This window comes from Pseudovibrio sp. Ad5, assembly GCF_001623095.1.
Taxonomy (GTDB): Bacteria; Pseudomonadota; Alphaproteobacteria; order Rhizobiales; family Stappiaceae; genus Pseudovibrio.
In genome coordinates this window covers 1-103,517 of record NZ_LMCH01000009.1, presented here as the reverse complement: position 1 = coordinate 103,517, position 103,517 = coordinate 1, and the positions used below count along the sequence as shown (strand labels likewise).

The following is a 103,517-nucleotide window of genomic DNA, read 5'->3' as shown; positions in this document are numbered from 1 at the left end:
CCAAGGTTGGAGCCAAAGAGATCAGCGTCACCAATCAGAGGCAACTCTTAAAGGACAGACACTAGAGAAAGACCAGATGCATATAAAGTGCGCGATAGTTGACCGGTCAGTGTTACAGCCGTGAGCCGTGAGCCGTGAGCCGTGAGCCGTGAGCCGTGAGCCGTGAGCCGTGAGCCCAAAAGCCAAACCAACACACAAAGCGCAACAACAAAAAAACACCTTCAGCAGCCAAAAAACACCACAACGCCAGATTTGAGAGGCTTTGCGTTTTTTTGCGTTCAAACCTGCAATGTTACATTGCTATGTAAAACCAGCAGGTCAAACAGCAGAGTAAGGCCACAAAAGACCTCGCACCAAGTCAGTCCAAAAAACAACTAAGAGCAAGATTCAGCAGCAGACTTATTCCCCATCTGCCAACATCTATTCCCGCTCCAGAAAAACATATCCCCGTACTCAGCACGACAACATCGGCATCGGCATCGGCATCGGCATCGGCATCGGCATCGGCATCGGCATCGGCATCGGACAAACCACAAAGCCAGCACTTTAAATCAAGTCAGCAAAAGCACTACAGCTCATTTAACTCAGCACCCCCAGGTCCAAGAGAACGCTCAATTCAACCCGGCACCGCACCCATCACAACAAGAAGGTTCCGTTTTAGCCCGATACTGCACGCACCACGACAAAAGCGCATTCACATAAGCCTAGCACTTCACCGCAAATACTCCTGTCCAACATGCGACAAGCACAAACGACATTAGCACCCGAAGCAAACGGCCAAACTCAAACTACTTCAAGCCTTCAAATCAAACCAATTCCAAATATCAACCCAATCTCGGCAACCCAATCACCACCAACAAAGACTCAAGGAGAACATTACAGGAATAGACCAAGATCAAAACAAGCTACACTATCAAAGCCAACACCAGACAACCCGACTATCGGTAAAACCCGAGTTCTTTGATAATCGAATAATGAACTTATTGAGTAGATCGTTCCCTGCTACTGGCTAACTTATACTTCACCAAGCTAGAATGCACCATCCGGCTTACACCTAGAAAGGAGGCAAAGGCCAATCACCGACGTAAAAACTGCTCCAACAGGTAGCGCCCGTCATAGTCCCAGTGAGACAACCGACCTGTATGTCCCATCACCAACAACCCCATGCAATGCGCAATCGCACCAGCCGGCCATTCCGGAGACCGACCTCCAGCACGAGCGCACCCCTCAATCAATGCAATCACCCTACTAACTTGCACGTTAAGAACACCATCAAGCTCACGCCCCAATCCAACCCGCTTCAATCCACTGAACACATACAAACCCAAAGCAAGATCATCCGGGCGTTCATTATAGAAATCAAAGAATGCAAGTACACCAGCCTGAGCCTTCTCTTCTATAGATAAGCAGGTTTTAATGGCCTCAGTGACATTGAAATGCAGCTGCTCTAGTGCTTCTTGTAAAACAGCACAGTAAAGCTCTTCTTTGCCATGAAAATAAGGGTAGATTGCACCGGTTGTACATCCGGCAGTTCGGGCAATGGAGCGCATCGAAGCCCCGTCGAGACCTTCTTTTGTGAAAACATCACGTGCAGCATTCACAATGAGCGACCGGCGTGTCCCTCTCAGATGGTCTGCCCGCATTTGGCGGGCATCAACCTTGGTGCTTTCTTGATCATGTAAATCAGGCATCGTTTCTCACATTAAAGAGGCGCATTAATCGGGCGATTAGCGGTCCAATCAAATGTGCCCTGATCACGCTCGCGAACAGCCTGTTTCCAAGACACGTCTTCCGCCCGCTGTTTAAAATTCATGCCTTCAGGGCTATGGCGCGTAATACCATCAAAGAGCGTCGCTATCATTTGCGTCTGGTAAAGCCCCATGGACTCAATCGCTTGGTTGATCATGAGTTTTTGCATCATCAGCTGGTTCACCGGAATACCAGCCATCCGCTCAGCAAGCATTTCAACTTCCTCATCAATTTGATCTAAGGGCACAGCTTTATGGATCAGACCAATTCGCTCTGCCTCTCGACCATCAATTTTGTCGCCAGTCAACAGCATGCGTTTTGCACGTTCCGGGCCAAGCCGATAAACCCACATTGCAGTTGTAGGACATCCCCACACTCGGACCGGCATGTAACCAATATGCGCATCCTCTGCCATAACAATCATGTCAGAACACAGTGCAATGTCGGAACCACCTGCAACGGCGTGGCCATGCACTTTTGCAATGACAGGCCGATAACTGCGCCACAACGACATGAATAGATCTGTGTTTTGTTTCATGAAGGCATAATCCTTCATAGGATCCCAAGGCATTTCCTGAACACCCGGATTACTTCCCTCCGTTTCAGCATAAGCCGTCAGGTCATATCCCGCACAAAACGCAGGCCCATTACCGCCAAGCACAATGACATGAACACCGTCATCTGAGTTCGCCCGTGCCACACAAGCCGCCAGCTCTTGCGGAATATCCATATCAATAGCATTCATCACCTCAGGCCTGTTCAGTGTGATGCGTGCGATACGGCCATCTTTTTCATAAAGTACCTTAGTCATAGTTCCCCCATAACGACTCAATAAAAATATAACACCGTTATACTTGAGGAAATTGGCCAATGGGAGAACCCAGCAGCCCAATCAACCTCTGGAATTTTCAGCCCTTAAAGTTGCTCTAAGTTCGGTTGAGCATTACGGCCCAACAGCAATACGGGCGTAATCCACCGATCTGGATGAATATATGCTCTCGCAATTCAGGAATCTCGACAAACAGCGCGCATTCTAACTTAGCTACAGGAGAGCACTAGAAAGTTATAAGAGGCGGAAACAACAGCTCCCGCCTCAAAACGTCAAAACCACATCATGAAAAATTCGTCTAGAGCTCAAGTCGAAGCTCGGCGCCCTCATTCTTCGCTCGGGAACAGCACAGAACCAGAGTGTCTTCTTTTTCTTTCCCACTCAGCACAAAGTCACGATGCTCCACTTCGGCACCTTGATATTTGGCCGTGCAGACCCCGCAAATGCCATCCGAGCATTTGGTTGGCACTGAAATTCCCTTCTCGTTCAGGACATCAGCTGCGCTCTTGTCCTCCGGGATCTCAATACGCTCACCCGTTGACGCCAGTTTCACAAAGAAGCTTGTGTTGACATAATCACCCTGATCCGGAACCGAGAAATACTCTTTATGCAAGCTCTCCTCAGACCAGCCTTGAGCAGCAGCAGTCTCCAGCACTCCATCCATGAAGACATCCGGACCACACGTGTAAACATGATACCCGTCTTCAAAGTCAGCCAGAATTGTGCTCAAATCTGCCCGTGTTCCTTCACTGGAACAATGAATGAAAGCCTTATCCGCCCAAGGTGCTCGCTGAATTTCATCGATGAACCCAGCCTTGTGGCGATGACGGAAACAGTAGTGCAACTCAAAAGGCTTCCCAAGCACATGCAAACGATGCGCCATTGCAATCATTGGTGTCACACCAATTCCACCGCCAAAGAGTAGGGTTTTCTTTGCATCTTCATGCAACGGAAAATGATTGATCGGTTTGGAAATGAAAACCCGGCGTCCTTCATCGAAGATCCGGTGCATGAGCGCTGAACCGCCGCGCCCCTCTTTCTCTTCCAAAACACCAATCACATATTTACTGCTGTCTGCCGGATCGCCCGCCAGTGAGTACTGGCGCAAAAACTCAGGAGCCACAACAACATCGATATGCGCTCCAGCTTCAAACACAGGCAACGGCGAGCCATCATCCAACATGAACTCGTAGCGCGATACACCTTCCGCTTCCACATCCACCTTAGACAGGCGAACTGCTAAGACCGGAGACGAACTCGCACTGACCTCATAAACAGGAGCCAGGTCATTCGACCCAACAGCAAGGCGGGCTTTGTATTCCTCAGCTGAAATCATATCCTGATAGGCCTTGATCCCTGCTTCCCGGTCCATCATGAACGGAAATGGCCATGGATGCGGCGCAAGATTGGCTGGATACACCGCCAGCGTCTGATCTTCATATTTAAGATCAAGGTCGAGCTGCAATTCGCGCGCATTGGTCTCTTCAGCAATCACATAATTACCATCACCGCTCGCAACCAGATCCCACCACCACTTTTTGACAGGGTTTATGGATCCATTGCCAAGCTTGTCATCCAGCTTGGCAAGAACTTTGGCAGAAGATGGCAGCTTCATTGCTGTCCAGCGGAACGGAGCTTCGCTGAACAATCCTTCAAGATTCCACGGACATGTTTTCATGCAGCGACCACACAAGGATCCCGCTGGCTGGGACACACGATAACGCGCGCACTTCTCAGAGTCTGACTTCCAGATCTCGTAGCCATTGAACATACGTTTCGGCCCAGCTGTGATCGCCCCAGATGGACACTCACGCGCACATTTATTGCAACTTTCGCAAAAGCGTTGCAGGCCAAAATCGATTGGCTTGTCGCAGGTGAACGGCATATCCGTCGTCACCACGCCAGATTTTAAGCGCGGGCCAAGGTAAGGGTTCAGAATAACCTCGCCAATACGGCTCACTTCCCCAAGACCAGAAAGCAGTAACAGCGGTGGCTGAAGAACTTCACCATCAACGACAGAGTGACAGCGGGCCGGATACCCTAGGCGGCGGATTTGTTCGGCAACGATACCGCCAATAATGGAGGTTCGCAGATACGCTCGCATCGACTGTGCGCCGGAGATCCAATCATCTCCGCTTGCGCCCTCCATCGTCTCATGCCCTTGATCCACCAGAATGGAGATCGCATTTTTATGGTAAGGCGTAATTGGCTCACCGCGCGCATCATGAGAATAGTAGGCGTGATCTGGGCAGCGGGATAGGCCAACAGCATCAGCACCAAGGAAATAGAGTGCCGACTTTACGTTGGCCGCGTTTTTATCCGGGTCTACCGCACTCGGCGAAACTTCAGAGGCGGTCTCACCATCTTGCAGCAAGATCAGCGCGGCAAGCGCACGGCGGGCGCAGTACCCCATCGGGTTTTTGGCGAGATACCCCCCATTTTTAGCAGCTTCCTGAAGGGGCTTACCCATATCGCCGAAAAGAGCACGCGCAAACATATCCGTCCGTTTAGGGACACGCGGCACGCGCGGCTCATCAATAAAGGTCGTTGTCTCGTCAACCCGCTTGATCTTCTCAAACGGGAACGCCCCCATGTGGTAATCGCGGCTCTCAAACGGTTTGCGATTAAAGGCATTCTTGAATGTCCCTATGCCCAGCTGCCATGCAGGGCCGTGAGAACTCCAGATATCCGCCAGTTTCCGTGGTGCAAGCGGCTGATCAGGTGTCAGTTCAAGCGTGGTCGTCACAGCCGCCAGTGTAAACTCGCGGCCAACATATGGATTGGAAACGACTGTTTCACCGTCTTTCTCAAGCACCTCCACCAATCCGGCAGAAACCGCCAACCGGTTCAGGTCCACATCAGCACTGCTCGTGGTATGCGCACGCGCCTCGACACCCAACAAGCGCAGGTAGTTGGCCAGAACCACAGCCACTTCAGCCGCGCGGATAGCAGAACGGTGCTCACAGGTACCCACAATCCAATCACCACCTGGCTCATCAGCTCTCGGCTCACGCGGATGCTCCATTAGCACCACCAGCGCAGAGCCATGATGTGTCACAGGTCCGGGGGTGGATGCGGCGCTGTCGCGGACATCAGCCATGGTCACGTCAATGCCAGCTGCCAGAGTCTTGGGCTGAAAGGTCTGAAGATCTTTTGCGAGCTTATCCAGATCAGGATTACGCAGCGATCGTTCAAGAAAATGATCAGGAACCAGATCACACGTACCCATCATAGTGGCATCGAAGAAATAACCAGCAGCTTTGAGGTGATTAGCCCTCTCCTGCGGATCATCCGGGATCTCTGAGGGCTTGGCGTTGTGTGCCCCATCGCGGATCGCATCCATGATCGCGCTGAAGGATGCCATCGAGTTGCTCAGGATCTCTGGATTATCGGCCTGTGAGAAAACCGTTGGCATCACCTCGGGCACAAGCCTCAGATCAACCACCTCATGCGTCCGCTTCAATCGTTCAGAAGGATATGGTCCAAGATGAACCTTTCTGTTTTTGTAGGAAAACAGACGCATATTACTCTCCCCCGGCCGGCTAGTTTGACGATACTATTATGTCCCGGCTTATTAGTTCTTGCAGCGGCTCAGTCCTCCCCGACCAAACCACTACGAAAATTCATCAATTAACTCTTAGGCATTGCTGAGCTCATGTCAACATTAAGCACCTTCATCACTACGACTTGAAAGAAAACACGCAGCCAGACGACAATATAATTGCCATCAAGATGATCACAATTGAGTTTTTCACTCAAAACACCCAGAATATGAGGATATACTGCCAGCTATCTAAACCACTCCGACAGACAAATCAGCCTCAATGAAATTCATCCGCGTACGCAGTCATAACGACAGCTTGAACCCATAAAAAACCGCTCCGTAATGATGAACCGAACGGTTGCTCATGCGACAGTAAGACGGACTGCTACTTAATTTCGATCTCATATGTGTTCCCACCAGATATGACACGTCCTGCCGAATACATCCGAAATTTGGTCACGACCTTATCTGTGCCCCGAAAGTCTTTATCCGGCGAATAGTACAGGATCAGATCGTTCGTTTGTTTACCCGCACATTTACCAGCTGTCTTTGGCAGTGCAGATCGGGACTGCACAAAACGAACGACACCATGCTCCGGTTTCTTAACAAAAGAGACTTTTGGTAAGGTCGCAGAGCTGCATGTTTCAGGAACGTAATAGCTATAAACGTTAAGTTTTGCAGTACGGTTTGCCGCAACCTGAGACCTGATCAACTCAGCATTTGCGCTGAATGAGAACACCACAAACAGGAAGACACAAATGTATTTCATCGCAATTCTCCAAAAATTTAAATCAAAATTATATAAACTAGAGAATCGACAAAGCACAATCAAACACATGTAATATTCATATTGAACACACAAGTAGATCTACTCTTTAATTTCACACCTATCCTTTACGTAAATCTACATTCACTCAAATAATCGCGGTGACATTTTAGAATATAAAATCTATTTTTATCTACAAAAGCCCATAAACTATTGATTATGCAATGCTCATGCAGATGTTTGCAGTACTTTTGCAACCAGATCATCACGCTCTAATCTTCCATCAAGACGCAATACAGGCATTTTGCATTCTTTCAGCCAGGCTTCATGCCTATGCCGGCTCCTGCCAGAAAAGTCGGGTTGCTCATACTGCGATGCCCACTGAAAGAAAGCCTCGTGCGTCTCAAACATGTCGCCACCTTCAAGAATACGATCCCCAAAACGTTCCATTTCTCGTTTTTTCAATCGCTGCAAGCGCTCGTCTTGCGGTACACTGATGAAAACAACAAGCGTGCTTTGAGAGACAAGCTCTTTCGCCCAGCCCTCACAAGCTCCACTCAAAACCCAACCACCTTCGCCCATCGCTGGTTTCATGAGCGCAACCCGCTCTTCTTGAGGCTGTTTTACTGCGAAGGGTGGTTCTGTTTGCTCCCAAAAGTAATCATCAGAATCCACATGAGGAACTGGAAGAGCATGAGCAAGTCGATGGCCAAGCGTGGTCGAACCTGCGCATGAAGCTCCGAAGACATAAATACGTTTATGCAATGCAAGAACCTTTATTGCTTAGACAATGAGGATGGAACTCGCGCAGCAAAATCACTGGCAATGCGAACAAGCTCACTTTGAGACCCAAAGCCAGCCTTTTCCGTTATTCGTGCCATATGATTGCGCGCAGTATTGTAGCTGATATGCATTTTGTCAGCTGTCTCCCGCATAGACAAGTCAACAACAAGACACAGTTCAGGAAACACTACATCTGAACACCATTCAAATCCTCAGGAACTGTCATCTCACGTTCTGTCGCGGCACCCTCGCAGCCAGGTCACTTGCAAGTCGAACCAACTCACTTTGAGAATTTACAGAAACCTTGTCGGCAATTCGCGCCATATGATTGCGTGCAGTGTTGTAGCTGATCTCCAGAGCGTGAGAAGTCTCTCCCACAGATGCCCCACGAACCAGATACTGGAGCAACTCAGCCTCACGTTTGGAAACCCCAAAATAACGTTGAAGGTTGTCCAACTCCGCCAAGGGCTGGTCACCCGGATCCATTATCATGCAAAGGAGTGGCTGCGGCCCGCGTACAAAGGGCGCCAGATAAGCAGGCGTCTCTGAAAGCACATTGATAGGCATCACAACAAAGAACGGATTGGGCGCCGCCTCACCATTCAGGACCAGTGGCCCCAGAGGCTTACCAGAAGTCCGGCACCGTAAAATCGCATCCTCAAACAACTTTCGATGCTCATTATGGCGAGAGGAAATCTCTCCACGACGGTCAATAAAGAAGCTCTGGCTGGAACTGAAAAATACCTCTGCCTGCTTGTTAGCAAAAGCAACGTGATGCCCTTGATCCAAAATAAACGCCGCACTTGGAATACGATCCAGCCAGAAGGAGTAGGCGTCAGTCAAACCGCGTCTTTGCTCAAGATGCAACGCAACCGAAAACGCATTTTGAAAATGAGGTCTGACAGTTTCAAGAGTTTTCTCAAGCTGCATTGCATCAGGACCATCAAAATCAGATTGCACCGCTACAGAAACCATGGCCGCATCCATCCCCTGACGGTGGATCATAAAGCCGCGAACACGATCAAACACTCCATAATCGCTGAAGACCAGATCAAAGAAATCAGTATCCCGAATTTCATCTTGGCTGATGAAATCCTCGGTATGAATTAAGGCATTCAATGGAGCAAATTTAGCAAATCGGGGCAATGGATTGCTCTGGCCCGCAGCAAGTATCTTTGCTTCCATGTCCTCTTTTGTATTGAGGAAAGTCATGTGATGATATTCAAGCGAGCTGAGTGAGACGATCTTGTAACAGAGCATGGTCTCACGAAAGGACGATGCCATAGGCTCAAAAGCCTGCCCAATATCCTCACCAAGAGCGATATTGGCATAAAGCCGCTGGACCATTTCATCGTGTATGCTTTGCATCACCCCACCCGAATCGGACAAATACCCCTTCTGTCTCTACGTAAATTAAATAGTAAAATTTTCAGATATCAATAAAATTGAAGAATATTTTCTTTGAACCGCCATAAATAGAAGATTCAAACTAGAAATACCCTTGTAATATCATGACGAATCTCAGTTATTCATGACAAATACAAATAATTGAAACTACTCTCTACCAGTATCAGTAGGTCTCAAAACCAGACGTGTGATGATGGCATCCTGTTGTTCTTCAAGAGTAAAATCCCAGCCCATCCGTCGTGCTATACGCTCACAAAGTGAAAGACCGAAGCCGAAGCTTTCCTCATAAACAGAGGTAGCATCCGCTTTGGTGCCAGCTGAAACGGGGTTTTCAATCTCAAAGACCCCATTTTGATAACTAATTTTGATCTCACCCTTTTGGGCATGTTGAAACGCGTTACGGATCAGATTGCCAAACAGGATCAGCAAAGGTGCTTTAGGCAACTCAGCCTCATCCTCACTCAAGTCCAGCACTTCTGTGAGCGGTTTATTGCCCTTCAGATAAGACAGTTCTTCAATGCACCCTACAATTAGCTTTGCTGGCACGAGCTTCTCAACTCGCGGCGGTGCAGAGCTTTCCCTGCCCAGCCAAAGCAAAGTCTCTACAATGATGCGCATGTTCAAATTAGCCCGCTGTATCCGCTCCACGGGCACAGTATCCTCAGAACCACTTTCCTGGCTCTTCAGCAGCGCAATATTGCCGGCAATCACCGTAATCGGTGTCCGCAACTCATGGCTCGCATAACGCAGGAATGTCTGCTCACGTTCAACAAACTCAGAAATACGGGAAACAGTGTATGTGAGCTTCACAGCAAGGTTATTCAGTTCGCGGAACCTGAAGTTGGGCGGTGTCTCACCCACATTCTCAGCATTCAATGACTGAGCCCAGTTTTCCAGATTCTGGATCGGTCGGATCAACCGCTTAGATAAAATGCGCGCACTCACAAAGGTGGCGAGTAGATTGACGATCCCTACAATTGCAAAGGCAAGAAGGACCACCTGATCCTCTTCGGAGCCCTCCAGATACTCTTCTGTACTCTCAAGCGTGATGTAAAGGTTGCGGCCATCTTCCAGCGGATAAATGTACAGATAGAGATAATAGGTCTCCTTGCAATTGCCCTCAGCATCACAGCCTCGATCTTCATCATCGTAGTACAGCTCCAGCGGCTCCAATGGCTCCTCTTTGAAACGACGAGACATTTCAGCAGGCAACGCTTCAAGCGAAAAGGCACTCTGAATAAGGTAGGTCTCAGGCAGCGGAGCATCAGGATTTGCCTTTACGGCCTCCTCGTAACTTTCGCCCAGATCCTCAAGTAGGTAGATGATGCTCTCATCTGAGCCAGCTACAAAGAAGATTGGCAGTAAAAACGTGTAGACCAGCAACAGCAGAATAACGCCCAGAAAGAAAGCGATACCAAGTTCACGAAAAATGCTGCGTCCGCGCACTCTGGCTGCTTTCTTATTCACCATCCACTTTCTCCCTCAGGCTATAACCCCCGTTTGCATCTCGGCAGATAATTTCAGATTCGGCAGGGCGTTGGATTTGCTGGCGAAGTTTGTACAAATGCACATTAAGGCTGTTGCTCTCTGGCGGCTCATCCCCCCACAGCCCACGCTCCAACTGCTCTCGGCTCACCGAAGCTGGGCTATGTTTGCTCAAAATACCCAGAATCTTCCAGGCCGTCGGAGAAAGACGCAAAACACGATCTCCACGCTTTGCAATATTTTGGGCAAAATCCACCTGCAGATCAGCAACCTCAAACAGCTTCGTTTTCGCGCTCCGCCGTCCGGAAAGCGCCCGCAGTCTCACAACCAGTTCCTCAAAGGCAAAGGGTTTGACCAAATAGTCATCCGTCCCGGCTTCAAATCCAGCCAGCTTGTCAGAAAGTTCGTCACGCGCAGTCAGCATCAGAACTGGGCGGTCAATACCTTCCCGGCGCAGCGTTTCACAAACCGTAAGACCATCCATCTTAGGCAATGTCAGATCAAGAATGATAACGTCAAAATAACCCTGCCGCGCAAACTCGAGACCCGCCTCACCATTGTAAGCGTGATCGCAACTGATACCGTGGATTTTCAACACATCAGCAATCGTTCCAGCCAAATCCAGGTCATCTTCAACCAGCAGCGCAAGCAGGTTTTCAGTCTCATTCGTTGCCATCATTTTCCCTGCCAAACTCGCTAGTCAATTCCGCCAATTGAACACATCCATACTGTAGCAGCATGTGCCTCACACCCACCCACATTGTGTTTACAACATATTCCTGTAGAGCAAGCCCAATAACCAACGAGTGAACGCTGCTGTATTTTTCACCTATGCTGCATATTTACGTAAGCCGCGAGTTACTCGTATACATGCCAGACCAACTGCAAACTCCGAGAACTCCTGAGACATTAGCATGCCGATAAAAATGAAACCCAAGTCCTATGGCCCGCTGACGGTCGCTTCGCATGAGTATGGACAGTTCTGGGTGACCAATGAGTTCGGTCATCAATACTCGGCAGGCTACGGAGACTCCGATGAGTTCTCTGCCCCTTCAGACTTGATCATGTCTGCCCTTGGGTCGTGTATGGCAATCTCCTTGGAGATGGTAGCCAGGCAACAGAAGGTCTCACTCGGCAATGTCTACATCACCGTAAAAGCTGAAAAAGCATCCACGCTGCCTCACCGCTTTGGCAGCTTCCACTTGGAATTTGCTCTCCCTGAGTTTGAGAACCGCGAGAAAGCAGAGATCCTGATCAAAGCCGCCAAAGAGATATGTACGGTGTCCAACACACTAAACGCGGAAATCCACCTCTCACTCGTCTAAGGAGGCCCTCACCGCAGCAAAAAGCCCAAGGCAGACTGCCTCGGGCTAAACGTCCCACAGTACCAAGAAACGCGTTAGATCATCCGTCGCGCACTGCCAGAAATACGAATGGAGCTACCAGCTTCAGCAGGAATTTCTGCCGAAATGAGTGACCTCGCTCCCATATCTTCTCCCTGCACAATCCGGATTTCACCAGCATGTGCCCAGCCAATATCCCGCAGGTAACCAGAAAACGCCGCAGCAGCAGCACCCGTGGCCGGGTCTTCAAACACGCCAGCTGACGCAAACGCATTGCGCACATCAAACTCTTGCAGCCCGCGAACATGAACCAGCATGATCGTCACCAGCCCCTGCCCAAGCATAAACTGCTTCATGGCTCCCAGATCATAAGCCATGCCCGCCAACTTGGCTCTGTCAGTCAATGCCAGCACCAGATGATCCGCACCACCATGAATACGCGCAGGTGGAATGCGAAGATCCAGATCACCTTCACTCAAACTAAGCAGGTCAAGCAGCTGAACTTTCACGTCATTTTCCAATGCGGCGCTCTTGGTCTGCGGAGATTGCAGAGCTGCTTGCAACTGACCGTTCTCCTGCCAGCTCTCCACTGAAATCACAGTTTCATTCAATACAAGGCGATGGACTTTCCGGCCATGCTGCTGAGCCAGAACCGCGCCCAGCGCAATCGTTGCGTGCCCGCAAAATGGCACTTCATTCTCTGGAGAGAAGTACCGCACGCGATACCCCTCTTCGTTGGCCAGAGGCACCGCAAACACAGTTTCAGAATAGCCGAGATCAGCCGCAATAGACTGCATCTGCGCATCAGGAAGCATCACATCCCCCACCAGCACGCCAGCAGGATTGCCACCTTCCTCTCCATGAGAAAACGCCGAGATATGTTGAAGCGCTAAAAGATCTGTCTGCATAAGAACCTCCAATCGTCAGGATTGAAAAAATAACCAGCAACAGCTCTATGCAATATAGAAAAAGAAAGGCAAATTACACTTTCTACCCTCACAAAATAAAGCGATCAGACGAAAGCACCTAATGAGATGAAACAGCTGGATGAAACTGCCTGCAAAATCCTTGAGATCCTGGAGCGAGACGGCAGAATCTCAATCAGTGAACTGGCCAGCCGCATCGGCCTCTCCGCCCCCAGCACCACAGAGCGTGTCCGCAAGCTGGAGCAGGACGGCATCATCACAGGCTTTACGGTAGAGATAAACCCAAAGGCACTCGGCTATAGTCTGGAAGCAATCGTTCGCATCCAGCCAAGCCCCGGCAATCTGCACGTCGTAGAGCAACTCATCCTCAACGAGCCCCGCTTCACCTCCTGCGACAAGGTCACCGGAGAAGACTGCTTCGTCACACGCATCTACCTAAAAGACGTCAGCGAACTCGACGACCTGCTCGACCCCCTCCACGAAAAAGCAATGACCAATACTTCGATAGTAAAGGCTTCCCCGATCAAGAACAGGATGGTTCCGCTACGATGAGGGCTTACCACTCTTAAAACGCAGCTTATTCTCAGTACCGGAGAGCAGTCTACCAATATTCGCACGGTGCTTGGCAACCACGATAAACGCCATCACCATTGCGAAGGCCTGGAAGTAGAGTGTGTGACCAAACACCGGAATGAAAGAAAGCACAACGAACAGCAGCGCCGCGCAGATTGAGCCCAGAGAGACAAAGCGGGTCGCGGCAACAATAACTACGAAAGAGCTTAGGCAGCTTAGTGCTATAATCGGATCCAGCATGAAAAGCACGGCAGCTGCAGTCAGCACGCCTTTACCACCTCTGAAACCAAAAAACACCGGCCAATTGTGCCCAACAATGGCACCTGCCCCAGCAAGCAGCATGCTCATACTGTCTATCGCCACGCCTGAACCTGCATAAACACCCAGATACAGGCCAACCAGACAAGCAGCAACGCCTTTCAGGATATCTCCGACAAGAACAAGCAGTGCAGCGGGTTTGCCAAGCACGCGCAGTGCAGCGGGTTTGCCAAGCACGCGCAGTGCATTGGTGAGCCCGGCAGATTTGCTGCCATACTCCCGTATGTCCTTGCCGTACATCTTCCCAGCCAGCACTGCCGTGCTGATACTGCCCAGCAGATAGCCAGCTCCAAGAGCTGCAAAAAGCTTAACCAGATCAATCACAAGAATAGCCCTTAGCCCACAACGCCTTGCAGCACCATCTTCTGGTGCACCTCGATAATCTCATCGATACTAAGGCGTCCGTCAGGGCGATACCAGAAGCAAACGCCGGTCAGCATGGCGATGATAGCAAAGGCGGCAACTTCCAAATCCACAGAGGGAAACACACCCGCCTTTACACCATCGGACAGAATGCGCCGCAGATTGGCCTCGTACTGGCTGCGCTTGGTCACCACATCAGCCCGATAGTCCTCACCAAGTGAACGCAACTCCAGATTCGCAATCACAACGTCTGCACGGCGCTCAATATGATAGCGAATGTGAAACGCAACAAACGCCTTGAGACGGGAAACGGGATCATCGCCCTTGCCCTCCAGCTTCTCCCAGTTCTCAATCAGGCTGATCATATGCTGGTTCATCAGCGCCTGAAGCAGCTCGTCCTTGCTCTCAACATAGCGATAGACAGACCCCGGCTGTACGCCCACCTCAGCAGCAAGCTGGCGAAGCGTCATCGCCTCAAAGCCCTTGGCTTCAATCAGCTTTTTCGCTGCTGCGTAAATCGCAGTTTTTGTATCTGCACCAACGGAGCCTTTGGTTCGTGCCACGGTCTAAACCTTTTCCAATCAATCAGGAGACGCAATGTTTCAGCGCATGCCCGAGCGATGCCTAGCAGTTTTCGGGAAAGAATACGCAACAGGAAATGCGCCCTAAGGGTTATTGCATAGTAGCTGAGCCCCTGCTATTAATCAAACGAACGTTCGTTTAATTAATTTACGATCCACTGGGAAGCTCGATAAAGAGCGTGGATCGCAGAGCTTCGGTAGCAGGAGGAAGCGCCGTGTTTGACGCTGTAATGAATTTTGGTCTTGGTGAAGATATTGACGCTCTGCGCGAAACCATTCGCCGTTGGGCACAAGACAAGCTAGCGCCGCGCGCCGCTGAGATCGACGAGACCAACGAGTTCCCCAATGATCTCTGGAAAGAGATGGGGAACCTTGGTGTACTTGGCATGACAGCCGACCCGGAATACGGCGGCACCGGCATGGGCTATCTCGCCCACGTTGTTGCGGTTGAGGAAATCTCCCGCGCCTCCGCATCTGTTGGCCTGTCTTACGGTGCGCATTCCAACCTCTGCGTAAACCAGATCAACCGTCATGGTACTGTTGAGCAAAAAGCAAAGTACCTGCCAAAGCTTTGCTCTGGCGAGCATGTCGGCTCTCTGGCCATGTCCGAGCCCGGTGCAGGCTCCGACGTTGTTTCCATGAAACTGCGCGCTGAAAAGCGCAATGACCGCTACGTGCTCAACGGCAACAAAATGTGGATCACAAACGGCCCTGACGCCTCCACTCTGGTGGTCTACGCAAAGACTGATCCGGATGCTGGCCCCAAAGGCATGACAGCTTTCATCATCGAAAAAGGTATGAAGGGCTTCTCCACGGCGCAAAAGCTGGACAAGCTCGGCATGCGCGGCTCCAACACGTGTGAGCTGGTGTTTGAAGACTGCGAAGTCCCATATGAAAACGTCCTTGGTGAAGAAGGTCGCGGTGTAAACGTGCTGATGTCCGGTCTGGACTATGAGCGCGTTGTCCTTTCCGGTGGTCCACTCGGCATCATGGCAGCAGCCATGGACATCGTCGTGCCTTACATCCACGAGCGCAAACAGTTCGGCAAAGCCATCGGTGAATTCCAGCTGATGCAGGGCAAACTCGCAGACATGTACACCCTGATGAACGCCTCCCGTTCCTACGTGTACGCCGTCGCAAATGCGTGTGACCGCGGTGAAACCACCCGTAAGGATTCCGCTGGCTGTATCCTCTATTCCGCAGAAAACGCAACTAAACTGGCACTGGAAGCTATCCAGTCCCTCGGCGGCAATGGTTACATCAACGAGTACCCAACCGGTCGCCTGCTGCGTGATGCAAAACTCTATGAAATCGGCGCAGGCACCTCAGAAATCCGCCGCATGCTGATTGGTCGTGAGCTTTTCCAGGAAACCAAGTAATGGCTGTCATCAAGTCTCAGGCTGCAACGGGTTCGGAAAGCTTTAAAAACAACCGCACTCTGCACCTCGCCGCAATGGATGAGGTCCGCGCCGCAAGCCAGCAAGCTCTGTTGGGTGGGGGTGAAGGCCCTCGCGAACGGCACGTGTCTCGTGGGAAAATCCTCCCGCGTGAGCGCGTTGCTCGTCTGATCGATCCGGGCTCTCCGTTTCTGGAAGTCGGTCAGTTCGCTGCCCACAACATGTATGAGGGCGCCTCGCCTTCAGCAGGCATTGTCACCGGCATCGGTCGGGTCAACGGCATCGAATGTATGATCGTTGCCAACGATGCCACGGTAAAAGGCGGCACCTATTATCCGCTGACAGTCAAGAAGCACCTCCGCGCCCAAGAAATTGCCATGGAGAACAATCTCACATGCATTTACTTGGTGGACTCCGGCGGCGCTAATCTGCCTCAGCAGGATGAGGTGTTTCCGGATAAAGAGCACTTCGGCCGTATTTTCTACAATCAAGCCAACATGTCCGCAAAGGGCATTCCGCAAATCGCGGTGGTCATGGGCTCCTGTACCGCTGGCGGCGCATACGTGCCAGCCATGTGCGATGAGACCATCATCGTGAAAGAGCAAGGCACCATCTTCCTCGCCGGTCCTCCACTGGTGAAAGCCGCCACGGGCGAAGTGGTTTCTGCTGAAGACTTGGGCGGTGGGGATGTTCACACCCGCCTCTCCGGTGTGGCAGACCACTTGGCCCGTGACGACGCTCATGCGTTGGCTCTGGCCCGTCAGGCCGTGTCCAATCTCAACCGCCGCAAGCCAGACCAGCTTCTGCTGCAATCGCCGGAAGATCCGCTTTACGATCCGGAAGAAATCCTCGGCGTTGTCCCGGCAGACCTGAAAACACCATATGATGTGCGCGAAGTCATCGCCCGTGTGGTGGACGGCTCTCGCTTTGACGAATTCAAAGCCCGCTATGGCACCACCCTTGTCACTGGCTTTGCCCACATCCACGGCATGCCTGTCGGCATCATCGCCAACAACGGCATCTTGTTCTCAGAAGCTGCGCTGAAAGGCGCCCACTTTGTGGAGCTGTGCTGCCAGCGTAAAATCCCGCTGGTCTTCCTGCAAAACATCACCGGTTTCATGGTCGGGCAAAAGTATGAAGCAGGCGGCATCGCAAAAGACGGCGCTAAACTGGTAACAGCCGTGGCATGCGCAAAAGTTCCAAAAATCACCATGCTCATTGGCGGCTCCTTCGGCGCTGGCAACTACGGCATGTGTGGCCGCGCCTACTCACCACGCATGCTCTGGACATGGCCAAGCTCCCGCATTTCCGTCATGGGCGGCCCTCAGGCAGCAGGTGTGCTGGCAACAGTGCGCCGGGATGGCATTGAGCGCAAAGGCGGAACTTGGTCTGCAGAAGAGGAAGCAACCTTCAAACAGCCGATCATTGATCAGTTTGAAGAGCAAGGGCACCCGCTCTACGCCTCCGCACGCCTCTGGGATGACGGCATCGTCGACCCGCGCAAAACCCGTGACGTCCTGGCACTGTCCATCGCAGCAAGCCTCAACGCACCAATCGAAGAAACGCCCTTCGGCGTCTTCCGCATGTAAGGGGCTCGGTATGCACGGAGAAGTCAGAGATGTTTGGCCTGTTGATGAGGCAATTATGAGCATTCTTCAGAAGAATATCCCAGATTTGGGCCTGAAAGACGAGCTATCAATCCTCTTCATCAGAGTCTTGGAAGGTCTCATCAAAACAGGTGATCTCCTCTCAGTTTCCCAACGCAAGGCTTATGTATATGAAGTCGGCAAAGGAGACTTACTCCTAGAGAATTCCAGAGAAATCATTACTGCGACCTGTGATATTCCTTATTCAGAAGCCTGCACTTTTAGACCAAATAGAGTAACAGGTGCTCCCGGCGCCACTGTTTCGCATTGGGAGACAGCATAATGTTCAAGAAAATCCTTATTGCGAACCGTGGTGAGATTGCTTGCCGTGTTGCAAAGTCCGCCAAAGCCCTCGGCATCAAGGTTGTTGCAGTCTATTCAGACGCAGACCGCGATGCCCGTCACGTGCAAATGGCTGACGAGGCTTACCGCCTTGGCCCTGCACCAGTGGCAGAGAGCTACCTCAATATCCCTGAGCTGCTCAACGCTGCCAAAACCAGCGGCGCAGACGCCATCCATCCGGGCTACGGTTTCCTTTCAGAAAACCCAGAGTTCGTGGAAGCGGTTGAAGCAGCTGGCCTTGTCTTCATCGGCCCACCCGCGGACGCAATCCGCGCTATGGGCCTGAAGGATGCCGCGAAGAAGCTCATGGAAGAATCTGGCGTTCCAGTCGTGCCGGGCTATCATGGCAGCAACCAGGACGCTGAGTTCCTAAAAGCTGAATCCGACAAGATCGGCTATCCGGTTCTCATCAAAGCCCGCGCAGGCGGCGGCGGCAAAGGTATGCGCCGCGTTGATGATCCCGCAGACTTCCTTGAAGCTCTGGAAGGCGCTCAGCGCGAAGGTCAATCCAGCTTTGGTGACCCACGCGTGCTCATCGAGAAGTACATCTTGTCACCACGCCACATCGAGGTTCAGGTCTTCTGTGATGGGCATGGCAACGCGGTTCACTTGTTTGAGCGCGACTGCTCCTTGCAGCGCCGCCACCAAAAGGTGATCGAAGAAGCCCCTGCCCCCGGCATGACCGAAGAGATGCGCAACGCTATGGGCGATGCTGCCGTCAAAGCAGCTCAGGCTGTGGGGTATGAAGGCGCTGGTACGGTTGAGTTCATTGTTGATGGCTCAGAAGGCCTCCGCTCTGACCGCTTCTGGTTCATGGAAATGAACACGCGCCTTCAGGTGGAGCATCCAGTCACAGAAGCTATCACTGGTCAGGATCTGGTCAACTGGCAGCTCTCCGTCGCTGCGGGTGGTGAATTGCCTCTGATGCAGGACGAGCTCACCATCTTCGGTCATGCGTTCGAAGCGCGTATCTACGCTGAGGATGCTGAAGCAGGCTTCCTGCCAGCAACCGGAACGCTGAACGAGTTGAAACTGCCGGAATTGTTCGCCCGCATCGACAGCGGCGTACGCAAAGGCGATACGATCACCCCTTACTACGATCCAATGATCGCAAAGGTGATCTGCCACGGCGAAACCCGTGAAGCTGCTCTGGCGAAAATGTCTCTGGCCTTGGAAAAGAGTCAGGCAGTTGGCTGCACCACCAACATCACTTTCCTGCATCGCCTGTGTAACCACGACGGCTTTGCAAAGGGTGAGATGGACACGGGCCTTATCGACCGTGAACTGGAAGCTCTCACCAAGCCGACAGCTCCAACCAAGCACGCTTTCGCAATGGCTGCTCTCATCGAGCTCGGCTTTGCAACTGAAACTGCACTGGTCCATAACGATCCGTGGGCGAGCCTCACAGGTTGGCGTCATTGGACGGCAGCCCAGCAGATTGCGCATCTGTCATGGCGCGATGAAGACACCGAAGTTGTGGCAAACCGCCATCATGATGGCAGCCTGACCATTGCCATTGATGATGAAACCTTCAATTTGCAGATCCTCTCCGTAGACAACAACCACATGCGCGTGGATTTTGCCGGTCAAATCACCTCAGCTGATTTCTTCGCAGAAGACACCAGTCTCACCCTCTTCTCCGACGGTGTCACATGGCGTTTCGATCTGCCGGATCATCTGGCAGAGCAGGATGACAGTGCAGCCTCAGGCAACGCGATCACATCGCCAATGCCGGGCCTTGTGAGAGCAGTAAACTGTAAGCCGGGTGACGAGGTTTCTGAAGGCGATACGTTGATCGTGACCGAAGCCATGAAGATGGAACACTCTCTCAAAGCACCGCGTGACGGCGTTGTGGCTGAAGTGATGGCATCTACGGGTGACCAGGTGGAAGAAGGCGTTATACTCCTCACGCTTGAGGAGGAGGAATAACCGTTGTTGCCATCTGCGAAATCTTACGAGGAGCTCCGAGAAAAGTTTCAGTGGGACATTCCGGAGTTCTTCAACATTGGCGTAGATATCTGTGACAAGTGGGCGGACAAAGACGCCGCCCGCGAAGCACTCATCTTCGCTGAAGAAGACGGGCCGACAACCACCTACACGTTTGGTGACTTGAAAAAGCTGAGTAACCAGCTGGCCAACCTGCTCCTGTCTCAAGGCATCAGCCAAGGTGATCGCGTCGGCATCCTACTGCCACAGGCCCCTGAAACAGCCTTCTCCCATATTGCAATTCACAAGCTCGGTGGCATCTCTATTCCGCTCTTCTCGCTGTTTGGCGAAGAAGCACTGGAATATCGGCTAGAGAACTCTGGTGCGAAAGCTCTCATCACCAACAATGCAGGTGCTGTGAAGCTGGCAAAGATCCGCGACAGCCTGCCAGAGCTTGAACTGATCCTGAACATCGAAGGCACAGACTTCAGCACCCGCTCACTCCATGCTGAAATGGCAGGGCAGAGCGAAGACTTCACACCAGTGAAGACCAAAGCCGAAGACCCCGCCATCATCATCTACACCTCCGGCACCACCGGCCAGCCCAAAGGCGCACTGCACGCGCACCGCACGCTGCTCGGCCATCTGCCCGGCGTAGAGATGCCGCACAACATGTTCCCGAAAGAAGGTGACCGCTTCTGGACTCCTGCCGACTGGGCATGGATCGGCGGTCTGATTGACGTTCTTCTACCAAGCCTACATCACGGCATTCCTGTCGTTGCTTGCCGTTTCAAGAAGTTCAGCGGCGAAGCAGCCTTCCAGCTGATGCAAGACCTGAAAATTCGCAACGCCTTCATCCCGCCAACCGCGCTGAAAATGATGCGGCAGGTAGAGAACCCGAAGGACCGCTGGAACTATTCCCTCCGCTCCCTCGGCAGTGGCGGCGAAGCCCTTGGCGCAGAGCTGATCCAATGGGGTCAGGACACGTTCGGCCTGACAATCAGCGAATTCTACGGCCAGACCGAGTGCAACCTCGTTGTCTCCACCTGCGCAGAACTGATGGAAACCCGTCCTGGCGTCACCGGCAAAGCCGTGCCGGGCTTTGATGTGCAGATCGTGGACGACAAAGGCACCGTTCTCGAAGCTGGTCAGCTTGGCAACATCGGCGTTCGTGCACCAAACCCTGTCATGTTCCTCCAATACTGGAACAATCCGGAAGCCACGAAAAAGAAATTCTCTGGCGAGTTTCTCATCACGGGCGACAAAGGCGTGATGGATAAGGACGGCTGGATCCAGTTTGTTGGCCGCGATGATGACGTCATCACCTCATCCGGCTACCGCATCGGCCCTAGCGAGATTGAAGACTGCCTGCTGAAACACGACACAGTTGCCATGGCAGGTGTCATCGGCAAGCCAGACAAGCTGCGCACTGAGATCGTCAAAGCCTACATTGTGCTGAAGGAAGGTGTTGAGCCATCCGACGAATTGGCCAAAGAACTTTCTGATTTTGTGAAACAGCGATTAGCTGCGCATGAATATCCACGTGAACTGGAATTTGTCGAAGCCCTGCCAATGACAACAACCGGAAAGGTTATCCGCAGAGAACTTCGTGCCCGCGCTATCGACGAGGAGGTTTGATAAGCGATGAGCAAGAAACTAAACATTTTTGAGATGGGCCCACGCGACGGCCTGCAGAACGAAAAAACGCTGATCCCGACAGCAAACAAGATCGAACTGATCAACCGCCTTTCCGAGTGCGGGTTTGAGAAGATCGAAACATCCAGCTTTGTTTCACCCAAATGGGTGCCGCAAATGGCGGATGCTGCGGAAGTCTTTGCAGGCATCACGCGCAAACCCGGCATTCGCTATACAGCGCTGACGCCAAACATCAAAGGCTACGAGCGCGCCAAAGCATCCGGGGCGGATGAAGTCGCAATCTTCGCGTCCGCATCAGAAGGCTTTTCTCAAAAGAACATCAACTGCTCTATTGAGGAAAGCTTCGAACGCTTCACTCCAATCGTGGAAGCAGCAAAAGCTGACGGCATTCCAGTCCGCGGATACGCCTCCTGCATCGTTGAGTGCCCATACGATGGCCCAACTCCAGTCCAAAACGTAGCAATGGTCTCAGAACGTCTGCTGCAGATGGGCTGCTACGAGGTTTCCCTTGGCGACACCATTGGCGCAGCCACTCCGGAAACCACGGAAGCGATGCTGGATGCAGTCCTGAGCGTCATCCCGGCTGAGCAACTCGCAGGCCATTTCCACGACACCAAAGACCTGGCTCTGGCTAACATCATGTCCAGCATAAAAATGGGCCTGCGCACGTTCGATTCAGCCATCGGCGGTCTCGGCGGTTGTCCGTATGCACCGGGCGCAAAAGGCAACGTCAGCACACTGGCCGTCGCAAAAATGGCAAAATTGCTGGACTACAACACCGGCCTCGACATTGAGAAGCTGGAACAAACGCAAGAGTTTATTCTCTCCATCAAAGAGGCGGCGGCGGCATGACCTATCAGAACCTTCGCATCGAAAAAGCGGACAACGGCATCACCACACTCTTGCTGGCACGCGCTGAAAAGCACAATGCTATGAATGCTGAGATGATGGATGAACTGGTTGCAGCAGCTGAAGAGCTGGACAACTGTGAGCAGACCCGCGCAATCATTCTGGCAGCGGACGGCGAAACCTTCTGTGCTGGCGGCGATCTCAAGTGGATGCAGGCGCAGGCAGAGAAAGACCGCATCGGCAAAATGCAGGAAGCCAATCGTCTGGCAGGCATGCTCAAACGCCTCGACAGCATGAAAAAGCCTCTGCTCGCTCGTGTTCATGGCCCTGCTTACGGCGGCGGAGTTGGCATTCTCAGCGTCTGCGATCTGGTGGTTGCTGCTGACAACACCAAATTCGCTCTGACTGAAACCCGCCTCGGCCTGATCCCGGCAACCATCGGCACTTATGTTGTACGTCGCTTGGGCGAAGGTCATGCTCGTCAGGTCTTCATGAATGCCCGCCCATTTGGTGCGCAAAGAGCACATCACCTCGGTCTTGTCTCATTGGTGACAACACCAGAGGACCTGCACGCAGTAACGCAGAAAGAAGCAGAAGCTTATTTAAATTGCGCACCGGGTGCCGTAGCAGATGCAAAAGCTCTTTGTCAGAATTTAGCGCGTATGCCTGCAGAAGATCAGATCGACTACACAGCAAATGCCCTAGCGGACAGATGGGAAACCACTGAAGCACAGGCCGGAATTTCTGCATTCTTCGCTAAAGAAACACCGCCGTGGCGTAAATAGATCTTCACCCTGTTTTTTTGACCTGCGGCATATGCACAAATGCTGAGTTTTTTCTTTACTTGCTGGATCGCTTTGTTACATAGCATTTAGCGAAAAACGAGAAAAGAATGCTGCTGGCACTACAATCCATCAGGTCAAAACAGGACTTTCATACCCTTGTATTCATTGCAGGGACTGTTTTGCTGAACGCGATTGGTGCCGGATTGATCATTCCGGTGACCCCGGCACTGGTCGCAGAACTCAGCCAAACCACCATCGCAGATGCAGCTCTCTGGGGCGGCTACATCGCAGCAAGTTACGCTGCTATGCAGTTCCTCTTCGGTCCCGCTGTTGGGGCGATATCTGACCGTTTTGGTCGACGCCCAATCCTCTTGATCTCCCTTGCTGTCCTGACAGTCGACTACCTGATCATGACCTTCGCAGGTTCGCTCTGGGTTCTGTTCATTGGCAGGCTCTTGGCTGGAGTTGCCAGCGCAACCTACGCCACCGCCTATGCAGCAGTCTCCGATATATCGCATAACGGCAAACGCGCCACCCGCTTCGGCATGGTTGGTGCGGCAATCGGTTTTGGCTTTGTCATCGGTCCGGTTATGGGCGGAACACTTGCCCTCTTCGGCGTCCGTGTACCCTTCTACATCTCTGCAGTTCTGATTGCGATGACCTTCGCTTACGGCCTGTTCTACATGCCGGAAACCCTGCCAAAATCGGCAAGAAAGGCCATTCGCTGGCGCAGAGCAAACCCTGTTGGCGCAGCCATGGATATTGCCCAGTCTCCTGTTCTGGTGTGGCTCTTCATTGCGCTCTTCCTCTTTGAAATGGCAAACTTCGTGTATCCGGCAATTTGGCCGTACTACACAATTGAAGCCTTCCACTGGACCACAGCTCAGGTAGGTCTCTCACTCGCTATCGTCGGTATTGGTTTCTCCAGCGTCAAAGGCGGTCTTATCCGCTGGATTATTCCGCGCAAGGGCGAAGCGAAAACCGTGCTTTACGGCTTCTTCTTCGCCGTAATCGCATTGCTAGGCTTCGCATTTGCGCCAAACACACTCACAGTCATTCTGCTCCTGCCACCAGCAGCACTTGGCGCGATGATCCCACCTGCCATGATCGCCCTGATGAGCCACCACGTCTCACAAGACAAGCAGGGCCGTCTGCAAGGGGCGTTGACAAGCATCATCGGGCTCACACTTGTGCTTTCCACCTTGATGATGACACAGCTCTTCACCAGCTTCACAGCAGACAGTGCAGAGCTTTACTATCCGGGCGCACCATTCCTGCTGGCCGCATCATTCATGCTGCTTGCCATTGGTCCATTCTGGGTTGGTCTGAGAAAGATCAATATCAGCGGCTGATCTCAAACCTTACGCTGGAGAATGCCTCTGCAGATATTCATTTGTGGAGACAATATTGCTGCAAATGAACGACAGCGAAGCCATAATTGCTGCTTGCACAAACTCTTGCTGAGAAGACGTATCACAGGACCCCGGCTCCCGCGTCGCGCAGGCATCGTAAATAATCGTAATCGGATATCCGAGTTCTGTCGTCGCATGCGCTGCGGCTGCAATGCAATCCTTACTCATCGAACCACAGATAACCAGCTCCTCAACATTCTCATCATCCAGGATCTGCTTGAGGTTATTGTTGAGGAAGATGTTAGAGGTATACTTCGTCACGATTGGTTCATGCGGTAACGGTTTCGCCATATCGTGGATTTCAGCACCAATCGTGCCTTCAACCGTAAACGGCGCATCTTTCTCTTTAAAATGATGTTGGATGTGAACGATGGTTTGATCCTGAACGCGCGCATTTGTCAGCAACATCTGAATGTTCCCCGCAGCCTCGAACTGCCCTTCCAACTCACATTTCCCACCGGGAAAGAAGTCGTTCTGACAGTCAATTATCAGCAGTGCCGTTCTCGTCATCTTACACTCAACACCTCACATGAAAGGCCTGTTCCATAATAGTCTAATAGATATCGATTGACGGAACTCAGCTAGAAAAACCCGCATTTTTCATAAAATCTAGGAGTAAATACCAGACCTGATAAATGCCCGCGCAATATGCCAGCTCAGTTACTCAAATATTCGTCGGTAGAGATAACTTTGCCATAAAAAAACGATAGAGCCGCCATGATCGCCCCTTGAACATATTTCGCAGGAACAACTTCTCCTTCAAACTCAAGGTCACAGGTTGCACAGGCATCGTAGATAACGGTGATGGGGTATCCTAGGTCAACAGTCGCACGCGCCGCTGCATCAATGCATAGATGAGACATTCCCCCGCAGATTACAATTTCCTCAATCCCCGCATCCTCCAGAATCTGCCGAAGATTAGTATTCAGATAGCTGTTCGCTTTGTACTTAACCACCACATGCTCACCTTCGATAGGCTTGCAACTGTCATGTAACTCCGCTCCAATAGTGCCCTCAGCAAGGAAGGGAGCATATTTATCTTTAAAGAGATGCTGAATATGGACAATAAGATCATTGTTCTTACGAGCCACTGTAAGCAAACGCTGAATGTTTGCGACAGACTCAACCTGGCCCTCCAACTCACACTTCCCGCCTGGGAAGAAATCATTTTGACAATCAATAATGATTAGGGCCTTCTTAGTCATATCCCCTCTACAGGTTGCTCATCCAAAACGTTGATTATGCGCCATTCAACGAATGCAGGAATTCATCGGTAGAAATCACGTTGCTATGCGCAAATCTTAAAGACGCCATCATAGCAGTGTGAACATGATCCGCTGGGACGGTTACGCCATTGAACTCAAGATCCTCTGTGGCGCACGCATCGTAGATGATGGTCAGCGGATAACCCAGATCAAGGGTCTGACGCGCAGTCGCATTCACGCAGTTCTGGCTCATAGAACCACACATGACGATCTCATCAATACCAGCCTCAACAAGGATCTGCTGCAGATTGGTGTCCTTATAGCCATTCATGTAGTTTTTAACGACAACAGGTTCCCCGTTCACGGGTCTCGCACACTCGTTAATCTCCACCCCTGGCGATCCCTCAACCAGATAAGGCTCTGTTTTATCTTTGTACATGTGTTGAAGGTGGATGACGTTTTCGTCGTTGTCTCGCACCATCTCAAGAAGACGGGCAATATTTTTTCCTGCTTCCACCTGCCCCCCTAAAGGACAGCTACCACCAGGAAAATAATCGTTCTGGCAGTCGATAATGATCAGGGCCCTTTTAGGCATAAGCACACCTCAGTCCTATTGGTCTTATTTGAGCAAACAATAAGGCCAACACGTTTAAGCATGCCGGATTTTAAAAAGCAGATTTTATAAAATCCCGAGCTATCCCTAATCAGAAGTCGGCCTCAGGAGCCGGCTTCTGAAAGCAGTCAAAGCCTGAGTTATGCAGCCAGATACTCATCTGTGCTGACAACTTTGCCATACGCAAAAGCCAGGGATGCCATGAACGCACCATGTACGTATTTCGCAGGAATAGTCTCGCCGTTGTGTTCCATATCCAATGTCGCACAAGCATCACCAATAATGGTTGCTGTGTATCCCAGATCAACCGCGGCACGAACTGTCGCATCAATGCAGTTGTGAGACATAGAGCCAACGACGACCAGATGCTCAATGCCCTGCTCATCCAGCAATTCTTTCAGGTTGGTTTCCAAAAAGCTATTTGCAAACTGCTTGGTTACGAGCGGCTCACCATCCTGAGGCAACACATCATCATGAATTTTAACACCTTCAGTGCCTGCGTTGAAGAACGGCGCATTACCTGCTTCAACCACATGCTGAATGTGAATGATCGGAGTTTTCTTGCTGCGGCTGTCTTCCAACAGGCGCTTTACATTCTGAGCAGCTTCAACCTGCCCATTCAGCTCCCAGGCGCCACCAGGGAAATAGTCGTTCTGAACGTCAACAATAACCAGTGCGGATTTAGACATTTGTGCCTCCTTAGATTTGCTCTTGTCAGCAACAAACCTAATCAACACCTCCTATCAACTCGATTGGCATATACGACATAAAACATGCTATAATTGCCATATGATCAGATCAGAGACACATCATCCTATCGGCATACTGTCTTACACCGGCGCACAACTCTCAGCGGTTTATGGGCTAATCGATATGTTCCACGCTGCCAGCAAAAGCAATGCCAGCAGCATTGAGGCAACCGTGCTTCACGAAGATCAGATCAGCTCAATCGGAGCCACTACCTTCTCGGCGATAATCCTGCCTCCCTGTCTGGTCGATGATCACCCGACCGTCTCACCAGCACTCGTCCAATGGCTCAAACACCAACATGAGCATGGCGCCATTCTCTGCTCAATCTGCGTCGGCGCGATGTTGCTGGCCGAAACGGGCATTCTTGACAACAGGCCCGCCACAACCCATTGGGCAATCACCGAGGATTTTGCGAAGAAATACCCTTTGGTACAGCTCGATACTGACAAAATGATCGTCGATGAAGGCGATGTCATCACCGCAGGCGGCATCATGGCATGGACCGATCTGGGCCTCAGGCTGATTGACCACTTCATCGATCACACAACCATGCTCGAAGTCTCCCGTAGATTTCTCATCGATCCAGCCGGAAGAGAACAAAAAAACTACAGCCGCTTCTATCCCAACTTCTCACACGGTGATCAGGCGATTTTGAAGGCCCAACATTGGCTTCAGACCACCTATAAGAAAAAATTGACAGTACCCGAAATGGCAGAAAAAGCCGGACTGACAGGACGAACCTTCCAAAGACGGTTTGAAGTCGCGACAGGGCACACGCCAAACACTTATTTACAGCAACTCCGCATAACCGAAGCACGCCAGCAGCTGGAGCAAACCAAACGGTCCTTCAACGAGATCGCATGGGACGTTGGTTACGAAGACCCAACAGCTTGTCGCCGCGTATTCATCAAAACCACAGGCCTCAGCCCTGGTCAGTATCGCCAAAAATTCGGATATCAAAGCGCTGCAGCTTAATGAGGTTGGGTCAAAAACTCATCCGTCGAAACAACAGCCGCATTGGAAAAGATGAGAGAAGCCATAATTGAGGCCTGCACATCATCCACGGACACTTCACGCCCACGGAACTCCATACAGCTCGCAGCGCAGGCATCGTAAACAACAGTAACCGGATATCCGAGGTCTAAGGTCGCTCGTGCAGTCTCAACAATGCAGTGCTGGGTCATGGAACCACAAATCACCAGATCATCTATTTTATGGTCTGTCAGCAACGCTCGCAGGTTCGTCCCCTCCAGAGCATTGAAATTGTACTTGGTTACGACCGCCTCATCAGCTTTCGGCCAGACCATCTTGTTGATCTCAGCACCAAAAGACCCTTCTGCCATGTAAGGCGATTTTGGATCTTTGTAGACATGCTTGATGTGTATTACGAACTCGTGGTGCTCTCTGGCGTCTTTCAAAAGCTCAACAATATTCCCGGCAGCTTCCATTTGCTTAGGCAATTCAAACTTGCCACCTGGAAAATGATCGTTCTGGCACGCGATGATGAGCAAAGCAGTGTTATGCGTCATACCCAACCCTCTACAGCGCATCCCTACTGGACTGGTTCAGCTTCACATGGGAAACGCCTAAAAAGCCTGAGAGCCTGCTGCGTAGGAACTCTTGAACAGAGCAGACTCTAGGAAAAATTTACCAGCTGCATACTATAAGCCAAAGTATTTAATCGACGCGCACACAAACAGTCGGATTTTAGAGAACTCAGAGGGTAAACGACTAGCTATGACGCTCTGCGTGTGCCTTGATGATAAATCATGGACCACTGCCCACCTTCGAGTTTCCAGATGGAAGTCCGCTGCGTCTCATTCTCGACAATGCTGTAAAACACCTGAACGAGTTCCTCATTCAACTTACGCAAGCGAAAATTCTCAATTGTTCTGACAGGATAGTCCACCGCCTCGCTCGGAAGCTCGTCAAGCACCTGCGCTCGATCATATGTCCGGCCACTTGCACCAATCTCGATGAAGTCAGGATGTAGCAACAACTCAAGTTGCTGCTGTTTTCCACGAACTGAGGGCAGAAGAAGTTGGCTTTCGAGGGAAAGGAGAGTTTCAAGCAAAATCAACTGACCTGCTTTCTTGCAGCTTCTTTCTCTGCTGTCCTAAACCCGATTCTGTATCCAAAGTAAATGGACCAATAAGCTAGAAAGGCAAAGAACAATAAAAGACCAATTATCAGTCCCATAATGTCAGAAAGGCCCTCGATATCTGGGAACGCCAGATAGCCAAAAGGAACATCAATAGCGATAATGATCAAAAGGCATAAACCCGTTAGCTTATGGAGCTTGCGCCCTATCAGGCGAGCGCCCTCTCTTTTGAACAACCCCTGCCCAACAAGCATCGCTGTGACTAACGGAACTGCAAAAGCAACATGCTTTAAGGGAATCTCTGTCCGGAAAAATTGTAGCGCAATCAAGAGTGCTACGAATAGAACCACCTTAATGAGAATGTAAATCGCGGCAAATCTGCCTACATATCTGAGTAAACTAACCTGCAAAGTACCCATAAACTATCCGATCAATGTAACTACAGATTGCATTATCTCGCATATCTCCCGAAGGGTAATAAAACCTAGTGTAGCTGTACTCATAGCTGCTCTCTTTTGATCGACGCTAATTGCTCTGAGAAGCTCTGCATTCCTAAAAATGGGTTCTTGTTACATCAGGAGTTTATTGCCATACGTTTGGCGTAGCGTCGTTTACGCCACACTATCGCTGGGCTGAATCCGATCCCAATTAACAAAGTTATTCCTAACAAGAACAAGCCTGATTGCAGAGATACAAACTCTTCAAGTCTGATAGGCAGCTCCGTGTCGCTTTTGATAATGCTGGCTACTATTTTCATAGGTGCTATAGCAACAAAGAGCATCCCCCCAAACTCAGCCATAGCCATGAAGGTCACAAGAACGAAGGCATACGTCCATTTTAACCTCTCAACCTTCCCTTTATAGACTCTCAAGCCAACCATAAAGGCAGGCAACACAACTACAACCAGCAGCAAAAGTATGCGCCAGATAGTATGCCCGTAGTCAAAAGAAAGAGGAGCTTGATACAACCAAGAAAAAAACAATGCACCAGCAGAAAGAGCATATAACAAACCTGATAGGAACAGGAAAAATATGCAATGACCCAGTATGCTCAAAAGCTGTCTAAACATTACGTGCCAATCCACTCTGAATTAATATACCAAATGCATACATGAATGCACCTTTATATGCAATTTATGCGTGTATTATTACAAACAAAAAACCCGGCGCCTCTCGACACCGGGTCTCTCAATTCTTGCAATGCTCTCAGCGTTTAGCCGCCGAAGTCGTCCAGCATGATGTCTTCACGTTCCACGCCCATATCAACCAGCATGTTGATCACGGATTGGTTCATGATTGGAGGACCACACATGTAGTACTCGCAGTCTTCTGGCGCAGCGTGGTCCTTCAGGTACTCGTTGTAGAGCACATTGTGAATGAACCCGGTGTAACCGTCCCAGTCATCATCTGGCTGAGGATCAGAAAGCGCCACATGCCATGTGAAGTTCGGGAACTCTTTCGCCAGCTGGTCGAAGTCCTCAACAAAGAACATCTCTTTCTTGGAACGTGCACCGTACCAGAAAGTGATCTTACGATCGCGGTTCTCAAGACGCTTCAACTGATCGAAGATGTGCGAGCGCATAGGCGCCATACCAGCACCACCACCGATGAACACCATTTCCTTGTCGGTTTCGCGAGCAAAGAACTCACCAAACGGACCGGAAATCGTCACCTTGTCACCCGGCTTCAGGTTGAAGATGAAGGAGGACATCTTACCGGCAGGAATACCCTGAGTGCCCGGAGGCGGCGACGCCACACGAACGTTCAGCATGATCATGCCTTTTTCGTCCGGGTAGTTTGCCATGGAGTAAGCGCGTTCAACTGGCTCATCCACGATGGACTCATACTGCCAGAGATTGAACTTATCCCAGTCTCCGCGGTACTGCTCTTCGATATGGAAGTCAGTGTACTTCAGCTTGTGCGCAGGGGCTTCAATCTGAATGTAACCACCAGCACGGAAGTTCACGTCTTCGCCTTCAGGCAGGTCCAGAACCAGCGACTTAATGAAGGTTGCAACGTTCTCGTTGGAGCGAACAGTACACTCCCACTTTTTCACGCCGAACACTTCTTCAGGCACTTCGATCTTCATGTCCTGCTTCACAGCAACCTGACAGGAAAGACGGTCACCGCAGCGTGCTTCACGCTTGGTGATATGGCTTTCTTCAGTCGCCAGAATAGAACCACCACCCTCGTGCACTTTCACGCGGCACTGGGCACAGGTTCCACCGCCACCACAGGCGGAAGGAACGAAAATTTTCTGATCTGCCAGAACATTGAGTAGCTTGCCACCCGCAGGAACGGAGAGCGTCTTCTCACCATTGATACTGATCTGAACATCACCGGATGCAACCAGCTTGCTGCGTGCCATCAAAATGACGATCACCAGCGCAAGCACGATCAGAGTGAAGAGCGTAATGCCCCAGGTAAAGTCTTGCATCTACTCGTCCCCTTACAGCTTCACGCCTGAGAAAGCCATGAAACCCATAGCCATCAAACCAGCAGTGATGAAGGTGATGCCAAGACCCTGCAGTCCATCAGGAACATCAGAGTATTTCAGCTTTTCACGCACACCAGCCATTGCAGTAATCGCCAGCGCCCAACCGATACCGGAGGACACACCGTAAACGGATGCTTCACCCAGATTGTAGTCACGCTCCACCATGAACAAAGAACCACCCATAATCGCGCAGTTCACTGTGATCAGTGGCAGGAAGATACCCAGCGCGTTGTAAAGCGCAGGAACATAGCGATCGAGGAACATCTCGAGGATCTGCACCACAGCAGCGATAACGCCGATGTAGGAGATCAAGCCCAGAAAGCGCAGATCAGTGCCTTCAAGCCCAGCCCATGCCAACGCATTGTCATTAAGCAGCGTGGTGTAAAGCACGTTGTTGATTGGCACAGTCAGCGCCTGCACAACAACAACGGAGATACCCAGACCCAGCGCAGTCTCAACCTTCTTGGAAACCGCAAGGAACGTACACATTCCAAGGAAGAAGGAGAGCGCGAGGTTCTCGATAAAGATCGCCTTGACGGCGAGGGAAAGAAGCCCTTCCATAATCAGTGAGCTCCCTCAGTTTCCATGATTTTATAGTCGCGCTTCTCAACCTGCGCAGGCTTCCAGGTACGGAACCCCCAGATCAACAGGCCAATCACGAAGAACGCGGACGGAGGCAGCAGCAGCAGGCCGTTTGGCACATACCAGCCACCGTTGTTCACGGTCTCAAGGATCTGCACACCAAACAGGGAACCTGAGCCAAGCAGCTCACGAACAACACCAACCAGCAACAGGATCAGGGAGTAGCCCAGACCGTTACCGATACCATCAAGGAAAGATGGGATTGGTGGGTTCTTCATCGCGTATGCTTCCGCGCGGCCCATAACGATACAGTTGGTGATGATCAGACCAACAAACACGGAGAGTGTCTTGGAGATCTCGTAGAGATACGCCTTCAGAACCTGATCAACCAGAATAACGAGAGACGCAATAATCACCATCTGCACAATAATGCGGATAGAAGACGGGATCTGGTTACGCAAAAGAGAGATGAAGAAGTTGGAGAACGCTGTCACAAGCGTCACCGCAATCGCCATCACCAGCGCAACCTTCAAGGAAGAGGTTACCGCAAGCGCGGAACAGATGCCAAGAACCTGAAGCGTGATCGGGTTGTTATCGACCATCGGGTCCTTGAGCATGGACAAGTCTTTGCCAGCCATTACGCCTCTCCTTTTTTCAGATTGTCGAGGAAGGTCTTGAAGCCCTGCTCGCCCATCCAGAATTTGACGAGGTTGTCGACACCACGGGATGTCAACGTTGCACCTGCAATCGCATCGATGTGGTGTTTGGAGCCATCAATACCCGCTGGAGCAGATTTGCCGACACCAATGTCCACGGACCCGTTATCGCCATAAACCAGCTTGCCCGGCCACTGTGCCATCCATTTTGGATTGTCTACTTCCGCACCAAGACCCGGGGTCTCGCCGTGGGAGTAAAAGCGCAGACCATACACTTCATTGCCATCAGCATTCAAAGCGATGAAACCATAAAGCGTGGACCACAGACCGTAGCCATGCACTGGCAAAATGATACGCTCAATCTTGCCTGCATCATCGCGCAACAGATAAACTGAAGCCAGTTTAGCCTGACGTTTGATGGATGCCGGATCATTATCCAAAGCAACGGAAAGAACCGGATCTTTCGCAGCAGCGCGCTGGTCATAGGTCGCAGCGTCGGCCGCATCAGAGAACTTGCCAGTTGCAACATCAACAAGCCGCGGCTCAAAGGCACCAAATGCCTTTTCAACGTCGACACCAGCTTCATAAAGACCAGCAACCTTGAGGATGTTGGTTTTCTTATCCAGCGTTTTGTTGATTTCCTGCTGAGGCTTAAGCAGCACCGCAGCGCCGGAAACAATCATCGAACAGATCAGACACAGAACCACAGCAACGGTAATCGTACGCGGAGCTGAGTCCAGAGGCATCGCGTTGAAGCGCGCCCAAAGACCTGTAGGAGCTGTTGTGTTTTCAGCATTAGGCATGGCGCTTCATCCTCCGTGTGATGTTCGCCTTCACAACGAAGTAGTCGATCAGCGGAGAAAAGATATTGCCGAACAGGATTGCCAACATCATGCCTTCTGGGAAGGCCGGGTTGATGACACGGATCAGAATGCACATCACGCCAATCAGGGCAGCGTAGATGTAACGGCCCGGATTTGTCATCGCAGCAGTCACAGGCTCAGTCACCATAAACACGAGGCCAAACATGAAGCCACCAGTGACAAGGTGCCAGTACCAAGGCATTGCAAACATCGGGTTGGTCTCAGAGCCAATCAGATTCAGCAACAGACTGAAACCAATCATGCCCGCCAGACAACCAAGAATGAGACGGTAGTTTGCGATACCTGTGGTCACGAGGAACACACCGCCAAGAGCAATAGCAATCGTAGAGGTTTCACCGAAGGAACCCTGAATGGTACCAACGAAAGAGCTCATCCATGTGATGCCGTTTGCTGCCAGTCCCTGCATGCCGTCAGACGCAGCAACACCCAGTGCAGTCGCACCAGAGAAGCCATCAACTGGCGTCCACACTGCATCACCAGACATAGCTGCTGGATAAGCAAAGTAGAGGAACGCACGGCCAACAAGCGCCGGGTTCAGGAAGTTTTTGCCTGTACCACCAAACACTTCCTTGCCGATCACCACACCAAACGCGATACCAAGACCAACCTGCCAAAGTGGCGTAGAAGCTGGAAGGATCAGCGTGTAGAGCATGGAAGAAACAAAGAAGCCTTCGTTCACTTCGTGCCCACGCACAGTGGCAAACAGCACTTCGAAGATGCCGCCAACACCGAGCGTTACGATGTAAATCGGCAAGAAGTACAGCGCACCATGCGCCATGTTGGCGAAGATGCTGTCAGCGTTAAAACCGATCCCCAGCAGAGAGAGAATAAACGCTCTCCAGCCAGCAGGCTCAGTAATGCCCATTGCGGCCAGTGCAGAGTTTGTCTGCAGGCCAGTGTTGTACATGCCAAACAGGATCGCAGGAATCGTCGCCAGCACAACATACGTCATGACACGCTTCAGATCAGCGTGGTCACGAGCGTGCGGCGCAACGCTGGTCACTGTTTTTGGAGTGTAGATGAAGGTATCCACCATCTCATAGACGGCGTAAAACTTCTCGTACTTGCCACCCTTTTCAAAGAGCGGCGCAATACGATCAAACTTATCGCGCAAACTCACGGGTTAGCCCTCTTTCTCGATTTTATCAAGATTTGCACGCAGCGCAGCTCCGTATTCATTCTTGGAATGGCAGATGAAGGTGCATAGCGCCAAATCTTCTTCATCCAACTCCAAAGCGCCAAGTTTTTGCGCCATGTCAGTGTCCAGCACCATTAGAGAACGGAGCAGCTGAGTTGGAAGAACGTCGAGCGGCATGACCTTCTCATAAGTACCCAATGGAACGATTGCGCGGATGGAACCGTTCTTGTTTGTACCAAATGGGAACTGCAGCTTGGTGCGGAAGAACCCGGAAGGATGCACATTAAGGTTGGACCACTTCGTCATGAATGGGCGAACCCAACCAACAACGTCTTGTTTGTGGTCTTCTTCCATCAGCGTCACCTGAGTGTGGTAACGGCCAAGGAAGGCAAACTGGTCGGCGGCAATAGTGCCGGAAAGGACGGACCCGGAAACGACACGAGCTGGAATACCCGGCAGTGTTTCACCAGCCAGCAGATCATTCAGATCCGCACCAACGCGAGTTGTTACCAGACGCGGCTTGGAAGCCAGCGGACCTGCAACAGAAACAACACGGGAAACATCCAGTTCACCTGTCAGGAACAGGTTACCGATTGCGATGACATCCTGATAACCGATGGTCCAGACTGTCTTGTTTTCATTAACCGGATCGAGGAAGTGAATGTGAGTACCCGCATTACCTGCTGGATGCTTACCTTCAAAACTTTCCATCTGCACACCAGCAACGCTTGCACCCGGAAGGTTATCCTTCGGGCTGTGGCATACGAATGTGCGGCCATCGGTTAGTTTAGAGACAATCTGAAGCCCAGCTTCAAACGCGCCAGCATTCGCATTGATGATTACACCAGCATCCGCAGCAAGCGGGTTGGTGTCCATCGCAGTTACGAAAATGGAACGCGGCTGCGTTTCAAAAACCGGAACCTTGGAGTATGGGCGGGTACGGAAGCTTGTCCAAAGACCAGACTTGGCGAGTTGCTCACGAACGACAGATGCGTCCAGAGTTGCCAAAGCGCTGTTTTCAAACTTTGAGAAAGCGATCTGTTCTTCGTTACCATCATCCAGTTTGATGACGATGGTTTCCAGAACGCGACGTGCACCACGATTGACTGCTTCAATAACGCCAGCACCCGGAGCAACATAGTTGATTTCAAGAGAGCGTTTGTCATTGAAAAGAGGCTGACCCTTTACGACGCGATCGCCTTCAGCAACCAACATACGCGGCTTCAACCCGTTGTAATCCCCGCCATTCACTGCAACACGGCGAACCTCTGGACCCTTGTGGATCTCTTGGTTCGGAGCACCGGTGATCGGCAGATCCAATCCTTTTGTAATCTTCATCCCTTACCCTGTCAGGCTTCTTATAGGGCAAACCACTAGATGTTCACGGGAGTATCTACGGGTAAATGATGCTAAGTCATTCTGCGAGTTACAAAATGCCGCGCATGCGGATTATTGACTTTGACAAGTCGAACCGAGATAAATCCCCCCACGGACCGCAATTTCAGCAACAAAGCCCGAGCATTGCTGAACGTCACTCATCCATGGCTCCGGTTAGGAGTAACCGCCCGCATACCATTAAAGTGCGTTGCGGTCAGCTATTCCTACGGATTTATGCGGGCCAATACCCTGATATACCGCAAATTTCAATAGGGATTCGTGACATTGACGTAACGGCAACAAGGCTGTTTCGCGAAAATTTTATCTCAAATAAGTTTTCCCCTATGTTTTCACATGCACGTAGTACCACCTACCAATTTCTTCACCATCATCTATTGCTGATCTTTGCGACAGCAGTATCAAACCCTATTTAACTTGACAGAAAACCAGAATAAGCCGATTACGCGGGGAAATTAACAAACTCTGAGGCCTAAATGCGCTTCCTCATTACAGCTCTCGTACTCATCTTTGTCACAGCATGTGTACCCAATGACAAAAGTCGCGAAGAAATCATACTTCACGGCAAAACCATGGGCACTACATTCAACGTCAAAGCCATCAAAGGGTCGTCTTCTGTAACCAAACAGGAACTGCAGCAGCAGGTTGACGAGGCTCTGGTTGGCGTCAACAAGGCCATGTCCAACTGGGACAAAAACTCCGAGATCAGCCGCTTTAACCGCTCCACCAGCACTGAATGGACGCCAATCTCTCGCGATTTCAGCATCGTGATGCAGGAGTCGCTGCGCATTCATAATCTGACAGCCGGTTATTTTGACGTGACGCTGGCACCACTTATTGAGCTGTGGGGCTTTGGTACCAAGCAGGACACTCCTCCCCAGCCAAGCCCACGCGAAATCCGCAACGCTCTTGAGTCTGTCGGCATGAGCACCATGCTGGAGTTTGAGACCGATCCTCCGGCACTGCGTAAAGTCAACACGGATACCACCGTCAATCTCTCCGCAATCGCAAAAGGCTTTGGCATCGACAAAGTTGCCTCTGTTTTGGAGCAAAACGGCATCGACGAATACCTCGTCGAAATCGGCGGCGATCTGGTCACCAAAGGCAAAAACTCAAAAGACGAGCCATGGGTCGTCGGCATCGAAAAGCCAGACTCCGCAACTCGTACGGTTCAGCAAATCGTACGAGTGAGTAACAAAGGCATGGCGACATCTGGCGATTATCGCATATACAAGGAAGTGGGCGGCAAACGCTACTCACACATTATTGATGCTGCATCCGGGCGTCCGGTAACGCATAAACTTGCATCAGTAACCGTAATTGCTGACAATGCGATGCGCGCTGATGGTCTGGCAACAGCCCTCCTTGCAATGGGAGACAAGCGCGGCATGGCTCTGGCAGAGCGTGAAGGGATTGCCGCATTTTTCATCGTTCGCGAAGGCGACCACTTTATCACCCGGTCTTCCAGCGCGTTCAGAAAATTCGAGCAGTCTGCAGAGAAATAACGGAATATCGAAATGGCAACTTTCATCATCGCGTTTATCGTGCTGGTCCTGGTCGTAGCAGGAATGGCTATTGGCGCCGTTTTCAGAAACAAGCCGATCACTGGCAGCTGCGGCGGCTTGAACGCCATTGAAGGCGCAGACCACTGCATCGTCTGTAAGCGCGAAGTTGACCCAAACAGCCCGCTTCGTGAAAAGCTGCAGCCGTGTAAGCGTAAGCAAGCGATGGAAGAGCAAAGCGCAGCTTAATCACCATCCATTTCAAAACGTTCGAGGGGCCGAAAGGCCCCTTTTGCATGCCTGCTATTTGCTGTCGGTATAATCTCGCGCAACGTCCGGCCCTTCACCGCCAATCAGCTTGGCAAAGAACCCGGCAACGATCCCGAAGCCGACACCAATGGCAACAAAGCCAATACCAAGAAACAGACTACCGAGCGTCGGAAACAACCCCTGCCCGATCGACGTCAAACTATCCCCGCCAATAAGCCAGAGCAGCAAGTTCATCCATCCGCAAATGAAACCGCCAGAGAACCAGCTCGGCATGATGGACTTCAGCAAGGGCAGATAGTTTATGACCCCGATCAACGCCACCAGGCCACCAAGCGTAATGCACCACAGGATCAGGCCGAACTGAACCACAAACGAAACATTCAGGTTAAGCAACGCGATAAGGTAGAGGCACAGGAGCCCAAAAGCCAGGCCAAACAACTTGGCTGTAATACCGCGTCTGATCAATGATGGCTTCGAAAACATGCTCTTGGCTCCAATAGGTTTCTCGCGGCAGACCTCTGCCATTTGAGAGCTATCATATACCAAGGCTCTTAAAACTAGTTTTCTGCAACCAGAAAGTTATCTGCTCGCCCAGCCAAAATCAAAAACGCCGAACACCAGCAACAGAAAGCTCGACAAGGCAAGCAAGCCAAAAACCCAGCACCGCAGTTTCCATCTGGCGCCTTGAAGCTTCCAGGCGTCTCTGAACAGACGGCCACTCAGAATGAACACAACAAGTAGGACCACTCCAACCCATGAGGGCATTGCGCCAAAGAAGTTTGAGAGCTGATCCATTTCGCCTCCGTCTGTTAATCGCCCCTCTTTAGTTCTGCCCCACGAAAAAGGCAAATAGTCTTAGCGTAAAGCTGAAATCACCGTTCAGTTCAAAAATCAAAGCACCCAATTCCTCAACAGCACTTAGGTGGCAAACACGCGATTTATCTATCACAATCACCCGTGATACTGCTCTCTTAGACCCTGTATTCTAGCCATTTTCTCGAAGCTTAGGACCTCCAAACCACGGCAAACTTACATGTACCTTTCATATCTATTTTTTATATCTCATTGACCTTTTCACGAAGTCAGACTACAAGGCCCACGAAGAAAAGAGCTCGCTTGCCATTTGCCGCCTCATGGTCCTCCGTTATGGTTTCATGAGTGAGCGGAAGCGATGGGTAGGGCAACAAAGCTCTTGCTTTATAGATAATGACCCTCCTCGAAAGAAATACTAAATGACGATACCTGAAGGGGTTGCCCCAGCGCTTTCTACCGCACTAGAAAAGCGCGAATACACGTCTCTAACCCCGGTCCAGACAGCCGTTCTTGATGAAAAACTGAAAGGCAAAGACCTTTTGGTTTCTGCTCAGACAGGCTCTGGTAAAACAGTTGCATTCGGCATCGCTATTGCGCCGGAACTGCTGGGTGATGAAGAGCGTATGGGCCGTGCGAACGAACCTCTTGCATTGTGTGTTGCGCCAACCCGTGAGCTGGCTATCCAGGTTTCTAAAGAACTGGAATGGCTCTACGGCGAAGCCGGTGCTCGTATCACCACTTGTGTTGGTGGTATGGATATGCGCCGTGAACGCCGCAATCTTTCTGCAGGCGCACACATCGTAGTCGGCACCCCAGGCCGCCTGCGTGACCATATTGAACGTGGTTCCTTTGATACTTCCTCACTTCGCACAGTTGTACTGGACGAAGCAGATGAAATGCTGGACCTTGGCTTCCGTGAAGACCTCGAATTCATTCTTGGCGCTGCACCACAAGAACGCCGCACTCTGCTGTTCTCCGCAACTGTTCCTCAGCAGATTGAAAGCCTCGCAAAACGCTTCCAGCGTGATGCACAGCGCATTTCAACAGTAAGCAACCGCGAACAGCACGCTGATATTGAATATCGCGCAATGCAGGTCGCACCAAACGACCGTGAAAACGCGATCATCAACGTCCTGCGTTTCTACGAAGCTCAGAACACCATCATCTTCTGCGGCACCCGCGAAATGGTGAAGCACCTGTCTGCACGCCTCGGCAACCGTGGCTTCGCAGTTGTTGCTCTCTCCGGTGAGCTGAGCCAGGCTGAGCGTAACCACGCTCTTGGCGCTATGCGTAATGGCCGGGCCCGCGTTTGTGTGGCAACCGATGTTGCTGCACGCGGCATTGACTTGCCAAACCTGGATCTCGTGATCCACGCAGACCTGCCAAACAACGCAGACACCCTGTTGCACCGTTCTGGCCGTACTGGTCGTGCAGGCCGTAAGGGCGTTTGTACTCTGGTTGTCCCACACACCCGCCGTCGCACAGCAACACGCCTTCTTGGCTTTGCAAAAGTGAAAGCGGAATGGGCTCCAGCGCCAACAGCCGATGAAATTCGCAACAAAGACCGTGAGCGCATCCTTGCGTCCTCCGATCTGCAGGAAGCACCGAGCGAAGAAGATCTGCCAATGGTGAAGGAACTTCTTGAGAAGTTCACCGCTGAGCAAATCGCAGCTGCTTACATGCGCCAGATCCATCAGGGTCTGCCTGCACCAGAAGAACTGCTGGCAACAAGCAACAATTTCGATAGTGAACGCGAGCGCAAGCCACGCAAAGACTTCGACAACGGTGTTTGGTTCCGCCTCAACGTCGGTCGCAAACACAACGCTGAACCGCGTTGGTTGCTGCCAATGATCTGCCGCGCAGGTCACATCACCAAAAAAGACATCGGCTCCATCCGCATCTTTGATGCAGACGCCCGTTTCGAACTCGACGCAAAACTTGCTGACAAGTTCTTGGAAACTGTCAAAGAAAACGGCACTGGTGAAAAATCAATCACCATCACCCGTATCGAAGGCAATCCAGAGCGCAGCAGCAGTGGTCGCCCAGGTGGCAATCGCAACAACCGCGGTGGCGGTAGTGGCGGCGGTTACCGTGGTGAAGGCGGACGCGGCGGTGAAGGCCGTGGTCGTGGTCGTCGTGAAGGCGGCGGTGGCGGTGGCTACCGTGGTGGCGAAGGTCGTGGCCGTGGTGGTGAAGGCCGTGGTCGTGGCGAAGGCAAGCCAGGTGGCGGCAAGAGCTTCCGCGATAACCGCGGCGGCGAATAAGCCTCACAGACATCGTATCTCCGAAAAGTGGAAACCGGTTTTCGGATAAAGATACGCCCAAACAAAAGCTAATGCAGTTCATCTGCTTAAACGTGAACTGCTTTAGCAAGAATTGAAAAACGGGCCTTCGGGTCCGTTTTTTTATGCCTGATGTCTACCTCTCCCCACAAACACCAATAGCACCACATGGCCATCCATGCAGTGGTGAAGCTTTGGTCCCCGTTAAACGGGTGGAGCAAGGCGAGCAGGCGTTGCCTGCGCTACTTGTTAAATTAGTTTCTTCGGCATCAGCTACTCGCCTCGCCCGGGCCTTTTATCATGAACACGCGGGCTCCCTCTCGGACAGACGTGAATGACACGTTCCCGTGTCACCGGCACATCTCTGTACCATTGGCAGTTTCCTGCCACCACCGGACGCCCTCCGGAACGACCCCAAACTCCCTATACCACTGTGGCCTCAAAAGGGTATGGCGCTTCACCGGACCTCCCGACAAGATACGTTACTTCTCACCGGCAGCCCAACCCCACCCACGCCGCGGAATGGACGGTCCACCCCTGCCCGATTGCGTGGGCACAAAACTAAGATAAATCCAGAAACAGCAAGGGGAATAAGTTTTTGCTCAACCACAGCCTCCAGCCATAAAGTGCACCTTTCTTGACTCGTACGCACATGTGACGTACAAAATCACAAAGGCGACACAGGCCAAAGGAGGCACGCGATGCTTGGATTCAACGACGAAACCGAAGAGATCAAAGGCCGCAACACGGAGCGAATGAACTTCCGCACCAAGGCCCCCATCAAGGCGGCTATACAGCATGCTGCAGCATTGTCGGGCGTGGACGACTCCACCTTTACGATGAGCGCCGCCCTGCGAGAAGCAGAACGCGTGATTGAAGCGCATGAGCACACCCGCCTCGAAGCGGTCGACCATGCTGCCTTCACTGCTGCTCTGGAAACACCACCAGATCCAAATGAAGCACTCGTCACCGCAGCAAAACGCTACAAGACACGAGTGACCAGCCGTTGACGGACGTAAGCGTTCAGGAAAAGTCGTCGTCTGCGGATGGGGCTGAAACGCAGTTTTTTATTGAAGCTTTCGATCCTGAGAAGCATGACAGAGCGAACTTTTCTTGCGGCGTTGAACAGGTCGACAACTATTTTAAAAAGACAGCCAACAAACTCAGGAATGCAGGCAACACGTCAATATACGTGATGGTCAGCTCCAATGGAGACACAGCAGGTTTCTATGCCATGAATGCCCATGCAGTTCATTATCAGGACCTTCCGGGTAAATACAAACGGGCAGCGCCGCGTCATGGTTCAATTCCTGCCGTGTATATCTCGATGATCGGCAGAGACATCCGCTACCGGGGGCAAAAGATTGGAGAAGACCTTCTGATCGATGCCTTATGCCGTGCTTCTCGCGCATCGCAATCTGGCTATGCTGCTGCTGTAATCATGCTTGATGTATTCGACTGCGGAAACCCGGAGAAGGTCGCCAGCAGAAAAGCAATCTATGAGAGACTTCAGTTTCAAAGCCTCCCATCTACCCCCCTGCGCATGTTCATGCCCATGAAAACTGCAGATATCCTCCGCCAAGAACTTGGTACCTAAAGCGTATCACTGGAAAACAGCCACTCGAAGATGCTGGCCTGCGGGCACACTTCGCCCGGCCGCAGACCAGCAGGACACTCATGAAGGGCTGTGCAAGGGTAGTTGAGGCAGCCCTTGGAGTGCCGTTCACAGTGATCTAATCAAGAGACACAATATTGGTTTCGACCGGAGGTGGAGAGGCGACGCTGCGTGTCGCGTGACCGGAAAATCCTTTAGGGAAGGACGTGCCGGACAACGCATCGGTTAAAATTCCGCAGGTCTTATCAAGTGCCTCTAGGCGGCTACATAAAGCGTAGTGCAAAGTGAATAAAACGTCACGTTCACAACTGTTCTTCATCCGCTCGCTCAGCACCAGATGCTGCACATAAGCAAGGTTCTGAAGATCAGAAACAGCAACGTTTATTTCATCAAATTCATTCTGAAGAGTATTTGTGGCGCCACAGGCGCATGCAGTGTCGTCCATAATCAAAGCCCTCACGTGGTTGGCTGTTGAATGAACCGCACGACACTGGGCTTTCTACGGCCCACTGGCGAGCGGGAGGGTAGAAACCTGACCACGGCAGGCGGGTTTATTCCCCTCCGAAGAGGGTATTGTATTCACCGCCCTCCCGCTCATAGCAAAGGGTTTGCGCCTTCAGAAAAAAGGCACAAAAAATCCGCCAGTTACGGGTGCGGCTACCGCGTGGAAAGGAGGTTTCTACGCCTCACATATGAATGTGGAATGGAACCGCCCACCTGTCAACGAAAAGTTGCAGAAGGGAAAGAGGTGTTGCTTCGAGGATACGATTAGAAAATTGCAAGCCCGACTGCAAGCACACACTAAGGTATCACTTTCAACGGAAGGAATGTTCTATTCATAATTAAGCTCCAGCTTTCTAGGAGGAACTAATACAGCATTTCCAGATTGATCTCTAATATCCCAAGGCTGTCCTTCTGCAGGAACAGTAAATTGCAAAAAAGGCTGCTGTGCATCTAGATGGATATCAGTGCCACTGTCGCTCCAAATGATTTTATTTCCTTCAAATGTCCGGGATTGCTTCAGTACTGATGTCTTAATTCCTCTATCTGTAACTTCATCGACACGATGGTATTCACAGGCGACCAACGTCATTGCCTCATCAATAAACTCTGTAGGGAAAACATAATTGACCTGAATTTTTTCAGCACTTGGATAAGCAACTGATCGATAACAAATAATTGTATGCTTTGAGTGTTTTAGATGGTCTGGATAAGCAAGCTCTTTTATCCGCGCTGAAATCCCCTGAGTTTGAGGGTAATAAAGATCTGTCTTTTCATAAAAGTATTTGTTGATCCGTTTATGAAGTCGCCTATGAGCAGGTGAGTATTTCGCATCTGATGGAATTAGCTTTGCCTGTTTTGCTTCCTCGATATTAAAGCCAAGCGGCACAATTATTATTGGAACTGATGTGCGCCATAATCCCAAGCCTAGATGAGCTCCAACTTTGATACCAGCCTTTTGCTCTGAAAAGATTGTTCCTAAATCATCAGCACAATAAAATACTGAAGACCCTTCTCTATTGCACCTCCCCGCCGTTGCCCAACGAGCAGGTGGGTAAGACAACCAAGAAGTATCATCTTTTCTTTCCTCGCCCCAATGTACTGAGCGAACAAACTCTGCTCCTGCTGGTACCGAGGGCCCATACATATGAACGCCACTTGCTAGTATTGCAAAATTCTTCTTCGCAATATCTTCCGACTTAGCTCTTTCAAGAGATGCATATGCATTCTGTACTTCTGCAAACTTGGGCAACGTATTTTTCCCTAATACTCTTTTGAGATTATGGACCTCATTCTTTCAATCACTTGGCCATTAGTCAAAACAGCTCAGAACATCTCTCTCAAAATACGGCTCCTGGTTGACCCAGAACATGTAGTCTACCTTCATAAAGTCTTGCGCAAAAGCATGAAGTAGCGGCACGATATTCTGATCATTTTCAATCACTTCAGTTGTGCCCGTTCGTCCCGTATAGTTGCCATCCTGAATAGCAATTCCGAGAGGCGCGGAGTACGCCCGCTCATGCATCATGGCGATGGTATGGTTCAGCTGACCACGCCGCTTGACCATAAGGTCCGGCGCACCCAAACCAACACCAATGCTTTCGCCATACTCATAGATTGAGTTCAGATAACCCTCATCTTCGAAGGGAAGCCACTCACCCGGCATAAAGTTCGCATACTGCATCGTAACCGATGTCGGAAACGCCGCCTTCATCGCGGACATATTGCTCTTCAGAGCTTCAGAGTATCTGGCCGGACTGAACTGCTCATCATCCTCAGCCGACACTCCAATGGCAGTCTCTTGCAGATTGATACCCTCAATCCGCCCGTCAAAGGCTTGCCCCAACGCCTGAAGAAGCTTGGCAAACCGCTCCTGCACCTTGCTGTTCCACCGCTTAGCAACCCAGCCTTCCGGCTCGTTGTTATCGTTAAACTGATAAACAGCACCGCCTGCATACTCATCAGAAAGAATGTAGTCAGGAACAGGGACATAGTCTGGATTAAACGAAGCATCCTGAAGCTGGACGAACAGCGTCTTGCCTTTGGACTCCAGATACGCCAGATCCGCTTCAATCAGAGAGAAATCATAGTTTCCCTCGGAGGTTTCAAGCGCACGCCACGGATACATGATCTGCGCACCTGCAAACCGGGAGCTCTCCAAAAACGGATGCTCCTCAATCGCTTCACGGTCTCTGGCGAAATAAACAAAGTGTTTGATGCTATCCTGAGCAATGGGGCAAGTAGCACCCAGATACTCTTTGTAAGCCTCTGCATACCGATCTGCAGGATTCTTCCACTTGGCGAATGCAGATGGAGACGAAAAAGAAAAAAGCGCAACAAAGCCTAAGGCAACACAATTGCGCACGCTGATAACTGGCATAGGGAAACGACCTGACGTCTATCGAGAGTAGAGCCCCAGAAAAGCGCTCAACTTTGTCGACAAAGAGGCCTACAGCACATCATCGCCAGTTTTCACAGAGCTTAATGGCAAACAGCATCCCGCTATACCGAAAACCCCTGACGCTTCAGCTGCTGAATGATCTGATCGATCTTCTGCAAAAACTGAGATCGGTCTTTCGGTGAGAACGGGCGCGGACCACCTGTCTGCTCCCCAAAACTGCGCAAGTCTTCCATCAGGTTACGTGTTGCCAGCGCCATGCCAATGGAAGCTTCATCAAACACTTTTCCTTTAGGGGAAAGCGCAAGCGCACCAGCCTTCACCACACGGTCAGCCAGCGGAATATCCTGCGTCACAACAATATCACCCGGAACGGCCCGCTCGGCAATCCAGTCATCCGCAACATCAGGCCCATCAGGCACGATCACCCGTTCCACGTCCATGTCACGAGGCGTGTTGATGAAACTGTTGGCAACAACAAACACCTTCAGACGATACCGGTCAGCAACCTTGTAAATCTCGTCTTTGACGGGGCATGCATCCGCATCAATATAAATAAGTATCTTCTTAGCGCTGGTCACAGCAGCTCTTCTCCTGCATCGCAGCGTATTCCCGAAAAGTGGTTCCGGTTTTCGGAGAGGAATACGCTCAAATCAGCCCTTTAGTCGCGCAGGAGCGATCACTTTGTCAATCAAACTTGCCATTTCAAGCACATGCCAATCACGTCCAGCCCGCTCAATCAACATCAAACCCGTCCCCGGCATGCCATGCGGGTTCATGGGAATAGTCGCAGCACACCCATCAACCCAGTTCACAGCACGCGTGTTCTGCGAAAGCTGAGAGCCAAATTTCTCCGGATTGCTGTCAACATCCTCAAGCAGCGGAGCAACAATCGGCACCGTCGGCGCAATCAGAATATCAAACTTGCCTGCCATCTCTTTAAAAGCACGGATAGCTTCCACACGCTTCGAGCGCGCCTCTTCCATCTCTTTGCTCGTCACCTCAGTTGACTTGAGGATCCGCTGAACCACATAAGGATCACCAGTCTCTTTGAGACCTTCCAGATACCCGCCAACCAAAGCAGTGGTCTCGTAACTGCAAATCGTCCCAAGAAAAGTTGCGCTATGACACAAGACAGGCTCTGAAACCGGCGCGATGATAGCACCCGCATCCCGGATCGCCTGCATCGAGCGATCAAAATCCGCACTTACCTGCGTATCCAGCCCCTCAGCCAACGGCGAAGCAACAAGCCCCACATGCAATCCATCAAGGCTCTTTATCCTGCGCGGAGCAAGACATTGCCCCGAAAGCACAGCATGCAAACGGGTACACATATGTATTGATCGCGCAATAAAGCCGACCGTATCAAAGGATGGACAAACAGAGAAAAGACCCTTGGTCGAAATCGCCGCCCGCGTCGGCTTAAACCCGTAAAGCCCATTAAGCGCTGCCGGAATTCGCACAGACCCGCCAGTATCCGTTCCCAGAGCCGCATCACACAGCCCCAGCCCCACACTTGCAACAGCCCCCGAGGATGAACCCCCGGGAATGCGTGCAGGATCAATCACATTTGCAGGGGATCCAAAACAGGGATTAAGCCCAAGCCCCGTAAAACCCAACTCACTCATATTGGTACGGCCACAGGTAAACGCTCCTGCAGCTTTCAGGGCAGAGACCACCTTAGCATCTTCACAAGCCGGAGCCCGCTTGCGCAGGAACGGCGAGCCAGCACTGGTGACAATGCCAGTTTCATCAAACAGGTCTTTGAGAGAAACGGCCACGCCATGCAAAGGCAACGAGTCATGCGCTTCTTTCTGCCGCTGATCCGCAGCTTCAGCAGCGCGCATAATTCTCTCTGCATCAAACTCCAGAAACACACGCTCTACACATCCATCAGGCAGGTCCATTGCCCGATCAATATATCGGCGCGCGACATCTACCGCTCTGAAATGTATACGAGGATCTGTCGACAAGTTATCTCCACTCATCACGCATGCATATTTATCGCACTTTGATGGTTGTCGCCTGTTTTCCTCGTCAGTTCAATCATCTCCAAACAAAAGAGATACCAGTCTATTAATCTGTCACTGCGAAGCGCAGCAAAACTACAGTGTATCGCCGAAAAATGCGAACTGCTTTAGTTCTGGGCAGTGAGGGATGAAGCAGCAGAACCAAGCGCCTCAACGCTCTCCAGCAAATCTGGCAAAGACAATCCACTCAGCGCAATACGAGACCACAACACCACAGAGTCATCATCCCCCTGCCCGACGATAATCGGATGGCCCAAAAGGTCAGGCAGGTTCAGTTTCAGCATGCTGCTTTCACTCAACCCCTCATGAATGGCCTCACGCTCAACCCGCACCAGCAGTTTAATATAGTCTGGCTCATTGCCCACAAAGTACATGCTGCGCGCACCATCAACATCTACCTGATAGACCTCATTCTCATCATACTCGTTGATCAGGTACTGCCTCATGAGGTCTTTCATCAGGTGATGGAAGTTCACATTGTTAGAAGCCATGCTTTTTCCCAGCCTTCAGCCCCTCAAACTTCTCATGGAAGTATTTCGCAGGAATCTCATCCGCTTGAACAGTCTCTGTAGTCCAATCAGTCACGTAGGTAGTCGCAGGATTTTCCGTGGTACTGAGGCTTGAAAACATAAATTGAGACCTGGAATTCTGCTCAACAATAAAACGCTCAAGCTTCTTACCCGGCGCACTAGGAACATCCAGCGATTTAAAGAAGCCCTGAATTTCCTCAAAGGGCACTGGCTTTAGCCCCTCAATATCCAGAGATAAAGCAGGCTTTGGCCCGGCACGCGTCCACGACACCACGGTTGGCGCTTCACCCATGATACTCTGTTTCCCGTCCTCAAGACGAAAGGCCCCCGGAAACGTCGGCCATGCATCAACAACAACAGCCTCTTGCGTAGGGTCTCTGGGATCACCAATCATGCAAAACGCATGATCAACCATTGAAGAGGAAACACGAGCCACTGGGCGGTCTGTTTCTGATGCCGCCAGAAGCTTGTAACTAACCTCGGCATGCCCGGAACAGTTGCCGGCCTGCACACGGACTGAGCTTTCAGCCAACCCACCATGCTGCGGGGCTTTCGCCAGCCCATAATTGGCACGCAGATAACTCTCACCACGCGAAGCGAACACCTCCGGCGTCAAATTACCTGCACCAAATGGAAGCAACTGCTTGGTCTGCCAAATGACTTTTTGTACAACTTTCAGGTCCTCAAAGGTCTGCGCGGAAACGCGAACCTCCTTCCCCTGAAAATCCCCTAGATACTTCTGCGCTTTCTTTACAGTTGTGAAGTTAACAGCATCAGGCGTCTCAGCAGTATTAGAACGAAGACAATGAACAAGCGAGGCAAAGGACGGCACTAAATTCTCCCATTACACAACCTAAGATAGAACACACATCTCAAGATCAACAGTAACAATGAGAGAAATTCTAACTGTGAGATTCAGCACAGGGATCGATTACATTAACTTGAAGAAACACCAGGAGGAAAAATATAATTACTACAACATCATGATTTTAAAAAGCTTTGCCAATTCTACACCTCTGGTCGATCAGGCATAAAAATAAAAATTATTTAAAATACAGAACTCCTAACAAAAAAGGAGCCCGCCAGCAGAACCAGCGGACTCCCCGAAAAACTGATTGGAAGCAGACTTACCGTTTAGGCTTGTTAAACGCCGCTGCCAGAGCCGCTGCCATGGCATTGTTGCTACCGCCGCTCGTATCAGCTGGCTTATTGCCACCACGATCACCCCCGCGCGGTCCCCCACCACGGTTGCCGCCATTCGGACGACTACCGCCGCCCGGACGACCTCCACCCTGGTTACGGTTACCACCCCGGTCAGCCTGTCGTTCCCGCGCATTCTCACGAGCATCCGCACTGTCCTTGCGCATGGTCAGGCCGATGCGTTTGCGGGCAACGTCCACCTCAACAACACGCACCTTCACAATATCGCCCGCCTTCACAACCGTATGCGGATCATCCACGAACCGGTCCGCCAGCTGAGACACATGCACCAACCCGTCCTGATGCACGCCGATATCAACAAAGGCACCAAAGTTCGTCACATTGGTAACCGTTCCTTCCAGCATCATACCCGGCTTCAAGTCCTGCATGGTCTCAACACCATCTTGGAACGACGCTGTCTTAAACTCAGGCCGCGGATCACGTCCCGGCTTTTCCAACTCTGCAAAAATGTCCTTTACAGTCGGCAGACCGAACTTCTCGTCCGTAAACTCTTTTGGGTCCAGATTGCTCAGCAGGTTGGAGCCCATGATCTCACGAATATCGCGACCACATGCTTTGATAATCTTCTGCGCAAGTGGATACGCTTCTGGGTGAACAGAGGACGCATCCAGCGGGTTCTCGCCATCCGCAATCCGCAGGAAGCCCGCACACTGCTCAAACGCCTTTGGCCCAAGCCGTGCAACCTTCAACAACTGCCTGCGGTTTTTAAAGGTGCCAACCGTATCACGATACTCAACCACCGCCTTCGCAAGGCCCTCTGTCAGGCCGGAGATATGCGCCAACAGCGGAGCAGATGCCGTGTTGAGGTCAACCCCAACCGCGTTCACCGCATCCTCAACCACGCCATCCAGCGAGCGGGCAAGCTTGGTCTGGTTCACATCATGCTGATACTGCCCGACACCAATGGACTTCGGCTCAATCTTCACCAGTTCCGCAAGCGGGTCCTGCAAACGGCGACCAATAGAAGCCGCTCCGCGCAAAGACACATCCACATCCGGCATCTCTTTCGCAGCCAAAGCAGAGGCGGAATAAACCGAAGCCCCTGCCTCGTTCACCATCACCTTGGTTGGGCGATGTTCTGCTGGAATATCCTTCAACAAATCTGCAGCCAAACGATCTGTCTCACGGCTGGCAGTCCCGTTACCAATCGCAATCAGGCTCACGCCATGCTTGGCAACCAATGCCCGTAAGGTGGCAAGTGAGCCCTGAATGTCATTGCGTGGCTGGAACGGGTAGATCGTGGCGGTATCAATCAATTTGCCTGTTGCATCAACAACAGCCACCTTCACCCCGGTCCGAATACCGGGATCAAGCCCCAGCGTCGCACGCGGTCCAGCGGGCGCTGCCAACAACAAGTCTTTCAGGTTACGAGCAAAAACCTTGATCGCTTCTTCTTCCGCCTTGTCGCGCAGCTCGCTCATCAGGTCCAGCTCAACATGAAGGCCAATCTTCACCTTCCACGTCCAGCGACACACATCAGAAAGCCACTTATCAGCAGGGCGGCCGTTGTTCACGATGCCCGCCGCATCAGCAATCATCTGCTCCACTGGCTTCACAGCGGAAACATCATCCTCATCCACCTTCAGGTCCAGCGCCAGAATGCCCTCATTGCGACCACGCAAAAGCGCTAGTGCCCGGTGGCTCGGAATACTCTTCCAATTCTCAGAGTAACCAAAGTAGTCAGAAAACTTTGCGCCTTCCTGCTCTTTGCCAGCAACAACTTCTGCCTTCACAGCACCCTGACGCGCCACATAATTACGCAGTTTACCAACCAGCTGAGCGTTCTCAGAAAAACGCTCCATCAGGATTTGCCGAGCCCCATCCAGCACCGCCTTGGTGTCCGCAAAGCCCTTCTCCGCATCAACAAAGCTGCCTGCCTCACTCTCGGGGGTCTTGTTCGGATCACTCAGCAGCAGATCTGCCAGCGGCTCAATGCCAGCCTCACGGGCGATCTGCGCTTTAGTGCGGCGCTTCTTTTTGTAAGGGAGGTAAAGGTCTTCCAGAGTAGCTTTGTTGTCTGCACCTGCAATCTGTTTTGCCAGCTCGTCGGTGAGTTTGCCCTGCTCTTCGATGGATTTCACAATCGCTTTGCGGCGATCTTCCATCTCACGCATATAAATCAGGCGCTCTTCCAACGTACGCAGCTGCGTATCATCCAATCCACCTGTCGCCTCTTTACGGTAACGCGCAATAAACGGAACCGTAGACCCTTCATCCAACAACTGCACCGCAGAATTCACCTGCCCCGGCGCACAGCCAATTTCACCCGAAATACGCTGAGAAATCCGCAAAGCAATATCAGCAGAAAGCTTACCCGCTTTGGCAGGAGAGGAAGAAGCAACAGACGTCAGATCAGACATTCAAATCTCGCAGGCTTATTAAAAACAGATGCCCACCCTAGGTCCCCAATGCGGGCAAAACTAGGTGCGAGAAGGGAATATGAACAGAGAAAGGAGATGTAGTTTTATTTAAATTAACGTCCCTCTCTTCGGTCACTCAATCAGCGCTAAACTTCCAACGCTTCAATCATCTCCACTCGCATCGCATGTCGCCCACCCTCAAACTGAGCGGAAAGGAATGCATCCACGATATCGAGTGCAACTCCTTCGCCAATCACGCGGACACCCATAGAAAGCATGTTGGCATTGTTGTGCTCGCGGATCATACGAGCAGAGAATGTGTCGCTACAAACCCCGCAACGGATGCCTTTAACCTTATTCGCCGCCATCATGATCCCTTGGCCGGTACCGCACAACACAATCCCGAACCTGCAATCACCAGAAGCAACAAGTTGCGCAGCCGCTTCACCATGCTTTGGATAGGGTGTGCTTTCAGGCGTTGTCGGTCCGATGTCGACAACCTCCCATCCCTTCGCAGCGATATGAGCCGCCACAACTTGCCGAAGCGGAATACCTGAGTGGTCGCTTGAAAGAACGATGCGTTTGTTGGTCGTCATGAAATAGCTTTCCCGTTTAGCAAGGCACTTTGACGGCAAAGGGTGGTTACCGCACCACCGTAATCTTCTGCGCTGCACGGGTCACGGCCGTATACAGCCAGCGCGTCTTGTGTTCGCGGAAAGCCCAGCTCTCGTCAAACAGCACCACATCATCCCACTGAGAACCCTGGGATTTGTGCACGGTCAGGGCGTAGCCGTAGTCGAACTCGTCGGCGCGACGACGGATGGCGTAGGGGAGTTGTTCGCTGCCTTCCTCAAACATCGCAGGCAGCACTTTCACCCTGATCGCCTTCTTGGAGATGTCATCCTCTGATGTAACATCAAAGCGCAGCGTGTTACCGCGTGGCGGACGCAGACGGGAGACTTCCCAGAGGCCACCATTCAGCAAGCCTTTGGTCTTGTCGTTACGCAGGCACACCAGTTTGTCACCCACGGACGGCATCTGTGTCGTGATACCTTTCAGGTCCCGAATCCGGCCGTTATAAAGCCTGCGCGTCTTGTTGGTCCCCACCAGAACCTGATCAGAGGCAAGGATCCGTTCTTTGTCGATGTCCCTACGGGAGATCACAGAACTGTCGCCATATTGGCCAAAGTCCAGCTCTTGCCCATCGCGAATATCCATGGACATGCGCACAATCGGGTTGTCTTTCGCCTGACGATGAACCTCGGTGAGCATGATATCCGGCTCGGTCTCGGTGAAATACCCACCACCTCGCACCGGCGGCAACTGTGCAGGATCACCCAGCACAAGCACCTTTTTACCAAAAGAAAGCAGATCGCGCCCGAGTTCCTCATCCACCATGGAGCACTCATCAATGATGATCAGGTCCACTTTCGCGGCAGGGCTGTCGCGGTTAATGGCGAACTGAGGGCTCTCATCCTCGTCCTCATCATCCTTCTTGGTGCCCTTTGGGCGGTAGATCAATGAATGGATGGTCGAAGCATCTGCACAGCCCTTTTGGCGCAGCACATGCGCGGCCTTACCGGTGAAGGCGCCAAAGGCCACCTCTCCATCCAGCCCCTCAGCCAGATGGCGAGCCAGTGTGGTCTTACCGGTACCGGCATACCCGAACAAGCGAAACACCTGCGGCCCGTGCGAACGGGACCAGCGCGCCACTTCAGTAAGTGCATCATCTTGTTGCGGAGACCAATCCATTCCAGACCACCTGTAATAACTTTCTCAAACCAGAATGAGTAATAAACGAAGCTGACCTGAAACGCCCTCGTTTTCTTAAAAAGGTCAACAGGACACTCCAAATTGAACCTGTGAAACTTACGCGGCCTTCAGGCACTGACGCTAGGGTTGCATCAGCCAATCATTTTCGGAGCAACCTCATGCCATTGTGGAAGACAAGTGCCAGCGAAAGTCCAGACATTTACGCCACGGCCCGCGCAGTTGAAGGACTTGCTAAGGAGCACATTCCAGAAACCGGAATGAGCCCGGAAGAGGCCTACAACCTTGTCCGCGACGAGCTCTATCTGGACGGCAATGCACGGCAAAACCTCGCCACTTTCTGCACCACATGGGTAGAAGATGAAGTCCACAAACTTATGGCCGATTGCATCGACAAGAACATGATCGATAAGGATGAATATCCGCAAACAGCAGAGATTGAAGCCCGCTGTGTTCATATCATCGCCAGTCTCTGGAACTCCCCGGAAGCGGAAGAAACAATCGGCTGCTCAACCACAGGCTCTTCTGAAGCCGCTATGCTGGGCGGCCTCGCCCTCAAATGGGCATGGAGAGATCGCCGCAAGAAAGAAGGTAAGCCCTACGACAAACCCAACATGGTGTGCGGTCCGGTTCAGGTTTGCTGGCACAAATTTGCCAAGTACTTCGATGTGGAGCTCCGCCAGATCCCTCTCAGCGAAGGGTCTCTCCATATGAGGCCTGAGCAGCTGAAGGACTACGTGGACGAAAACACAATCTGCGTCGTCCCAACCCTTGGTGTCACCTTCACCGGTGTTTATGAACCCGTAAGGGAAGTCTGCGAGGAGCTGGATAAGATCCAGGCTCAGACAGGTCTGGACATTCCGGTTCACGTAGACGCCGCATCCGGCGGGTTCGTTGCTCCCTTCCTGCATCCAGAGCTGCTGTGGGATTTCCGCCTCGATCGCGTAAAGTCCATCAACGCCTCCGGCCACAAGTTCGGTCTCGCACCGCTTGGTGTTGGCTGGGTGATCTGGCGCGATAAGAAAGAACTGCCGTCTGATCTGGTGTTCAACGTCGATTATCTGGGAGGCAACATGCCCACCTTCGCACTGAACTTCTCACGCCCCGGTGGTCAGATCGTCATCCAGTATTACAACTTCATGAGACTAGGCTGGGTAGGCTACAGAGACATCCAGTCAGCCTGCGCTGAGAACGCTCAGTATCTCGCTGAAAAGCTGGCAGGGCTACCGGAACTCGACATTCTGTATGACGGCAATGGCGCCCTGCCCTGTGTGTGCTATCGCCTCAAACACCCGGAAAAAGCCCACTATTCGCTCTACGATCTTTCAGAACGGGTGCGCATGAGCGGATGGCAAATCGCTTCCTACCCACTGCCAGCAGACATGCACGATACGGTCGTCCAGCGTATCATGGTACGCCACGGCGTCTCCCATGACGCAGTAGATCAACTCTTTCTGGATATCCGTAAGGCTCTGAACTATCTGGACAAAAACAACATCAAATGGTCAGAGGCAGGGCCAAGCTTCTCTCACGGGTAGAGCATACTACCGTGAGAGAAGCCGTCTAAAGATCAGGCCAGCTGCTCAAGCAGCTGCGCCAGATACTCTGGTTCATCCAGATGGTTCTCAACCATCAGCTCAAACTCTTTGTAGGTAGCCACATATTGTACAGCTGCCATGAGAGCTCGTATTTCGCTTTCGCGCGTTGCAAGCGGGTGAGATGAGCCTTTTAATCCTGCGAAATAAGCATCAACAAACGCCTCACCGAGAGATTTATCGATCTCACACAGGAATGGATAAACGCCAGCAACATCATAGACCGGCAGGTCCCAGCGGCATTCATCCCAGTCAAGCACACCGACCAACTCGCCAGAATTCTCGCTGATGAGTGTGTTGGGCGGTCCAAAATCACCATGGATCAGGTGCTTTGTCTCATTCAGGTTTCCAAGTTTACCCAGCGCGTCATCAAGCGCCGCCTCCACATCTGCCCAATAAGCAGAGCTCAGATACTTGGCATCGATGTTCTTGGAAGCTTCCAACTCAGAAAGCGCTGCCAACAAGGCAGTTCCTGACTTCAACGTCTCTTTGCTAACACCCGGACGTTCTTGTTCCGCAAATCGAAACGCATCTCGCTCCTCCCAAAGCTTGATGTGCAGATTTGCCAAGGCCTGACCACTCCGGCTGCAGGTCTCAATCTTATCCAGTGGTGGTGTCTCACCTTCGATCAACTCAAAGACAGAGTAGTAAGCACCCTCAACCTCGGTCAAACGCTCCTGATTAACGCCATAAAGCGCCTTCGGAACCTCGTATCCGATCAAATCCTGCAGCAGGTCCAGACATTTGAACTCTGAAAGGATCTGCTCTTCAGTTCTGTTTGGATTGTGACGACGAAGAACAACAGGCTCCTCCCCGTCTATTTCTCCCAACCAGGTTTCATTGGCATGGCCCTCTCCAAATGAGGACCACCTGGTATTTTCCGGCAAGGCAAAAGCTTCATCAAGGAGCTTGATTTCCTGCTTATTCATTTGCTTCCCCCATTAACTCGCCAAAATCTCCCAATGCATAGCGCGTATTGCCATCACGGCCCGTTACTCGTTCTGCATTCAACATTGAATTGACGATAGCTTCCTCTGTAACTTCTGCAGTCGCTCTAAACACCCTGTCAATTCGCCGCTCATCCACTTGTTCCACCGAATGCGTGCGTTTTCTGCTCTTTGTGTCCACTGGATCCGCAGTTGTGAATGCTAAAGCTATATCGCCACTTCCATGACCAAGAAATGAACCAGTTCGTGCAAGTCCTACAGAAGTTCTCTTGGCAACCCGCTTCAACTGGCGTTCGCTGAGCGGCAAGTCCGTTCCAATGATCATGATGATAGACCCTTTTTCAGGTCCGCTCTCATCACGTGCCAGCTTTTCTTCAATCTGTGGCCCTAAATGCTGGCCAGCCAACGTGAAGTCTGGCATCCGACCCATATTGGAAAGCACAAGCGCACCCACATGGTACTCTTTGTTACCAAGCTTCACCTGACGAGAAGCACTTCCGATGCCCCCCTTCAGGCCGTAACAGGACATCCCACGCCCCGCACCAACCGCACCTTGCTCAAACTCTTCAGAAACCGCTTTAATCGCGTCCGGAGCATGCTGTGGGCGGACATACAACGCACTGATCTTGTTCAGGAAAGCATCATTACACTCAAACACCACTGGATTGATCGTGCCCATCACGAAGTCAATGTCTGGCGTTTCTGCCAGCGTATGCTGGATCAAACCTTCGCTCACCGCACCAACGCTTAGCGTGTTCGTCAAAAGGATCGGCGTCTCCAGCTCTCCCAGCTCTTCAACCTGCACCAGCCCAACACTCTTACCAAACCCGTTAAACACATGAGAAGCCGCACGCGTTCTCAGGTTAAATGCATTCTCTCCATGCGTGGTAATCGCGGTCACACCAGTCTGACAATCACCGTCGGTCAGCGTCACATGTCCGACTTTGACACCCGGAACATCACAAATTGTATTCCGCTGCCCCTTTGGCAAAGACCCAATATTGATTTTCTGAAACATTCCAACCTCTGGCACAAATCGTAGAGCATTCAAGTGTTACCAGTCCTATTTCATAGTTAATCAGCAAACAACGCTACCAGCCGCTTTCCCAGCCAAAATCAGGAAAGCGCTCACTCGCAATTGGCTGACCAATTTCACCACCGATGCCCTTTCCTTTTATGACTTGAATGATTTTCCATATTTAGTTCATCAAGAATTTCAATAAAATCAAAGCAAATAAGTGTAAGCAGCTAATTGCAAAATACCCTGAAATATCGGAAAATGGTCTACCAATTAGCTGCCACAAAACTCCCAGCGTCAGAATCTTTCCTGCATCATAGCAATCGCTCCGCTCGCAGGGAACTGAAAGGACTGGCCAATAGTGACGCATGCTGCCTGATACACTTTGAACAATGAGGACAAAATGACCGCAGAAATCATCAGCTTTGGGGAGCCATTGTTCGAGTTCAATCAGGTTAAAGAGTATAGCGGAGAAGGACCGGATTACCTGTCAGGCTTCGGGGGCGACGCCTCCAACTTCGCATGTTGTGCGGCACGTCAGGGTGCAAACGTCGCCATCCTGACCCATCTGGGCGATGATGTCTTCGGCAACAAGTTCATCAATCTATGGGAGAAAGAAGGCGTTAAAACGCACCTTGTCGAGCGCAGTCCGATTGCTCCGACAGGCATCTATTTCATCTCCCACGACGAGCAAGGCCATCATTTCAGTTTCGCCCGCAAAGGCTCTGCAGCCTCGCAAGTCACACCAGACCAGCTGCCAGCTGATGCCATTCGTGCGGCCAAACTCTTCCACGTCACAGCCATCACGCAGGCCATTTCCACCAGCTCATGCGACAGTGTTTTCAAAGGCATCGAGATCGCCAAAGAGGGTGACACACTCACCTCATTTGACACCAACCTGCGCCTGAAACTCTGGGATCTGAACCGCGCTCGCGGCATCATTCACGAAACCGCACGCCTCGTTGACTTCATCATGCCAAGCGTCGATGAAGCTGAAGTGCTGACCGGTCTCTCCGATCCGGACAAAATCTGCGACTTCTACCTCAATCTGGGGTCAAAGAACGTCATTCTCAAGCTTGGCAAAGAGGGCGCGATGTACGCAACAGCCGCTGAGAGAAAGCGCGTTGCAGGCAATCCGGTAGAAGCAGTTGATGCCACTGGTGCTGGTGACTGCTTCTCCGGCTCTTTCTTCACCAATGTGGTGGCTGGCAAGTCGCTGGAAGACAGTCTCAAATACGCCAACGCAGCCGCAGCACTCACAACGCAAGGCTATGGCGCAGTCGCACCAATCCCGACACGCGATCAGGTCGAGGCCTTCATACAGGCTCGCAGCATCTGATTTATTGATGATGAGAGGGCTCGCAACAAATGGGGCGAGCCTTTTCTATTTAAATTGATCCCCAAAGAAGCCGATGTGGTTTCGCATCTCACGGCGTGCACCTTCAACATCACGCGCTCTGATCGCGTCCAGAATAGCCTTATGCTCTTCGATCCCGTGCCGGCGTGCGAACTCGGGCAGCAACGGGTACAGCCCCTTGCTCATGTTCATACCAACTAGGATTTGCGGCTTCATGACTTCATAAACAGCCGCTGCATATTCATTCTTGGCAGCTTTCACCACTGCAGCATGAAAACGCATGTCACCATCAATGGTGCCGACAGAGTCCAGCCCATCGCTGTGGATCTGCGCCAACGCAGCATCCAGCTCTGCCATCTCTTCATCTGTCCAGCGCTCAGCAGCCAACGCTGCCATCTCGCCTTCAAAGGCCATTCGGGTTTCCTGGCATTGAATAACGTCACCAATGCCGGAAATCGCAAATTCTCCGAGTGTGGGCGCAAAAGGCGTTGGAGTGACGTGCTCCTTGATGACAAAGCTGCCAGAGCCACGCACAGTCTTGATGTAGCCCTCTTTACGCAGGCGCTCCATCGCACCGCGTACGACAGGACGTGAGACGCCATACCGCTCGCACAGCGCATTTTCTGTCGGAAGCTTAAGACCTTCCGGAAATTCTCCGGAGTCGACAGCATCTTTCATCTTGTCGTAAACCGCATTCGAGAGGTTTGCTGGACGGGCCACCACTCACACTCCAATTATTCTTGTTTTTTAAGCTGTTTGCAGCCTTGGAAGTTTATTAATTTACAACAGCCGCCCTAAGCTAACAAGCTTGCCACCCTAAACCAGCCCCTTTGACGCAAAGCTTCTCAAACCAAATTAAATAAATAACAAAATCAGTTAGATAGAAGAATTCTAGAGGCCACCCTATAAGCGAACAACCATGTTCTCTAACCAGACTGCGACATTATGTAGTCTACTTATTTACAGCGCATCTTCCTAATATATCTGAGAGGGATTGTGGGGTCTCTCCAAGGTTGGGGGTGTTATTATGCGTCGACTTCCTTTTAAGACTGTTCGGTGTGCGGCAACTGACTTCTGTGGCACCGTCGCTGTAACGAGTATTCTGGTAGGCATTCTCTATCTGATTTTCACGTTCACATGAGTCCGGCGGGTTTCCTGACACGTTGAAACGCAGGCATCTGTGGGGCAGTCGACACTCCCCACTGGCGAACGTCTGCAACTTGATGCATTCTTGACTTTGATGCTCAAGTAATCTTCAGATGACTGTCTTATGATCGATGTTCTTCAACTAAGCCCTTATGCGCCCAATGAAATCAACGAGGAGCTGGAAAAATGCACCCCGCTTGCTCGCTATTGGGAACTTCAACAAGACGAAGAGCTGAGAGCTCGGACCTTGCCGAACATCCGCATCGTCGCAACCAAGGGCGATGTTGGCCTCTCCAGTGAGCTGATGGCAGAAATGCCCAACCTTGAGCTTATTGCGGTCTATGGCGCAGGTTACGATAAAGTTGACCTGAAACAGGCCCGCGATCGAAACATCATCATCACAACCACACCAGACGCCTTGACCGAAGCCGTGGCCGATCATGTCGTGGCCCTTGCTCTGGCATCCTCTCGCCGAATTGCAGAGGGAGACCGCTTTATCCGCAATGGCGACTGGCTCAACGGCAAATTGGGCATCGGCTACAGCCTGCGAGGTAAAACACTCGGCATCTTTGGATATGGACGCATTGGCAGAAAAGCCGCCAAAATTTTAGGCGGCACATTTGGCATGCAAATTTTGTACTGTGATCGCAACGCAGACCCGAAACAAGATAAACAATGCCGGTCCTCTCCGTTGGAACTGGCAAGCGAATCCGACGTGCTTGTCATTGCTGCATCTGGCAGCCCTGACACAAAAAATATTATAGATATTAATATATTAGAAGCTCTGGGCCCGAGCGGGCTTTTGATCAATATCGCCCGTGGTTCATTGGTAAACACTCAACATTTAATCACTGCACTTGAGAACAGAACACTCGGGGCCGCAGCCTTGGATGTATTTCCGGATGAGCCTAATGTTCCCAATGAGCTGATCGCGTCCCCCTACACAACCCTGACCCCTCACCTTGCGAGTGCCACACTCGAAACCAGACGAGAAATGGGGCGCCAAGTGATTGAAAATATTTCATCTTACAGGAAAAATGGAGAAGTATTTAACCGGCTAATTTTCTGACCTATACGTAACCCAAATAACATTTACATAGAAAAAACAAAAATATAGCTCACATGCACACGATTCAGGTGTTATTGTCGCCTGATAATTCAACTTACTTTATAAATAAAGCAAATTCATGCCTTTAAAAAAATCCAAAGTTACTGTGTCCGATATTGCGAAAGCAGCGGGAGTATCCGTTGCGACTGTCTCGAATACCATAAATGACACAGGTCGAATGACCGATGAAACCAAAGCTCGCGTAAAGAAAGCTATGCAAGAGTTGGGGTTTGTTAGAGATTACAACGCCGCCAAACTCCGGTCAGGCCGTTCGCGACTGGTCGGCGTTCTCGTGCCGGATATTTCAATTCCATTTTACGCTGAGTTCTGCACGTCATTGGAAGCAGCTCTCTCAGAACACGGCTACCTGCCCGTTATCGCCAATGTCGGCGAAGACACCAAGCGCCAGCAAACCATGCTTGAAGAAGTCATCGGCCACGGCGTCGCAGGCATCGCAATCAGCCCGAGCGCAGGCACAAAAAGAAGTGACTTCGAGATCGCCAACACGCGCAGAATTCCCGTGGTCACCTTCTGCCGGGAAATTGAAGGTCTGGCAATGGACTACATTGGCTCCAACAATTATCAGGCTGCCCAGCTGGCCACAAAGCATCTGCTTGAGCAAGGCCATCGCAAATTCGCAATGATTGCAGGCCTGCAGGAAACCATGCCGGGTCGAGAGCGCAAACGCGGCTTCTACGACGCCTTAAAAGCAGCAGGCATTCCTGAATCTGACATCCATGTTGAAGTATGCGGCTTTGATCGTGAATGCGGACGCATAAAAGCGCAGCAACTCGTCTCAAACAAGGCTGAGTTCACCGCCCTGCTCTGCCACAATGATCTTGTCTCAGTCGGCGCAGCAGCAGAACTCAAGAAAGCAGGCCGCAATATAGGCGAAGACCTGGCCGTAGTTGGCTTCGACAACCTGCCAGAAGGTGAAGCATGGACTCCAGCACTGACCTCGGTTGAAAGCTACCCGCGCACCATCGGCAAGGACGTCGCCAACTTACTCATCAAACGTCTGGATGGAGAACCAACACCAACCACCACAGAACGGATAGAGCCGCATCTATTGATACGCGACTCCTCCAGTTTTAAGGTCTGAGATCCTTTACTCAGGGCGCGGCTCGTTCCAAAGGTTTTCCCAGGTGTACGGGCTGCCGGACAAGAAGTACTCATCGCCCGGAATAAAGCGATGGTTCTTGTCCAGATGCGCGATGCGAGACATGTCATGCTCATCAAGATCGCACTCAAGCGCTGCCAGGTTTTGCGTCAGACGTTCAGGATTACCTGACTTTGGCACAACGATAACACCGTTCTGGATCGCCCATTTAAGCACCACCTGAGATGTCGTCGCGCCATGCTTCTCGGCAATCTCTTCAATGACAGGATGAGCGAGAACAACATCCTGCTTCTGCGCGTCCGTCAGATCCGCTGGAACACCACGCCCAAGCGGAGAGTATGCGGTCAGCGCAATGTTATTGTGCAGGCAATAAGAGCGAAGGTCATTCTGCTGAAGGAAAGGATGCAACTCCACCTGATTAACAGCCGGAACAACCCGCGTTTCCATGATCAAATCTTCCAGCTTTTGAGGGCTGAAGTTGGAAACACCGATCGTGTTCGCCAGACCATCATCAAAGCACTCTTCCAGCGCCCGCCATGTATCCATCAGCGGCACATCTTCAAGCGAATAATAGTCTTCTGAGCTGGTAGGCTTCTTCACGCCCGTCTTCAGCGCCACAGGCCAGTGCATGAGGTAAAGATCAAGGTAGTCCAGCTGAAGGTCCGCTAGAGTCTTTTCCAGCGCGCCTCTCACATCTTCAGGCTTATGAAAGCTGTTCCATAGCTTGGAGGTGATAAAGAGTTCGCTGCGCTTGATGCCCTCTTCCTTCATGGCATCAGCAATCGCCTGCCCAATCTCAGCTTCATTGTCGTACATCATCGCACAATCGATGTGGCGATACCCAGCAGTCAACGCCGCACGAAGTGCAGGATAGGTTTTACCCTCTCCAAAGTTCACCGTACCAAGGCCCAGCATTGGCATCTTGTAACCGGTAGAAAGTGTCTTGGATCGCATGATGCCCCCTCCAAAAAAGAAAACCTGCCAGCGAACGCCAGCAGGTTTCCTTACAACGTATTCCGCACCAGATAAATACCGATGCCCATCACGAGATTTGGTTTCGCCTCATTTGAGAGCAGAAACCTCAAGCCACGTATTTGTTCAGCACTTCAAGAGCCGCCAGCTTGCGGGAAAGATCTCCATCCAGCCACTGCTCCATAGCACCAAGAACACTCTCCTGAGCATAGCAACGCAAACACGTTGCAGCTCCGGGAATAAGAACTCCATTTTCCATCTGCGCAGCTTCGAAAATCTCATCCAGATTACTAGTATCTGAGTTTGCACTCACAAGCTCCAGCGCAGTCACTCGCAGGCGACGACGAGGGCTTTTGAGATAGCTACGCACATCAATGTTAGTGTCAGGTTTTCCGGCCAAAACTTTCAGCGCTGAAGCAGAAACAGCGTCGGCTTTGTCCTTCAGCCCGGCCGTCACAACCTTCTCAGCTTCTGGATTTGAGGAGGTGCCAAGAAGCTCAACACGCATTGCACGCACAGCCACATCATTCTCTGGTGGCAAAGCAAGGATACGCTCGATGGCTTCCTCAGAAAGCTCAAGCCCATTCTCAACCAGATGAACGAGGCTCTGACTAGCCGCGAACCGAACCTGCATCTGGCGATCAGACAAAGCAGACACCAGCGCATCAATCAGTTCAGGACGCTTCGCATCACCACAAATGCGCAAAGCCAGCAAGCGAATATCCAAGGCAGGATCATCCGGACGACCTGGCACAACACGCTTCTTCTCAATCAGCTCATTCGCAAGCTCAAGGAAGTGCATGTCTTTCTTGCCAAGATCGACAGGCTCTTCAGCCAGCTTCTCAATCTCGTCTTCAGTGTTCAGAATCGCACCGAGTGTTGAGCCCGGGAAGGCAACAACATTGTCAGGCAGGTCTTCCACACTCTCAATAGCGCCCTCTGGCACGTCTTCAGCAACTACAGGATCAGCACCGGCAGTGACCTTCGCAACCAGCTCTTCAGCAGAAGACTCTTCGGCAACAACCTCTTCCTCAGCGACCACTTCATTTGGCGCCTGAGGCTCAATCACATTGCCTTCACGATCAATCTGAATGCGCGGCTGCTTGCCGTCACCCTTGCCATTGCTACCCAGATCAGACGGATCTTTTTCTTTTGCGCCGTCGAGAATATCCTGATCATGCGCTTCAGGCATCAGCTTACCTGAAACCGCCCAAACCAGCTGTACAGCAGCATTGTCCGCAAAATCGCCCTCACCTTCAGCCAGCTTGGCCAGAGAGTTCAGGGCAGCAAGACGGATTTCCTGTTCTGCACTTGTCACCTGCTCCTGCAAAACAGCAAGTCCATCAACGCTCGGCTTCTCACCGTGAAGCACGATAAACGCTTTCAACACTGCTTCCTCCTGACGGTGGACAGCAATCTCACTCAACAGAGCCGTCGCAGCTTCACTCTCAACCTTCGCAAGGACAGGTACAAGCGCGGCAACAAAAGCATCACTAGCACTACGCAAAGAGCGTTCAATCCGCTCGATCAGCGCATCCGGCTTGGTGATTTCAGAAGAAGCCATCCGACCAAGCGCCATAATACGCAGGGTCTCCTCCTCGTCTTCAAAAGCAACCTTTTCAAGCTTTAAGTAGGAGAGTTTACCAGATGCTTTCAGTGCCAGACGACGCATTTGCGGTTCACTATCAGCCAACAATACAGCCAGATCTGCTTCCTCACCACGAGCCATCAGCACTTCAGCCGCAGCAACCCGCACATCAGGGTCAGCATCTGCAAACAGCACACGCAGGATCTCACCAACCCGCTCATCATTCGCAGAGGAGAGCGCACGCGCCGTATGCTCACGCACACGAGCAGACGCATCCGTCGCCAGTGAGGCCAGTTCAAGCAACCCGGCAACGCCCATCTCAGAAAGCGCCATGGTCACTTCCGGCCAAACTTCCTGACCGAATGGATCGCGGGCAGCTTCCAACAAAGCAGCAGCAGATGCTTCACATTTCAACGTGCCCAGCGCCAGAATGGACTTGCGCTGCACATCCAGCCAATCATCCCATTCAGCACCGTAACCGTCCCATGCAACATCATCTTCGCAACGGTCTTTAGCCAGCTTTGTCAGCCATTCGTCCGCAACTGTCCCGCCAACAATTGCAAGTCCGTCAATGGCAGAAAGCTTCACTTCCAACACTGGATCGTTTTGCAAACTCCACAGCAGAACATCAGCATCCAAGCCTTTGCCTGCGCTGATCAGAGCTTCAACCGCATCACTGCGGACGTCTTCATCTTCATCTCGCAGCGCTTCAGCAAGCGCAGCATGAGCAGTCGAAGTGCCAAATTTTCCAAGAATTTGAGCGGACAAACACTTTTCGCGCTCTTCGCCGTTTGCAAGCAACTCACACAAGATTTTCACGAGCTTATCAGTAGCTTCGGTCTGCTCCACTGCAAAATCCTGATCTAAATGCCTGATGGAAACCGTCATGATTGGCTTTTCTCCTCAAGCGTATTCCCGAGTAGTGGACTCCGGTGTTCGGGCAAGAATACGCAAAACAAAAACTTAAAGCAGGTTGAAAACAAACTGACTTAAGGCCCACTTCTGCAAAACGGCTCAAGTGCGCGAGCCCCTTGGCACAAGCGGAAAAAGAACTGGCGGGATAGCCCCGCCAGCTCCTGATTTCCTATGCAATATCGCGACGTGCGAAAGACATAGACCGGAAACTATCCTTGTATGGGCTTGTGCCGATCTTTTTGATGCGACCAACACCCATCTTGTAGTTGTAGTTACCGCTGATCCAGTCCACCACGCGGCCAGACAGAGCGTTCGCTGGCTGTGCGGTGTGCAGGAAGTCCATGTAAAGCATGCCCTTCTTCAGCGCTGGGGTAACAATTGCTACCGCAGTAATAGCGCCTTCAGTCAGCTCGATATGGCCTTCATCCATCAGTTTTGTAAAGGTGAAGTCATCGCCTTCAATGCCCACTGTGGTGTCTGTCTGAACCGGAATACGGTCAGAGAAGAGCATCACGTAGTCACCGTTCTCGATACCGCGCTCTTTCGCATCATCTGGGTGGATTTCAACCCAGTTTTCAGGCCAGCGCTGCACGATGTAAGGACGACGACGGTCATCATAACCAGACTGCCAACGCTCGTTGATACGACCGGAAGTCACCCAAAGCTCATCATCCTTCGGCTTCATCCATGCCCAGTAATCGGAGAACAGGCTCCATGGGCTCTTCTGGATGTTACACTTACCAGTCTGAGAGTTGAAGTGAGTGAGCTTCTTGTTGTAGCGGTTGGAACCGGTTGGACCAGTTGCTGACAGTTCACGGGTTGTGTCATGCAAGCGCTGGGTACCCTGCAGGGTTCCGTCTTCAAGCATAACAACTGGGCCCTGAATACCATCAGTACCGAACTCAGCAAACTTCTCGTGAAGAGTCTTGCCTTCCTTCTGAGCAGCAACCTTCAGCATAAAGAAGTCTTTACGGCTGCCACGTGAGAAGCGGGCTGCTTCTTCAAGCACTTCGTTGGAGTCTTTCCAATCGTAGCCCTTGAAGCCCATTTTCTTCGCGAGGTTCGCAACAATCCACCAGTCAGGTTTTGCTTCACCCGGTGCATCGTAGAATTTTGGATACAGACGCAGACGACGCTCACCGTTTGCACGGGTGAATGTGTCTTCACCCCAACCAGCAGCTGGGAAGACGATGTCTGCGAAACGTGCACCAATCGGATCTACGAGGTAGATGTCCTGGTTCACAACAACCATACCACCGCTATCTACACGCTTCTTGAGTGTGTCGATGATGGTCTGCTTATCGTAAGAGCGCACCTGATTTGGGTTCTGAACAGTCAGTTCCTCAAACTTTGCAGCAAGAGACTGGGAACCACACATGGACTGAATCCAGGTGTTGCCAATCACGTGAGCAAAGCGGGTGTGACCACTCATCAGATACCGGTCGGTATCCATTGCGCGGCGACGACGGCCTGGCAGTTTCTCAGGAGACTTGTTGCGTGGGTAAGACCCACCCTTCAAGCCACCACGCTGGTGACCACCAGCACGGCCAATGACCTGACCCGGACGACCACCACAACCAGTGATAATACCAAGAGACGAAATCGCATTGGTGTTACCGGTGTTATTGGACCAGTAGAAGCCTTTCTCGATCATGATGGAGGTCTTAGGACGGGATCCATCATCACGAGGCTTAGCCATCCACTCAGCAGCCTTGTAGATTTTCTCTACATCGATCTGAGCAGTTTCAGCAGCAGCTGTTGGTTCAAACTCATCCTGAGCCATCAGCCACTTAACGAAGTCGTCGTAGCCTTTGGTCTGGAATTTGCCCCAGGTCGTACGCCACTGCCATGGAGTGTTACGAGTACCCTGACCGAAGCCTGAGGAGCTCTCCCACTTGTTGTTGACCCAATCGCGGATCCATTCAGCGTCTTGCCAACCGTTTTCGATGATCACACGAGCAATCGCGTTCACAACAAGAAGGTCAGTACCTGGCTGGATGTCGAGCCACAGACCACCATTCTTCTCCGCATAAGCCACACCAGCAGTACGGCGCGGGATCATGAAGATTGTCTTTTGACCGTTCTGGATGGCTGGCATGATCCAGTCAGTGAACAGAATGGTCTTGGACTCGTATGGGTCGGTACCGCAGATCATCAGAGTCTCGGCATCTTTCCAGTCCTGATAAGAAGGACCGAAATTGTCGAAACCGGCATCACGGAAGCCCGGAGTGGACGTCACATCAGACGGAGTGTCGTGGAATGTGAAGTTCGCAGTGCTAACAGAGCGCAGAGCATACTTGGAAATCGCGTAGGTGTTTTCCATGTAGCCGTAGGAGAATGTTTTCACGCAGAAAGCGTTCTCGCCGTGCTTCTTGATAACGTGCTTACCAACTTCCGCAGCAATTTCCAGAGCCAGATCCCAGGTGACCGGCATCAACGTGCCGAACATGCGGATCATAGGTGACTTCAGACGATCACGAGTTGGGGTCTGAGGGTTGTAAATCTTCTTCGCCAGCGCACCACCACGGATAGAAGAGTTACCATTGATGTTTACATGCTTGGTATCTTTATCCGGAATGATGATCACATGGTGAGGTTCGCCCTTGTGCAGCACAACGTTGTACTGGTTCGGAGCAACCCATGGGCCCAGCGGATCAACCGGGAAGTCGACGCCAAAGGCGTTTTCAGCGGCTTTTTCACCACCTACTTTTCCAGCCTTAACAGGCCAGCGATAGATCTTATAACCACACGCTACGATGCAATAATCACAAGCAGTGGAAAGAACATCAGCATCTACCGGAGGCAGCGGAATGTTTGTTCCAGGAATGTAGTAGGGAGTTGACATGATTTACTCCTCACCCTTTGAGATTGTCGTAGCGGCCATAGATCAGCCCGAACATACCAACAGCGTAAACATCGTCGCCGTCCAGCTCGAGAAGAACCTGAGGCAAGCTCTGGTAAGCCTGGCCGGAGATGAAGATACCATGACGGGTTAGGTCAAAGGTGGTCAGGTGCAGTGGGCATGGACCCAGAGCCTTATCACCTTTCTGATAGGTACCCTGCAGCGGACCACCCTGGTGAGTACAGGTATAGTTGAACGCTACAATGTCCTTGTCAGAGCCAATACCGCCACCAGCTTCCTTGCCCAACTTAACAATCATGGACTCGCAATAAGCGCCTTCGTCCGGATAGTTAAAGTCGAGCGGTTCGTCTTCTTTCAGCTCAGAAAGCTTACAAATGAACTTGCGCTCATAAGTGGAGACCATCGCAGGCACCTTCGCAGAGGAAGGACCAGACTTGAGAGCCACCATAACGGTGAAGGTAGAAATACCGGAAGTCAGCAGGAACTGACGGCGTGTCATTACACAACGCTTGCCAGTTTTTGCAATTTCCTCAGGGCCGTTCACGACCTCAATCATCTCAGGAGAGACGGACTTAGGTTGATGTGTCATCTCCATCTCCTCTTAATTCGTTACAGCCGGAAGCGGTTCATACTCAGGAAGATCAGGTGTTTCCATGAGAAGACGCTCGCCAGTGAAGCTTTCTACGAAGGCCACCAGATCAGCTTTCTCTTTGTCGGTCAGACCGAGAGGCTTAATCAGGTCGGTTTTCGTTGCAGCCCAGTCGTTAGTGCCACCACCCTGGTTGTAGAATTCTACGACGTCTTCCAGAGTTTCCAACATGCCGTTGTGCATGTAAGGAGCGGTGTACTTGGTGTAACGCAGAGAAGGCACACGGAACTTGCCGAGATCAGCATTCTGCTTGGTCACGAAGTAAAGGCCCGGATCGTCCTTCCACTTGCGGTATTTCTCTTCCGTGGAGCCTTTTGCAAAAAGCTCGAAGCGGAAGGTGATTTGCGCAAGCTCATCGTCTTCCCAACCGTCATAAGCTGGAACGCCGAGATTGTAGTACTTCTGGTTGGAGATCAGAGCACCATCATGACAGGTAGAACAACCAGCCTTACCGGTGAACAGTTCCATACCGCGCTTCTGCTGATCACTCAGAGCATCATCATCGCCGAGCATGTACAGATCAAACGGAGTATCACGCTGAACAATTGACCGCTCAAATGCAGCAATCGCCATATAAGCGTCACGCATCAGAGGGTATTCGGTACCGAACACATCGTTGAAGCGCTCACGATACTCAGGAATAAACGCAAGGCGCGCTTCCATCATGTCGTCTTCACCGTTACCGGCAACACCACCACGAGCAGCTGTACGAGCTTCTGCTTCCAAAGATTTGGAAACACCAGTCCAGAACAAGTTACCGTAGTATGCAGTGTTCACGATTGTTGGTGAGTTACGCCAGTGAACTGTACCCGGATAGCCCAGAGAGATCTTGTCAGGGAAATCCCAGCCAAGCTCTGGCAAGTGACATGCCGAACATGGCATCGCACCGTTACCGGACAGACGTGGATCGAAGAACAGGAGCTTGCCCAGCTCAACCTTTTCAGGTGTCATTGGGTTATCTGGTGGAGAAGGAGGCTCACCCAAAGGAGCCAGTTCTGCCGGGCGTTTTTCAGCCGCTTGAACACCAGCTGCAACTGCAACAATGGAAACACCAGCAAGTGCAATCACACTAATGGTTTTTTTGAATGTTGTCATTTTAGCAGCCCCCTAGTTCTTCTTGTTTTTCCAGTCTTCGATCAACTCGTAAGAGTAGTCGTCGGCTGTCCAAACATATTCAGGAGTATCGAAGCTGTCGCCAGACAAGGTCTTCAGGAACGCGACCAGATTGGCCTTTTCGCTGTTCTTCAGATTGAGAGGCTTCAGACGTGAGTCTTTGTTGACATCATCACCGCCACCTTGGTTGTAGAATTCTACAACGTCTTCAAGTGTCGCCAACATGCCGTTGTGCATGTAAGGCGCAGTGTATGTCAGCTCACGAAGAGTTGGGGTCAGGAAGGAACGCTTGTTCTCTTCTTTATGATCCCGGATGAATGCACCCTGGTCTTCACGCAGGTTCATGTAGTTGTTAACGCCCATGAACTTCGCGTAAGTCACATAGGTGATGTGACGCAGTGGATCAGACCAGATATCAGGGTTGTTAGGAACACCGATATTGTGTGGCTGATCATCTGTGAAGCGGTTGCCGGTGTGACAGGAAGAACACCCTGCTTTGCCCATGAAGAGTTCATAACCGCGTCGTTCAGAAACGGTCAGCTCACCACGGTCAAACGCGGAACCTTGAGATGTAATGGATTTAAGGAATGCTTCTAAAGCACCGCGAGCACCACCGTTAGATGGTTCACCCTTACCCGCAGCTTTAAACATTTCAACGTAAACAGGATCTTGCTTCATGCGTTCCTGCATGATGCGCATATCCATGTTCATGATGTAGGTCTCTGTGATCATACCACGAGAGACATCGTTCAGGTTTGTACCTAAACGGCCATCATGCATCCAGGCTGCCCGGTGTCCGACATTCGCCAGTGTTGGCGTATTACGGAAACCTTCTGTACCTGTATATGCAGTAGAAAGCTTTTCGCCGTCTGTGAACCCCTTAGCTGGATCATGACATGTTGAACAGCTAAGGTTGGTGTCACCAGACAAACGGCTATCATAAAATAAGCGTTTTCCCAGTTCTACAAGAGCAGGTTTCTGCTCTATCTTTGCAACAGGCCCTAAATCTGTTGCGAATGCCGCAGTGCTTGTCATCAAAGCAATCGACATACTGACGAGAAGGCGCATTGTTACCCCCAGTTTGGCTGGGATGATACTAACAAGATTCGTTGTCAGGCAGCATCGATCCCCGAATACGCAGTATTTCTGCATGGAGCTGAACTGTTTTCATTGATTGCAATCAGTAGTTGGATTTAGGAGTTCTAAAGAATGATATTTTTTCACTCTCATCCGGTAACAAAATGTTGAATAAAAGTAATCCTTAGAATATTGATTTATATCAATGTCCTTGACTACAGGGGACTTTACGCCAAATCACGTAATAAGCGGGGAGCTTAACGCATGTCGGGGACAACCCCTCCAAAGATAGCGTCATCACCTGACCATCTTTCGTTTGAATGTGTTCAGGAATCCTGCGGTTTTAAGGGCGAGGAATGCCTCTGTCGCCCGATGCATCATCATTTCGAAAAAGCAGAATTACGTGCCGCCAGAACCATCGAGCTGAACGAAGGTGATCAACTGGCGCCAGAAGACTTTCCGGAACCTGTTGTTTTCGCAGTTCTCAATGGTGTGATCGCCGTTGAGAGCCACTTAAGTGACGGACGCCGATCCCTACTCACGCTTCGCTTCCCGGGTGAGTATCTGGACATGAACCGTGCAGACCGTCACGCGTCTGGTGAAGTGGTCGCGCTTGCACCAACTTTAGTGAAGCTGGTTCCACGCAATGTCTTCGAAGAATTGCTGCTGCTGGATTCCAACCTGCGCCGCATCTACTGGCGCCGCGCGACGGACATCATGCACCAGCAGTTCGACCATTCCTCTGATCTGGGCAAAAAAACCCCAACAGAGCGCATGGCCTCCTTTATCTTTGAGCTACGCAACCGCATGAGCATTCCACGCTTTGTGGAAGAGTTCACTCTGCCAATCTCCAGGCAATCCATTGCTGACTATCTTGGCCTGCGCGCTGAGACTGTAAGCCGTGTTCTGAAGAGCTTGGAGAAGGAAGGCGCTGTAAAGCTCATCGGCAAGCACAAGATTGCCGTTCTGGACTTCAAAGGCCTGCGCAAAATAGCAAATGGCGCACGTCCGCGCCTGTCAAACCATCGTTGATCTGATCACACGATTGTAAGGGCTGGTCATCGCGCCAGCTCTTCTTGCCTCAGCTTACTCTTCTTCTACATTGTTTATTCGCGTAGTGATCTCATTCAGGCGTGTCAGGCTTTGCATCGTCATAGGCAGCATGATGGCCGCCTCCACGAACTCCCACGAGTAAGCCACGATAGAAAAGATCATGCCTGTACTAATGTCGGGTAGCCCAGCCGCCAGGATCAGATTGATCACAATAAACGCAATCTGAAACAGGAAAATCACGCCATAAACAATGGCCTCCGTGTCAGAAAGACGAACTTCATGCATCCTTAGCGCACGCAGATGTCTCCAGACACCACGCCGGCTTCCTCTCTCAAGCACATGCACCTGGTTCTCTGTCTCTGCATTCAGGGCGGAATTGAGCAAATAAAACCGGTTGTTAAACGCCGAGTAAGTAAGCAGCATCAGAACGACGACAGTAAACGCCGACGCTGACAGCCACAAATGGAAGCCAGCAAGCACCACCAGAGCGACAATAATCTGGATAACAGCTGAAAGTACTTCAGGTACTTCCCCTTCCAGATAGTCCACCAGCTCTCTGCTCATGTTCAGCCGCGCTGCTCGTTTCGAAACCGGCTTATTCTGATGCCTCTGATCCAGTTCCGCCCCTAAATGGAGCCGGATTGTGCCATAGGCGCGGGTATCATAAATCCGGCGTGCAACCGCGATCACCGTCAGCCCAACAAGAACACCACCCATTATAATGACATTGTCGAACACCCCTTGAAGCAGGTCATCAATGGCAAATCCGATGAGCAACGGGATCAGTGCCATCAAAAAATTCTCTACAAGAACACCTGCCCATGTAAGACAAATCCGATAAGGAAATGTCTTCACAAGGGTAGAAAGTCCAAGATGTCCTTCTAAACGCATGATGCCCTCAACACACAAACAATAGATTGTCATTTTAGATAATCTATTGTCGCACGGTGTCAAGGCCTGCTCATTCGGCAGTTAAGCAACCACCTCTTCAACACCAACCAATTCAAAGGACCCAATCGGCGTCTCAACTCCGTTCAGCAACACTGCCAGCCGATGCTCTCCCTCGTAATACCGACGTGTTGTGATTGGCCGAATGCTGTGTTTGCCTGAAACACGAAGCGTCTGCCCAGCGCTCAACTCGCCTCTCCGCCACTTGAACACCTTTGGGGCCTGTGTCCCGTTCGCTTTACGATGGTAGATGACAAAGTCCAGCATAAACGGAACTGCCTTCTCAGAGGCATTGCTTATCTCCGCAGAAAAGGTCAGTCCTGACCCATAGACCACCCGATCAGTATCCAACATACTACGCACCACACGCGTATGTTCTGCATCATATCCGAGCACAGCAAGGCTCGGCAGATGGGCCACCTTCACATTGCTCCGCAACGCATGCCGCACCAACCGCAATCTACGCTCGGTTGGCTGCTCGAGCCAGCGTCCACAAATCTCCGCAGTTAAATCAGGGTGATCCTTGGAGATGTCATTCAGATGATTGGCAACAGACCGGCGCACATACTCAGTCTCATCATCTTTAAGCTTCTCTAACAATGGCAGGCACTTATCAGGAGCCTCAATAAAGCCCTTCAATCGCTGTCCCCATGGCAACCTTGGCCGTGTTCCCTCAGAAACAAGCCGCCGCACATGCGCACATTCATCTTCAGCCCACTCAGCAAGAAGCGTCATCGCCTCCTCTTCATAGCGTTCAATAAACGGACGAATGGCAAACTCAGCTGAAAAGCGACGCGTCATCTCTTTCATAGCAGCCATGGAGAGCTCAAACTTCTCCAGGCCATAAAGCAGCACGTAATCAGAGAACGGCATTGTGACGAAGCCAGAAAGCCCGCTTCCATCATTCTCCCAGACTGGCTCATCCTCCATAGCCAATGGAGCCGAGAGCGTCGCCATCATAATCCGCAGCGCTTCGCTATAATCCTCAGGGAGATAACGGCGCAAGCAACGCGCCAGATGGAGAGAACGCTCTTTCAGCTCCAGCTCACTCAAACCATCCAGCGCTTCAGCTGTGAAACCAGAAGCAAGAAATGAGGAATGAACCCCTGCCAAAGCAGAGGCCATCCGTTCAATAGATGCTTGATTAAAAACCTCTTTAAAAGGCTCAGCCATAAGTACCCACCACACTAAAGAATTCCATTGCACCAGCTTTGCGCGGCTGATGCTCACGGCTCATATCAATCAAAGAAAAATACGCCTGTCCGGCCTCATGTTGACCAGCGGCAGCAAAAGCCTTCTCACTTGCACTGCTATCCGCCCAAACAACAATATCAGCATAAGCACCATCTTCATGCTTCACCAATGAACGGCGAACAAACCCTTTATGCTCATTCAAAAACTCCGCCTGAAACCGCTCAGAAGCAGCAACAAGATCACTTTCACTCTTGCCCTCAGCAAGATGAAAGGGTGCAAACTCAATCACTTGGTTGGTCATCATTATTTTCCTTCAATATTCGGATGACCTGTTTGTATGGACATATATGTCATTTAATGACACATTTCTTTGATGAGCAATGAAACAAGCCGAGCAACCAGAGCGACAGCCCTAAAACGCCTTGACAGGCTTGAGCAAATTGAAGCACTGCTCAAATCTGGTGAGTGTCCCACAACGCATGATCTGGCAAATGAGCTCGGCATTTCCCAAAGAACTTTGTTCCGGGATCTGGAACTGCTCCGCGAGCGTGGCTTGCCCATTGAGGCAGATAAAGGTCGCGGAGGCGGCATCCGCCTTCAATCCCGCTGGGGTGTTGGCCGCCTCAAACTGGAATACAAGGAAGCGATCGACCTCCTCATCAGCCTCGCCATCGCAGAGAACATGCGCTCCCCTCTGCTGCTGGCTAACCTCAAACCGATCCGCCGCAAGTTGATTGCGTCCTTCTCTCCAGAGCTCCGCTCCCGTGTCGACACATTGAAGTCCCGCATCTGGATTGGCGAAACGGCTTCTCTTCATGTCTATGGATCTTTTGAAGAATTTGACAGCGAAGCAATAAGCCCTGTCAACGAAGCCTTCTTGATGAGCAAGTGCATCCATATCCAATACAGCGATCAGAACGGCAACCTTTCTCACCGAACCATCGAGCCACACTACCTTTTTCTGAGTTACCCGGTTTGGTACATTATGGCCTGGGATCACCTTCGCAGCGCCGTCCGCACCTTCCGTCTCGATCGCATAAAATCCGCCCAGATGCACGACAAAGGCTTCGCCCTAAAGCCCAAAAAGCCCTTCATAGACGCCATTGACGGCATCGAGCCCGCAACGCCTTAGTCGTTGATGTACCTTAGTCATCAAAGCTTCAACAAACATTCATAGGCCTGCCATGCGGTGCCCCTAACCAGAAAGCACTTAACCGCAAAACTATTCTGACAGGGGATTTTTCATGCGCGTTCTTCGCACTTCACTCTTGGGCGGCATTTCCGTTGCTATGTTGGCAGCTGGTGTTTCTGCTGCAAATGCATCTGAAGCAAAGTTCTTTAAACGCATCGCGACCATGCCGGTTTACGAAACACTGGCGGAAGGCGTAGACCGCAAATCCGAAACCGTCGCAGAAATCATTGCTGCATCTGAAGACGGAAAAACCTTAGCTTTCACCGATGGCCCTCAGGAAGCAATCGTCTTCCTTGACGCAACCAACCCAGCACAGCCAAAGCCGGTAGGACGCACCGCACTGGGCGGCGAGCCAACTTCTGTTGCAATTTCAGGCAATTACACATTCGCAGGCGTCAACACTTCTGAGAACTACACCGCTCCATCTGGCTATGTAGCCGTTATCAACACCGCAACAAAACAGATTTCAGCAAAGTGCGATGTCAAAGGCCAGCCAGACTCCGTTGCAGTGTCCAAAGACGGCAAGTTCCTTGCGATCGCCATTGAAAATGAGCGTGACGAAGACCTGAACGATGGTGCTCTGCCGCAGATGCCTGCAGGTTTCCTCACCATCTTCGATCTGGATGAGAACGGCATGCCGAAAAACTGCGATGCCGTACGTATTGTGGAAATGACAGGCCTTGCAGCTGAAGGCGGAGATGATCCGGAACCAGAGTTTGTTTCCATCAACGGCAACAACCAAGCCATTGTTACACTTCAGGAAAACAACCACCTCGCAATCGTTGACCTAGCTTCCGGCAAGATCACCAGCCACTTTTCCGCTGGTACCGCGACAGCACAAAACGTGCCGGTCAGGAAAGCTCGCGCCTCTGATGCGTCTGGATCAAAGGTAGATATTCCCCGTGAACCGGATGCTGTGGCCTGGATTGATGATAATCGCTTTGTGACGGCAAATGAGGGGGATTACAAAGGCGGGTCTCGTGGGTTCACCATCTGGAACAAAGACGGCCCCATCGAGTTTGACAGTGGCAACCAGATGGAACATCTGGGCATGTCACACGGGCATTACCCGGCCAAGCGTGCGCACAAGAAGGGCACTGAGCCAGAGGGTGTAACCGTTGGTAAGTTCGGCGGCGAGACCCTGATTTTCGTGAACTCCGAACGCGGAAACTTCGTAGCAGTGTACCGCGACACCGGCACCGAACCAGAATTCGTTCAGTTCCTGCCAACGCACATCGGCCCGGAAGGCCTGCTGGTGATCCCATCCCGCAATCTCTTCGTTGTTGCTAACGAGAAGGACAACGTAAAGGACAAAGTCCGCGCCCATATCGGTCTTTATGAGTTTGGCGCGACCTCTGCTGAGTACCCGCAGCTGGTCTCCAACATCGATCCGGAAACCAACGCACCAATCGGCTGGGGAGCAATCTCTGGCATGGTGGCAGACAATACCGATGCCAACAAACTCTATGCCGTATCAGACAGCTTCTACGACAACGCCCGCATCTTCACGCTGGATGTTTCCAAACAGCCCGTTGAAATCACAGGCCATATGGATCTGACCGGCGGCACCGCCAAGAAGTACGACCTCGAAGGCATTGCCCTGCGCAAAGACGGCGGCTTCTGGCTGGCATCAGAAGGCAACGCGAAGAAGGAAATGGAGCACTTCCTGCTTCAAGCCTCTGCGCATGGTGTCATCGAAAAAGAAATCAAACTACCAGAGAGCCTCATCGCACAGGCAAAACGCTTCTCTCTGGAAGGCGTAACTGAGTTTGAGATGAACGGCAAAACTCTCGTGGCCGTTGCTGTACAGCGTGAGTGGAACGACGATCCAAAGGGCATGACCAAGATCGGCATCTACAACCCTGCTGATGAGAGCTGGGGCTTTGTGCACTACCCGCTGGACGCACCACGCAGCGCAGCCGGTGGCTGGGTCGGTCTTTCCGAAATCACATCTCTTGGCAACGGCAAATTCGCAGTCGTAGAGCGTGACAACAAAGGCGGCAAGGAAGCAGCCATCAAGCAGGTTACTGTGATCTCTCTGGAAGGTGTCACCCCTGCCCCGCATGGCGTTGAGCTGCCAGTGCTGACCAAGAAGGTCACTCTCGATCTTCTCCCAGCCATGTCCGCAACCAACGGCTGGACACCGGACAAGGTTGAAGGTCTGGCAATCACCAAAGATGGTCGCATCCTCATCTCCACCGACAATGATGGCGTGGACGATGCAAACGGCGAAACCCTGTTCTTCTCCATGGGTGATGCAACTCAGCTGAACTAGCCGATTGAAATTTAAGAGACAACAAAGCCCGGTCGTGCAATCTGCCGGGCTTTGTGCTGTCTCAAGGCAACAACGCAAAGCCGACGAACCTACGGAGCAACTCAGAGCCAGTAGATATTACTACCTACAAACAATCTATGCGTGCTGTATCAAACAATACAGCCATCAACTAAACTAAATCACAACAATACAACCACCAGTTACTATTGATTCTCAATAAACACGGTGGCCTCATGCCCATATCTAATGTAAATACAACACAAACAACTGTTCAAATTGAAAACAACGCAAGCCTCACGCAAGTTAATACTAAAAGCACACAATCCTCAAGCTCGAATGATTCCGCCTTAAAGGCAGAACCGGAACACAAAACAGGCTTCTACTACGCACCCTTCGCATCTGAGGATGTCTTACTTTTCGCAGCAGGCACCAATCAAGCCCGCAACACCGCTGGCAAGGAACCACGCCATATTATCGTGGCAAATGATGCTGCTAAAACCAAACTGGAAACGCTCAAGCAGCAGCTGGTAGAAAAGAACCAGGCTCAGGCCAGTGACATTCGCGATAAGGCAAATGCAGTCATCTCGGAGCTGAACCTTGAGGGATTTGAGCTTCTGGATTTTGTATCATCAGATGCCTACACAGACATGCTGAAGCTGGCACAAAACTATTCCTTTGAAGCAAATGTTCTGCAGCAGGCAAACATTATCAGCAATGAGAAAACCGGCATTCTGGGCACGCTGAAAAACGGTGAGAACAAAATCTACGTACTCGGCCACGGCGCTAACGGCTCTAACGAAATCTCCAGCAAACGAAGCGCCAGTGAGGAAGGCTATGAAACAGTTTCCTCAAAAGGGCTGGCTGAGCAACTCTCAAAAGGCGGTCTGGATAAATCATTCACCGATATACGCGTCGAAAGCTGCTACAGCGCAGATGCAACCGCGCCAGAATCATTTGATCCGGAAGAACTGAAACTTTCCTCCGAACCTGGCTTCATAGATGCACCAGACGATCCAGAACTCGACGGGACCAAAGTTTTCCCTTTTGCGCAGTCCTTAGCGAATGAACTCAAGAGTGCTGGCTTTGAAAGCCCGGAAGTTGCCGGTTATCACGGCGCGGGAAAAGCCTACTCAGAAGATGCCCATAGATACCAGACACTCCACACAGACGATGCACCAGTGGCCAGAAGCTCTGATGTGCGGCAGATATTTATTCCGGTCTGAACCTACAGCTTTACAGAAGCGATCAGCCTAAGTGCATAAAGCCCAGCAGAACTCTTGGCCGGGCTTATTGCTTAGCCTTTACATTTTACCAGCCTGCTCAGGATAGCATCAGCTTGAGTCCAGAGGATCGCACTCCCCTCCGCTGCAATCTGATGGAGCTCAGAGCAGCTCAGACGCGTGGCAAGGGTGCTGCCAAAATCAGGCGAATGCACCGGGCTCGTATCCTTGAGGCCATACCATAACTGCACGTCCTGCTTGATGTTCTCAACGTTGAATGACCAGCGCCCCATCGCAAGTCGCGTATCACGGGCATAGCCGGCCGCTCCCTGAGCAAAGCCCGAGGTCAGCGCATCACGATAAAGAGGAGCAAACGATGCTGAGGCATAAAACGCGCGGTCCTCTTCCCCGCTCATCCCCTCAATCATCTGCCACAGCCAGTCTGCTGTCGCCATGCCTGCAATGTCAGCCTCAAGACGGTCCGGATCATCGCAAGCCAAAGAAACCATACCCTTCAACTCATCAGGAAGCTTGGCAAACATACCGGGGAAAGCCAGCTCATCCTGACCAGACACAACCGCAACCCCATCAACAAGACCAGAAGCTGCCAGTGCCAATGCAAAAGGCGCCCCCTGCGAAAAGCCAATCGCAAACGCCTGATCGGCCTTCACAAAATCAAGCAGTTCTTTGATATCCTCTGCCCAGCTTTCAAAGTTTTTCTCAGGATCTGCACCGGACTTACCCAATCCCGGACGATCAACCGAGAGAACACGCAGACCCAGATCCTTTGCGGTTTGCTCTCCAAACGGAATGGCAGAGGCCATTCCTGCACCCTGACACAAAATCACGGGCCGCCCATCAGCATCACCCCATTCACTCCATGCAAGGGCGCGGTCACCGGGTAGATTTATTGTTCCTACTTGCAGCTTCACAAACGTATTCCTCAATGCAAATTCAAAAACTAAATCAACGAGCTAAAACGCAAACTGCCCGGTGTTTCTCAACGCTTATTGACAGCACAACTCCGCTCTCTGGAAGAGGATGGAATTGTCGACCGTAAAGTTATGGAAGTTGTACCGCCGCATGTGGAATACTTCCTTTCAGAAAAGGGCAGATCCCTACAGCCGGTCCTTCAGGCAATGGAAACCTGGGGCGAGAACGAGGTCAAAAACTTCCCGATCTCTTAATCCTTGCGCTCATAGTGATAAGTGATCTTGGGCTTGTTCTTGCCGAACAGGATCTTCAGGATCACAATGGGGATAGTGATGGCAATAACGGCCAGCATCAGGCCGGAGGCAAATCCGATAATGAGGAGGATAAATGCCAGTAAAGCCATCGCGAACAAAATCGCAATCACCCGTCCGGTTATGTATTCCAGAAAATTCAGCATCACCATCTCCAACGGGCATATCTTCCAAAACCGGCGCCGGTTTTCGGTTCAGGATACGCAAATAAACATCCAAAACAGCACCGTTGCTATGTGCGCTGTTTTAGAGCTACCCAAAGGGTACACCACTAGAAGATGGCGATGCAACTGAAGAGAATCAAGCGTTCTCGTGCTTTTTCGCTGCCGGGTTATTCCCCCGCTCAGCATTCAGGTCAGCAAATGTTTTGCCAGAGGCAACCAGTTCCTCTAGCAGCTTTGCAGGCTGCCAGAAGTAAGCATCCTCCTGCGCATACACCTTGATATTGTTGAGGATTTTCTCAAGTCCAATCTCATCTGCGTACTGCATCGGGCCCCCACGCCAACGCGGGAAGCCATAGCCGTAGATCAGCGTCATATCCACGTCCAGTGGCCGCAAGGCAATGCCTTCCTCAACCACCTTTGCAGCCTCATTCACCATGGCTGCCATGTACCGATCAAGGATCTGCTCTTTTGAAAGGTTTTGTGCGTTGATATGTTTTTCTTTGCGTTCCTCTGTCAAAATTTCGAGAACAGCGGGGTTTGGCGTGCCTTTCCGCGCACCTTCCTCATAAACGTAATAGCCCTTGCTGGTTTTTTGTCCAAACCAGCCTTGCTCACACATGCGGTCTGCAAATGTGAAATAGCGTTCACGTGGATCGCGGGTTGGCGCCTTCCGCTTGCGGGTTGCCCAGCCGATATCCAGACCAGCCAGATCAGCCACCGCATACGGCCCCATTGGGAAGCCGAACTCCAGCATCACCTCGTCCACCTCAAACGGCGATGATCCGTCCACCACAACAGCATCAGCAGCTGCACGATAAGTCGCCAGAATGCGGTTGCCGATGAAGCCATCACAAACACCAGCCCGAACAGCAACCTTGCGCATGATCTTGCCAAGCTGGAAACCAGTCGCAATCACATCTGGAGCAGTCTTGTCCGCAACCACCACTTCCAGTAGTTTCATGATGTGCGCTGGAGAGAAGAAATGCAGCCCAATCACATCCTGCGGTCGCTTGGTCACTGCAGCAATGGCGTTCACATCCAGATAAGACGTGTTCGTCGCCAGAACAGCACCATCCTTACAAACTTCATCCAGTTTCTGGAACACCTGCTTCTTCACAGTGATGTCTTCAAACACTGCCTCAACAACCAGATCCACATCAGAGAGCGAGGCATAGTCCGTGCTCAAAGATAAGGCTTCAGTAAAGATCCGCTGTTCCTGCTCTGCTGAAAGCTTGCCCTTCTTAACAGCACCACCAGTATTCTTGGCAATCGTCGCTTTCGCACGACTGAGAGCCTCATCATCCCGCTCAATCAGTGTAACGGAAAGCCCGTTCATCAGAGCCCCGGTCGCTATGCCAGCCCCCATAGTACCACCGCCGATCACGCCGATAGATTTCAACTCGCGTGGAGCAATGCCTTCAATTTCAGGAAGCTTGCCAAGCGCCCGATCCGCAAAGAACGCATGTGACAAAGCGCGGTGTTGAGCCGAGTTCTTCAGCTCCATAAACATCTCACGCTCTTTCGCCATGCCATCTGCAAAGCTGGTCTGGCTGGCAGCCTCAATGGCTTCAACACACACCACCGGTGATTTCTGACCACGAGCCCGCTTGGCAACCGCAGCCTTGGCATCCGCAAACACCTGCAGATCAACAGCAGGCGCAACCAGCTCAGAGCAACATCGCAACGGCGTTCCGTTATCAATCACAGACCGCGCGAACGCGAGGCCTGCTGCAACCACATCAGTCTCTTCGCTCACCTCATCCAGAATGCCAGCTGCTTTGACAGCATCAGCACCAAGCTGCGCACCGCTCGGGATCATCTCCAGCGCCTTCTCGTAGCCCGCCAAACGCGGCAAGCGCTGTGTGCCACCAGCGCCCGGAATGATACCCAGATGCACCTCTGGCAAACCGACCTTCGCGCCCTTCACAGCAACGCGGAAATGGCAACCCAGCGCAACCTCAAGCCCGCCGCCCAGCGCAACGCCATGAATGGCAGCAATCACAGGCTTGGAACACGCTTCAATCTGGTCAATTACATCAGGAAGATGCGGCTCAGTGGCCGGACGCTTAAACTCACGAATGTCAGCCCCCGCAATGAACACCTTGCCAGCGCCAACAATCACCGCAGCCTTCGCCGCATCGTCTTCTTCAAACTGCTTGATACGCTTAACCAGACCCTGCCGGATCGCCAGAGACAACGCATTCACCGGCGCATTGCTCACGGTCAAAACCGCAACATCACCATGCAACTCATAGGAAACCTGACCAGATGATTTAAATGAAGAAGACACTCGAAACTCCCTGAGGCAAAGCGCACTCCCGCGCCGCACTATCACTCGCAATTCCACATAGTTTAGCAGGGCACGGCAGGAATTCCAGTTGTAAAATACAATTCTAATATGCGGAATTGTAAGAGAGAGGCTTGGTTACCCTCACCACCTACAACGGCTCGTCCAACCCATTCGGCAAGGAGATCCAAAGCACAGTCTGAGCCTCAGCTGAATGCCGCGAAAGGTGACCCTTGCCATGCGTATCCTCAATAAGCACAAACTCCCCAGCCCCGACGGTTCGAACTTCCCCGTCACTGGTTTCATACTCAACAGAACCATCAAGCCTCACAGTCAAAACCCGATCAGGCACATTATGCCATTCCACCTGTCTCATACCTGCTGGAATGTGAGAGAAACGGACGCGCGAAGCCGGATAACTGGCACTCACATCAAACGGAGTTGCATCAGGATGCACCGACACTTTCTGCGTCGGTATCTCAGCCTCACCAAAATGCGACTCCCCATCCGGCGTTGCGTAAATCCTTAGACACTTCACAGCAGCAGCCCCTTCAATCTGACCAAGACATCGCAAAATCTACCTACCATGCCGCAACCAAGAAGCGCATAAACTCGAATCGATTTGATCACAGATTGCAGAATCTGTAATATAAAAACAAAGGTTAAACACCTTCCTTAGCCTAGCAATACTCAATACGACCACAAAGAATTACTATTCATTAATTCGACCTCATCACCATAAACAGAAAGGAATTAAGTAAAATGAGAATACCAAGCAATAGAAACCCCAACATTACAGCCAAAATTAACCCTAACATTACTGCTAGAATTAACCCTAACATTACCGCTCGATTGAATCCCAACATTACGGCCAGAATTAATCCTTATCAGGCTTCCAATATACCTGGCTTATTTTTATTTAATCGTACTTTGAGTGCTGTTGGTTTTACTGTCGAAGCAGATCAAGAAGTTTGGTTACTTTTTAATTCTGACTGCATATTCTATGCGGTTGCTGCCAGAGTGCAGGAAAATTATTTTGTTATTCACGACAAAGACAACAACTACATAGGTTTTCTAGTAAATGCAGATGGCTCCGTATGGCTTCAATTTGATTGCAACAATAATTGGATCGGAAGCACTACGTAATATTATTGGGAGTAATTCCCTTCTCGATACATCACGAATTGAAATAGAAAAATTTTACAACGCTTAGGCATAGTGAATACATTCGGGAACTTTTCATTACGGCATACCACCAAACACACCCCAAGCAAAAAACCCGGCGCCTTACGACACCGGGTTTCTCGTTTAGTCTTGGAAGCGCATCATCGAAAACGAACTCTGTTCGCGATGATGGACACTTTAGAAGCGACGCTTACTTGGAAGCATCTGCCCAGCTCTTGATCAGCTCGTCGTAGTCAACGGTGACCGGAGTTGGTTTTTCGTTAGCCAGTTTGGCTTTCGGTGCGCCTGGCTGGTTCAGCCAGAAATCGCGATCCTTAACTTCGTTGAGCTTAGGACCACACTCGCCCTGAACACCAGCACGCTCAAGACGCTTCAGAACTTTGTCCTGAGCAGCTGCAAGAGCAGTCATAGCTTCCTGAGGAGTTTTCGCGCCTGAGGATGCATCACCAATGTTCTGCCACCACAACTGAGCCAGCTTTGGATAATCAGGAACGTTGGTACCGGTTGGAGTCCACTGTACACGAGCTGGAGAACGGTAGAATTCTACCAGACCGCCCAGATTAGGTGCACGCTCTGTGAAGGACGCATCACGAACGTCACTGTCACGCACGAAGGTCAGACCAACGTGAGACTTCTTCAAAGAAGTTGTCTTTGCAACGGTGAACTGAGCGTAAAGCCATGCAGCTTTTGCACGATCTTCCGGAGTAGACTTCATCAGAGTCCAGGAACCAGCGTCCTGATAACCCAGCTTCATGCCTTCTTCCCAGTAAGCACCCTTCGGAGAAGGAGCCATACGCCACTTAGGAGTGCCGTCTGCGTTCACAACTGGAATACCCTCTTTCACCATGTCTGCGGTGAATGCGGTGTACCAGAAGATCTGCTGAGCAACAGAACCCTGTGCCGGAACCGGACCAGCTTCAGAGAACACCATGCCTGGTGCTTCAGCCGGAGCGTACTTCTTCAGCCACTCGATGTATTTAGTGATGGAGTAAACCGCTGCAGGACCATCGGTAGCACCGCCACGCTCAACGGAAGAACCAGCAGGGGAACAACCGTTTACGCGAATGCCCCATTCGTCAACTGGCAGACCGTTTGGAATACCCTTGTCGCCAGCACCCGCCATGGAGAGCCATGCATCGGTAAAGCGCCAACCCAGGGATGGATCTTTCTTACCGTAGTCCATGTGGCCATAGACTTTTTCGCCGTTGATTTCTTTCACGTCGTTGGTGAAGAATTCAGCGATGTCCTCATAGGCAGACCAGTTAACCGGAACACCCAGCTCATAGCCGTATTTCGCTTTAAACTGAGCTTTGATGTCTGGGTTTGTAAACCAGTCATAGCGGAACCAGTAAAGGTTCGCGAACTGCTGTGTTGGAAGCTGGTACAACTTGCCATCTGGGCCAGTTGTGAATGAGCGACCGATGAAGTCTTCAACATCCAGAGTTGGCAGCGTAACCGCTTTACCTTCGCCAGCCATCCAGTCAGTCAGGTTACGAACCTGCTTGTAGCGAGCGTGCGTACCGATCAGGTCGGAGTCGTTGACGTAAGCATCATAGATGTTCTCGCCAGACTGCATCTGGGTCTGAAGTTTCTCAACAACATCACCTTCACCAATCAGGTCATGAGTAACTTTAATGCCGGTGATTTCGGTAAATGCTTTTGCAAGAACCTTTGCCTCATATTCGTGGGTCGCAATGGTTTCGGAAACCACTTTGATTTCCATACCTTTGAAAGGCTCAGCTGCTTTGATGAACCAGTCCATTTCCTTCATCTGCTCTTCCTGAGAAAGAGTAGAAGGCTGGAATTCGTCGCTCACCCACTTCTTCGCGGCTTCCATGTCTGCAAAAGCAGAGCTGGATGCGCAAATCATGGCTGCAAAGCCAACGGACGCTAAAAGCTGACGTCTCATATATATTCCTCCCGACTATAATTTATTGCACTGAAAGTTCCCCTAAACATCAGTGCGGAGAAAAAAGCTCAATCCTAAACCCAGCGGAACACGCAAAACGCATATGCCACACAGACCAACAGAGCCCACCAAAGGTTTGCGCTAACAAACCCAAGCCAAAACAGGCAGATAAACGCACTGCCCAACAACGAGACAAACAAGCGGTCACCGCGTGTTGTCTCAAATCTCAAAATCCCGTGCCGTGGGCTTCCCCCCGGCACAAACCATTCCCAAACCGCCATGCTGGAGATCAGCAGGCCAATGGTGATGAAGAAAATCGCAGTCGGCGACGTCCAGGCCATCCAAGAAAAATCCATAATCGCCTCCCTGTTAAACGCGGCCTAGGGCAAAGCCCTTAGCGATGTAGTTACGTACGAAGTAGATCACCAGCGCGCCCGGAATAATTGTCAGAATCCCTGCCGCCGCAAGTACACCCCAGTCCATGCCGGAAGCTGAAACCGTACGGGTCATCGTGGCCGCAATCGGTTTAGCTGCAGTTGTGGTCAGCGTACGGGCAATCAGCAGTTCCACCCAGGAGAACATGAAGCAGAAGAACGCTGCCACACCGATACCGCTTGCAATCAGAGGCATGAAGATCTTGCCGAAGAATTTCGGGAAGGAGTAGCCATCAATGTAAGCAGTCTCGTCAATCTCTTTCGGGACGCCAGACATAAAGCCTTCCAAAATCCACACAGCCAGCGGCACGTTGAACAGACAGTGCGCCAGAGCCACTGCAAGGTGCGTGTCGATCAGACCGAAGGCGGAATAGAGCTGGAAGAAAGGCAGTGCAAACACCGCTGGCGGAGCCATACGGTTGGTCAGCAGCCAGAAGAACAGATGCTTGTCACCCAGAAACTTATAGCGAGAAAACGCATAGGCCGCTGGCAGCGCGACCGCCACGGAGATAACCGTATTGAGCGCCACATAGGTGATGGAGTTGATGTAACCGTTGTACCAGCTCGGGTCCGTGAAGATCACCATGTAGTTGGCGAGCGTCGGCTCATCCGGCCACAAAGTGAACTTGCTCAGAATCTCCTGGTTGGTCTTCAGGCTCATGTTGAAGAGCCAGTAGATCGGCAGCATCAAAAACGTGATGTACAAAGTTGGAACGAGGAAAGCATAGCGGCTTCCGGTTCTCTGTGCCTTTGCGCGGGTCCGGCTGCGTGGAGCCTGTCCACCAGCAGCAACACCACCATCAATGACTGCAGTTCCAGTTGTTGTCGACATGGTGCTTACTCCTCGCCTGCGTAGTGTTTCTTCTCAGTCCCAATGTTGTTCATCGCGGTGTAGAACACCCATGAGAACAGCAGGATGATGAGGAAGTAGACGAGTGACATTGCAGCAGCTGGTCCAAGGTCAAACTGACCAATCGCCATCTTCACAAGGTCGATACTCAGGAAGGTTGTGGAGTTACCCGGTCCGCCACCTGTCACAACAAACGGCTCGGTGTAAATCATGAAGCTGTCCATGAAGCGCAACAGAACCGCAATCAGCAACACGCTGTGCATCTTTGGCAGCTGGATGTAACGGAACACTGCCCAGCGGGACGCCCCATCAATACGCGCGGCCTGATAATAAGCCTCTGGAATGGAAACCAGACCCGCATAGCACAGCAGCACAACAAGGCTGGTCCAGTGCCACACATCCATAACAATCACGGTGGCCCATGCAGCAACAGGGTCCTGCGTGTAGTTGTAGTTGATGCCAAGAGAGTTCAGGAAGTAACCCAGCAGACCAATGTCCGCACGGCCAAACACCTGCCAGATGGTACCAACTACGTTCCACGGCACGAGCAATGGCAGTGCCATCAACACCAGACAAACCGGAACACCCCAGCCTTTTTTAGGCATACAAAGCGCAATGCCGATACCCAGCGGGATCTCGATAGCAAGAATGGAGAAGGAGAAAATCAGGTTGCGGACCAAGGCATCATGAAAGCGCTCGGAGCTGAGCAGTTCCTGAAACCATTCAATCCCAACCCAAAAGAACTGATTGTTTCCAAAGCTGTCCTGAAACGCGTAGTTCACGACAGTCATCAATGGAATAACAGCGGTAAAGGCCACCAGCAAAAGAACCGGTAAAACCATGAACCAGGCTTTGTTGTTTACGGTCTTTTCCATGGATCAGGCCCCCTCACTTACGAGCCAGCTGTCGGCATAAAGGTTCGTCTGTGTTGGATCGAAGAGAGCTGTCGGGCTTTCCGGAATGCTCATGCCTTCGCCAACAATGGCATTCAGCGCAACACCTTCCATCTCACCACGTAAAATGCGGTAGCGGCCGATGTCTTCAACAGCGTTGACTTTCAACGGCAGACCTTCTCCGGCACCGCCGAGTTTCACAAACTCAGGACGGATACCAACCTCGGTTTTCTGGGCTTGCTTTTTCGGATCGAGACCGCATGGCAGCGGCACACTGTGACCACCAACACGCGCCATGGTTCCATCCACCTCGCACGGCAGAATGTTCATGCCCGGAGACCCGATGAAGTAGCCAACAAAAGTATGCTGAGGTTTGCGGAACAGCTCATCCGGCGTTCCAATCTGCACAACTTCGCCGCCATACATCACCACAACCTTATCCGCGAAGGTCAAAGCCTCGGTCTGGTCGTGGGTCACATAAACCATGGTGAAGCCAAACTGCTTGTGCAGATGCTTCAACTGCGAGCGCAGAACCCACTTCATGTGCGGGTCGATCACGGTCAGCGGTTCATCAAATAAGATCGCGTTGGTATCAGAGCGCACCAGACCGCGGCCCAGCGAGATCTTCTGCTTCTCATCCGCTGTCAGGCCCTGCGCCTTACGCTTTGCCTTGCTCTCCAGATCAATGATCCGCAGGATCTCGTTGACCTTCTGATCAACCTCAGCTGCCGGAACACCGCGGTTGCGAAGCGGAAACGCCAGATTGTCGTAAACAGACATGGTGTCGTAAACGACCGGAAACTGGAACACCTGCGCAATGTTACGCGCTTCAGTCGACAGCTCCGTCACCGGCTTGCCATCAAACAGCAGCTCACCCTCGGACGGTGTCAGCAAACCGGAGATGATGTTCAAAAGTGTCGTCTTGCCACAGCCGGAAGACCCAAGAAGCGCATAAGCACCGCCATCTTCAAAGGTCAGATTAACTTCCTTCAAAGCGTAATCGCTTGGGCTTGTTGGGGTCGGCAAATAAGAGTGGCGAATGTGGTCGAGATCAATACGTGCCATGCTCGCCTCCTTAAACCGCTTCACGCATGAGAGACGCAACAGAGCGACCCTCATCATCAAAAATCATGAAGTTCTTGGCATCCACATACACGTCGATCTTGGCATCCACGTCTACGTTATGAATGCCATGTTCCAGCGCTACCCAGCGGTGGTTCAGGCATGTCAGGTGAATAAAGCTCTCAGAACCGGTAATCTCGGAGACATCAACAACCGCAGGAAGACACACAGCATCTTCACTTGGGCGCTGCAGGTAAAGGTGATGTGGCCGGAAACCTGCTTTGTAATGTCCATCAGGAAGACGTTTCTCTTCTTCTGATGCCGGAATAACCGTGCCATTTGACGTGCGGAATTCACCCCCGCTCTTCGTCAGGCCCAGCAGGTTCAGCGGCGGATCAGAGAAAGTCTGCGCAGTAACGATGTCCTGAGGGTTGCGGTAAACATCAATGGTATCGCCAAACTGCGAAACCTGCCCCTCATGCAAGGTGGCTGTACGCCCGCCCAGCAACAAAGCTTCTGTCGGTTCTGTTGTCGCATAAACAAACACAGCACCGCTTTCAGAGAAGATCTTCGGCAGCTCGTCGCGCAATTCTTCGCGCAGTTTGTAATCCAGATTCGCCAATGGCTCATCCATCAGCACCAGATGCGCCCCTTTGACCAGCGCACGCGCAATCGCAGTACGCTGCTGCTGACCACCAGAAAGGTTCAGCGGTGTTCTGTCCAGATAAGGTGTGAGCTTCATCAAGTCCGCAGCTTTGCGCACTTGCTTGTCAACATCAGCCCCTTTTACTCCCGCAACGCGCAGCGGGCTGGCGATGTTTTCATAAACCGTGAGAGCCGGGTAGTTGATGAACTGCTGATAGACCATCGCGACGTCGCGCTTGCGCACGGAAACACCGGTCACATCCTGTCCATTTACGAGCACTTGCCCTGCAGTTGGCGTGTCCAGCCCTGCCATCAAACGCATAAGCGTTGTCTTGCCTGACAGTGTTGGTCCCAACAATACGTTCAATGAACCACTTTCAAGACGCAAAGACACGTCGCGAATATGGTCCATACCGTCAACAGTCTTGCTGACGCCCCTTAATTCAAGCATGTTGCCCTCCCGGAACAGAAAGCGACCCGACTGCTTCCTGCGATACGCGCTGCTTGCACTGCGGTACCTTCATATTCCTGACTGTAATTCCAAAAAACAACTCGGTGGTCGAGCTGAATCTCTTAGTAAAGGTCCCAGCCTTTTAAAGAACTGCGCCGTTTTAGCAACGCTACGCATCTGTCAATTTTTCACGAGCCTCCTCGAACACCTTCAAGTTCTGCTTTCTTACGCAGCTCCGTCCCTACAAAGTGCCATTAGAGATCAAAATTAAACTACGTCCTAACCAACACGTCAATTTTCGTTTACAGTCGATTACGCGCATATTCGCGTAATTTCGAAATATAAGCGAAACCACTTAAGCGTCAATTCGAAAATTGACAAAACGAAACTCTCAGCTGTTATCCATTAGGATGAGAACGCACCCAGTGCGGCAGAAATGTTGAAGATCTGTCATTCTTGCATCTGTCAGCCTGAACCAATAACACGTTGAAAAGACTGCGCTGTTGACGCAAACTCTGATTTAATGAGCTAGCTAATATTTTCGCGGCGAAATAATTCGAACCTAAATTTCCTATTCAGATGTTCTCCACCGGGTGTGGTCAATTCATGAAACCACCTTGCTCAAACATCGATTCTGACAACCGTTTCCGGAGAGGATCCTCTCTCCTCGCCCTCTTTCGCAAGCCCCCTTGCCCTTCAGGTAGATGCAACTCTATTGTCGTGCAGAGCGATAAAACCGGGGCAGTTAGCTTTGGTCGCTCTTGGAGGGGAACTGTATCATGGACTTTTGCCTACAGCTTTACAGCGCACGAAACTTCCAGCCCTGGAAAGAGATTTTTCAGGAAACAGCCCTCCTCGGCTACACACAGGTAGAAGGTTTCGAAGAGCTCTACCCCACATTGGAGGCCGCTCAGACAGTGCGAGACCTCCTCGATCAGTATGACCTCGACATGCCCTCTGGTCACTTCGACCTCAAGGATCTGGAAGAGAACCTCGATCAGTGCATCAAGATCGCAGTCCTTCTCGGCATGCACACCATCTTCGCTCCTTACCTCACACCAGAACAACGCCCGACAACAAAGAGAGAATGGACCGTCTTCGCCCACCGTTTGGAGCACATGGCCAACACGCTCAAGCATAAAGGCTTCCACTTCGGCTGGCACAACCACGACTTCGAGTTCAAGCCACTCCCGGACGGCACCATTCCTATGGAGCTGATCATCTCTCATGCTCCCACCGTGGAATGGGAGATCGACGCAGCATGGATCATCAAGGCAGGTCTGGACCCGCTGGACTGGATCGAAGCGCACGGCACCCGCATCACCGCAGTTCACATCAAAGACATCGCTCCAGATGGCGAAGGCACAGATGAAGATGGCTGGGCAGATGTCGGCTTCGGCACCGTTCCATGGGGTCATATTCTGACGGCCTTGCAGGAAAAAACCCGAACCAAAATCTACGTTCTCGAACACGACGATCCAAACAATTTTCTCCGCTTCGCTGACCGTTCCTTAACCTCACTTAAAATGCTTGAGGGTGTATAGGTAATTTGCCATAGACACGCCTTTCCCTTGCATTAAGGCAATCCGATTGTCTCCACCAAGGAGACGGCACAAGGGAGAGGTAGGATGAACAGACGAGAGTTTCTCGGAGCATCTGCCCTAACAATTTCCAGCGCCTATTACATGGGCATCGTTGCTGGACCTGTTTTCGCTGAAGGCGAAAAAACAAACTCTGTCAAAAACGCAAAAGTCACGTATTTTGACGCCCGTCCAGGCGCCCGCTCCAGAGACATTGGCTTCGATTCCGATGGCATGGTTTGGTACTGCGGACAAGCAGATGGCACACTCACACGTCTTGATCCTGACAATGGAGAACTCCACCCGGTCTCACTGGGCGAAAATGCAGCCCCACACGGCGTGGTGCTCGGCCCCGATAACGCAATGTGGGTTACCGAAGGCGGACAAAACGCCATCGCACGTGTTGATCCGGCAACAGACGCCGTCACCCTCATTCCGCTACCTGCCGAGTTCGCAGACGCAAACCTCAACACAGGCATCTTCGACCACGACGGCATCTACTGGTTCACTGGACAAAACGGCGTCTATGGCCGCGTTGACCCCGTCACGCAGGAAATCGAAGTCTGGCCAAGCCCTCAAGGCCCCGGCCCTTATGGCATCACAGTCACGCCGCAAGGTGATGTCTGGTACGCGTCCCTCGCCGGCAGCCACATCGCCAACATTGACAGAACCAACGGACGCGCCCGCATCGTGACGCCTCCAACAAAAGAGCAGGGCGCCCGCCGCGTCTGGTCCAACTCAGAAGGCAAGCTCTGGGTCAGCGAATGGCTCTCCGGTCAGGTCAGCGAATACGACCCGAAGGCAGACACATGGCGCGCATGGCGTCTCCCCGGCAATGATCCACTGCCCTACTCGGTCTATGTCGATGAGAACGATAAGGTCTGGCTCACAGACTTTGATGCCGACGCCATCGTCCATTTTGATCCGGATACAGAAGAGTTCACCAGCTTCCCAAGCAACAAAGCAGACGCCGACGTTCGCCAGATGGCAGGACGTAAAGGCGAAGCATGGGGCGGAGAATCCGGAACAGACAGGATCGTGCGCATTCAGTTTGATGAAACCGAAACAACACCATCCTGAATACAACAGGATCAGCAAAAAAGAGGGCGCTCAATCGGGCGCCCTTTTCCATTTAAAACCCGCAAATTTTAAGCAAAAAAAGGTGATTTGAGAAAAAAATCTACACTGATAAAAACCAGCTACCACGAAGTATTCTGAGCCTGCTTAGCCAAATCGGCACCTGTACTGAATCTCAAATTCAGTCCTGACTGGCAGGTAAACAGCTGACCATCGCCCCAATTTATCTCTGGAAAGAAGCAATATGAAGAAAGTGATTTTCGGCCTTGCTATTGCCGCATGCGCAACGCCTGCACTTGCTGGTGAAGTGACTTTGAACAACACTCAAATTACTGAGTTATTGACCGGCTCAACCATCAAAGGCATCCACTTTGCCGCTGAAACACGCCAGTACTTCTCCGAGTCTGGTCTCACCCTCTGGATCAAAGAAGGCGACGCAAAACCATCCGAAGCGCGCTACAAGATCGAGAACAATCAGTATTGCTCCAGCTGGACCGGTCTTTGGAGCAAAGAAGAATATGGCTGCTTCAACATCACCCATGATAAAGAGCAGGGCATCTACTACTTCATCAACGAAGATTTCCGCGCGCCATTTATCCTGAACAGTAAATTCCAGCTTACATTTGATTGATCTGCATTGCGCTCCAGTTCTAAAGCGGGTTCCGTTTTAGAACTGGAATGCCATCTGGTCTTTGCTGGCACCGGCTCCGTGCGGAATACCCTCGTGATCCAGCAACCAGACTTTTGTATCCAGCCCGCCACCAAATCCAACCAGAGCACCATTCGCCCCAATCACCCGATGGCATGGAATAACAATCGGCAATGGGTTCGCATTGTTCGCCAGCCCCACAGCACGGCTCGCACCCGGATTGCCTAGCGCTTTCGCAACGTCGCCATAACTGCGCGTTTCCCCAAACGGGATCGCCGCAAGTTGCTCCCAAACGCTCTTTTGAAAGTCAGTGCCAATCAGCTTCCAGTTCAAAGAGAACTCTTTTAGCTCCCCTGCAAAGTAAGCCTCAAGCTGCGCAATCAAGTCCGCATAAGGCGTGGCATCTTCCACCCAGCCGTCTTCAACAAACCGCCTGCGTGCACTTTCAGGAAAATGAAGAAACTCCAGCCCACCAGCTTCTCCACCAATCAGCAAAGACCCAACCGGGCTTTCATAACTGCAATATGTGATTGGCTCTGAAACGCTGGTCATGAAAGTTTTCTCCCCCTGAAAACGCATAAAAAAACTCTCCACCACGATCAGCAGCGGAGAGTTCTTTAAAGCTTAGTGAAGGCGTCAGAGCTTAGCAAGCTCACGCTCCTCAATCAGCAGCGTAAGTAACCTGTTTTTGAACACCAAGGCCTTCAATACCCAGCTCCATCTTGTCGCCCGGCTTCAGGTAGGTCTCTGGCTTCTGCCCCATGCCAACACCCGGAGGCGTGCCAGTGGAGATCACATCACCAGGCTGCAAGCTCATGAACTGAGACAGATGCGAAATTACCTTCGCCACATCAAACACCATGGTTTTGGTAGAACCGTTCTGATAGCGATGGCCGTTCACTTCCAGATACATGGAAAGGTTCTGCGGGTCTTCAACTTCATCACGGGTCACAAGCCACGGACCAATTGGACCAAAGGTGTCAGCAGACTTACCCTTCACCCACTGGCCACTGCGGTGCAGCTGGAAATCACGCTCAGACAGATCATTGACCACGCAATATCCGGCCACATGATCCAGCGCGCCTTTTTCGCTCACATACTTGGTGTGTTTACCAATCACCACACCCAATTCCACTTCCCAATCTGTTTTCACAGACCCGCGCGGAATTTCGATGTCATCATTCGGGCCACAAATAGCTGAGGTCGCCTTGAAGAAGGTCACAGGTTCTTTTGGCACTTCCATGCCCGCTTCAGCAGCATGGTCGGAATAGTTAAGGCCAATACAGATGAACTTGCCTACATTGCCGACACAGGCACCAATGCGCGGATTACCTTCCACCACTGGCAGGCTGGTCAGGTCCAGCGCCGCAATTTTTGCAAGACCATCCGCGCTGAGCGTATCTCCAGCAATGTCACCAACCACACCAGAAAGGTCACGAATGTTGCCATCCGCATCCAGAACACCCGGTTTTTCAACGTTCAGCTCACCATATCTAAGAAGCTTCATATCCTACCCATTTTCTTATACTGACCAACCGCCATCAATGGCGTGCGTCTGACCTGTTGTAAACGCGCTATCATCACTACCAAGGTAAACAGCCAGCGCAGCAATCTCTTCTGGCTTGCCAATGCGTCCCATAGGTTGACGCGCAATAAAATCCTTCATCGCTTGTTCGTAATTGCCCGTGGCCTTCAACCGGTCATGCAGGGACGGACTGTCGACCGTTCCCGGACAAATCGCATTACAGCGAACACCTTTGGTCACAAAATCCGCTGCAATTGCCTTGGTCAGGCCAATCACTGCTGCTTTGGAGGAGCAATAAACAAACCGGTTTGGCACACCCTTCAACGACGACGCCACAGACGACATGTTGATGATGGAACCACCACCATTTTCCAGCATGCCAGGAATCGCTGCACGGCAAAGGCGGTACATCGCCTTCACATTCAGATTGAAAGAGAAGTCCCACGCATCTTCATCACAGTCGAGAATCGTACCGTTGTGTACGAAGCCCGCACAGTTGAACAGAATGTCCAACGGCCCTGTAACTTCCAGAGTGTCACGCACATCATCTGCATTGGTCACATCCAGCCTCAGGCCGGTCACACCCTCAATCGCATTCAACTCTGTAAGCGCAGCTTCGTTAATGTCTGTTGCAAAAACCTTCGCCCCTTCAGCAGCATAGGCTTCTACCGTAGAACGGCCAATTCCCTGCCCTGCAGCGGTGATAAGGGCTGTCTTGCCAGTCAATCGTCCCATGTGTCCTCCCCCGGACTGAATCTCTCAAAATATAGGCTCGGCCAAACGGACCTGAAACTCGGATTATTAGAGAGGAAGCACCGCTTATCGTCAAAACAAAAGGCAAGTGACCCGTTGGCCCTCTCCCAAAGACCGCAGAAATCCGTCAGTTCACCAAATCACATAATGGCATAACTTAAATATAAAAACTTCTTTCAAATGTAAATTAGAAATTGACAAGGTCGAATTTTGCGTCAAAAAATATGCTCACATCAAACAGAGCTGATCATGGCAGACACACAGACATCGCAAGACAAAGCTGAAAAATACCGCGCTCCTGCTTTGGAGAAGGGACTAGATATTCTGGAACTGCTGTCCCAGTACGCATCCGGCCTGTCTCAGGCAGAGATCGCAAAAGCACTCGACCGGTCCCCCAATGAGATCTACCGCATGCTCACCACACTGGTGCGCCGCGAGTATGTATCGCGCTCCATAGAGGGCGACCGCTTTCAGCTCAGCCTGAAAATGTATTCCATGTCGCATCGCCACCCACCCGTCACGCGGTTGTTGGAAGCGGCGGTGCCCATGATGCGCAAAACGGCCAAGGACGTTCACCAGTCCAGCCACATCGGTATGGAGCATCAGGGAGAAATCGTTGTTGTCGCCAGCGTGGAAGCGCCGGGCAACTGGAGTTTCGTCCTCAAAACCGGCTCGGTCATCGGCCTCTGGAACACAGGCACCGGACGGGCAATCGCGGCCTTCCAGAAGCCGGAGATCCGAGAACTCATGTACAACCAGCATGAGCGCGCACTCGGAGAACCGGAGATGAGCCTCGATGAATTCCGTGCCATTCTGGATGAAGTACAGGAACAAGGTTTCGTACGCATGCCATCTGCCAGCACAGTCGGCGTCACAAATCTGGCCTTCCCAATTCTGGGACCAGATGGAAACGCAGTCGCTGCACTCAGCTGTCCATTCATGGAGCGCATCGACGATTTCAAAGCACCGGGAATTGAAGACGTTCAACAAGCCTACGCTCAGGTAGCGAAGGACATCACCAGCATTTACGGCACAGTGCCAACATAAGGAAATCGCTATGGGCTTGGGAGGGAAGCTGGCTCATCGACAATTGGGGGGAACAGATCTGCAACTGCCGACATTGGGAATCGGCGGCGCAGCATTTGGTGGGCTGTTTGCAACAGCTCCTCGCAAAGAGTCTATGAGCACATTGGATCGCGCCAAAGAGGTTGGTCTCACCTACATTGACACCGCCCCTTACTATGGCTTTGGCCGCTCCGAACGTGTCATTGGAGATGCCGTGCGCAAGCACGACTACATCCTCTCCACCAAGGTTGGCCGCCTGCTGAAACCGGGCATGGCAGACAACCCGGCCCAGTTCGGCTGGCCAGACCCACTGCCCTTCCATCCGGTCTATGATTACTCGTATGACGGCATCATGCGTTCCTACGAGGCCAGTCTACACCGCACCGGTCTCGACCGACTTGATATCCTATTGGTGCATGATATCGGCACTGCGACCCATGGCCTGGAAGAAAACCGCCGCCATATGAGAGACCTGCAAGGCGGTATCAGGGCTCTTCAGGAGCTCAAGTCCTCAGGTGCTATTTCAGCAATGGGCCTTGGCGTGAACGAGACCGCCATTTGCATGGAGCTGATGCAGCAAGCCCACTGGGACGCCTTCCTCCTTGCTGGCCGTTACACCTTGCTGGAGCAAGCCCCTCTCAAGGATTTGCTGCCAGCCTGCACAAAGGCCCAAACCTCCATCATTCTCGGCGGCCCGTTTAACTCAGGCATCCTCGTTGGCGGCAACACCTGGAACTACGGAAGCGCACCACCTGAAATTCTGGCCCATGTGACAGCGCTGAAAGAATGCTGTCAGGAGTTCTCGGTTGATCTGGCCGCAGCAGCACTACACTTCCCACTAGCACACCCCGCGATAGCCAGCGTCATTCCCGGAATGCGCAATCGCAGCGAGCTGGAAGATATCCTCAAATGGATCGCTGCCGACATTCCCGACGCCTTCTGGGCAAGACTGAAAGAACGAGAGCTCCTTCCCGCTGAAGCCCCGGTCCCGTCTGGCAATCTCTTCTTCGAACAAGAGGTGAAGCATGCTTAGGATCGATGCCCACCACCATTTTTGGAAGCTTTCCCGCGGCGACTACAGCTGGCTCACGCCAGACCTGAATGTCCTGTACCGCGACTTCCTCACCAGTGACATCCAACCCCTGCTCACACAGGCAAAGATGGACGGAACCATCCTCGTTCAGGCAGCAGACACCATTGAAGAAACCCTCTTCATGCTGGAGCTGGCCGCAGAACACGACTGGATCCTCGGCGTCGTCGGCTGGGTAGACATGGAAGCAGCGAACGCGCCAGAAGTCATCAGTGAACTCTCCCAAAACCCAAAGCTCGTCGGCATTCGTCCGATGATACAGGACATTGAAGACGACGAGTGGATGCTGCAGGACAATCTGCACCCCGCCATTCAAGCCCTCATTGACAACAAGCTGACACTCGACCTGCTGGTCCAGCCCCGGCACCTGCCACACCTTAAAACCTTCCTCAGCCGCTACCCGGACCTGCGCGCAGTCATCGACCATGGCGCCAAACCGGATATCCGCAACAAGGCCATCGAGACGTGGTCCCAACACGTCGGCGACATCGCACGCACCTCCAACGTCTGCTGCAAACTCTCAGGTCTCCTGACTGAGGCCTCCGAGAACGCAGAGATCGAAGACATCGCGCCCTATGCCTTTCACATTCTGAAATGCTTTGGACCGGAGCGCGTCATGTTCGGCAGCGACTGGCCTGTCCTTCTCCTCGCAAATACCTATCAAAACTGGGTGGATATGGTGGAGCAGCTCACCGCTGACCTGCCACAGGCAGACTGGGAGGCCATCTTTGGTGGCACCGCTGCAAAGTTCTATCTCACCAAAACAATGGAAACTCTCTGAAATGTCGGCACCCATTCCAGCCAGCGTCAAACTTCAGCCAGCGGACAACGTCATCATCGCCACAAGAGCTTTGCAGCCGGGTGATCAGGCAGGCAATCTTCAGGTCCTCGACAATATCTCCGCAGGTCACAAAATCGCCGAACACGACATCAAGCAGGGACAAGCGCTGATCAAGTTCGGCCAGACCATCGGCTTCGCAACAACGGACATTCAGGCAGGCGCCCATGTGCATTCGCACAACATGGAGTTTTCCGATCCCGGCGTGCACCACAGCTTCTGCAAGGACTACAAACCAACGCAATACGCCGAGCACCCGGAAGAGCGTACCTTCCTCGGTTATCACCGCGAAGATGGCAGTGTCGGCACCCGCAACTACATCGCAGTCCTCACCAGCGTAAACTGCTCCGCCACCGCAGCTCACCGCATCGCAGATGCTTTCAGCGATGAAGACCTGTTGCAGTTTGAGAATGTAGACGGTGTCGCCTCCTTCGCTCACGGCACAGGCTGCGGCATGGCAGGCGACAATGAGGGCTTTGCCAACCTGCAACGCGTCCTCTGGGGCTACGTCAAAAACCCAAATGTCGGCGGCGTTCTGCTGGTCGGCCTGGGTTGCGAAGTCAACCAGATCGACTTCCTGCTGGATGCCTACGGCTTGAAGCAGTCACCAACATTTCAGTTCATGAACATTCAGGGTATGGGCGGCCTGCGCAAAACCATCGAAGCTGGCATAGAAAAAGTCAAAGCCATGCTGCCAGAGGCCAACAAAGCCTCTCGTCAGCCAGCGCCACTCTCCAAACTCATGGTCGGCCTGCAATGCGGCGGCTCTGATGGCTGGTCCGGGGTCACAGCCAACCCAGCTCTTGGCTACGCCACCGACCTGCTCGTCAAATACGGCGGCACCTCGGTCCTTTCAGAAACCTCAGAGATCTACGGCGCAGAACACCTGCTCACCAGCCGCGCCGCCAACCAGAAGATCGCTGAGAAACTCGTGGAACGCGTCCGCTGGTGGGAGGACTACACCGCCCGTAACAACGGCACCATGGACAACAACCCCTCACCGGGCAACAAACGCGGCGGCCTGACAACTATCCTCGAAAAGTCGCTCGGCGCAGTCGCCAAAGGTGGCACCACTGCTCTGGAAGGCGTCTACAAATACGGCGAGCCGATTGAAACCAAAGGCTTCGTCTTCATGGACAGTCCCGGCTACGATCCTGCCTCCGTCACTGGCCAGATCGCTAGCGGCTGCAACCTGATCGTCTTCACCACAGGCCGCGGCTCCGCATTCGGCAGCAAGCCATCCCCCACAATCAAGGTCGCCAGCAACACACCACTCTTCGAGCATATGCCAGAAGACATGGACTTCAACGCAGGCTCCATCATCTCCGATGGCAGATCCATCGAAGAAGTCGGCACAGAGCTTTTCGAGCTGATGATCAAGGTGGCCTCAGGGGAACACAGCAAGTCAGAAGCGCAAGGACTGGGCGACTACGAATTCGTCCCATGGCAGATCGGCGCAGTGATGTAGCGGGATTACTACCCTCTGAACCTAGTCCGGTATTCGCGCGGGGTCATACCTTTCACCGCGCGAAACTGCCTGTTGAAGTTGGCCAGCGCCGAATACCCCACATTATGAGCAATCATTGAGACCGGCGCATCCCCGCCGGCAAGCTGTGCACATGCATCCCCAATCCGAATGCGTTTCAGGTACTCTGAGATCGTCTGTCCCGTATGCCGCTGAAACAACCGGTGCACTCCGGAGACACTCAGCGCCGCAGTCTCGGCTAGTTCTTCCAGCGTCAACACGCGCGCATACTCGGAGTGAATGAGCGTCAACACCCTGTCGATGCGCTCATTGCCACCATCCGCACTGGAAAGCACAACCGGATCATGCGCCAGCTGCATAGCATACTCATCCTCTGAGAGTTCCGATAAAACCCTGAGAACGATAAATAAGCGCTCCAGAGGGTCTTCCTCAAAGAAACTCTTGATCTTGGGCACCACACGCCGCCGCGCAGCATCACTGAAGCTTAGCCCCGCCAGTGCCCGCTGAAACAGCTTCTTAACACCAGTTAATTCTGACATCTCGCTGGTAATCCGCTCAATCCACTCCGGCTCAAACCAGATAACCAATGCCTGATGCGGTTCACTCTCGTCAGGCCGATTGTTAGACGCCCACGTATGCGGAAGATTAGGTCCAAGCAGCACAAGGTCTGAGTGCCCATAATCTCCTACATGATCACCCACATAGCGTTGCCCTTCAGAGTTCAACGTCAGGGTCAGCTCATATTCAGGATGGTGATGCCAGGAGAACGGAATGCCGTCATGAAGACGCCGGTTCATCACCTTGAATGACCCATCTTCAAACTCCGGCACTTTCTCCAGATATGACCGCATTTCACCCTCTGAACCAATAAGACGCCAGAATAGTACCAGTATCTGCTAGTTTAGAACAACTCTCACATACCAGAGTGAATAAACTTACAAGTTCATTGAAGGATCTGGGAGGACCAAATGGACGCTGAACTGCTTGCAGACAATCACTGGGGCTCAACCGCAACCGACACCCAGTTGAAGGACATCAAGAAGACCCTACCGCTGCGCGTCTTATCAGAAGAAGACTGGCAGCACTGGATCACCCGCGGCTATGTCATTGTACGTCAGGCCGTCCCGCAGGAAAATGTAAAGAGACTGGTTGATCTACTCTGGGAGTTCGATGAGAAAGATCCCACTGATCCATCGACTTGGTACGCCCCACAACGTCGCGAACACAAAATGCAAGAGCTGAACAACGCAGGCATGCTGGAAATCTATAATCACCAGCACCTGTGGGACAACCGCATGCAACAGCGTGTCTACGATGCCTTCGTAGATATTTGGGACCGGGAAGACCTCTGGGTCAGCATCGACCGCGCAAACCTCAACCCGCCCAGGAAAAACCGCGACGGTAAACCCGGGTTCATCCATTGGGACGTAGACACATCCCTGCACCCTCAACCAATCAGCGTTCAGGGCGTTCTTTCATTAATCAAACAGGATGAAGAAACCGGCGGCTTTCAATGTATCCCGAAGCTCTTTGAAGAGTTCGAGGACTGGGTCAAGACCCAACCAGAAGACCGCGATCCAAAACACCCGGACTACTCTGGTTTTGAGATCGAGAATATTGAAATGGAGCCGGGCGACCTGATGATTTTCAACGCCCTCCTCGCCCATGGCATCCGCCCCAACAACTCAAAAGACAAAGTACGGATCGCCCAATACATCTCCATGTTCCCATCTGAGCAAGCCAACGAAGGTCTCAGACAAGACCGCATCCATCAATGGCACAACATGGAGCCACCACAAAGAGCATCCTTCCCTGGCGACCCACGAGACTGGGAAAAGAAAAACGCCAAAACGGCAGAACTGACCGATCTCGGCAAGAAGCTTCTGGGACTGGACCTCTGGTAAAGCAAAAAAGCGTTTCCTCATAATGGGGAAACGCTCTTGCACCGTAACTTATTGAATTATGCGTAGCTGACGACCTCAAACTCAATGCCATCATCATCATCAAAGTAGAAGCGTCGACCCGGCTCATAGTCAGCATGGTTTCGGGTCTTGTATCCGCCCGCTAAAACTTTCTTCTCAACCGCATCCAAATCATCAACCACCACGCCAACGTGGTTCAAGCTGCCATGAGTGACGTAGTTGTCTTCTTGAGTGGCATTGGTGTTTCCAAGGGAATAAACAGCGATATAGCTGTCGTCTGATCCAACATGAACGGTTGTTCCACCTGCCCGGGCAGCACCCTGCCAACGCACACTCCAGCCAAACCAATCTGAAAGACGGCCCGCGGTCGCAACTGGGTCAGAAACGGTGATGTTTACGTGCTCTAAAAAACTCTTTGTCATCGCAATAGCCTTTCTTTTGACTTCTGATGACACCCTGTTTAGGAGTTCAAGTTAAGTTTAAGTCAAGCACTATTTTTGAGAATTTTATGCAGCACTCAGATGTCATGACAATCGGTGAGTTAGCCGACCGTACCGGCCTCACCACTTCCGCCATTCGTTTCTACGAGACCAAGGGAATTGTCACTGCCAGCCGCAACTCTGGTGGTCAGCGCCGTTTTATGCGTGCAGACATCCGCCGCTTATCATTTGCGTTAGTCGCGCAGGAGTTTGGCTTCACCATCAAAGAGATTTCAGATCAACTCGGGACACTTCCCCCGGGCCGTGCTCCGAACAAAGCTGAGTGGCAACGCTTGAGCCAGCAGTTCAAAGTTCATCTGAATGAGCGTATCGCCCGCATGGAGCGTTTGAGATCGCAGTTGGAAGGCTGTATGGGATGCGGCTGCCTATCTCTGGACAAATGCGAGCTCTACAACGCCGGAGACGCCGCCTCCAGCTACGGCCGCGGCCCCCGCTTCATCTACGGCGACAAGTCATTTAAAGATGAAGGCTAGGGTGCGGTAACCGGAGTTGTCGTGTTTCAAAATTTAGACAACAAAAAACCCGTCATCGAAATGATAACGGGTTTGTATCTTTGGTTGCGGGGGTAGGATTTGAACCTACGACCTTCAGGTTATGAGCCTGACGAGCTACCGGGCTGCTCCACCCCGCGGTAAATAGTGTTTGTTCTGTTTTATTTTGTAGAGATTTGTCGGTGTGTATTATTCATGCCCGGCGGCGCCCTACTCTCCCGCGTCTTAAGACGAAGTACCATTGGCGCAGGGGCGTTTCACTTCCGAGTTCGGGA

General features: G+C 51.7%; 101 protein-coding genes, 1 tRNA gene and 1 rRNA gene. 35 read left to right on the top strand and 68 right to left on the bottom strand.

Translation table 11 applies throughout. The features are described from left to right. Positions 1-358: 358 nt before the first annotated feature. From PsAD5_RS27985 to PsAD5_RS06505, 10 genes are all read right to left on the bottom strand, one after another. Entirely contained in the window at positions 359-529 is a 171-nt protein-coding gene (locus tag PsAD5_RS27985) for a hypothetical protein (protein ID WP_193776998.1), read from the bottom strand. Positions 530-1,076: 547 nt separating this feature from the next. Further along, a complete protein-coding gene (locus PsAD5_RS06545) occupies positions 1,077-1,691 on the bottom strand; it encodes a TetR/AcrR family transcriptional regulator (protein WP_063291510.1) in 615 nt (204 codons plus the stop codon). A gap of 11 nt (positions 1,692-1,702) precedes the next feature. Continuing rightward, positions 1,703-2,560 carry a crotonase/enoyl-CoA hydratase family protein gene (locus PsAD5_RS06540; protein WP_063291509.1) on the bottom strand — a complete coding sequence of 286 codons (858 nt, stop codon included), beginning with the start codon at positions 2,558-2,560 and terminating at the stop codon, positions 1,703-1,705. Positions 2,561-2,876: 316 nt separating this feature from the next. Continuing rightward, positions 2,877-6,101, bottom strand: coding sequence for a 2Fe-2S iron-sulfur cluster-binding protein (locus PsAD5_RS06535; protein ID WP_063291508.1), 3,225 nt, complete (start codon positions 6,099-6,101; stop codon positions 2,877-2,879). A gap of 406 nt (positions 6,102-6,507) precedes the next feature. Beyond that, on the bottom strand, positions 6,508-6,891 hold the full coding sequence (locus tag PsAD5_RS06530; RefSeq protein ID WP_063291507.1) for a hypothetical protein: 384 nt from the start codon (positions 6,889-6,891) through the stop codon (positions 6,508-6,510). A 225-nt stretch (positions 6,892-7,116) separates the two neighbouring features. Continuing rightward, positions 7,117-7,653, bottom strand: a complete 537-nt coding sequence (locus tag PsAD5_RS06525; protein WP_063291506.1) for an adenylate kinase — start codon at positions 7,651-7,653, stop codon at positions 7,117-7,119. An 11-nt stretch (positions 7,654-7,664) separates the two neighbouring features. Continuing rightward, positions 7,665-7,859, bottom strand: a complete 195-nt coding sequence (locus tag PsAD5_RS06520) for a helix-turn-helix domain-containing protein (RefSeq protein ID WP_063291505.1) — start codon at positions 7,857-7,859, stop codon at positions 7,665-7,667. Positions 7,860-7,893: 34 nt separating this feature from the next. Continuing rightward, positions 7,894-9,039, bottom strand: coding sequence for a helix-turn-helix transcriptional regulator (locus PsAD5_RS06515; RefSeq protein ID WP_063291504.1), 1,146 nt, complete (start codon positions 9,037-9,039; stop codon positions 7,894-7,896). A 186-nt stretch (positions 9,040-9,225) separates the two neighbouring features. Further along, positions 9,226-10,548 carry a sensor histidine kinase gene (locus tag PsAD5_RS06510; protein ID WP_208988514.1) on the bottom strand — a complete coding sequence of 441 codons (1,323 nt, stop codon included), beginning with the start codon at positions 10,546-10,548 and terminating at the stop codon, positions 9,226-9,228. Beyond that, positions 10,538-11,242, bottom strand: a complete 705-nt coding sequence (locus tag PsAD5_RS06505; protein WP_084405921.1) for a response regulator transcription factor — start codon at positions 11,240-11,242, stop codon at positions 10,538-10,540. Before PsAD5_RS06505 ends, PsAD5_RS06510 begins: the two co-directional genes overlap by 11 nt. Before the next feature lie 235 nt (positions 11,243-11,477). On the opposite strand from PsAD5_RS06505, the gene PsAD5_RS06500 reads away from it, so the two are divergent. Continuing rightward, positions 11,478-11,888: an OsmC family protein gene (locus PsAD5_RS06500; RefSeq protein WP_063291502.1), complete on the top strand. Its 411-nt coding sequence runs from the start codon at positions 11,478-11,480 to the stop codon at positions 11,886-11,888. A 74-nt stretch (positions 11,889-11,962) separates the two neighbouring features. Here the strand turns inward: PsAD5_RS06500 and PsAD5_RS06495 are convergent, their stop codons facing one another. Then, on the bottom strand, positions 11,963-12,814 hold the full coding sequence (locus tag PsAD5_RS06495; protein ID WP_063291501.1) for a PhzF family phenazine biosynthesis protein: 852 nt from the start codon (positions 12,812-12,814) through the stop codon (positions 11,963-11,965). Between the two features lie 126 nt (positions 12,815-12,940). Here PsAD5_RS06495 and PsAD5_RS06490 point away from each other — a divergent pair, with 126 nt between their 5' ends. Then, positions 12,941-13,384 (top strand): Lrp/AsnC family transcriptional regulator, encoded by a 444-nt coding sequence (locus tag PsAD5_RS06490; RefSeq protein ID WP_063290444.1) that lies wholly within the window; start codon positions 12,941-12,943, stop codon positions 13,382-13,384. Here PsAD5_RS06490 and plsY read toward each other — a convergent pair. Together plsY and PsAD5_RS06480 are read right to left on the bottom strand one after the other, a co-directional pair. Next, positions 13,376-14,047 (bottom strand): glycerol-3-phosphate 1-O-acyltransferase PlsY, encoded by a 672-nt coding sequence (gene plsY, locus PsAD5_RS06485; protein ID WP_063291500.1) that lies wholly within the window; start codon positions 14,045-14,047, stop codon positions 13,376-13,378. The genes PsAD5_RS06490 and plsY overlap by 9 nt on opposite strands. Positions 14,048-14,058: 11 nt before the next feature. After that, on the bottom strand, positions 14,059-14,649 hold the full coding sequence (locus PsAD5_RS06480) for a TetR/AcrR family transcriptional regulator (protein ID WP_057465420.1): 591 nt from the start codon (positions 14,647-14,649) through the stop codon (positions 14,059-14,061). A 248-nt stretch (positions 14,650-14,897) separates the two neighbouring features. Between PsAD5_RS06480 and PsAD5_RS06475 the strand changes: the two genes are divergently transcribed. The 8 genes from PsAD5_RS06475 to PsAD5_RS06440 all read left to right on the top strand — a co-directional run bounded on the left by PsAD5_RS06475 (position 14,898) and on the right by PsAD5_RS06440 (position 24,620). Next, positions 14,898-16,046: an isovaleryl-CoA dehydrogenase gene (locus PsAD5_RS06475; RefSeq protein WP_193776999.1), complete on the top strand. Its 1,149-nt coding sequence runs from the start codon at positions 14,898-14,900 to the stop codon at positions 16,044-16,046. Continuing rightward, positions 16,046-17,653, top strand: coding sequence for a carboxyl transferase domain-containing protein (locus PsAD5_RS06470; RefSeq protein ID WP_063291498.1), 1,608 nt, complete (start codon positions 16,046-16,048; stop codon positions 17,651-17,653). The genes PsAD5_RS06475 and PsAD5_RS06470 overlap by 1 nt, the downstream gene beginning before the upstream one ends. Before the next feature lie 10 nt (positions 17,654-17,663). Further along, complete coding sequence (locus tag PsAD5_RS06465; protein ID WP_057465423.1) at positions 17,664-17,993, top strand: hypothetical protein; 330 nt, start codon at positions 17,664-17,666, stop codon at positions 17,991-17,993. Next, positions 17,993-19,981 carry an acetyl/propionyl/methylcrotonyl-CoA carboxylase subunit alpha gene (locus PsAD5_RS06460; protein ID WP_063291497.1) on the top strand — a complete coding sequence of 663 codons (1,989 nt, stop codon included), beginning with the start codon at positions 17,993-17,995 and terminating at the stop codon, positions 19,979-19,981. The genes PsAD5_RS06465 and PsAD5_RS06460 overlap by 1 nt, the downstream gene beginning before the upstream one ends. 3 nt (positions 19,982-19,984) lie before the next feature. Continuing rightward, complete coding sequence (locus tag PsAD5_RS06455; RefSeq protein ID WP_063291496.1) at positions 19,985-21,616, top strand: acyl-CoA synthetase; 1,632 nt, start codon at positions 19,985-19,987, stop codon at positions 21,614-21,616. A gap of 6 nt (positions 21,617-21,622) precedes the next feature. Next, complete coding sequence (locus tag PsAD5_RS06450; RefSeq protein WP_063291495.1) at positions 21,623-22,486, top strand: hydroxymethylglutaryl-CoA lyase; 864 nt, start codon at positions 21,623-21,625, stop codon at positions 22,484-22,486. Further along, positions 22,483-23,268 carry an enoyl-CoA hydratase-related protein gene (locus tag PsAD5_RS06445; protein WP_063291494.1) on the top strand — a complete coding sequence of 262 codons (786 nt, stop codon included), beginning with the start codon at positions 22,483-22,485 and terminating at the stop codon, positions 23,266-23,268. Before PsAD5_RS06450 ends, PsAD5_RS06445 begins: the two co-directional genes overlap by 4 nt. A 107-nt stretch (positions 23,269-23,375) precedes the next feature. Continuing rightward, a complete protein-coding gene (locus tag PsAD5_RS06440) occupies positions 23,376-24,620 on the top strand; it encodes an MFS transporter (protein ID WP_063291493.1) in 1,245 nt (414 codons plus the stop codon). 9 nt (positions 24,621-24,629) lie between these two features. Here the strand turns inward: PsAD5_RS06440 and PsAD5_RS06435 are convergent, their stop codons facing one another. The 4 genes from PsAD5_RS06435 to PsAD5_RS06420 form a co-directional block, all read right to left on the bottom strand. Next, positions 24,630-25,190, bottom strand: coding sequence for an isochorismatase family protein (locus tag PsAD5_RS06435; RefSeq protein ID WP_057465429.1), 561 nt, complete (start codon positions 25,188-25,190; stop codon positions 24,630-24,632). 146 nt (positions 25,191-25,336) lie between these two features. Continuing rightward, positions 25,337-25,885 (bottom strand): cysteine hydrolase family protein, encoded by a 549-nt coding sequence (locus PsAD5_RS06430; protein ID WP_063290453.1) that lies wholly within the window; start codon positions 25,883-25,885, stop codon positions 25,337-25,339. Between the two features lie 34 nt (positions 25,886-25,919). Continuing rightward, the gene (locus PsAD5_RS06425; RefSeq protein ID WP_063290454.1) at positions 25,920-26,480 is read right to left on the bottom strand and encodes a cysteine hydrolase family protein; all 561 of its coding nucleotides are present in this window, start codon (positions 26,478-26,480) and stop codon (positions 25,920-25,922) included. Between the two features lie 158 nt (positions 26,481-26,638). Further along, a complete protein-coding gene (locus PsAD5_RS06420) occupies positions 26,639-27,187 on the bottom strand; it encodes a cysteine hydrolase family protein (RefSeq protein WP_063290455.1) in 549 nt (182 codons plus the stop codon). A 100-nt stretch (positions 27,188-27,287) separates the two neighbouring features. Here PsAD5_RS06420 and PsAD5_RS06415 point away from each other — a divergent pair, with 100 nt between their 5' ends. Beyond that, positions 27,288-28,223 (top strand): GlxA family transcriptional regulator, encoded by a 936-nt coding sequence (locus PsAD5_RS06415; RefSeq protein ID WP_063290456.1) that lies wholly within the window; start codon positions 27,288-27,290, stop codon positions 28,221-28,223. Here the strand turns inward: PsAD5_RS06415 and PsAD5_RS06410 are convergent. The 10 genes from PsAD5_RS06410 to PsAD5_RS06365 form a co-directional block, all read right to left on the bottom strand. Continuing rightward, entirely contained in the window at positions 28,220-28,777 is a 558-nt protein-coding gene (locus PsAD5_RS06410) for a cysteine hydrolase family protein (RefSeq protein ID WP_063291492.1), read from the bottom strand. The genes PsAD5_RS06415 and PsAD5_RS06410 overlap by 4 nt on opposite strands. A 206-nt stretch (positions 28,778-28,983) precedes the next feature. Then, positions 28,984-29,322 (bottom strand): nuclear transport factor 2 family protein, encoded by a 339-nt coding sequence (locus PsAD5_RS06405; RefSeq protein ID WP_193778138.1) that lies wholly within the window; start codon positions 29,320-29,322, stop codon positions 28,984-28,986. A 2-nt stretch (positions 29,323-29,324) separates the two neighbouring features. Beyond that, a complete protein-coding gene (locus PsAD5_RS06400; RefSeq protein WP_063291490.1) occupies positions 29,325-29,768 on the bottom strand; it encodes an ABZJ_00895 family protein in 444 nt (147 codons plus the stop codon). A gap of 155 nt (positions 29,769-29,923) precedes the next feature. Beyond that, on the bottom strand, positions 29,924-30,418 hold the full coding sequence (locus tag PsAD5_RS06395) for a hypothetical protein (RefSeq protein WP_063291489.1): 495 nt from the start codon (positions 30,416-30,418) through the stop codon (positions 29,924-29,926). Between the two features lie 143 nt (positions 30,419-30,561). Next, positions 30,562-31,785 (bottom strand): NADH:ubiquinone reductase (Na(+)-transporting) subunit F, encoded by a 1,224-nt coding sequence (nqrF, locus tag PsAD5_RS06390; protein WP_063290459.1) that lies wholly within the window; start codon positions 31,783-31,785, stop codon positions 30,562-30,564. 12 nt (positions 31,786-31,797) lie between these two features. After that, the gene (gene nqrE, locus PsAD5_RS06385) at positions 31,798-32,406 is read right to left on the bottom strand and encodes an NADH:ubiquinone reductase (Na(+)-transporting) subunit E (RefSeq protein ID WP_057465438.1); all 609 of its coding nucleotides are present in this window, start codon (positions 32,404-32,406) and stop codon (positions 31,798-31,800) included. Between the two features lie 2 nt (positions 32,407-32,408). Continuing rightward, positions 32,409-33,065, bottom strand: coding sequence for an NADH:ubiquinone reductase (Na(+)-transporting) subunit D (locus PsAD5_RS06380; RefSeq protein WP_057465439.1), 657 nt, complete (start codon positions 33,063-33,065; stop codon positions 32,409-32,411). After that, the gene (locus PsAD5_RS06375) at positions 33,065-33,886 is read right to left on the bottom strand and encodes a Na(+)-translocating NADH-quinone reductase subunit C (protein WP_063291488.1); all 822 of its coding nucleotides are present in this window, start codon (positions 33,884-33,886) and stop codon (positions 33,065-33,067) included. The genes PsAD5_RS06380 and PsAD5_RS06375 overlap by 1 nt, the downstream gene beginning before the upstream one ends. Beyond that, the gene (locus PsAD5_RS06370) at positions 33,879-35,087 is read right to left on the bottom strand and encodes an NADH:ubiquinone reductase (Na(+)-transporting) subunit B (RefSeq protein WP_063291487.1); all 1,209 of its coding nucleotides are present in this window, start codon (positions 35,085-35,087) and stop codon (positions 33,879-33,881) included. Before PsAD5_RS06370 ends, PsAD5_RS06375 begins: the two co-directional genes overlap by 8 nt. A gap of 3 nt (positions 35,088-35,090) precedes the next feature. Beyond that, the gene (locus tag PsAD5_RS06365) at positions 35,091-36,443 is read right to left on the bottom strand and encodes a Na(+)-translocating NADH-quinone reductase subunit A (RefSeq protein ID WP_063291486.1); all 1,353 of its coding nucleotides are present in this window, start codon (positions 36,441-36,443) and stop codon (positions 35,091-35,093) included. Positions 36,444-36,976: 533 nt separating this feature from the next. Here PsAD5_RS06365 and PsAD5_RS06360 point away from each other — a divergent pair. Both PsAD5_RS06360 and nqrM read left to right on the top strand, forming a co-directional pair. Next, entirely contained in the window at positions 36,977-38,005 is a 1,029-nt protein-coding gene (locus PsAD5_RS06360) for an FAD:protein FMN transferase (RefSeq protein ID WP_063291485.1), read from the top strand. Between the two features lie 12 nt (positions 38,006-38,017). Continuing rightward, entirely contained in the window at positions 38,018-38,251 is a 234-nt protein-coding gene (gene nqrM, locus PsAD5_RS06355) for a (Na+)-NQR maturation NqrM (RefSeq protein ID WP_057465444.1), read from the top strand. Positions 38,252-38,305: 54 nt separating this feature from the next. On the opposite strand, the gene PsAD5_RS06350 is transcribed toward nqrM, so the two are convergent. Both PsAD5_RS06350 and PsAD5_RS06345 read right to left on the bottom strand, forming a co-directional pair. Then, on the bottom strand, positions 38,306-38,755 hold the full coding sequence (locus PsAD5_RS06350; RefSeq protein ID WP_108820489.1) for a hypothetical protein: 450 nt from the start codon (positions 38,753-38,755) through the stop codon (positions 38,306-38,308). Positions 38,756-38,851: 96 nt separating this feature from the next. Further along, the gene (locus tag PsAD5_RS06345) at positions 38,852-39,067 is read right to left on the bottom strand and encodes a hypothetical protein (protein ID WP_063291484.1); all 216 of its coding nucleotides are present in this window, start codon (positions 39,065-39,067) and stop codon (positions 38,852-38,854) included. 437 nt (positions 39,068-39,504) lie between these two features. Between PsAD5_RS06345 and PsAD5_RS06340 the strand changes: the two genes are divergently transcribed. The 3 genes from PsAD5_RS06340 (at position 39,505) to PsAD5_RS06330 (ending at position 42,964) form a co-directional block, all read left to right on the top strand. After that, the gene (locus tag PsAD5_RS06340; RefSeq protein ID WP_063291483.1) at positions 39,505-41,349 is read left to right on the top strand and encodes a DEAD/DEAH box helicase; all 1,845 of its coding nucleotides are present in this window, start codon (positions 39,505-39,507) and stop codon (positions 41,347-41,349) included. A gap of 719 nt (positions 41,350-42,068) precedes the next feature. Further along, complete coding sequence (locus PsAD5_RS06335; protein WP_063291482.1) at positions 42,069-42,377, top strand: type II toxin-antitoxin system TacA family antitoxin; 309 nt, start codon at positions 42,069-42,071, stop codon at positions 42,375-42,377. Then, the gene (locus PsAD5_RS06330) at positions 42,374-42,964 is read left to right on the top strand and encodes a GNAT family N-acetyltransferase (protein ID WP_244272066.1); all 591 of its coding nucleotides are present in this window, start codon (positions 42,374-42,376) and stop codon (positions 42,962-42,964) included. Before PsAD5_RS06335 ends, PsAD5_RS06330 begins: the two co-directional genes overlap by 4 nt. A gap of 136 nt (positions 42,965-43,100) precedes the next feature. On the opposite strand, the gene PsAD5_RS06325 is transcribed toward PsAD5_RS06330, so the two are convergent. The 10 genes from PsAD5_RS06325 to PsAD5_RS06280 all read right to left on the bottom strand — a co-directional run bounded on the left by PsAD5_RS06325 (position 43,101) and on the right by PsAD5_RS06280 (position 53,774). Next, complete coding sequence (locus PsAD5_RS06325) at positions 43,101-43,427, bottom strand: hypothetical protein (protein ID WP_063291481.1); 327 nt, start codon at positions 43,425-43,427, stop codon at positions 43,101-43,103. Between the two features lie 387 nt (positions 43,428-43,814). Beyond that, positions 43,815-44,735, bottom strand: a complete 921-nt coding sequence (locus PsAD5_RS06320) for an RES family NAD+ phosphorylase (protein ID WP_063291480.1) — start codon at positions 44,733-44,735, stop codon at positions 43,815-43,817. 60 nt (positions 44,736-44,795) lie between these two features. After that, entirely contained in the window at positions 44,796-45,863 is a 1,068-nt protein-coding gene (locus PsAD5_RS06315) for a hypothetical protein (RefSeq protein WP_063291479.1), read from the bottom strand. A 122-nt stretch (positions 45,864-45,985) separates the two neighbouring features. Continuing rightward, positions 45,986-46,462, bottom strand: coding sequence for a YaiI/YqxD family protein (locus PsAD5_RS06310; RefSeq protein ID WP_057465450.1), 477 nt, complete (start codon positions 46,460-46,462; stop codon positions 45,986-45,988). Positions 46,463-46,534: 72 nt separating this feature from the next. Continuing rightward, positions 46,535-47,854 (bottom strand): amidase, encoded by a 1,320-nt coding sequence (locus PsAD5_RS06305; RefSeq protein ID WP_208986924.1) that lies wholly within the window; start codon positions 47,852-47,854, stop codon positions 46,535-46,537. 164 nt (positions 47,855-48,018) lie between these two features. Then, positions 48,019-48,402: a CesT family type III secretion system chaperone gene (locus PsAD5_RS06300; RefSeq protein ID WP_063291477.1), complete on the bottom strand. Its 384-nt coding sequence runs from the start codon at positions 48,400-48,402 to the stop codon at positions 48,019-48,021. Then, positions 48,392-49,273, bottom strand: a complete 882-nt coding sequence (locus tag PsAD5_RS06295) for a hypothetical protein (protein ID WP_063291476.1) — start codon at positions 49,271-49,273, stop codon at positions 48,392-48,394. Before PsAD5_RS06295 ends, PsAD5_RS06300 begins: the two co-directional genes overlap by 11 nt. A 295-nt stretch (positions 49,274-49,568) precedes the next feature. Further along, positions 49,569-52,022, bottom strand: coding sequence for a Tex family protein (locus PsAD5_RS06290; RefSeq protein ID WP_063291475.1), 2,454 nt, complete (start codon positions 52,020-52,022; stop codon positions 49,569-49,571). Between the two features lie 146 nt (positions 52,023-52,168). Next, positions 52,169-52,618: a ribose 5-phosphate isomerase B gene (gene rpiB / locus PsAD5_RS06285; RefSeq protein ID WP_063291474.1), complete on the bottom strand. Its 450-nt coding sequence runs from the start codon at positions 52,616-52,618 to the stop codon at positions 52,169-52,171. A 46-nt stretch (positions 52,619-52,664) separates the two neighbouring features. After that, the gene (locus PsAD5_RS06280) at positions 52,665-53,774 is read right to left on the bottom strand and encodes an ATP-dependent DNA helicase (protein WP_057465454.1); all 1,110 of its coding nucleotides are present in this window, start codon (positions 53,772-53,774) and stop codon (positions 52,665-52,667) included. A gap of 179 nt (positions 53,775-53,953) precedes the next feature. Between PsAD5_RS06280 and PsAD5_RS06275 the strand changes: the two genes are divergently transcribed. Beyond that, positions 53,954-55,330 (top strand): glutamate decarboxylase, encoded by a 1,377-nt coding sequence (locus tag PsAD5_RS06275; protein WP_063290476.1) that lies wholly within the window; start codon positions 53,954-53,956, stop codon positions 55,328-55,330. A gap of 32 nt (positions 55,331-55,362) precedes the next feature. Here PsAD5_RS06275 and PsAD5_RS06270 read toward each other — a convergent pair whose 3' ends face one another. Next, entirely contained in the window at positions 55,363-56,316 is a 954-nt protein-coding gene (locus PsAD5_RS06270) for a phosphotransferase enzyme family protein (RefSeq protein ID WP_063291473.1), read from the bottom strand. Next, positions 56,309-57,352 carry a DmpA family aminopeptidase gene (locus PsAD5_RS06265; protein ID WP_063291472.1) on the bottom strand — a complete coding sequence of 348 codons (1,044 nt, stop codon included), beginning with the start codon at positions 57,350-57,352 and terminating at the stop codon, positions 56,309-56,311. The genes PsAD5_RS06270 and PsAD5_RS06265 overlap by 8 nt, the downstream gene beginning before the upstream one ends. Before the next feature lie 403 nt (positions 57,353-57,755). Between PsAD5_RS06265 and PsAD5_RS06260 the strand changes: the two genes are divergently transcribed. Beyond that, entirely contained in the window at positions 57,756-58,691 is a 936-nt protein-coding gene (locus tag PsAD5_RS06260) for a sugar kinase (RefSeq protein WP_063291471.1), read from the top strand. Positions 58,692-58,736: 45 nt separating this feature from the next. On the opposite strand, the gene PsAD5_RS06255 is transcribed toward PsAD5_RS06260, so the two are convergent. Further along, entirely contained in the window at positions 58,737-59,429 is a 693-nt protein-coding gene (locus tag PsAD5_RS06255; RefSeq protein WP_063291470.1) for a FadR/GntR family transcriptional regulator, read from the bottom strand. 550 nt (positions 59,430-59,979) lie between these two features. Between PsAD5_RS06255 and PsAD5_RS06250 the strand changes: the two genes are divergently transcribed. Next, positions 59,980-60,924, top strand: a complete 945-nt coding sequence (locus PsAD5_RS06250) for a 2-hydroxyacid dehydrogenase (protein WP_063291469.1) — start codon at positions 59,980-59,982, stop codon at positions 60,922-60,924. Positions 60,925-61,042: 118 nt separating this feature from the next. Then, positions 61,043-62,065 carry a LacI family DNA-binding transcriptional regulator gene (locus tag PsAD5_RS06245; RefSeq protein WP_084405920.1) on the top strand — a complete coding sequence of 341 codons (1,023 nt, stop codon included), beginning with the start codon at positions 61,043-61,045 and terminating at the stop codon, positions 62,063-62,065. A 6-nt stretch (positions 62,066-62,071) separates the two neighbouring features. On the opposite strand, the gene PsAD5_RS06240 is transcribed toward PsAD5_RS06245, so the two are convergent. From PsAD5_RS06240 to PsAD5_RS06215, 6 genes are all read right to left on the bottom strand, one after another. Then, positions 62,072-63,037 (bottom strand): aldo/keto reductase, encoded by a 966-nt coding sequence (locus PsAD5_RS06240; protein ID WP_063291467.1) that lies wholly within the window; start codon positions 63,035-63,037, stop codon positions 62,072-62,074. A gap of 127 nt (positions 63,038-63,164) precedes the next feature. Next, positions 63,165-65,531: a HEAT repeat domain-containing protein gene (locus PsAD5_RS06235; protein ID WP_063291466.1), complete on the bottom strand. Its 2,367-nt coding sequence runs from the start codon at positions 65,529-65,531 to the stop codon at positions 63,165-63,167. Between the two features lie 196 nt (positions 65,532-65,727). Further along, on the bottom strand, positions 65,728-68,403 hold the full coding sequence (locus PsAD5_RS06230) for an arsenate reductase (azurin) large subunit (protein ID WP_063291465.1): 2,676 nt from the start codon (positions 68,401-68,403) through the stop codon (positions 65,728-65,730). 10 nt (positions 68,404-68,413) lie between these two features. Continuing rightward, entirely contained in the window at positions 68,414-69,010 is a 597-nt protein-coding gene (locus PsAD5_RS06225) for an arsenate reductase (azurin) small subunit (RefSeq protein ID WP_193757822.1), read from the bottom strand. 12 nt (positions 69,011-69,022) lie between these two features. Beyond that, on the bottom strand, positions 69,023-70,165 hold the full coding sequence (locus PsAD5_RS06220; RefSeq protein ID WP_063290485.1) for a cytochrome-c peroxidase: 1,143 nt from the start codon (positions 70,163-70,165) through the stop codon (positions 69,023-69,025). 12 nt (positions 70,166-70,177) lie between these two features. After that, the gene (locus PsAD5_RS06215; protein ID WP_063290486.1) at positions 70,178-71,251 is read right to left on the bottom strand and encodes a cytochrome-c peroxidase; all 1,074 of its coding nucleotides are present in this window, start codon (positions 71,249-71,251) and stop codon (positions 70,178-70,180) included. Positions 71,252-71,524: 273 nt separating this feature from the next. On the opposite strand from PsAD5_RS06215, the gene PsAD5_RS06210 reads away from it, so the two are divergent. Then, positions 71,525-72,292: a Crp/Fnr family transcriptional regulator gene (locus PsAD5_RS06210; protein ID WP_208980871.1), complete on the top strand. Its 768-nt coding sequence runs from the start codon at positions 71,525-71,527 to the stop codon at positions 72,290-72,292. Positions 72,293-72,346: 54 nt separating this feature from the next. Here the strand turns inward: PsAD5_RS06210 and PsAD5_RS06205 are convergent, their stop codons facing one another. The 3 genes from PsAD5_RS06205 to PsAD5_RS06195 form a co-directional block, all read right to left on the bottom strand. Continuing rightward, positions 72,347-73,204 (bottom strand): ABC transporter six-transmembrane domain-containing protein, encoded by an 858-nt coding sequence (locus PsAD5_RS06205; RefSeq protein WP_063291464.1) that lies wholly within the window; start codon positions 73,202-73,204, stop codon positions 72,347-72,349. Positions 73,205-73,285: 81 nt separating this feature from the next. Then, entirely contained in the window at positions 73,286-74,434 is a 1,149-nt protein-coding gene (locus PsAD5_RS06200) for a DNA alkylation repair protein (RefSeq protein ID WP_063291463.1), read from the bottom strand. Continuing rightward, complete coding sequence (locus PsAD5_RS06195; RefSeq protein ID WP_063290490.1) at positions 74,427-74,759, bottom strand: hypothetical protein; 333 nt, start codon at positions 74,757-74,759, stop codon at positions 74,427-74,429. The genes PsAD5_RS06200 and PsAD5_RS06195 overlap by 8 nt, the downstream gene beginning before the upstream one ends. Before the next feature lie 69 nt (positions 74,760-74,828). On the opposite strand from PsAD5_RS06195, the gene PsAD5_RS06190 reads away from it, so the two are divergent. The 3 genes from PsAD5_RS06190 (at position 74,829) to PsAD5_RS06180 (ending at position 79,145) form a co-directional block, all read left to right on the top strand. After that, positions 74,829-75,587, top strand: a complete 759-nt coding sequence (locus PsAD5_RS06190) for a helix-turn-helix transcriptional regulator (RefSeq protein ID WP_063291462.1) — start codon at positions 74,829-74,831, stop codon at positions 75,585-75,587. A 112-nt stretch (positions 75,588-75,699) separates the two neighbouring features. Then, on the top strand, positions 75,700-77,922 hold the full coding sequence (locus PsAD5_RS06185) for an esterase-like activity of phytase family protein (protein WP_063291461.1): 2,223 nt from the start codon (positions 75,700-75,702) through the stop codon (positions 77,920-77,922). A gap of 233 nt (positions 77,923-78,155) precedes the next feature. After that, positions 78,156-79,145 carry a hypothetical protein gene (locus tag PsAD5_RS06180; RefSeq protein ID WP_063291460.1) on the top strand — a complete coding sequence of 330 codons (990 nt, stop codon included), beginning with the start codon at positions 78,156-78,158 and terminating at the stop codon, positions 79,143-79,145. 71 nt (positions 79,146-79,216) lie between these two features. On the opposite strand, the gene PsAD5_RS06175 is transcribed toward PsAD5_RS06180, so the two are convergent. Then, positions 79,217-80,074: an alpha/beta fold hydrolase gene (locus tag PsAD5_RS06175; protein WP_063291459.1), complete on the bottom strand. Its 858-nt coding sequence runs from the start codon at positions 80,072-80,074 to the stop codon at positions 79,217-79,219. A 33-nt stretch (positions 80,075-80,107) separates the two neighbouring features. Between PsAD5_RS06175 and PsAD5_RS06170 the strand changes: the two genes are divergently transcribed. Continuing rightward, positions 80,108-80,329: a winged helix-turn-helix transcriptional regulator gene (locus PsAD5_RS06170; protein ID WP_084404554.1), complete on the top strand. Its 222-nt coding sequence runs from the start codon at positions 80,108-80,110 to the stop codon at positions 80,327-80,329. On the opposite strand, the gene PsAD5_RS06165 is transcribed toward PsAD5_RS06170, so the two are convergent. The 3 genes from PsAD5_RS06165 to PsAD5_RS06155 form a co-directional block, all read right to left on the bottom strand. After that, entirely contained in the window at positions 80,326-80,532 is a 207-nt protein-coding gene (locus tag PsAD5_RS06165; protein ID WP_152986835.1) for a hypothetical protein, read from the bottom strand. The genes PsAD5_RS06170 and PsAD5_RS06165 overlap by 4 nt on opposite strands. Before the next feature lie 154 nt (positions 80,533-80,686). Further along, positions 80,687-82,840: a 3-hydroxyacyl-CoA dehydrogenase NAD-binding domain-containing protein gene (locus PsAD5_RS06160; protein WP_063291458.1), complete on the bottom strand. Its 2,154-nt coding sequence runs from the start codon at positions 82,838-82,840 to the stop codon at positions 80,687-80,689. Positions 82,841-82,988: 148 nt separating this feature from the next. Continuing rightward, the gene (locus PsAD5_RS06155; RefSeq protein ID WP_063291457.1) at positions 82,989-83,375 is read right to left on the bottom strand and encodes a hypothetical protein; all 387 of its coding nucleotides are present in this window, start codon (positions 83,373-83,375) and stop codon (positions 82,989-82,991) included. A gap of 224 nt (positions 83,376-83,599) precedes the next feature. Here PsAD5_RS06155 and PsAD5_RS06150 point away from each other — a divergent pair, with 224 nt between their 5' ends. After that, positions 83,600-83,983, top strand: coding sequence for a hypothetical protein (locus tag PsAD5_RS06150; RefSeq protein ID WP_063291456.1), 384 nt, complete (start codon positions 83,600-83,602; stop codon positions 83,981-83,983). A gap of 229 nt (positions 83,984-84,212) precedes the next feature. On the opposite strand, the gene PsAD5_RS06145 is transcribed toward PsAD5_RS06150, so the two are convergent. The 6 genes from PsAD5_RS06145 to PsAD5_RS06120 all read right to left on the bottom strand — a co-directional run bounded on the left by PsAD5_RS06145 (position 84,213) and on the right by PsAD5_RS06120 (position 90,266). Beyond that, a complete protein-coding gene (locus PsAD5_RS06145; protein WP_057465478.1) occupies positions 84,213-85,931 on the bottom strand; it encodes an ABC transporter substrate-binding protein in 1,719 nt (572 codons plus the stop codon). A gap of 74 nt (positions 85,932-86,005) precedes the next feature. Further along, positions 86,006-86,287, bottom strand: a complete 282-nt coding sequence (locus PsAD5_RS06140) for a DUF2160 domain-containing protein (protein WP_063291455.1) — start codon at positions 86,285-86,287, stop codon at positions 86,006-86,008. A gap of 13 nt (positions 86,288-86,300) precedes the next feature. After that, the gene (locus tag PsAD5_RS06135; RefSeq protein ID WP_063291454.1) at positions 86,301-87,197 is read right to left on the bottom strand and encodes a carbohydrate ABC transporter permease; all 897 of its coding nucleotides are present in this window, start codon (positions 87,195-87,197) and stop codon (positions 86,301-86,303) included. Between the two features lie 5 nt (positions 87,198-87,202). After that, positions 87,203-88,090 carry a carbohydrate ABC transporter permease gene (locus tag PsAD5_RS06130; protein WP_057465481.1) on the bottom strand — a complete coding sequence of 296 codons (888 nt, stop codon included), beginning with the start codon at positions 88,088-88,090 and terminating at the stop codon, positions 87,203-87,205. A 3-nt stretch (positions 88,091-88,093) separates the two neighbouring features. Further along, positions 88,094-89,173 carry an ABC transporter ATP-binding protein gene (locus PsAD5_RS06125; RefSeq protein WP_063290502.1) on the bottom strand — a complete coding sequence of 360 codons (1,080 nt, stop codon included), beginning with the start codon at positions 89,171-89,173 and terminating at the stop codon, positions 88,094-88,096. 10 nt (positions 89,174-89,183) lie between these two features. Then, positions 89,184-90,266 (bottom strand): ABC transporter ATP-binding protein, encoded by a 1,083-nt coding sequence (locus PsAD5_RS06120; protein ID WP_063291453.1) that lies wholly within the window; start codon positions 90,264-90,266, stop codon positions 89,184-89,186. Positions 90,267-91,045: 779 nt separating this feature from the next. Here PsAD5_RS06120 and PsAD5_RS06115 point away from each other — a divergent pair. From PsAD5_RS06115 to PsAD5_RS06105, 3 genes are all read left to right on the top strand, one after another. Further along, entirely contained in the window at positions 91,046-91,810 is a 765-nt protein-coding gene (locus PsAD5_RS06115) for a sugar phosphate isomerase/epimerase family protein (protein WP_063291452.1), read from the top strand. A gap of 84 nt (positions 91,811-91,894) precedes the next feature. After that, entirely contained in the window at positions 91,895-92,926 is a 1,032-nt protein-coding gene (locus PsAD5_RS06110; protein WP_063291451.1) for a Vgb family protein, read from the top strand. 241 nt (positions 92,927-93,167) lie between these two features. Next, on the top strand, positions 93,168-93,554 hold the full coding sequence (locus PsAD5_RS06105; protein ID WP_063291450.1) for a hypothetical protein: 387 nt from the start codon (positions 93,168-93,170) through the stop codon (positions 93,552-93,554). Positions 93,555-93,590: 36 nt separating this feature from the next. Here PsAD5_RS06105 and PsAD5_RS06100 read toward each other — a convergent pair whose 3' ends face one another. The 3 genes from PsAD5_RS06100 to PsAD5_RS06090 all read right to left on the bottom strand — a co-directional run bounded on the left by PsAD5_RS06100 (position 93,591) and on the right by PsAD5_RS06090 (position 95,832). Continuing rightward, positions 93,591-94,124, bottom strand: coding sequence for a methylated-DNA--[protein]-cysteine S-methyltransferase (locus PsAD5_RS06100; RefSeq protein WP_063291511.1), 534 nt, complete (start codon positions 94,122-94,124; stop codon positions 93,591-93,593). Positions 94,125-94,233: 109 nt separating this feature from the next. Next, entirely contained in the window at positions 94,234-95,079 is an 846-nt protein-coding gene (locus tag PsAD5_RS06095; RefSeq protein WP_063291449.1) for a fumarylacetoacetate hydrolase family protein, read from the bottom strand. 15 nt (positions 95,080-95,094) lie between these two features. Further along, on the bottom strand, positions 95,095-95,832 hold the full coding sequence (locus PsAD5_RS06090; protein ID WP_063291448.1) for an SDR family oxidoreductase: 738 nt from the start codon (positions 95,830-95,832) through the stop codon (positions 95,095-95,097). 267 nt (positions 95,833-96,099) lie between these two features. On the opposite strand from PsAD5_RS06090, the gene PsAD5_RS06085 reads away from it, so the two are divergent. From PsAD5_RS06085 to PsAD5_RS06070, 4 genes are read left to right on the top strand one after another with little or no spacing between them, the layout of a single operon-like run. Further along, positions 96,100-96,897, top strand: coding sequence for an IclR family transcriptional regulator (locus tag PsAD5_RS06085; protein ID WP_063291447.1), 798 nt, complete (start codon positions 96,100-96,102; stop codon positions 96,895-96,897). A gap of 10 nt (positions 96,898-96,907) precedes the next feature. Further along, on the top strand, positions 96,908-97,948 hold the full coding sequence (locus tag PsAD5_RS06080) for an aldo/keto reductase (protein WP_063291446.1): 1,041 nt from the start codon (positions 96,908-96,910) through the stop codon (positions 97,946-97,948). After that, positions 97,941-98,786 (top strand): amidohydrolase family protein, encoded by an 846-nt coding sequence (locus tag PsAD5_RS06075; RefSeq protein WP_063291445.1) that lies wholly within the window; start codon positions 97,941-97,943, stop codon positions 98,784-98,786. The genes PsAD5_RS06080 and PsAD5_RS06075 overlap by 8 nt, the downstream gene beginning before the upstream one ends. A gap of 1 nt (position 98,787) precedes the next feature. After that, entirely contained in the window at positions 98,788-100,311 is a 1,524-nt protein-coding gene (locus tag PsAD5_RS06070) for a UxaA family hydrolase (RefSeq protein WP_063291444.1), read from the top strand. An 8-nt stretch (positions 100,312-100,319) separates the two neighbouring features. Here PsAD5_RS06070 and PsAD5_RS06065 read toward each other — a convergent pair whose 3' ends face one another. Continuing rightward, positions 100,320-101,180: a helix-turn-helix domain-containing protein gene (locus PsAD5_RS06065; protein WP_063291443.1), complete on the bottom strand. Its 861-nt coding sequence runs from the start codon at positions 101,178-101,180 to the stop codon at positions 100,320-100,322. A 117-nt stretch (positions 101,181-101,297) separates the two neighbouring features. Between PsAD5_RS06065 and PsAD5_RS06060 the strand changes: the two genes are divergently transcribed. Further along, on the top strand, positions 101,298-102,233 hold the full coding sequence (locus tag PsAD5_RS06060; RefSeq protein WP_063291442.1) for a phytanoyl-CoA dioxygenase family protein: 936 nt from the start codon (positions 101,298-101,300) through the stop codon (positions 102,231-102,233). A gap of 56 nt (positions 102,234-102,289) precedes the next feature. Here PsAD5_RS06060 and PsAD5_RS06055 read toward each other — a convergent pair whose 3' ends face one another. Beyond that, entirely contained in the window at positions 102,290-102,673 is a 384-nt protein-coding gene (locus PsAD5_RS06055) for a VOC family protein (RefSeq protein ID WP_063291441.1), read from the bottom strand. Positions 102,674-102,759: 86 nt separating this feature from the next. On the opposite strand from PsAD5_RS06055, the gene soxR reads away from it, so the two are divergent. Beyond that, a complete protein-coding gene (gene soxR, locus PsAD5_RS06050; protein ID WP_063291440.1) occupies positions 102,760-103,224 on the top strand; it encodes a redox-sensitive transcriptional activator SoxR in 465 nt (154 codons plus the stop codon). A gap of 81 nt (positions 103,225-103,305) precedes the next feature. Here soxR and PsAD5_RS06045 read toward each other — a convergent pair. Continuing rightward, positions 103,306-103,382 (bottom strand) — tRNA-Met (locus tag PsAD5_RS06045). A 57-nt stretch (positions 103,383-103,439) separates the two neighbouring features. After that, positions 103,440-103,517: ribosomal RNA gene (gene rrf, locus PsAD5_RS28790) — 5S ribosomal RNA — on the bottom strand; the annotation flags it as partial.

What these genes read in the sequence shown, in the direction of transcription:
- PsAD5_RS06545 (WP_063291510.1), bottom strand. Translation starts at nt 1,691, where the DNA reads ATGCCTGATTTACATGATCAAGAAAGCACCAAGGTTGATGCCCGCCAA.
- PsAD5_RS06540 (WP_063291509.1), bottom strand. Translation starts at nt 2,560, where the DNA reads ATGACTAAGGTACTTTATGAAAAAGATGGCCGTATCGCACGCATCACA.
- PsAD5_RS06535 (WP_063291508.1), bottom strand. Translation starts at nt 6,101, where the DNA reads ATGCGTCTGTTTTCCTACAAAAACAGAAAGGTTCATCTTGGACCATAT.
- PsAD5_RS06530 (WP_063291507.1), bottom strand. Translation starts at nt 6,891, where the DNA reads ATGAAATACATTTGTGTCTTCCTGTTTGTGGTGTTCTCATTCAGCGCA.
- PsAD5_RS06515 (WP_063291504.1), bottom strand. Translation starts at nt 9,039, where the DNA reads ATGCAAAGCATACACGATGAAATGGTCCAGCGGCTTTATGCCAATATC.
- PsAD5_RS06510 (WP_208988514.1), bottom strand. Translation starts at nt 10,548, where the DNA reads ATGGTGAATAAGAAAGCAGCCAGAGTGCGCGGACGCAGCATTTTTCGT.
- PsAD5_RS06505 (WP_084405921.1), bottom strand. Translation starts at nt 11,242, where the DNA reads ATGATGGCAACGAATGAGACTGAAAACCTGCTTGCGCTGCTGGTTGAA.
- PsAD5_RS06500 (WP_063291502.1), top strand. Translation starts at nt 11,478, where the DNA reads ATGCCGATAAAAATGAAACCCAAGTCCTATGGCCCGCTGACGGTCGCT.
- PsAD5_RS06495 (WP_063291501.1), bottom strand. Translation starts at nt 12,814, where the DNA reads ATGCAGACAGATCTTTTAGCGCTTCAACATATCTCGGCGTTTTCTCAT.
- PsAD5_RS06490 (WP_063290444.1), top strand. Translation starts at nt 12,941, where the DNA reads ATGAAACAGCTGGATGAAACTGCCTGCAAAATCCTTGAGATCCTGGAG.
- PsAD5_RS06475 (WP_193776999.1), top strand. Translation starts at nt 14,898, where the DNA reads ATGAATTTTGGTCTTGGTGAAGATATTGACGCTCTGCGCGAAACCATT.
- PsAD5_RS06470 (WP_063291498.1), top strand. Translation starts at nt 16,046, where the DNA reads ATGGCTGTCATCAAGTCTCAGGCTGCAACGGGTTCGGAAAGCTTTAAA.
- PsAD5_RS06465 (WP_057465423.1), top strand. Translation starts at nt 17,664, where the DNA reads ATGCACGGAGAAGTCAGAGATGTTTGGCCTGTTGATGAGGCAATTATG.
- PsAD5_RS06460 (WP_063291497.1), top strand. Translation starts at nt 17,993, where the DNA reads ATGTTCAAGAAAATCCTTATTGCGAACCGTGGTGAGATTGCTTGCCGT.
- PsAD5_RS06450 (WP_063291495.1), top strand. Translation starts at nt 21,623, where the DNA reads ATGAGCAAGAAACTAAACATTTTTGAGATGGGCCCACGCGACGGCCTG.
- PsAD5_RS06445 (WP_063291494.1), top strand. Translation starts at nt 22,483, where the DNA reads ATGACCTATCAGAACCTTCGCATCGAAAAAGCGGACAACGGCATCACC.
- PsAD5_RS06440 (WP_063291493.1), top strand. Translation starts at nt 23,376, where the DNA reads ATGCTGCTGGCACTACAATCCATCAGGTCAAAACAGGACTTTCATACC.
- PsAD5_RS06435 (WP_057465429.1), bottom strand. Translation starts at nt 25,190, where the DNA reads ATGACGAGAACGGCACTGCTGATAATTGACTGTCAGAACGACTTCTTT.
- PsAD5_RS06430 (WP_063290453.1), bottom strand. Translation starts at nt 25,885, where the DNA reads ATGACTAAGAAGGCCCTAATCATTATTGATTGTCAAAATGATTTCTTC.
- PsAD5_RS06425 (WP_063290454.1), bottom strand. Translation starts at nt 26,480, where the DNA reads ATGCCTAAAAGGGCCCTGATCATTATCGACTGCCAGAACGATTATTTT.
- PsAD5_RS06420 (WP_063290455.1), bottom strand. Translation starts at nt 27,187, where the DNA reads ATGTCTAAATCCGCACTGGTTATTGTTGACGTTCAGAACGACTATTTC.
- PsAD5_RS06415 (WP_063290456.1), top strand. Translation starts at nt 27,288, where the DNA reads ATGATCAGATCAGAGACACATCATCCTATCGGCATACTGTCTTACACC.
- PsAD5_RS06410 (WP_063291492.1), bottom strand. Translation starts at nt 28,777, where the DNA reads ATGACGCATAACACTGCTTTGCTCATCATCGCGTGCCAGAACGATCAT.
- PsAD5_RS06400 (WP_063291490.1), bottom strand. Translation starts at nt 29,768, where the DNA reads ATGGGTACTTTGCAGGTTAGTTTACTCAGATATGTAGGCAGATTTGCC.
- PsAD5_RS06395 (WP_063291489.1), bottom strand. Translation starts at nt 30,418, where the DNA reads ATGTTTAGACAGCTTTTGAGCATACTGGGTCATTGCATATTTTTCCTG.
- nqrF (WP_063290459.1), bottom strand. Translation starts at nt 31,785, where the DNA reads ATGCAAGACTTTACCTGGGGCATTACGCTCTTCACTCTGATCGTGCTT.
- nqrE (WP_057465438.1), bottom strand. Translation starts at nt 32,406, where the DNA reads ATGGAAGGGCTTCTTTCCCTCGCCGTCAAGGCGATCTTTATCGAGAAC.
- PsAD5_RS06380 (WP_057465439.1), bottom strand. Translation starts at nt 33,065, where the DNA reads ATGGCTGGCAAAGACTTGTCCATGCTCAAGGACCCGATGGTCGATAAC.
- PsAD5_RS06375 (WP_063291488.1), bottom strand. Translation starts at nt 33,886, where the DNA reads ATGCCTAATGCTGAAAACACAACAGCTCCTACAGGTCTTTGGGCGCGC.
- PsAD5_RS06365 (WP_063291486.1), bottom strand. Translation starts at nt 36,443, where the DNA reads ATGAAGATTACAAAAGGATTGGATCTGCCGATCACCGGTGCTCCGAAC.
- PsAD5_RS06360 (WP_063291485.1), top strand. Translation starts at nt 36,977, where the DNA reads ATGCGCTTCCTCATTACAGCTCTCGTACTCATCTTTGTCACAGCATGT.
- nqrM (WP_057465444.1), top strand. Translation starts at nt 38,018, where the DNA reads ATGGCAACTTTCATCATCGCGTTTATCGTGCTGGTCCTGGTCGTAGCA.
- PsAD5_RS06350 (WP_108820489.1), bottom strand. Translation starts at nt 38,755, where the DNA reads ATGTTTTCGAAGCCATCATTGATCAGACGCGGTATTACAGCCAAGTTG.
- PsAD5_RS06345 (WP_063291484.1), bottom strand. Translation starts at nt 39,067, where the DNA reads ATGGATCAGCTCTCAAACTTCTTTGGCGCAATGCCCTCATGGGTTGGA.
- PsAD5_RS06340 (WP_063291483.1), top strand. Translation starts at nt 39,505, where the DNA reads ATGACGATACCTGAAGGGGTTGCCCCAGCGCTTTCTACCGCACTAGAA.
- PsAD5_RS06335 (WP_063291482.1), top strand. Translation starts at nt 42,069, where the DNA reads ATGCTTGGATTCAACGACGAAACCGAAGAGATCAAAGGCCGCAACACG.
- PsAD5_RS06325 (WP_063291481.1), bottom strand. Translation starts at nt 43,427, where the DNA reads ATGGACGACACTGCATGCGCCTGTGGCGCCACAAATACTCTTCAGAAT.
- PsAD5_RS06315 (WP_063291479.1), bottom strand. Translation starts at nt 45,863, where the DNA reads ATGCCAGTTATCAGCGTGCGCAATTGTGTTGCCTTAGGCTTTGTTGCG.
- PsAD5_RS06300 (WP_063291477.1), bottom strand. Translation starts at nt 48,402, where the DNA reads ATGGCTTCTAACAATGTGAACTTCCATCACCTGATGAAAGACCTCATG.
- PsAD5_RS06290 (WP_063291475.1), bottom strand. Translation starts at nt 52,022, where the DNA reads ATGTCTGATCTGACGTCTGTTGCTTCTTCCTCTCCTGCCAAAGCGGGT.
- rpiB (WP_063291474.1), bottom strand. Translation starts at nt 52,618, where the DNA reads ATGACGACCAACAAACGCATCGTTCTTTCAAGCGACCACTCAGGTATT.
- PsAD5_RS06280 (WP_057465454.1), bottom strand. Translation starts at nt 53,774, where the DNA reads ATGGATTGGTCTCCGCAACAAGATGATGCACTTACTGAAGTGGCGCGC.
- PsAD5_RS06275 (WP_063290476.1), top strand. Translation starts at nt 53,954, where the DNA reads ATGCCATTGTGGAAGACAAGTGCCAGCGAAAGTCCAGACATTTACGCC.
- PsAD5_RS06270 (WP_063291473.1), bottom strand. Translation starts at nt 56,316, where the DNA reads ATGAATAAGCAGGAAATCAAGCTCCTTGATGAAGCTTTTGCCTTGCCG.
- PsAD5_RS06265 (WP_063291472.1), bottom strand. Translation starts at nt 57,352, where the DNA reads ATGTTTCAGAAAATCAATATTGGGTCTTTGCCAAAGGGGCAGCGGAAT.
- PsAD5_RS06260 (WP_063291471.1), top strand. Translation starts at nt 57,756, where the DNA reads ATGACCGCAGAAATCATCAGCTTTGGGGAGCCATTGTTCGAGTTCAAT.
- PsAD5_RS06250 (WP_063291469.1), top strand. Translation starts at nt 59,980, where the DNA reads ATGATCGATGTTCTTCAACTAAGCCCTTATGCGCCCAATGAAATCAAC.
- PsAD5_RS06245 (WP_084405920.1), top strand. Translation starts at nt 61,043, where the DNA reads ATGCCTTTAAAAAAATCCAAAGTTACTGTGTCCGATATTGCGAAAGCA.
- PsAD5_RS06240 (WP_063291467.1), bottom strand. Translation starts at nt 63,037, where the DNA reads ATGCGATCCAAGACACTTTCTACCGGTTACAAGATGCCAATGCTGGGC.
- PsAD5_RS06235 (WP_063291466.1), bottom strand. Translation starts at nt 65,531, where the DNA reads ATGACGGTTTCCATCAGGCATTTAGATCAGGATTTTGCAGTGGAGCAG.
- PsAD5_RS06230 (WP_063291465.1), bottom strand. Translation starts at nt 68,403, where the DNA reads ATGTCAACTCCCTACTACATTCCTGGAACAAACATTCCGCTGCCTCCG.
- PsAD5_RS06225 (WP_193757822.1), bottom strand. Translation starts at nt 69,010, where the DNA reads ATGACACATCAACCTAAGTCCGTCTCTCCTGAGATGATTGAGGTCGTG.
- PsAD5_RS06220 (WP_063290485.1), bottom strand. Translation starts at nt 70,165, where the DNA reads ATGACAACATTCAAAAAAACCATTAGTGTGATTGCACTTGCTGGTGTT.
- PsAD5_RS06215 (WP_063290486.1), bottom strand. Translation starts at nt 71,251, where the DNA reads ATGCGCCTTCTCGTCAGTATGTCGATTGCTTTGATGACAAGCACTGCG.
- PsAD5_RS06210 (WP_208980871.1), top strand. Translation starts at nt 71,525, where the DNA reads ATGTCGGGGACAACCCCTCCAAAGATAGCGTCATCACCTGACCATCTT.
- PsAD5_RS06205 (WP_063291464.1), bottom strand. Translation starts at nt 73,204, where the DNA reads ATGCGTTTAGAAGGACATCTTGGACTTTCTACCCTTGTGAAGACATTT.
- PsAD5_RS06200 (WP_063291463.1), bottom strand. Translation starts at nt 74,434, where the DNA reads ATGGCTGAGCCTTTTAAAGAGGTTTTTAATCAAGCATCTATTGAACGG.
- PsAD5_RS06195 (WP_063290490.1), bottom strand. Translation starts at nt 74,759, where the DNA reads ATGATGACCAACCAAGTGATTGAGTTTGCACCCTTTCATCTTGCTGAG.
- PsAD5_RS06190 (WP_063291462.1), top strand. Translation starts at nt 74,829, where the DNA reads ATGAGCAATGAAACAAGCCGAGCAACCAGAGCGACAGCCCTAAAACGC.
- PsAD5_RS06185 (WP_063291461.1), top strand. Translation starts at nt 75,700, where the DNA reads ATGCGCGTTCTTCGCACTTCACTCTTGGGCGGCATTTCCGTTGCTATG.
- PsAD5_RS06180 (WP_063291460.1), top strand. Translation starts at nt 78,156, where the DNA reads ATGCCCATATCTAATGTAAATACAACACAAACAACTGTTCAAATTGAA.
- PsAD5_RS06165 (WP_152986835.1), bottom strand. Translation starts at nt 80,532, where the DNA reads ATGCTGAATTTTCTGGAATACATAACCGGACGGGTGATTGCGATTTTG.
- PsAD5_RS06150 (WP_063291456.1), top strand. Translation starts at nt 83,600, where the DNA reads ATGAGAATACCAAGCAATAGAAACCCCAACATTACAGCCAAAATTAAC.
- PsAD5_RS06145 (WP_057465478.1), bottom strand. Translation starts at nt 85,931, where the DNA reads ATGAGACGTCAGCTTTTAGCGTCCGTTGGCTTTGCAGCCATGATTTGC.
- PsAD5_RS06140 (WP_063291455.1), bottom strand. Translation starts at nt 86,287, where the DNA reads ATGGATTTTTCTTGGATGGCCTGGACGTCGCCGACTGCGATTTTCTTC.
- PsAD5_RS06135 (WP_063291454.1), bottom strand. Translation starts at nt 87,197, where the DNA reads ATGTCGACAACAACTGGAACTGCAGTCATTGATGGTGGTGTTGCTGCT.
- PsAD5_RS06130 (WP_057465481.1), bottom strand. Translation starts at nt 88,090, where the DNA reads ATGGAAAAGACCGTAAACAACAAAGCCTGGTTCATGGTTTTACCGGTT.
- PsAD5_RS06125 (WP_063290502.1), bottom strand. Translation starts at nt 89,173, where the DNA reads ATGGCACGTATTGATCTCGACCACATTCGCCACTCTTATTTGCCGACC.
- PsAD5_RS06120 (WP_063291453.1), bottom strand. Translation starts at nt 90,266, where the DNA reads ATGCTTGAATTAAGGGGCGTCAGCAAGACTGTTGACGGTATGGACCAT.
- PsAD5_RS06115 (WP_063291452.1), top strand. Translation starts at nt 91,046, where the DNA reads ATGGACTTTTGCCTACAGCTTTACAGCGCACGAAACTTCCAGCCCTGG.
- PsAD5_RS06110 (WP_063291451.1), top strand. Translation starts at nt 91,895, where the DNA reads ATGAACAGACGAGAGTTTCTCGGAGCATCTGCCCTAACAATTTCCAGC.
- PsAD5_RS06105 (WP_063291450.1), top strand. Translation starts at nt 93,168, where the DNA reads ATGAAGAAAGTGATTTTCGGCCTTGCTATTGCCGCATGCGCAACGCCT.
- PsAD5_RS06100 (WP_063291511.1), bottom strand. Translation starts at nt 94,124, where the DNA reads ATGACCAGCGTTTCAGAGCCAATCACATATTGCAGTTATGAAAGCCCG.
- PsAD5_RS06095 (WP_063291449.1), bottom strand. Translation starts at nt 95,079, where the DNA reads ATGAAGCTTCTTAGATATGGTGAGCTGAACGTTGAAAAACCGGGTGTT.
- PsAD5_RS06090 (WP_063291448.1), bottom strand. Translation starts at nt 95,832, where the DNA reads ATGGGACGATTGACTGGCAAGACAGCCCTTATCACCGCTGCAGGGCAG.
- PsAD5_RS06085 (WP_063291447.1), top strand. Translation starts at nt 96,100, where the DNA reads ATGGCAGACACACAGACATCGCAAGACAAAGCTGAAAAATACCGCGCT.
- PsAD5_RS06080 (WP_063291446.1), top strand. Translation starts at nt 96,908, where the DNA reads ATGGGCTTGGGAGGGAAGCTGGCTCATCGACAATTGGGGGGAACAGAT.
- PsAD5_RS06075 (WP_063291445.1), top strand. Translation starts at nt 97,941, where the DNA reads ATGCTTAGGATCGATGCCCACCACCATTTTTGGAAGCTTTCCCGCGGC.
- PsAD5_RS06070 (WP_063291444.1), top strand. Translation starts at nt 98,788, where the DNA reads ATGTCGGCACCCATTCCAGCCAGCGTCAAACTTCAGCCAGCGGACAAC.
- PsAD5_RS06065 (WP_063291443.1), bottom strand. Translation starts at nt 101,180, where the DNA reads ATGCGGTCATATCTGGAGAAAGTGCCGGAGTTTGAAGATGGGTCATTC.
- PsAD5_RS06060 (WP_063291442.1), top strand. Translation starts at nt 101,298, where the DNA reads ATGGACGCTGAACTGCTTGCAGACAATCACTGGGGCTCAACCGCAACC.
- PsAD5_RS06055 (WP_063291441.1), bottom strand. Translation starts at nt 102,673, where the DNA reads ATGACAAAGAGTTTTTTAGAGCACGTAAACATCACCGTTTCTGACCCA.
- soxR (WP_063291440.1), top strand. Translation starts at nt 102,760, where the DNA reads ATGCAGCACTCAGATGTCATGACAATCGGTGAGTTAGCCGACCGTACC.